Origin of the sequence: Halalkalibacillus halophilus DSM 18494 (assembly GCF_000423105.1) — a bacterium.
GTDB classification, from domain to species: Bacteria; Bacillota; Bacilli; order Bacillales; family Alkalibacillaceae; genus Halalkalibacillus; species Halalkalibacillus halophilus.
This window is the reverse complement of record NZ_AUHI01000010.1, coordinates 1-104,637: the sequence shown is the minus strand read 5'-3', so window position 1 is coordinate 104,637 and position 104,637 is coordinate 1. Positions and strand designations below refer to the sequence as shown.

Sequence of the window (104,637 nt, the reverse complement as noted above, 5' to 3'; positions counted from 1 at the left end):
TATTGGTTTTTCCCACCCAAACTTAGAATTGCTTAAGTTTGCTTCTTTTTAGAGTCCAATGAACTTGACAAGGAGCCTCTGGAGAGGCGATTTGCTCCGAAAGACCGAGTTGAATATTTCGGCAGCTCTCTAGGCTATCACCTCTCCCTCTCCTTATCAAGTTCCTTTCTAGTGTCAAATCGAAAGGGGTTCTTGTGTTATATGCCCCGCTCTCCAACGCTCATAAAAAACATCTGGAGATAAATTCTTTAGACTGCCATGGGGTCGATCGTAATTATAGAAATCGGTGAATTCATTTATATAGTGATAGGCTTCGTCGTATAGATGGAATGGATGTCGATCGAAACACTCAGCCTGTAAACGGCTAAAATAAGATTCAATATAAGCATTCATATCAGGCGTACGTGGTGGAATTCGTTCATGATATAAGTCTCGGTTTACACAATAATCACCAAAATGTTCGCTCACAAACTGAGGCCCATTATCCGTTCGGATAATAAGGTTGTCATTCGGTGGTTTAAAGTGAATCTTTCTGCGAATCAATGCTTTAGTCATCATCAGGGTGACATCCTTTGCCCGGCAACTGGGTCCCATGTATGAACCTACAATAGATCGGTCAAATACATCGATAACACTACAGACAAATACGAAGCGTGGTGAATGTGCAATCTTGCCGTATTTGATATCCATTTGCCATAGCTGATTGGACTGACTAATCTGATGCTTTATCGCTAATTTCCTAGGATGTTTAGATTTGCGCTCATATTTTGGTTTTAAGATATTCAGTTCATCACAGATTCGAAATCCTTTTTTATGATTAATCTGGATATTGTGCCGGTCTCGCAAAAGCGCAACCCATTTGCGGTATCCTAATGCGCCATACCAATCATGCTCAGCGAATTCCATAAGCAAATCTTCAATGAAGGCATCTGGTACAATCGTTCCATCGAATGTTTTTGAGAATCCTGGAACGGGTCGTCCTCTCTTCAGCGTTTCTTTCTCAACAGAAGCAGATTTGCTTCGGTAGTAGGTTGACCGAGGCAGTTCTAGTATTTTTAATAGTCGACTGACCGCAAATCCTTCTGTGCGCCATTCATCAACGATCATGGCTCGATAGTCTTCATTTGGATTTAACTCTTTTTTTTTAATTCGTCACGTAGTATGGCTAGTTCTAGTTCTTTTTTTCCAAGAAGGCTCATCGCCTCTTCAAAACGCTCTTTATAGTCTTGAGTAGTCCATTCGCCGTCTAATAACTTCACACCTTCACGTTCCATTTCATCGCGAACTTCCGTTTCATATTCTTTAATCCAATTTCGAAGTGTGTCCACACAGATTCCTGCAGACTTAGCCGTTGAAGAATACTGCATGGTTTCAAGGGCAATACGAACATACTTCTTTTTCACGTTTTCAATAACATCAATTTTCCTTTTAGCCATCTTCTCACCACCCTTCTTTTAGGACGAGAATACGTCTTATTTTAAGTGTATTCTGAACCCTAAAATTTGTCCAAGGTATTAAGGGGGCTTAAAAGAAACTCAACTTTATATCCACAATTGTTTACATTTATGAAGAAAAGTTCAACTATATCCACAATTCTCTATTTCCCAATCAAAGATAAATTCAAAAAAACACCTTCCCGAATAGAGAAGGTGTTCATTTAGGTTATTATTTAAGTGCTGATTTTGCTTTTCCTGCTAATTCAGCAAATCCTTGCTCATCGTTAACTGCCAGTTCAGCTAGCATTTTACGGTTAACATCAATTCCGGCAAGTTTTAATCCGTGCATTAGACGGCTATATGAAATGTCATTCATACGTGCAGCCGCATTGATACGTGCGATCCATAATTTACGGAAGTCACGTTTCTTTTGACGACGGTCACGGTATGCATACTGACCTGATTTCATTACTTGTTGTTTCGCTGTTTTAAATAAAGTTCTCTTCGAACCATAATACCCTTTTGCTAGTTTCAACGTACGACGACGACGTTGACGTGTAACTGTTCCACCTTTAACACGTGGCATGGGAATCCCTCCTGTTTTTCAATCTTAAAATTTATCTATCTTCTTTATTTGTAAGGTAAAAGTTTCTTTAGACGACCTTCGTCAGCTTTTGAAACCATTCCACTTTTCGCTAAACGACGCTTTTGGCTTTTCGTTTTGTTACGGAATAAGTGGCTTGTGAACGCATGAGAGCGTTTGAATTTTCCAGATCCAGTCTTGCTGAAACGCTTTTGTGAACTTTTGTGCGTTTTCATTTTTGGCATAATGAAGTCCTCCTTGTTTAATGTCGTTTGAAACCTTATTTTTCGACTTTAGGTGCGAGCATTAAGAACATGTTACGCCCTTCCATCTTCGGTTTTGTTTCAATAGTAGCATGCTCTGTACATCCATCTGCAAAGCGCTCAAGTACTTTTTGGCCTAATTCTTTATGCGTGATTGCACGTCCGCGGAAACGAACACTTACTTTCACCTTGTCGCCATTTTTTAAGAACTTGTGTGCATTACGTAACTTCGTATTAAAGTCATGTTCTTCAATTACTGGAGTTAAACGTACTTCTTTTACGTTAACGATTTTTTGCTTTTTACGCGCTTCTTTTTCTTTCTTCTGTTGTTCGAAGCGGTATTTCCCGTAGTCCATAATCTTTCCTACAGGCGGTTTCGCATTTGGTGCCACTAAGACTAAGTCTAAGTTCGCATTCTCTGCGATATCCAAAGCTTCTTGGCGCGTTTTAACTCCTAATTGATCACCATTGACGTCAATGAGTCTCAATTCTTTTGCTCTAATACCCTCATTAACATTCATATCTCTGCTAATAGTGAGCCACCTCCATGGTTTGTTCAAAAATTTCAGGCGTCCTCGACAAGCTTTCATTTATTCGCATAAAAAAAGCGTCGGTACACATTCTGCACCCACACTACATTTCCACACATTATACGATTTAGACGTATAAAAGAAAATATATGAACCTGTCAACTGCTTTTTGCGTCAATCAGGTGAGAAGCGGGTGCTTCTACTTGTCATAATTCTGCCTTATTAAGTTTACTTAAAGAAGTATACCTATAAATCATTGCTTTGTCAACATGTTTAAAAAGCTGGTAACAATGAATCTATTGTTACCCCCGTATAGCTTTCAACATCAGAAAGCGGCTGTGCAAAAGCACAACCGCTACTTATCATAACTTACGTGCACTAATCTCGTCAATGAGCCCACTCACAAAATTGGATAAACTTTCAGTAGTACTATCCTTATCCCCATATTTACGAATGTTCACTGCTAGCTCTTCTTGTTCGTGATCACCTAAAACAATAGAGTATGGTATCTTTTGTGTTTGTGATTCACGAATCTTATAACCCAATTTCTCATCTCGTAAATCTAAATCTACACGAATTCCTGCTTTTCTTAATTCATCTTCTACCTTTTTAGCATAATCCATGTGAGCATCTAGTGATACTGGTATAATCCTGACTTGTTCTGGAGCTAACCACGTAGGGAACGCACCTTTATATTCTTCAATTAAAAATGCAACAAAACGTTCCATCGTTCCAACAACACCACGGTGAATAACTACCGGACGATGTTCTTTGCCATCTTCACCAATATAAGTTAAATCAAAGCGTTCAGGTAAATGAAAGTCTAGTTGCACAGTTGACATGGTTTCGTCTTTTCCTAAAGCTGTTTTAACCTGTACATCTAATTTTGGACCATAAAATGCCGCTTCACCTGTTGCTTCCACATATTCTACATCCAACTCTTCCATTGTATCCTTTAATAATGCTTCTGCTTTATTCCACATTTCATCGTTATCCACATATTTTTCATTATCTTCTGGGTCACGATAAGATAAACGGAAGTAATAATCATGAATACCGAAATCCTTATACACGTTTTGAATAAGCTCAACCACTCGTATAAATTCCTCTTTTAATTGATCTGGACGAGCAAAAATGTGAGCATCATTTAAAGTCATTCCTCGTACACGCTGTAGCCCAGCTAGTGCTCCAGACATTTCATGACGATGCATTGTTCCTAGTTCAGCAATTCGAACGGGTAGATGACGGTAGCTATATAATTGGTTTTTATAAACCATCATATGGTGCGGGCAGTTCATCGGACGAAGTACTAGGTCCTCATTATCCATCTCCATAACCGGAAACATATCGTCTTGATAATGATCCCAGTGACCACTTGTCTTATAAAGGTCCACACTTCCGAGTACTGGAGTGTAAACATGGTCATAGCCTAAACGTTCTTCAATGTCGACGATATAACGTTCAATCGTACGACGAATAGTAGCCCCTTTAGGTAGCCATAACGGTAACCCTTGGCCAACTTTTTGTGAAACGGTAAAGATATCAAGTTCTTTTCCAAGTTTACGATGATCACGTTCTTTTGCTTCTTCTAATAAGCGTAAATGCTCATCTAGCTGATCTTTTTTCTCAAAAGCAGTTCCGTAGACACGTTGTAACATTTTATTGTCACTATCGCCTCTCCAATAAGCCCCTGAGATATTTAACAACTTAAAGACTTTAATCTTACCAGTATGAGGCACATGAACCCCTCGACAAAGGTCAAAAAACTCACCTTGCTCATAAAAGGAAATCGATTCTCCTTCTGGAATATCGTCGATTAACTCTAACTTTAGATCATCACCGATTTCACGGTAGCGATCCTTTGCCTCTTCTCTAGATAATTCCACACGTTTTACTTCTAATGCTTCATCTACAATTCTTTTCATTTCTTTTTCAATTTTCGGTAGGTCTTCCGGTGTAATTGTTTCTTCCATATCTATATCATAGTAAAATCCACCTTCAATGGTTGGCCCTACTCCAAGTTTTACGTTGTTGTATAAACGTTTGATTGCTTGAGCCATTAAGTGAGCAGAAGAGTGTCTTAAAACATCTGTTCCTTCTTCATCGCGATACGTAATGATTTGAATTTCTCCATCTGCTTCAATAGGAGCTCTTAAGTCAATCATTTCCCCGTTTAACTTTCCGGCTAATGCTTGTTTTTTCAGTCCGGAACTAATCGACCCGGCAATCTCTTCTGTCGTTGTTCCTTTTTCAAACTCCTTGTGATTACCATCTGGAAATGTAATTTGAATTACTTCAGACATCATACTCACTCCTTTGATTTATTGTTTTGGTGTTTACAAAATAAAAAACACCCGCCCCTAAATTCTCATTCGAAAATAGGGACGAGTGTAGCTAATATACCCGTGGTTCCACCCTGATTCTGCTAATAGTAGCAGCACTCAGTAAGTCATAGTCATTATCGCTGACAAACGGTTATCGCTAATAGAAAGTCGTTCACAATAACAGCTTAAAGGTGGTAATTATATCATCTCACTAGAAAGCTCACAGCCTTGGCTTTCTTCTCTGAAAAGCTTGAATGAATACAATCATATCCTCATCATTGCTTTAATTATTATTATAATTACGTATTATAACTAGTACATGTGACAAAAGCAAGCATTTTTTAGGATTAACTTGTTTTATAAATAATCTTGGTTCTTTCTTCAAAAATCGACCAAATCGCATGCAATTCATGAGAAAAACTTTCTGAGGTATGTATAACCACAGACTCCGGTTTTAATTTGATAAGATCTTGCAATAAAGTTGACTGTGTAGGATAACTAGTCAAAGGTACTGGAAGCCGGTCGAGTTCTTCTTCTGTGATTTTTTGACCATTTTCATTGTAAATGGAATAATCATTTTCTAAAAATACGTGCACCTCTTTATAATAAAAAGGCTGTGCTTGAATAAATTTTCGAGCGTCATCCATGGTTGCTTGGAAGGTTGCTTCCCCTTGGTATGATTCAATAGCAAACCCTATAATTTCAGGCCACGCATCCCAGTAGTCAAACAGTCTTTCTTCCAATTTTCTTAAAGAAAGCATCCCATCTGAAGAAAGAACTCTAGAATAATACACTACTCGTTCGTACAAAGTTTCGGTAATGCTACTATGAAGTTGTTTTGCAGAACTTATCACTTCTTTCACGTACGGCAAAAGATCTTCCATCTCTGCCTGGTCATAATAATAAGTGTCAGTAAATATTTTTCTAGCTTGATTTGGAACCCATTGCTGTATAACATACTGATAGATCTGATTAATCAATTGAAGTGATTCCCCAGCATTTACATATAAATATAATCCTGACCTTACTACTTCATGTTTATGTATATATGGTATAAGTGCTCGTGCTTGTTGTTGGTCTTTTACTAAAAAAACAATCTTGTCCACCCAACATCCCTCTCTCATTCATCTAAATACTATAAGCCTATGAATAAAAGTGGCAGTTCATGAACAAAGACTGCTTTCTAATTAATTATGATTTATTTCGAAAGTTTTCACCATCTACACCAATTGCTACACTAACTTGTTCAATTCGCTCCATAATACGAGCAGCTTTTAACTGATCTAACTCACCTTTTCCTGATTTCGCTAATAGGGATTCGAGTTCATCTAAGCTGTAATTCGAAGTGAAGAAAACAGGTAAACGTTCCATCATTCGAAATTGTAAGATGGCACCCAACACTTCATCTCGAAACCAAGGAGATAAGAATTCTGCACCAATATCATCTAAGATCAAAACCGTTGCCCTTTTAAAGCGGTCAATCTTTTCATTTATAGTGGAATCAGAGATTGATGCTTTCATTTCCCTAACAAACTCAGGCATATAAATAAAATACGTGTCCACTTTCTTTTTTGCCAGCTCATTCGCTAATGCGGCTAAGAGATATGTTTTTCCAACACCAAAACTTCCGTGCAAGTAAGCACCTTTTTCAGGTACGACTCCATTTTCACTGTCCTCATAAAACTTACTAATATGAGTTAATGCTTTGGATCGGCCATTTGCTTTTAAGTGCAACTGAGAAAAAGTTGCTTCATGAATTTCTCTAGGCATGTGCAAACTTTTCACAAATGCTTGTTGTTCTAGTTCTTTTAGCTGTTTTTCTTTGCGAGGACATTCGTGATACATCAATTTAATTTTTCTGTCTTCTACTCGTGCCTGAGGTGCATAACCAGGGATCACATTAATACAATTCTCTAAGGAACCACACTTTTCACAAGCTAAAGATGCGGATTTATATTCATACAATTTCATTAATTGCTTTGAAATATCTTCATCCGTTAATTCCGGGTGTTTTTCAAGTAATTGTTGGATGCGATCTGATTCTAATACTTTCGCTCGCATTTCTTCCATGGAAGCTTGAAACCCTTCTTTATTTTTTAACCATTGTTTCAGGGCTGACTGTATCGGTTCCATTTAACTCACCCTTCATTTTTTCGATTGAGAAAAACTTTTAAAAAATGCTTCTAACTCCTCTTGGTTCTCTTCCGCTTGATCGGTTGATGGAGGGCCATGTTTTTTTTCATCTTCTGAACGTTTTTCTTCCTGTTGCTCTTTAAACCATTTAGGTAAAACTTCTTTAGAGTCTGTTTTCTTTTTCTGTGTTTGTTTCTTCTTTTCTTGCCACGTTTGATAAATATGATGCTCCCGTTTGGCAATATCCATCGCTTGTTTTGCAGTGGAAATATTTTCTCTACTCCAATGAGAAGCTATTGTATCAATATAGTTCTTCGATAATTTATTTTGATTCTTTTTTAAAACGTAGTCAACTAAGACGTTCATTACCGGCTGCTTTAGTCCATGCGTTTCCATAATCGAAGTAATCATTTCTAATTCTTTAAATGAAGCTATTCCTGAACTTGACTGATCTTCTAAAAGTTCTCTGTGTGTGATTGTATGGAAATGTTTAATTAATTCTGTTTCCTTTTCTGAAGTACCTTCTTCAGAAGCATTGTCTGTACTAACTGGCTCCTCCTGTACTTTTACAGGTGTAGAGTTTTGTTCCTCTTTCCGATAAAGTCTAGGTGGCACAGAACCGTGTTTTTTATGATAAACATCTTTACACATATCAATAAACTCATCTCTGTCAAATGTCCCGTCTTCTGTAACTGCCCAGATCAAAGCTTTTTCTAAACTAACGTAATCAACATCATAGATCTTCATCATTTTTTCAACGAATGCTAAGTTTGAATTCGTCAAAATATGCTTAGGTTCTACATTTTGTTGCGTCAACATTTTATACATCCACTCTAAAGGCAATTCTGTTTCTATTGCTTCTTTCTTTTCCTCTGACTTCTCCACATTCATTGTTTTAGAATGCTCTTCAGGTAAAGTCGTAAACACTTCATCAAAGCGTTTGGTTACTTTTGATACATTAGACGGTAGGACAGCTTGGTTACTAATTCGTTTCTTTAATTGCTGAAAAACCTCTTTACCTACATGGTGTTCTAATAAAACAGCTAGTGTAGGATTATTGAAAAAACCTTCTGCTGATTCAGGTCGTTTCAACACATAATAAAAAGTAGTATAAGCCCCATCCTCTTTATATGTTTCCATTAGATTTAACCCCTCTAGACGTTGCCTTGCATCATAAAAGGTGTCTAAAGATATATTTAAAAGGCTCATAAGTTGATGATGTGATAAAGATGATTGCGGGGAACGAAAATTCGACTCTTTCCATAATGCTTGATACAAGGCCACGCTTTCCATACCTAATAAAGGCTGGTATAAAAGTGTCAATACAGTATCTGCATTTTGATAGAAGGATTCATTTTTGATAATTTTCATTCGATCATTTGGTAGTAATTGTTTCATCCGATCCTTCATCATGTCACCCCTTAACTACTTAAGAATCCTTTTTAGTGCGTTCCATCATATCATTCAATTCACTCATGAAGACATTAATATCTTTAAATTGACGGTAGACAGAAGCAAACCTAACATAAGCTACTTCATCTACTTCCGCTAATCGATCCATAATTAATTCTCCGATGTCATCGCTCTTAATTTCAGAATTCCCTTGATTTCTTAAGTCTCTTTCTACTTCAAAGGCAATCTGTTCTATTTGCTCTAATGAAACTGGCCGTTTCTCACACGATTTAATTAATCCACGCTTGATTTTCTCGCGATTGAATTGCTCTCGAGTTCCTTCTTTTTTCACTACAACTAAAGGAATTTCTTCCACTCGTTCGAAAGTTGTAAATCGATAATTACATTGATCGCATTCTCTTCTTCTTCGGATAGATTTCCCTTCATCAATTGGACGGGAATCTAATACTCTTGTTCCTTTATCATCACAGTTTGGGCACTTCATCGTTAGCACACCTCAATTACTTCTCGAAATTTCATTGTTTTATTGTTTTTAGTATAACAAATAAATGCCTGTTCATGTTACTGTGATCGTGATTTATGATAGTGGATATACAGTATGGTTAGAGTGAACCGAGTTGTTTTTTTAATTACAAATAAAAAAAGCTGGGACAACTTAAAGTGCCAGCATGAAAATTCGAACTATTAAATGCGGTGCGACTAACTCGCTCCTGAAATAGACTGCGCTTTCCGCGCGGAGCTGGTGAGCCTCCTCGAGCAAAGTGAACTGCACCCCAATTATTGGACACCACACTCAATTTTTGGAGGTGCAGTTTATGTATGATAAACGCTTTAAATATTCCGTTGTGGAACGTTATTTAAATGAACGAATCAGTTATCGCGAGTTAGCTGATGACGTTGGTATGGACGCATCGACCTTACGCCACTGGATTAAGTTGGTTCATTATCATGGAGAAAATGCTTTTACACCGCCCTATACAAAATATCCTGGGGACTTTAAAATAGAGGTAATTAAACGTATAGAAGATGATGGGGCATCCATCCGTGATACGGCAGCGTTTTTTAAAATTCCTGATATCTCCATGGTGCGAAAGTGGAAAAAGAAATGGGAGGAAGATGGGGAAGATGCCTTTGATTCGACTAGTCGAAAGGGGCAACCTATCATGACCAAAAATAACTCTTTCCATAACGACTCGAAGCGATCGAAAGAAAGTTTAGAAGCAGAAGTGAAACAATTACGGATGGAAAATGATTATTTAAAAAAGTTGAACGCCTTAGTTCACAAAAAGGAACAATCACAACCAAAGACAAAGCGCAAGTAATCCATGAACTAAGGCATACCTATCCTGTCAGAGCTCTTTTATTGTTAGCTGGTATCCCTAAGAGCACCTATTATTATTGGATGGATCAAATGGGTCAACCAGACCCAGACGCCTCCTTAAAAAAACGCATCTCGGATATCTACCATCAGCACAAAGGCCGTTATGGGTACCGTCGAATTAGAGATGAATTAGCTAATCAAGGCTACCACGTGAACCATAAAAAAGTGTTGCGCTTGATGCGTGAGTTAGGTCTTCAATGTGTTGTTCGCGTCAAGAAGTATCGTTCCTATAAAGGTGGCGTAGGCGAGACGGCACCGAACCTTTTAGACCGTGACTTTACAGCGGAACGTCCTAACCAAAAATGGGCAACGGATATCACAGAGTTCAAGATTGGCAGTGAAAAACTCTACCTATCCGCTATTATGGACTTGTTTAACGGTGAACTTATCGCCTATTCGATTCATAGTAGGCCAACCTATGCTTTAGTATCAACCATGATGGATGAGGCATTAACACGACTAGATGACAACGACCAACTGCTTATCCATTCCGACCAAGGTTGGCATTATCAAATGAAGCAATATCGTCAAACCTTGGCTGATCATAACATTACGCAAAGCATGTCACGCAAAGGCAATTGTTTCGATAACGCCGTGATAGAGAATTTTTTCGGGATCATGAAGTCAGAGTTTCTCTATATCACCCACTTTGATAGTGCGGACCAATTTAAACACGAGCTAATCGATTATATGAAGTACTATAATGAGGACCGGATCAAATCCAAATTAAAAGGCATGAGTCCAATCCATTATCGATTGAATCATGCCCAAGTTAGTTAAATATAAAGTGTCCAATAAACGGGGTTCACTCCAGCTTGCTCGAGGAGGCTCACCTAAACTCTATTTCACGCGAAGAGCTGGACGCTCAAGTGTCGGCGTTGGTCACAGGACGTGACCGAATTTAGCCGACCAGGAGTCTCCGTCTATTTCATCCGCTTTTCATAAGCTTTGTTCGGAATATTCATGACCGCAGACACTTTTGTCCCAGCCTCATAAAATTATTATAATTTTGAGCCTACATATTTCGCTAAATCTACAACGCGACAAGAATAGCCCCATTCATTGTCGTACCATGCTAATATTTTCACCTTGTTTCCGTGCATCACCATTGTAGATAAACCGTCTACGATAGATGAGTAAGGAGAAGTCGTGTAATCAATAGAAACAAGCGGATCGTCATTAATGGATAAATAACCTTTCAAATCCGTTTCCATGGATTTATAAAATGCCTCGTTAACTTCAGACTTCGTTACATCCCTTCTAAGGTCGACAACTAAATCAACTAAAGACACGTTTGGTGTTGGAACACGCAGAGCCATTCCATGTAACTTGCCTTCTAGTGATGGCATGACTTCATTAATTGCTTTCGCAGCTCCTGTAGAGGTCGGAATAATCGATGTTGTACAACCTCTTGCACGACGCAAATCTTTGTGCGGATTATCTAAATTATTTTGATCATTTGTAAAAGCATGTACAGTGGTCATCAAACCACTTTCAATTCCGAATCTGTCATCTAGCACTTTAGCGACTGGTGCTAAACAATTTGTAGTACATGATGCATTTGATATGACATGGTGTTGACCAGACATATATGTATCTTCATTCACTCCCATGACAACCGTATGATCAGCAGGTTTACCCGGAGCAGTTAAAATAACTTTTTTCGCACCAGCAGAGATATGAGCAAAAGCTTTCTTATTATCATTGAACTTACCAGTAGCTTCTAACACAATATCAATTTCTAACTTTTCCCAAGGTAAGTCGCCAGGGTTACGACTCGATACGATATTTATTGGACGATTATCTACAAAGAGCTTCCCTTCTTCTACTTTCACTTCACCATCATATTGACCATGAACAGAATCATATTTAATTAAATGAGCTAACGTTTCAACCGGATAGCTCGCGTTAATTGCGATTACTTTTAATTGAGAATCTTTCATTGCTCGGCGAAAAACCATTCTACCGATTCGACCAAACCCATTTATTGCTACACGTGTACCACTCACAAAAAAACCCCCTACAACATTTAGTGTTATACTTTTTCTAGGAAAATCTCAAAAATAGTATAACACATTAAAATGTTCTAGCGGATATAATTTTCAAATTTCATGTTCTTTTTTGCAGGTATAGTTCCTTGTATTCCGCATTTAGTATGGGTTAAGGAAAAATAAAATAAATATTTAATAAAAAAGATAATATTTGAAATAAAACATTATCTAAATAATTATGTCACATAAATATTCCACTCTGATAACAACTGCTTTAATTGTTGTTTACTATCCTCAACCGTACCCCCATTATCAATGATCGCATCTGCCCGATCTCTTTTTTCCGTTACGGGGATTTGAGCGTTTATTCTTTCTAATGCCTCCGCTTCTGTACTTTCATCCCGAGCTATAAGTCGTTGTTTTTGTAGCTCTGGGGAAATATACACAACCAAAACTCGATCGACGTAATCAAAGAGTTCACTTTCAAATAATAATGGTATATCCATAACGACTAATGCTTCATTTTGCTTTTTATATTGATCTCGTTCCGTAAGCATTTTTCTTCGGATCTCCGGATGTATGATTTCATTTAATGCTTTTCGCTCTTCTTCATTCTCAAACACTTTCTTACCGAGAGCTTTGCGATTAATCGTTAGGTCCGCTTCTAAAACTTCTTCTCCAAAGTGATCTACAATAGCACGATAAGCCTTCTCACCAGGTTTCACTACTTCTCTTGCAATAAGATCAGCATCAACCACTGGGAATCCCCATTCTTTGAACATTGCTGATATAGTCGACTTTCCTGTTGCTATACTTCCTGTTAACCCTACTACTAAAGTCACTTTGATCCCCTACCTTATAAAATTCCAAATTCCTAAACTAATTAAGATGATACCCGGAAGACATGCAAATGGTTGAAGCCAATTGCACTTATTTACTACTCCTCCTGCTAACCACCCTAAATGAAGGCATACAAGGGAGGTCATACCTATTACCATTGCACAAATAATGACTGGAACAGGCAAAAATGCTGCTCCAATCCCGGTCGCAAACGAATCAATGGAAAGGGCAATGGCAACAACAATTGCTTCCATACCTTTAATAGACCCGGAGTAATCATGGTCTGCCACTTGGGGTTTTTTTAAGATTTCCCAGATTTTACGTATACTTAGCAAGTTTTCTTCGACATTCTTATAATGCCGTACTTTTACACGTTGTTCTTGTATCCATTGATATAGAGCCCACATTCCGATCGCAATTAATATTAGCCCACCAAGTATATTAGATAGAAATGGAAGCACATACTTAGCTGCACTACCTAATACACCTCCTAATAGAAAGCTACATGACGTAAACAATCCAATCACTAGGTAGGTTGGTTTACTTAATTTTATCGAACGCAATCGATACGTCAGTCCGAAGAAAAAGCTGTCAAAACTAACAGCTATACTAATAATTAAGATCACAAACAATAAATCGAACAAGAGGTCAGCCCCCTTCATAAGACGTTGCCATTTATCTTATGAAAGGTTTCACTCCTTTGTGTTTATTCAAGCAGTTGACAATTCGGGCAAAAATGAGTACCTCTTCCGCCTACTTTTATTTTCTCAATCAGCGTTGAACATACTTTGCACGGTTTTTCTGTTTGATCATAGACTGCTAACTGTAACTGAAACATTCCTATTTCTCCTAAGGAATTTAAGTATGAACGGATAGATGTACCACCCTTCTCCACTGCATCCGACAAGACACGAACAATGTTTGCCTGTAAGCTTTCTACTTCTTGTTCTCTTAAACTATTAGCTAGCCGTTCTGGATGAATATTACTCCAAAATAATGCTTCATCTACATAAATATTACCCAAACCAGTAACGATCGATTGATCTAATAAGGCAGGCTTGATTTTTCTTTGCGTTTTTTGAAGTGCCTTCCCTAAATAAACAGCGGAGAATTCTTCACTAAATGGCTCCAGACCCAGTTTATTTATCGGCTTTGTGTTTAACTCTTCCCCTTTAGGTTTTAAATGCATCGTACCGAATTTTCGTACATCTCTATATCTTAGTTCTTTTCCATTACTCAAATGAAAAATAATATGTGTATGCAAATCTTTAGGTTCTAAAGCAGTGAATACACCATATTTACCTTCCATGCGTAAATGGGAAACCATAACATGATCATCTAGATGAAATAACAAAAATTTACCTAACCTCTTAATCGATTGAAAGGATTGACCTTCTAATAATTGTTTAAACATAAATTGATCATCAGGTTCTTTAATGATTCCAGGATAAATTATTTCGACTTCTTCAATCTTTGTTTGAGTAATTATTGGTTCTAAAGTTCTTCTAACTGTTTCAACTTCTGGCAATTCTGGCATTGATGAATTCTCCTCTTACTTCGCGTCATACCATGTGTCTCCATACGAAGCATCGACTAATAATGGGACAGCTAATTCTACTGTTTGTTCCATGGCTTTAACGATAAGCTTTTCTAACTTCTCCACGTCATCTCTTTTAACTTCGAATATCAATTCGTCATGTACTTGTAAAAGCAGATTCGCTTCCACATTCGTTTCACTGAGTGCCTGTTTTACATCAATCATTGCCTGCTTAATTACGTCGGCTGCACTACCTTGAATTGGTGAATTCATTGCAGTACGTTCTGCAAAGCTTCTTCTATTAAAATTACGACTGTTAATATCCTCTAGATAACGTCGGCGTTTCATAATCGTTTCAACAAAACCATCTCTTTTAGCTTGTTTCACGATCTCATCCATATATTCTTTTACACCAGGGTAACTTTCTAAATACTTTTCAATAAATATATTCGCTTCTTTTCTTGTAATTCCAAGACTCTGGCTTAAACCATAATCACTTATTCCATAAACGATTCCGAAGTTTACTGCTTTTGCCTGACGACGCATTAAGCTATCAACTTCCTCTGGTTTTACGTTAAACACATCCATGGCTGTTTGTGTGTGAATGTCCTTTTCGTTTCTAAAAGCCTCAATCAGTTTTTCATCCTTTGCAATATGAGCTAGTACTCGTAATTCAATCTGAGAATAGTCAGCGGCAAAAATAACCCAACCTTGTTCAGAAGGAATAAATGCTTGTCTAATTTTACGACCTTCTTCCAATCGAATTGGAATGTTTTGTAGATTTGGATCAATCGAACTTAACCGTCCCGTTTGGGTAAGAACTTGATTAAAACGAGTGTGGATTTTCGATGTATCTTCGTGTACCACTTTAAGTAAACCATCTAAATACGTAGATTGAAGCTTTCCAAGTTGTCTATATAATAAGATTTTTGCGACCACTTCATGTTCGTGCTCCAATTTCTCTAATACGTCTGCAGAAGTGGAATAGCCCGTCTTCGTTTTCTTGATCACGGGTAAATTTAACTCTTCAAAAAGAACTTTCCCTAATTGTTTAGGAGAATTTATATTAAACGTGCTACCAGCTAGATCATGGATTTCTTTCTCTATCGTTTCTAATCGTTGCTTCAAATCAGCTTGCATCGCTTGTAGACGTTCAACATCTACTGCCACACCGATATATTCCATGTCAGCTAATATATCAGAAAGTGGCATCTCCAGTTCATAATATAAATTCTCTTGCTCATTCTTTCCTAGTGCTTCTGCCAAGACCTGATGAAGGTCTTTACCCACAATTGCTTTTCTAACTACGTGCTCATGGTAGACGCCCTCTTCAGGAAGCTTTTGTTTCGCTCCTTTACCATATATTTCTTCATCATACGAAACGTCTAAAAGTCCGTGACTATGTGCAATCGAAGGTAAGTCGTGATAACTTGAAGATGGATTGACAATATAAGAGGCTAATTGTAAATCAAATATCACACCACTAATTTCAAGCCCTCTCCATTTTAAAGCTACTTTTATACTTTTATGATTATCGACAATCTTAGGTTGCGCCGAGTCTTTAAGCCATGAATTGAATTCTTTCGATTGGATAGCAATTTCTGTTGGTAAGAAAAAATTCCCTTTTTCATTTACAAAGGAGAACCCTATTAACTCTGCCTCATGATAGTTATCAGTTAACATTTCTGCAATTAAAACAGTACTTTTTTCGCTACCAAGAGTTGAATCAAACTCATCTAATACTTGATAAGATATTTCTTTTTTCTTAGCAGCTTCTGGGTCCTCTTCTCCCTCGACTTGGTTCATTAAAGATTGAAATCCATAAGCTTTGAAAAAGTTAATTACTTCCTGTGTTTTATATCCGGAGAATATAGTATCTTCAACGGTAATTTCAATAGGTGAGTCTTGGTTAATGGTTACAAGATCTTTACTCATAAAAGCGTCTTCTTTATGGTTGGTTAAATTCTCGTGTAACTTTTTCCCGCTCACTTGATCAAGATTTTCATATAAGTTCTCGATGGTACCAAACTGTTTCAATAGCTTAACCGCCGTTTTTTCTCCAACTCCTGGAACTCCTGGAATGTTATCTGATTTATCCCCCATTAATGCTTTTAAATCAATGACTTGATCTCGTGTGATACCCATTTTTTCTTCTAAAAATGAAGGGGTATAAGCTTCAATTTCAGTAATACCTTTTTTGGTTAAAGCTACAGTTGTATGGTCAGTAGCCAATTGTAGCAAGTCCTTATCACCTGAAATAATCATCGTATTATTTTTGCTTTGATCCGCCTGTTTAGCCAAAGTGCCAATAATATCATCCGCTTCAAAACGATCAAGCTCATAATGTTTTATTCCAAATGCATCTAATAACTCTCTAACAACTGGGAATTGTTCAGAAAGCTCGGGAGGTGTTTTTTGACGACCACCTTTATATTCCTTATACGTATCATGACGGAATGTCGTTTTACCTGCATCAAATGCTACTAATACATGGCTTGGGTCATTTTCTTCTAATACCTTTAATAACATTTTAGTAAATCCAAATGCTGCATTAGTGTGTACACCTTGTTCATTACTCAACAGAGGTAACGCGAAGAACGCACGGTATAATATACTATTTCCATCAATTAATATTAAATCATCGGACAAGTTAAACACCTCTTCTAAAGTCTTTCTATCAATTATAACAAAAGATTACCGGTTTCTTGAGGAATCCGTATCAAAATTGTTGTTCCATGGTCTGCTTTACTATCTATTTCAATATTCCCTTCGTGGGCTTCTACTATATGTTTAACAATCGATAGACCAAGGCCAGTACCACCTGAATCTCTACTTCTTCCTTTGTCCACACGGTAAAATCTTTCAAAGATACGTTCTTGTTCTTCTGAATTCATCCCTATCCCCGTATCGACCACCTTAATTATTACTTCCTGTTCATCCTTATATACTTCCCAATCAATGGAGCCTTGAGGATTGGAATACTTGATCGCATTAGAGAATAAATTCAAAATTAATTGCTGTAGCCTGTAATAGTCTGCTTGTATAAATAAATCTGATTCTACTGTAATCTTTAAATCAATGCTTTTTTCTTGCACTTGCTCATGCATTATTTGTGCGACGTGATTCATCAATTCTTGTGCCGAAAAAGTAGATAAATCTAGAGTAAAATCGTCTTTTTCGATGACAGATAGCTGTAATAAATCTTGAATTAATAAATTGAGTCGCTTGCTTTCTTTTTCAATTATAAGCAGAAATTGCTCTACTAGTTCTGGATCATCCGTGTTCCCATCCAGTAATGTTTCTGCGAATCCTTGAATGGAGGTAATTGGAGTTCTTAGCTCATGAGAAACATTTGCAACAAAGTCTTTACGAATATTTTCAAGTCGCTTAATTTCAGTCACTTCATGAGAGACGACAATGACGCCTTTCCATTCTTTTTCTTCATCTTTTATTGGTGCTACATAAATGTTAACGTATTTTCCGCCTTCTATCTCAAATGTCCCTTGCTTTTTCTTTTCGGTAAAAATTGCTGACTGTATTAACTGATTAAGCGGTTCATGCGGAACGATTTCATAATAAATCTCGCCGAATATCTCCGAAGCATCAATCTTAAATTGTTGAATAAATGCCTCATTCGTTAAACGGACCATCCCATGTTCATTAATTAATAATGCTCCGCTTTCCATGTTGTTTATTACAGTCTTTAATCGATTATTTTGATTCTCATACTTTGAGGTTAAGTTCTCTAAGTGACGTGCTAATTGATTAATAGATTGACTAAGATTAGAAGCAAACCCATATGGTACATCGTGGATCCTTGCTTTAAAATCTCCGTCAGCTAACGATTTCGTTGTCGTCGTTGCTTTCCGAACAGGTTCTACATAACTTTCATATAGACGATTTCCAAACCCTATGATTAAAATTGCCGAGAATAAACTAAAGAATATAACTATCCAAATCATTGTAGTTCTATACGTAGCAATAGAAGTATCAGCAGATAGAAGGGCAAGTGTATTACCATTTAATTCTGTAAAATAGACTATGCGATCTTCAATAACCTTTGAAGATTCCTGACCTTCACCTTGCGATCGAATCTCCCGTAATAGCAAGACGTTACTTGTAGTCAATGTATGATAAAATTCCTCTGCACTCTGGTCACTATAAAAGAAATCCAGGGAGTACCTTTCTTCAAAGTTCTCTAGAACCGGTACTACATCACCTGTCTCTGCATCCTCTATTTCTTCTTCAATCGCTTGAGTATAAGTTTGAAGCTGTGATTCCTCTGATTGAACAATAAAGTGCTTACCTACTTGATAAAACAGTACTCCTAATAAGCTAATGAATAAAACACTAAAGAAAACAATAAATATGATTGCCCGTTTATCCAACATATTTTTCATCATTTATCCCTCAATTTTATAGCCGACACCACGGACGGTTTTAATTAACGCTGGGTTCTTAGGTTCCTCTTCCAGCTTTTCTCTGAGGTGACTGATATGCACATCAACAATTCTAGTATCTCCAATAAAATCAAAGTCCCAAATATCTTGTAAAAGCACTTCTCTTTTTACTGGTTTAGGTGATTCTTTCGCTAAATATAGTAACAATTCAAATTCTTTTTTCGTAAAAGAAATGGGGTGATCACCTTTGAACACTTCATAGGTTTCCTCTGAAATGGTGATATCTTTGAACGAGATTTTTGACAAAGACGACGTTTGACTATTTGGGGTACTTCTTCTTAATAAGGCATTGACACGAGCTATTAATTCTTTGGTACTAAAAGGCTTGGTCATATAATCATCTGCCCCAGTATCTAAACCAGAAATTTTATCTGCCTCTTCCCCTTTTGCTGTGAGCATAATAATAGGTAGATCCATACCAAGTTCCCTGAGCTCTTTACAAATCTCCATGCCGTCTTTACCTGGTAACATAAGATCCAACACAATTAAATCTGGAGAATGTTGTACTACATGGTCTACTACATGTGTTCCTTCATTTAACACGGTTGTTTCATAGTCCTGTTGCTTTAAGTTATAATCAATTAACGTCGTAATCGACTGTTCATCATCTACTACTAAAATATGTTTGCTCATTATTCTAGTCGCCTCCCTAAGAACTGAATATATTAAGAAATTATATTTGAAACTTCATTATAAACATCGGTTGATGGCATATTGCATGTAAAGTTTTCACACACAAAAATGGTAGGTTGGGAATTCTTTTGATTAAATTCTTTAGTAAAAGGTGCAAGTTGTTTTAATTCATCAGCGCTTTCTGCAACCAAAATAGAAACATTAGGCAAAAACGTTTTTTGAAGATCATGAAGTGGCAATTGATTTTGATCACCTAATAGCACTACTTCTTTTGTGGCATGAGTTTCTAATAACACACTTTGCATAAAGAACGTGCTTCCATGCGGGTATTTTGATAACAACTTATAAAAAGTTGAATGTAGTTCCTCCAAACATTTCCCATAACCAGGCTCAGCCGTAAACGCATATAATTTAGTTAAGACATAAGATGCAACACTATTACCAGAAGGAGTAGCTCCATCATGTAACTCTTTATCTCTTTTTATTAAAGCTTCCGCATCATTTCCATAAAAGAAGAATCCTCCATGATCCTCATCCCAAAATAAATCAATCATAGCGTTCACCATTTGCTTTGCTTTATTTAAGTAAGTTAAATCGTAAGAGGCTTCATATAATTCAAGATATGCCCAAGCGAGATAAGCATAATCATCTAGAAACCCTTTATGCTTCACATCACCATCTCGATACCGAGCCATCACTCGACTATTTACTATTAACTTGTTTTCAAGATCTTCTATTGCTTGAATCGCCAAACGAAAATAGGATGGATTGGAAAGTGCCTGTGAAGCTTTAGACAGTCCAACGATCACCATTGCATTCCAGCTTGTTAGTATTTTATCGTCTACATGGGGATATGTTCTTTGTTGGCGAGTTTGATAAAGAATAGCTTTAGCTTCGTTTAACTTTTTATTTAGCTGCGTTTCTTCTAACTGGAACTTCGTTTGAATTGTTGCAAAATCTGCAAGAGATGTCTGCGGAATATTTTCACCTTGAAAATTTCCTTCTGGCGTTATTTGGTAAGCATGTACAAATAAATGTGCTAAATCCTCTTCAAGAACCTCGAATATTTCATGATAACTCCAAGTATAGTACTTTCCTTCGACACCTTCTGAATCTGCATCAATGGCAGCATAAAAAGTACCACTATCTGAACGCATTTCTGAAGTAAGGAATTCAATTACTTCTTCACATATTTTTAGGTAAAATTCATTCCCAGTGATTTGATAAGCTTCACTATATGCTACTAATAACAAACCATTATCGTATAGCATCTTTTCAAAATGTGGGACTTCAAAGGCTTGGTCGGTCGCATAACGTGTGAAACCTCCACCAATATGATCATAAAGGCCACTTTTCCCCATTTTTTGTAAGGTTGTTTCCGCAATGTTAAGTGCAAGTTGGTCTTCTTTCATGTGATGGTATTTTAATAAAAAATAAATATGGTGAGGAGTTGGGAACTTTGGAGCCTCCCCAAAGCCTCCATAAGTCGAATCAAAATCATTAACTAAATTTTGAAAGGCAAGCTCAACATGCTCATTACTTAATTGTTCGTTGCCTTTTTGCATTACTGTTCTGGAAAGGGCATCTTTAATATTGTTAGTCACTTCTTCAACTTGTCCAGGTTTTGTTTGGTAGGTTTCGGCTAATTGGATTAGAACATCTTTGATTCCTGGCATGCCATGTTTGCTAGTAGGTGGAAAATAAGTACCAGCATAAAATGGAATTTGTTCAGGAGTCATGAATATACTTAATGGCCAACCACCATGACCAGCCATTTGTTGTGCTAATTTCATATAAATCGAATCAATGTCCGGCCGTTCTTCTCGGTCGACTTTGATTGCAATATAGTCTGTATTAATTAATTCTGCCACTTCTGGGTCTTCAAATGATTCGTGAGCCATGACGTGGCACCAATGACAAGTAGAATATCCTATACTAAGGAATATCGGTTTATTTTCAGCTTTCGCGCGATCAAAAGCTTCCTGCCCCCATGGAAACCAGTCCACTGGGTTTTCTTTATGTTGTAGTAAATAAGGTGACTTTTCGTTTTGTAGACGGTTCATCGACTCACTTCCTAACATATAAACGTAGTTAAATAATAACATATCCGATTTTATAACAGATATTTATGACAAAGGTTTACATACTCTTAACATAGTTTGTAGAATTTTTGGGTAATAAAAGAAAAAGTTCGAGACAAATGTCTCGAACTTTTTCTCTATTGATAATTAGTCGTTTTCTGCTAATATCTTAATAACGTCTCTTACGGATTCAGCTGACTGATCTAATTTTGCTTTTTCCTCTTCTGTTAAATCTAACTCAAGAATTTCTTCAATTCCATTACCACCCAGAATAGTTGGTACTCCTAGGTACATGTCATTGTAGCCATATTCCCCTTCTAGATAAGCAATGGAAGGCAGAATCCTGCGTTGATCTTTAAGAATTGCTTCCACCATCTCAGTAATGGAAGCAGCTGGAGCGTAATATGCAGACCCATTGCCTAACAATCCTACGATTTCTCCTCCACCTTTTCGAGTGCGATCCACTATTGCATCTAAACGTTCTTTAGAAATCAATTTTTCTAATGGAATTCCACCAGCGAAAGAGTACCGTAACATCGGTACCATGTCGTCTCCATGTCCTCCTAGCACAAATCCGGTAATATCTTTAACAGATACATTTAATTCCTGTGCTACAAATGTACGAAAACGGGCAGTGTCTAACACTCCAGACTGCCCAATCACTCGATTCTTAGGTAGTCCAGCCTCTTGAAAAACAGAATAAGTCATCGCGTCAACAGGGTTTGTTAACACGATAATATAACAATCTGGAGAATGCTTAACGATTTCTTTTGTAACACTTTTCATGATTTTAGAATTAGTTGCTACTAAATCGTCACGGCTCATGCCAGGCTTACGAGCAATTCCTGCAGTAATCACAACCACATCTGAACCACTTGTGTCTTTATAATCAGATGTACCAACAATGGAAGAGTCGAATCCTTGAACCGGACTCGCTTCTAACATATCCAGGGCTTTTCCCTTTGTTGGATCTTCCATATCAGGAACATCGACTAAAACAACATCAGCTAGTTCTTTCTGTGCCGTCATTAACGCAGTAGTTGCACCAGTAAAACCGGCACCAATAACTGAAACTTTTCTACGTTTAATCGTCATTGTTAATCCTCCTAGAGTAAGCGTATTACTTCATGTTCTTAATAAGCTCATCAGCAAATTCAGAACATTTCACTTCTGTAGCGCCGTCCATTAGACGAGCAAAGTCATACGTAACTACTTTGTTACCAATTGTTTTATCCATAGATTGATGGATTAACTCACTAGCTTCTCTCCAACCTAAGTGATCTAACATCAATGTTCCAGATAAAATAACAGAAGATGGGTTCACTTTATCTTGGCCAGCGTACTTCGGTGCAGTACCATGCGTAGCTTCGAAAATAGCATGTCCAGTCTCATGATTGATATTAGCTCCTGGAGCAATTCCGATTCCGCCTACTTGTGCAGCTAAAGCGTCAGAAACATAGTCACCATTCAAGTTCATAGTAGCAACAACATCAAACTCTTTTGGACGAGTAAGGATTTGTTGTAAGAAGATATCTGCGATGGAATCTTTAATGATAATTCTTCCAGCGTCTTCTGCTTCTTTTTGTACACGATCCGCTTCTTCGCGTCCTTTATCTTCTACAATTTGATCATACTCTTTCCAAGTGAACACTTTATCGCCGTATTCACGTTCTGCAAGGTCGTAACCCCATGATTTGAAAGCACCTTCTGTAAACTTCATGATGTTTCCTTTATGAACTAAAGTAACACTCTTCTTGCCTTCATCAATCGCATAGTCAATTGCAGAGCGCACTAAACGTTCTGTACCTTCTTTTGATACAGGTTTTACACCGATACCAGAAGTTTCTGGGAAACGAATATTTTTAACTCCCATTTCATCTTGTAAGAAGTTAATTACTTTTTTCACTTCGTCTGTACCTTCTTGCCATTCAACACCTGCATAGATGTCCTCTGTGTTTTCACGGAAGATTTGCATATCTACATCTTGTGGGCGCTTAACGGGTGATGGTACTCCTGAGAAGTGACGTACAGGACGTAAACAAGTGAATAGGTCTAGTTCTTGACGTAAAGCTACGTTTAAAGAACGAATTCCTCCACCAATTGGAGTTGTTAATGGACCTTTAATCGCAACTTTATAATCACGAATAGTATCTAATGTCTCTGCTGGAAGCCATTCACCAGTTTGATCTTTTGCTTTCTGACCTGCAAGTACTTCTTTCCACTCGATGCCTTTTTCGCCATTATAAGCTTGTTCTACTGCCGCTTCTAATACACGAGATGCTGCTTTCCAAATATCTGGACCAGTTCCGTCCCCTTCAATAAATGGAATAATTGCTTTGTTTGGTACATTCATCTTGCCATTTTCAACAGTAATTTTTTCTGCTTGTGTCAATGTAATAACCTCCTGAATAATCTATTATTTTTTGAGAATGAATGACGTAAATTCATTTTACTTACCTCATATTCTTTTACGTCTCTTTCTTATAAGTAAATGAACAGCACAAAAGCCGGTTTCCCGGCTTTTGCATCTGTATAAAGCCTTATTTTAATGAATTATCGCTTATCAATTGATACATAAGCTTGTTTATCTGGACCAACGTAATCTGCACGTGGACGAATTAAACGGTTATCTGCATATTGTTCAAGAATATGAGCTAACCAACCAGATACACGGCTTACAGCGAAGATTGGTGTGAATAGGTCATGGTCAATACCTAAGCTGTGATAAACAGAAGCAGAATAAAAGTCTACGTTTGCAGGTAAACCTTTTTCTTCTTTAATAAACTCTTCAATTTTAACAGACATGTTGTACCATTTAGCTTCTCCAGTAATATCTGAAAGCTGTTTAGACATATCACGTAGATATTTCGCACGTGGATCTCCATTTTCATATACACGGTGACCCATACCCATTATTTTTTCTTTTTTCGCAAACTTGTCCTTAATATAATCAATTGCACGGTCTTCTTCACCAATTTCATCTAACATAGCCATTACGCGCTCGTTTGCTCCACCATGTAATGGTCCTTTTAATGCGCCGATAGCTGCTGTTACACCAGAATAAACATCTGACAATGTTGCTACACAAACACGTGCAGTAAACGTCGATGCGTTTAATTCGTGATCTGCGTGAAGAACTAATGCTTTATTAAATGCTTCTTCTTCTGTTGCTTCTGGCTCTTTCCCATTAAGCATATACAAGAAGTTAGCTGCATAACTTAAATCGGATTTCGGTGCTACAACATCTTTTCCATTACGGATACGTCCGAATGCTGTAACAATAGCTGAAATTTTTGCTTGTAATCGAAGGGCTTTACGACGGTTTGCTTCTTCATTCATTTCGTCTGCCTCTTCATCATAAAGACCAAGCATCGAAATTGCTGTACGAAGCGCTGCCATTGGATGCACTGTTTTTAAATCGTAGGATTTCAAATGATCGATAATCTCTTGAGGAACAGCCATATTATTAGCAAGTTCTTTCTTTAATGAATCAAGTTCACTTTTTGTTGGAAGTTTTTGATTCCATAATAAATAAATAACTTCTTCAAAACTTGAGTTTTCTGCTAAATCATCAATGTCATAACCAACATACGTTAGCTTGTCATCGATAATTGAACTAATCGCTGATTCTGTTGCTACAATACCTTCTAGGCCTTTAGCGTTAGACATACAATCTCTCCTTTTAGTATCAATGGTTCATAGTTCGATGTGTACACTTTCGACAATAATATAACATCTATCCCACCAACCATTATAAACAAATTTCGATAGAAAGTGAAACTATTTATACATATAAAATTCATAAATACGTATAACTTCACATAACTAATACTATATATTCCCGTATAAATATAGCTTAAACGTAAATGGTTTTAAGATATGAACCTCAGAACAGCGTCGACTGACTGCATAATTAAATATGCAATACCTGCACCAATCAATGGTCCAACAGCTATTCCTTGGAATAGGACAACTCCTAAAATGGTACCCAAAACTAATGCAGCAGTTAAATGGGGGTCATTAGCCAATAAGGTTAATCCGTCCTTTGCAATATAAGCTACAAAAGCTCCTGCACCAATTGCGATCCAAGCATAATAAGATTTCAAACTATTCATCAAGTCGGAAAAACCAATTTCTCCAGTAGCAATTGGTACAAGTACAGCTACGGTGATCACTACTACTCCAATAAAAATTCCCTTTGACTCCACAAATGGTAGCACTCTATCTTCCAATCGGAACAATTTAATTCCTAATAGGATATAGACTGCAATTAGAATAGCTTGATTTTTGGCAATGTATCCAAGACCTAATAATATTAGTAAAAAAATAGTTGATGCTGAAAACATATATTCACCTCTTTTAGGAAACGGTTTGAAGGAGCAATGAAATGGAGCTTATTAAAAAATTATTTATTATCCTTATTGTTGGAATTCTAGTAATCGTTTTTGTTCATCTTACTTTTCCATTATTATTACCAATCTACATAAGTCTTCTCCTGGCGATCTTAATTGCTCCTGGAGTTCGTACTCTCGAAAAAAATCTTCCTATAAGTCGCGGAGTAGCTACTCTTTTAATCTTATTAACCTTTGTAGCGTCCATTATTGGATTGGTTCTCTTGAGCATGCATGAAGCAATTCAGTTCATTCAATATTTCGGCTCCAACTCAAAAGAAGTTTTTCATACGTTTTTTACTAATATCCACGAAAAACTTTTTTCATTCATTGAAGCAGCCCAAGCTTCCTTGGAAAAAATACTAACCCTAATAGGAATAGAGAATAAGACTATATCTAAAGATCTCACTCAAGATTTTTTAGTAGAAATCCAAGAGAATTCTCATACATGGGTTATAGACATCCTACAACGACTTTCCATTATTCTGCTCGACGTTCTTCAAAGTAGTTACATCATACTGTTTATATTAATCGGGACGTATTTCATTAGTAAAGACGGTCCAAGTTGGATTAACACTTTAAAAAAACACGTACCTCCGATCTTCATTGCTCAAATAGAGTCCATTGAAAAAGAGGGAAAACGTTTAACCAAAAGCTATATATTAGCCCAAATAATTTTATTATTCCTAACAGGCATAGTTGTTTATATCGGCTTATCGCTCTTTTCTTTCGAATATGCACTAGCGTTAGCTTTTCTAGCTATGTTACTTGATATGATTCCGTTAATTGGAGTGGCAGCGATTTTTATTCCTTGGTCTTTATATGCACTATTGACGAATGACCTCATCACTGGCATTCAACTACTCACCATTTACACTGTCATTTTGATTATAAGACATTTAGTTGAACCTAAAATTTTAGGTGCTACTTTAGGTACGCATCCATTTCTCATATTATGTATCTTATATATCATGCTTAACCTCTATGGGCTATCTGGGGTTTTATTAAGTCCAATGATTATTCTGCTTCTAATCACCTTACGTAATGCTAGAGTGTTGGAAGCACTTTATAGCTACATCATAAAATAATGATTAGAAGTAGTAATGAAACTACTCCTAATCATTCATTAGGGCTTTCTTCTAATAACAGTAAATGTTCCCTTTTTAACCATAGCAAGAACTATTCCTTGGACGTACTTTTTAACTGGTCGTCTAGTCGGCGGTAGTAATAATAAGAATCCGAATAAGTCTGTTAGAAACCCTGGTGTAAACAATACAATAGCACCTACTAATATGAGGATGCCATCGAAGATTTCCTCTCTCGGTACTCTTCCACCTGCCATTTCAAACCTTGCTCGATTTAAAGTCGAAAGTCCTTGTTGTTTAGCTAACAGAGCTCCAAAGATCCCTGTTAGGATAATTCCGATTAATACAAACCAGATATTCAACACATTACCTAACCAAACAAATAATGCAATTTCTATTGCAGACACTACAACAATTAATACAAATAGTATACGAAACATGCGATTCTCCTTTCAGTCAAACTTTAAAGGCATATACGTTATTTTACCTTTAAAAAATCTGACTGGTAAAGCTAGATGAATTACAATACGATAGTTTTCCCTTGATATACATGACCATTGGATGGATCAACTGTGATTTCTTGCTTGTTAGATATTTGATCCATGGCATGTTTTGCTCCGATAATTACAGGTATATTTAAATTCAATCCAACTACCGCCGCGTGGCTAGTTAACCCACCTTCTTCAGCAACAATTCCACTCGCTTTTTCTACAAATGGCATCATTTCTCTGTCGGTTCCATGAGTGACGATAATGTCACCAGGAGTAAAGTCTTTCTCTAAATCAGTAACCGAATTAGCGACGACGGCTTGTCCAGTGGTGCCTGACTTTCCGATTCCCTGTCCTTTAACTACTACGTTTCCTACCACGTGAACTTTGATTAAGTTTGTTGTACCACTTTCGCCAACAGGAACCCCTGCAGTAATAACAATACGATCACCGTGATTAAATAATTTGGTTTCTAATCCTTTTTCAACCGCTAATGCTAGCATTTCATCTGTAGATTCTACGGCCCTTCCTAATAATGCATGAACGCCCCACACTAAACTTAATTGACGACTAACATGTTGCTTCGACGTGATGGCAACAATACTAGCATTTGGTCGATACTTAGAAACAGTACGTGCTGTATTTCCACTCTCCGTTGGTGTGACAATTGCTTTTACTTGTAAATCGCTTGCTAAACTAGCCGCAGAGTGACTAATGGCGTCTGTAATTGTACGGTCCATAGAAGCAATTAACTGATTTACAGAATCATATTGGTCAATCGAATTCTCCGTATAGACTGCAATATTGTTCATGGTTTCAACGGATTCCAGTGGATAATCTCCCGCTGCTGTTTCCCCAGAAAGCATAATTGCATCCGTTCCGTCATAGATTGCATTCGCAACATCACTTGCTTCTGCTCGAGTAGGACGAGGATTTCGTTGCATGGAATCTAACATTTGTGTAGCAGTGATAACTGGCTTTCCTGCCATATTACATTGTTGGATTAAATTCTTTTGAACCAACGGCACTTCTTCAGCTGGAATTTCCACACCTAAATCTCCACGCGCTACCATAATTCCATCACTTACTCGAATAATTTGTTCAATATTATCCACACCTTCTCGGTTTTCGATCTTTGGGATAATTTGAATATGATCCGCATGCTTTTTTTCTAGTAATTCTCTGATCTCTAAGACATCTGAGGGTCTACGAACGAATGATGCAGCAATAAAGTCAATTCCTTCTTCAATTCCAAATTCAATATCCCGAGCATCTTTGTCAGTGATACCAGGTAAATTGACACTTACATTTGGAACATTTACGCCTTTACGATCTTTAATAAAGCCTGTGTTCATGACTTCTGTTGTTATTTCACCAGCATCCTGATCAACAGAGATTACTTTCAAACCTATGAGTCCATCATCTAATAAAATTGTCGCGCCAGCTTCCACGTCGTGAACAAGCCCATCATAAGTTACTGAAAATTTATCTTTCGTACCTTCTACTTCATCCATGCAAACAGTAACAGTTGAGCCTTTTACAAGTTCAACTTCATCTTCTTTAAAGAAGCCCGTACGAATTTCAGGTCCTTTTGTATCCAGTAAGATTGCTATGGTGTTATTTGTTTCTTCTGCTGCTTGACGAATATTTTTAATACGAGCACGATGCTCATCAAAATCACCATGTGAAAAGTTTAATCTTGCAACATTCATTCCAGCATTCATTAAATTCTTTAATGTATCTAAGTCTTCTGAGGCTGGTCCGATTGTACAAACTATTTTTGTCTTCTTCATTTTTGTTTCCTCCTAGTAAAACATACAATATTAAATGGATAATTGGTTAGATAGTTCTAATAATGAATGGTCTATTTTGTGTTCTTTTTGAAGTATATCAATAATGTCATGATGAACTAAATGATTATTTTCTATTCCAACCATACGTCCTTTGTGTCCATCCATTAATGTATTAACAGCAAAAGCACCTAATCTGCTAGCTAACACACGGTCGTTTGCAGTTGGTGACCCACCGCGCTGCGTGTGTCCTAAAACTGTTACTCGAGTAGATACTTGTAACTCTTCTTGAATTTTATTTGCATAATCAACGGCGCTTCCTACTCCTTCTGCAACCATGATAATACTGTGCCTTTTTCCGCGTTCATGTCCACGACGGATTTTTTCGATAACGCCTTCAAAGCTTGTATCCGTTTCTGGTATTAAAATACTTTCCGCCCCACCAGCAAGTCCTGCCCATAAGGCAAGGTCCCCGGCATCTCTTCCCATTACTTCAATTGCATAAATGCGTTCATGGGATGTTGCTGTATCTCTGATTTTATCCACTGCTTGGATAACTGTATTTAAAGCCGTATCAAATCCGATAGTGAAATCAGTACCAGGGATATCATTATCAATGGTTCCAGGAACACCGATACAAGGGTATCCTTGTTCAGTCAGTTTTTGAGCTCCTCGGAATGTACCATCCCCACCAATTACAACTAATCCATCAATATGATGCTTTTGTAATTGCTTAATTGCTTTCTTTTGACCTTCTAAAGTCTTAAATTCATCTGATCGAGAAGAATATAGTACAGTTCCACCTTTTTGAATGATATCACCAACAGAACCTATATTCATCTCTTCTATATTTCCTTCAATTAACCCTTGATAACCATAATAAATACCGTAGACCTTCACTCCATTATAAATACAGCTTCTTACGACAGAACGAATGGCAGCGTTCATACCGGGAGCATCGCCACCACTAGTTAAAACTCCAATTGATTTCATGATCTTTCACCTCTATTTTAGTTACAACCGTTTGTATAACATATTCTAAAGCAATGAAGCGATAAAATCTAATGTAATTTAGCTTAAGATCAAATCTACTTGTAAATTGGTAAAAACATAGAAAAAAGGAGCAAAATATTTTTCGCTCCAATTTACAAGTTATGATTCAATGGTTGAGGAAACAGCTCCGATACGCTGATATTTCTTCCAGCGTTCATCTAACAATTGCTCGTCCGATAACTGCCTTAAATCCTCAAGAGCAGAGTCGATCACATGCTTAATTTTATTAGCTTGCATAACTATGTCTCTATGTGCTCCACCTTGAACCTCTTCTATAACATCATCGATAACTTCTAACTCTAATAGATCTGGTGCGGTAATCTTCATTGTTTCAGCAGCTTTTTGAGCTAAATTTGAATCTTTCCACAATAATGCAGCTGCCCCTTCAGGAGAGATTACGGAATAAGTAGAATTCTCAAGCATATAAATTCGGTCACCAACACTAATTCCTAATGCTCCACCGCTTCCACCTTCGCCAATCACAATACATATTACTGGAACGGTAAGCCCTGCCATTTCTCGTAAGTTTTTGGCAATTGCTTCACTTTGACCACGTTCTTCAGCTGCTTTACCTGGGTATGCACCTTTCGTATCAATAAAGGTGATCACAGGGCGGTTAAACTTATCAGCTTGATGCATTAATCGAAGGGCTTTTCGATACCCTTCTGGATGGGGCATACCAAAGTTACGTTTAATATTCTCTTTGGTATCCTTTCCTCTTTGGTGACCAATCACAGTAACTGGCCGGCCATTAAATTCAGCTATACCTCCAACAATTGCTTCATCATCCCCATAATAACGATCTCCGTGCATTTCTAAGAAATCCTGAAAGATGTATTCGATATAATCCAATGTAGTGGGACGCTCAGGGTGGCGAGCCATTTGGACACGATCCCATGGCTGCATATTTCCATATACTTCTTTCTCTAAACGAGCAAGTCTTCTTTCTAATGTAGCAATTTCTTCTGATAGGTCGACATCACTATCGCTAGTAAAGTTCTTTAACTCTGCAATTTTATCTCGTAATTCAACGACTGGTTTTTCAAAAGGAAGTACATGCTTCATTATTTATCCCCCCTGTCCCTATGTAATTTTAATAAAGTAGTTAGCGTACTTTTCATTTCTGGTCTAGGTATGACACGGTCTAATTGCCCATGGTCAAATAAAAATTCTGCCGTTTGAAAATCATCTGGAAGCTTTTCACGAATGGTTTGTTCGATAATCCTTCTTCCAGCAAAACCGATAAGCGCTGCTGGTTCGGCAAAGTTATAGTCCCCTAATGAAGCAAAACTTGCAGAGACTCCTCCAGTTGTAGGATTAGTCATGTAGGAAATGAACAGACCACCATTTCGGCTAAATCGTTCTAAAGCTACAGATGTTTTAGTCATTTGCATTAAACTAAGCACACCTTCTTGCATACGTGCTCCACCTGAAGCTGTAAAAATTATAAACGGTAAATTTTCTTTTTCAGCTCTTTCAATCGCAAGTGCAATCTTTTCCCCAACTACTGATCCCATACTCCCCATCCGAAAACGGGCATCCATAATTGCAACTGCAGTAGGTTGTCCATTAATTTCACCTTTACCTGTAACGATTGCTTCATTAATTCCAGTCTTTTCTTGATCTTTTTTCAGTTTTTCAAGGTATTCAGGAAAATCAAGTGGATTCTCAGAAACTAGTTCATGATCCCACTCTATAAAAGTCCCGTGGTCCAAAACAAGCTCTATCCGTTCACTTGCTTTCATTTGATGGTGATAAGAACAACCTGGACACGTAAAAAAATTCTTTTCTATCTCTTTTCTATAATAAATTTTACGGCATGATGGACATTTAACCATGACCCCTTGAGGAATATCATCAAGTTCTGTTTGGTTTGTAATCGTTGCGTATTTTCGTTTTCTATTAAACATATTTTTTATCAATGTTGCTTCCTCCTTTGACCATTACATCACTCAATATATCGGAATTTGAGATAGAAGTCTGTCAAATCTTCTCTTCGTAACTAAATAAATAGAAATAAAGTTAATAGCTTGATGCATGTAATTTAATAGCTTGGTCACGTTCGTCATTATGAATATAAGAATAAAGTTGCTCGTAATACGTTTTCTCTTGAATGGCCACAAGCTGAGTGTTAGAAAACCCTTCGACTAAATGCCATATTTTCAGTAATAATTGATTGTTAATCGCTTCAAACATGGGCAGAAAAAATGCAGTGTGTCTTTCTTCTGGTTTAACAGAACGCCATTGGAATGCATCAGCTACTTCTTCTATATTTACTTGTTCCAAGCACTGTTTCTCAAGCATAAATTTCACATCAAGTAACTCTTCTTTCGTTCTTACTTCTCTTAATACAAAAGTAGAAAGCAACTCTACGGAGTGGTATGGCCGGTAAGTACGTAAAAAAGTGCCTTCTCCATGTTTCGTTTCAATCAATCCCAATAATTCTATCGCTCGCAATGCTTCTCGCACAGAAGAACGTGCCGCATTTAGCTGTTCAGATAGTTCTCTCTCTGAAGGTAAACGATCGCCATCTTGTAGTTCATTTACCTCAATAAATTCCCTAATTTGTGTGAGAACCTCTTGATACACTTTCAATTTTGCTTGATTCGTCATTTTGGCACCTCATTACAAGCGAATGTTTATTTTACTTATTTGCATTGACTAATTCTTCTGTGCGTTTCTTCACTTCTTCTGGATCAACATTAACCCTCGCAACGCCTGATTCCATTGCTGCTTTTGCTACAGCTGCTGCAACAGTTGGAGCAACTCGCTCATCAAATGGATCAGGTATAACATAATCAGGGGATAGTTTATCTCCTACTAATTCTGCAATTGCTTCAGCTGCTGCTACTTTCATTTTTTCATTAATTCTAGTAGCTCTTACATCTAAAGCACCACGGAAAATCCCTGGAAAAGCGAGCACATTATTTACCTGGTTTGGAAAGTCTGATCGACCTGTACCTATTACTTTGGCTCCCGCTTCTTTTGCATCTTCAGGCATAATTTCAGGGTCAGGGTTAGCCATAGCAAAAATTATTGGATCGTCATTCATTTTCTCAACCATTTCTTTTGAAAGTAACCCTCCGACACTTACACCTATAAAGACATCGCTCTCTTCCATTATTTCTTCGAGGCTTCCTGCTTTTCGGTCTTTATTTGTCATGCGGGCAATCTCATCTTTCACCTCGTTCATACCATCAGAACGACCTTCATAAATTGCTCCTCTTGAATCACACATAATAATATCTCTTACACCAAAATTATAAAGCAGCTTAATGATAGCAATGCCAGCTGCCCCAGCTCCGTTTGTAACTACACGAATTTCTGAGAAGCTTTTACCTGATAGTTTCAGCGCATTAATAAGACCTGCAACGGTTACTATGGCAGTACCATGCTGATCGTCGTGGAAAATTGGAATGTTCATTTCTTTTTTTAATCGTTCTTCAATAATAAAACAGTTCGGAGCTGCAATATCTTCAAGATTAATTCCTCCAAAAGTTGGTTCCATTAACTTGACAGCCTGAACGAATTCATCAACATCATGGGTGTTAAGAGCAATCGGAAACGAATCAACACCAGCAAATCCTTTAAACAATGCTGATTTCCCTTCCATTACAGGAAGAGAAGCTTCTGCTCCGATATTTCCTAGACCTAACACTGCTGACCCGTCTGTAATAACCCCTACCATATTACCTTTCATGGTATAGTCAAACACAGCATCTTTATTATCATATATTGCTTTACAAGGCTCTGCTACGCCTGGAGAATATGCTAAACTTAAGTCTCTTGCATTCGTAATAGGAACTTTTGAATATGTTGCCAGTTTCCCTTGATTGATTTTGTGCATATGAAGTGCTTCTGCTTTTAAATTAGCCACATAGATCGCTCCTTTTATTTCTTCGGTCCGAATAATGGTCGGACCACTAACGAAATTAATTATAACAAACTAATATTGCATGTAAAGTAATAATTGTTAACTGCAATATTAGTTCATCATACTAACTTTCTGTTTTTAATACCACGTCAGACTCTCCTAATATTTCTTTTAAGTCGGCCAATAAACTATTATTAGGTTCCACATCATAAGAAGCTGTTAATCGGTAGGTTTTCTTCTTACTTTCTTCATAGACGATTACTGGCACTTCACCTGGAGCTTGCTTTAACACACTTTGAATCGTTTCTAATCTCTTCCCCACCTCCGCGTAAGATAAACGAAGATATAATCGCTGTTTACTATTGGAAGGGATGGCATCAAGATCTAAAGGTTGCAGTTGTTCAATAATTAATTGTTTTTTACTATTTCGTTGATCTAACTTTCCTTTCACGTATACTAATTGTTCATCTTTTAACCATCTATGAACATCACGGTATACTTTCGGAAAGATTACACAATCCATTTCTCCTGTTTCATCCTCAAGTGTTGCGAAAGCCATTTGCTCACCTCGTTTAGTGCGAATAGATTTTATTCGTTCTAAAGAAGTTGCTGTGTGGTACATTTTTTTGATTGGCTGTTGAGCAAGTTCATTCAATGGCATATACAAATTTCGATTCAACCAACGTCTAATATGAGTAAGTGGATGAACGCTTAATCGGAATCCTAAAACTTCTTTTTCCATACTTATTTGTTTAAGTGGGGGAAAAGGTTCAACTGCTGAATAGTTTACATTCATTTTGAACAACTCGTCTTCCCAGTTCAACTGCTCATCCATATCCGAGAATAATTCCCCTTGTTCTAGAGCTTGTACAAGCGATGCTAATAACTGGGCACGATTATGATTCGTTTCATCAAAAGCACCAGCAATAATTAATGTTTCAAGCGTAGATTGATTCACCACTTGTAAGGATACGCGCTGACAAAAATCAAATAATTGTTTAAAAGGTTTGCTACGTCTAGCGCGAATCAATTCATCGTATGCTTGTTTTCCAAACCCTTTAATAGCTAGCAATCCAAATCGTACTTGTTTCGACGTATGCACAGTGAATTTTCCATAACTATTATTAATGGAAGGCGGTAAAACTTCTACCCCCATTTGGTTAGCTTCTTTAATAAACTTCTCTAACTTATCAGCATCATGCATCACAGAGGATAAAAGTTCCGCATAAAAGTAGGCTGGATAATTCGCTTTGAAATAAGCAATTTGATAAGAAATAACCGAATAAGCAACTGCATGACTTTTGTTAAACCCATAATCTCCAAACTTTTCGATCCAGGAGAAAACTTCTACCGCAATTTCATATTCATAATTATTTTCTACTGCCTGATCTACAAAACGCGTCTTTAAATCTTGAATGGCTTGATGATCTTTCTTGCTTATTGCTCTTCTTAATAAATCAGCTTCACCTAAACTAAAGTTTGCTACTCGGTTAGCAATTTGCATGACTTGTTCTTGATAAACTAAAACTCCATACGTATCTCCAAGAATATCCTTTAAACTCGAGTCTATATATTCCACTTCTTCTATTCCATGTTTTCTTTTTGCAAAAGTCTCAATAAATTGCATGGGTCCTGGTCTGTACAAAGCATTAACTGCTACAATATCTTCGAGCCTGGTTGGTTTCACTTGTTTCAAGGCATTTTTCATCCCATCAGATTCCAATTGAAACACACCAGTCGTAAGTCCACTTCTTAATAACCGGTACGTACGTTCATCTTGTTCAGGTATAGTGTTTAGCGACAGTTTTTTTCCTTCTTTTTCATTAATTTGTCTAATCATTCTTTCTAACAATGTTAAATTGCGCAACCCTAGGAAGTCCATCTTCAATAACCCTAAAGCTTCTAAATCTCCCATTGGTAATTGGGTTAGCAATTCATTCGATTGCCCCTGCATCATTGGAATTTTCGACAAAAGAGACTCGTTACTTATAATAACACCTGCAGCATGAATCGAATGATGCCGTGGTAACCCTTCAATAATGATTGCAGCTTGGAACATTTTTATCAGTTTATCTGACTGTTTTATATAAGTTTTTATACCTTCCTCTTGTTGAATGAATTCTTTCAAGGAAGAAATGTTAGCTGGTAATTGTTTAAGTAAATAGGTCACCGTTTCTCGTTCAACCCTAAATACTTTACTCAACTCTCGAATAATGGATTTCGCTTGAAACGTTCCGAACGTAACAATTTGGGAAACTCGATCATTGCCATACTTCTGTTTCACATAGTGCAGTACCTCTTCTCTCCGGTAATCTGAGAAGTCAATATCAATATCTGGCATCGTCGCTCGTTCTGGATTCAAAAAACGCTCAAACAATAGATCATGTTTTATTGGGTCCACTTCTGTAATGTTTAATAAGTACGCAACAATAGAACCGGCAGCAGAACCACGACCAGGTCCGGTTAGAATATTACTTTTCTTAGCAAACCTTACAATATCCCAAACAATTAAAAAGTAATCTGCGAAATTCAAATTAATAATTATATCTAATTCTTTATATAATCGCTCATAGGCATCTTTATGAGAATCTTCCTCATATAAAATGGGAACTTTACTTTCACAAATTTCTTTTAACATCGTTTCGGGGGTTTTATCTTCCGTCGGATAACTTGGCACTGTAAACCAATCACCATCCATCTCTACTTGACATTGTTCTGCAAGTTGATTGGTTTGCAAAAGAGCATCATGCCAAGTAGAACGAATTGTCTCAGGGAGTTCCTCATATCCTTTTAATGGGTTTCCATGTAATTCAAAGGGGGCCTCTTCATTAAACATTTCACTTTTATCCATTGCATGAAGTGCTTCATATCCGATTCTTTCATTAGAGTATAAATAACGGACATTATCTGTGATCACTGCCCGATCCGCATATGTTTTACCATTTCGATTTAGCCAGGCTTGAATTTGGTCTTGTACCTCAGAAGGTCTAACATCTATATACCACTCATCAATATTAGTTGATAACTCTTGAAGTAGCGTGTGAACCCCTTCTTCTTGCTCTAAGTATATTAGTTCTTCAGCAAATGTTTCATATAAAGAAATAATTTTTATAAGATCACCAGAGTCAATTATATCTTGAAACATAAGGTCCTCTTGGTTGATTTGTTTTTTATTTGAAAGGTGGACAAGCGATTGATACCCCTTAAAATTTTTAGCCAGTAAAATAAATCGAACTGGACGATGTTCATTTGGGACATATACATCGCAAGTCATACCAATAATCGGCTTAATATTAGCTTTTTTACATAAACGGATAAACGGAAATACTGCATGCAATACTTCGTGATCCGTTAACGCCAACGCGGAGAAATTTAACTCTGTTGCTCGCTTAACTAGTTGTTCTAGTTTTACTGTACTCTCCATTAACGTAAAGCAACTGTGAATTTGTAATGGTGTATAGTTCATTTTCAACCGCCTTTGTTCTTGAGACCTCTTTACATTATATCGAACTACTCCACAACATAAAATCTTTCTCATATTTTTCTATGAAATTTCATAGTTTTAAATAAGACAAGCTCGAATGAGGTAGATTATATGGAAGAGCGATTTATTTTTGCATTAATTAAATGTTTTTTCATATCATTCGGTGTATTAATGGGTGGGGCTTTCTTTGGAAGCTTAAGTGCCTATATATCTGGCCAACCACCTATAACAGAATTAGAAATCGCAGCTAAAAAACTGAGAATATGGGCAATAGTAGCAGCAATCGGCGGAACCTTTGATGCTATATCCACCTTCGAAAAAGGTATTTTTGAGTCTTCTACCATTGATGTAATGAAACAAATACTATTAATTATTATGGCTATGGGTGGGGTAAAGTCAGCTTTAATGATTATTAGTTGGATTACAGGAGAGCTATCCTAATGCACTTACCTCCCCTTCATAAAAAAAAGAACTGGCAAAGAGTGTTTATTGGTTTTATATTTGGTGTCATGTGTGGGTATATGATCTTTTTATATATGTACGGTGTACACACAGAAAGATGGATTGAATCAAACCTTGAAGTACGAGAGCAACTTCATAAAGTCGAACAAGAAAATGAGTTATTGAAAAGAGATCAAGATGATTTTAATAAAGAAAGCGAAGAAAAATTAACGATCCAATCAATCGAAGTGGAATGGTTGAATGAAGAAGATTTAGGATTAGACCGATTTACTACACGGGCTTTAGAAGAGTCTATTCATCAAGAATTAAATTCAATTATGGGACAAAACATTGCCTCTGTATCAGAGCAACGTCTGATTTTAATTCGCGCAATAGAGAATAAATTATACACCGTACGAGATTTAAACTACACATTAACAATTGATCATATAACCATAGCTCCTACCCTTATACTTTCTATTAATATTGCTGTCGACTCCTCTGCGACCTAGTTTTGTAACATTCTATTCAAAAAATAATGATCATTTTATGAACGTTACAAGTTTCAGCAATATTTTTGTATGAATAGGATATACTAATACTAGATAAAATTATTGTAAGAGGTGAGGAGTATGTTTGTCGTCCATAAGCAACAGTTAGCAAATGAAAAAGTAGATCGATTAAAGAATGGTTATTCTGCTTATGCAGAAACAGAAGAGCTCATCCGTTTAGTGAAAAGAAGAATTCAACATTTAAATCTAGATATTTTTGAAGATCACACGGATCTCGGTTCTTGGTTCATTCCGAACAACAATTAAAAAAAATTGATCTACTTTTAAATTCCACTTGCAGTATATAAAGAGGCTGGAACAATATAAAGTGTTTATATGGAAATCCAAACAAAGCTTATGAAAAGCGGATGAAATAGACGGAGACTCCTGCGGGAAATAGAGCTCAGGTGAGACCCCGGAATGCGTAGCATGAGGAGGCTCAGCAGCTCCCCGCGGAAAGCGCAGTCTATTTCAGGAGCGAGTTAGTCGCACCACATTTCATTGTTCGGATTAATTATGAATATAGACACTTATTTTTGTTCCAGTCTTTTTTCTTGTTTATATTCTTGGCATGTTGCCTCTAAAACTTGAACTAACTCATCCGCTTCTTCCCACGAAGAAACTTTTGCTCCAGAGGCCATTGGGTGTCCACCACCATTGAACTGAGCTGCAACACCGTTAATAACAGGGCCTTTAGAACGTAGCCTTACTCGGATCACTTCCTCATCTTCAACGAAGAATACCCAAGCTAAAACCCCTTGAATATCTCCTCCGATTCCAACAAAGCTATGTGTTTCTTCGGGAGAAACGTGATAACGTTCTAACACTTCCTTCGTTAACTTAAACGAAGCAGCACCACTCTCGCTTGGTTCCATGCTCTGAAGTAGTTCCCCTTTAAATTTTGCGACAGATAAAGGTACTTGATACATGCTTTCATATAGTTGTTTCCGGTCAAAGCCGTATTTTACTAACTCTTGAGCCGCTTCAAACGTACGCTCTGTCGTACTTGGGAATAAAAACCTACCTGTATCTCCAACAATTCCTGCGTATAAGAGGCGAGCCGCTGATTGATTTAATTTAAACCCAGAAATTCTCCCAGCTTGATATAACTCAAAAATCATCTCGGAGGTAGAAGACGCTTCCGTATCTACCCAATTTATATCCCCATATGATTCGTGATTCGGGTGGTGATCAATTTTAATTAGCTTCTTGCCATCTTTATAACGTTGATCACATACACGTTCTTCATTAGCGGTGTCACAAACAATTACTAATGCATTCTCATAAGCCTCATCTGGAACTTCATCCAATCTAGCCAAATAATGCAAAGATTCTTCTTCTAGTCCTGCTAAATACACCTGTTTTTGAGGATATGTCTCTTTAAGTATTTCAGCCAACCCTACTTGCGAACCATAAGCATCAGGGTCTGGTCGAACATGTCGGTGAAGGATAATTGTCTCAAATTCTTGAATAGCTTCGATAATTTCTTTTTTCATAATTACAATCCTTTCTCACAAATTGTACACTAGTATTTTTGACTGTAACGCTTTACAATAGACACGTAAAGAAAAACTTACCATAGTCAAAGGAGTTGCCACTGTGCCAGTATTAATATCAATTATAGTAGTAGCATTCATATTATATATTTATTTCAAAGTAAGGATCTTCAATTATCGTGATCCTCTTTATATGCATTATACTAACGGAAAAGCTCGTATAGCATTAGGAATTTTTATAGGAACTTTTGGAGTTAATCAATATCTCTTCTATCAAACCCAACTCGTGCTATTTATTTGCATCATTTTCTTAGCATTTGGGGTTGCTCAAATGGTTTATGGGTATAAGGTCTTTAAGCATTATAAAGATGAAATATTAAAGGCGGATCAATCCGATTAACGATTTATAAATTGGGTCATGACCATTGCTTTTCCTACAAGTTCTTCATCTGAATACACTTGTACGTCAAGCTTTGCGAATTTCCTTCCCATCTCTAATACTTCAGGGATAATATTTAGTTTACTACCAATCTGTACAGGTCGCATGAAGAAAATCGAAATATTTTCGATTACCATGTCACCTGTATTTTCTTTTTGCAGCGTCTGATTAACAACCTCTGTAACGAAGGAAGCAAATACACCGTATGACAACGCCCCAAGTTGATTGGTCATTTGTGGAGATACTTCTGTAGTAAATGATTGTTTCTTTTCATCAAAGAATAATTGTTTTTGGATTAAATCATCTAACGTTTCCCCAATTTGTGGTTGCCTCTGACTACTTTGTAGACCTTTAATAACATCCTGCCTAGTAATGACCCCTTTAATCGTATAGTGTTCATCTACGACCGGCATAAATTCAATTCCTTGCCAAACCATTGTATGAGCAGCATTAGCAAGAGAAGTAGTTGGTTTTACTACAATAGGGTCGGAAGCCATCACCTTTTCAATTCGTGTAGACATACTCTTACCAATAATATCTTTTGATGTAATAATACCAATGATTTTATTTTGCATGTTTACTACTGGATATCTACTGTGGTTTGTTTCCTGATTTAGTTGATGCCATTTTTCCACTAAATCTTTATCTTTTAACACTGTCGTCTCTTCGATCGGTGTATAGATGTCATCCACATTGACGATCTCTTTCTTTATCAATTGATCATATATAGCACGATTGATCATTGCAGCTACAGTAAATGTATCATAGGAACAAGAAATAACCGGAAGTTCATAGCTATTTGCTAATTCTTTCACGTGGTCTGTTGTGTCAAATCCTCCCGTGATTAATATTGCTGCGCCAGCTTCTAATGCTTGCTCTTGGGCTTTCACACGATTACCTACGATTAGTAAAGAGCTCTTTTCCGTATATCGCATCATTGCTTCTAATTTCATCGCACCTATTACAAACTTGTTTAGGGTTTTATGTAAACCTGCTCTTCCACCCAATACTTGCCCGTCTACAATATTCACAATTTCTGCAAAGGTTAATTTTTCAATATTATCTCTTTTCTTTTGCTCAATACGGATTGTACCAACACGTTCTATGGTGCTAACAAAACCAGCATTCTCTGCTTCTTTAATAGCACGATATGCAGTCCCATCACTTACTATTAGTTCTTTTGCAATCGCACGCACAGAAATCTTCGTCCCAATAGGAAGGTTTTCGATATAATTTAAAATTTGTTCATGCTTTGTAGCCATATCCCGTCTCACATCCATTCGATTTCCATTATACCGTGAAAATTAGAAAACCGCCATAAAGTGGCGGCTTTCTGTGTGACATGATTATTATAAGTTTAATTCGTCACCTGGACTCATCACTTTCCCTACGCTAGAAGATAAGCTGTTAACGAACTTTTCTGGATCCTGTTTAATGACTGGGAAGGTATCATAATGGACTGGAACGACTTGTTTTGCCTGAATCCAATCGACTGCCAACTTAGCATCTTCAGGGCCCATCGTAAAATTATCCCCAATTGGGACGAACGCTAAATCAATATCGTTTAAATCACCAATCAATTTCAAGTCAGAAAATAGACCGGTATCGCCAACGTGATAAATCGTTTTTCCTGCTATAGTTAGTAATATTCCTGCAGGCATACCTGTATAAACAATTGTTCCATCTTCTTCTTCAAAACTGGAACCATGGAATGCTTGTGTGAATTTCACTGTTCCGAAATCAAATTCGTGCTTGCCGCCGATGTGCATCGGATGAGCATTTAACCCTTTTGATCCCATGTAATTTGCTAATTCAAATGGAGCAACTACTAAGGCATCATTTGCTTTAGCGATTTGAACGGTGTCACCCACATGGTCATTGTGTCCATGTGTGAGAAGGATGACATCTGGCTTTTGGTCTTCCACCTTCAAATCACATAATTCATTACCAGAGATAAATGGGTCGATTAAAATCGTTTTCCCTTCATTTTGAACTTTGACTACTGAATGTCCATGATAACTTACTTTCATGAATATACCTCCTTGGAATTGTACGAACTTTTTCTTTTGAATTTCAATTATTCAATATGCTTTCATTTCTTTCTTTCCCTCGTTCCGTTAAAATAACACATAAAGATAAAAATTTTAGGAGGAACATAATGAATAATCGTTTAAATCGCTTAATGGAAGTCTTACACGAAAATGAACTAAATGGGTATTTTATTAATTCCAAGGAGAATGTGTTTTATTTTACTAATCTGTACGCTGAAGCGCATGAACGATTAATCGCTCTCTATGTCGATACAAATGGGAATGCTGCATTAATTGTTCCTGCTCTAGAAAAAGAAGATGCCAAAAATGCTGGGTGGGATCAGGACATCATTGCATACTTCGATGATGAAGATCCTTTTGAAAAACTAAATCAATGGTTAACAGGTAAGAATCTCTTACCAACTTCCATTGCCATAGAGGAAACATCCTTAAATGTAGCTAGATCAGCTAAATTAAAGGAAATTCTTCCGAATGTAAATTTAGTTAATGGAGAAAATCATTTAAACCAACTAAGAGTCATTAAATCTAAAGTAGAGATTGAAATATTAAAAGAAGCGGCTGCTTTTGCTGATTTTGGAATTGAAACTGCTGTAAAACATATTTCCCCTGGAAAAACAGAGTTAGAGATCATTGCGGAAGTTGAATATGCTTTAAAGCAAAAAGGGATCAGAAATATGTCATTCTCTACTTTGGTTTTAACTGGAGAAAAAACAGCCTCTCCTCATGGGAATCCTAGTTTAACTGAAATTAAACACGGCGATTTTGTTTTAATGGATTTAGGAGTAGTTCATAAAGGATACTGTTCGGATATCACACGTACTGTAGCCGTTGGAGAGGTATCCACTCACCAAAAAGAAGTATATGAAACTGTTTTAGAGGCGGAAAATACCGCACTAAAGCAATGTGAAATCGGCATGCCTTTGGGCGACATTGACCGGACAGCTAGAGATATCATTACAGACGCTGGATATGGAGAATATTTTACTCATCGAATCGGTCACGGCTTAGGAATTAATGTGCATGAGTTCCCATCAATGGCTGCTAATAATACAGATCAATTAAAAGCAGGTATGACATTTACGATTGAACCAGGAATTTATATGCCAGGAGTTGGTGGAGTTAGGATTGAAGATGACGTATTAATGACAGAAGACGGGGCAATACCGCTAACAAAATATCCTAAAGAACTACAAATAATATAAAAAACTCCGAGCTTGATCCCCTTACATAAGGTAGATTTGGCTCGGAGATTTTTTGATCTTTCAAATTGCTCTATAGTAAATCATCTATTTCTTTATATTCTAATTTATGTGCATCAGCAACTGCTCTATAGGTCACATAACCATCCAGTGTGTTTAAGCCTTTACGAAGGATAGCGTTGTCATTCATTGCACACTTGTACCCTTTGTTAGCAAGCTGTAATGCATAAGGCACAGTCACGTTTGTCAGACCAATCGTTGACGTTCGAGGAACTGCTCCAGGCATGTTAGCAACCGCATAATGTACAACACCATGTTTTTCATACGTAGGTGCATCATGGGTAGTAATACGATCAACCGTCTCCACAATCCCACCTTGGTCAATTGCCACATCGACAATAACAGAACCTGTTTTCATTTGTTTAATCATTTCTTCTGAAACTAATTTAGGTGCTTTTGCTCCAGGAATAAGCACGGCACCAATTAATAAATCAGATTCACGAACTTTTTCTTCGATGTTTAATGGATTAGACATTACCGTATTAATCTGTTTTCCAAATACATCATCCAATTCTCTTAAACGATCCGGACTTAAATCAATGATAGATACATCAGCACCAAGGCCAATTGCTATTTTAGCAGCATTCGTACCTACTACGCCGCCTCCAATTACAGTAACTTTTCCGCGTGGAACTCCTGGAATACCACCTAGTAAAATCCCACTCCCGCCGCGAGATTTTTCTAAGAATTGTGCCCCGATTTGTGATGCCATTCTTCCAGCCACTTCACTCATTGGAGTTAACAACGGTAAAGACCCGTTATTAGCTTCTACAGTTTCATAAGCGATTGCAACTACTTTGTTGTCAATCAATGCTTTTGTTAACTCCGGCTCTGCAGCTAAATGTAAATAAGTAAACAGAATTAATCCTTCATAAAAGTAACCATATTCCTCTGGTAATGGTTCTTTGACCTTCATTACCATTTCTTTACTCCATATGTCATTTGCAGAATCTAAAATAGTTGCTCCAGCTTCTTTGTACTGCGCATCTGTAAATCCAGAACCATCTCCTGCATTGGTTTCTACAAACACCTCATGACCAGATTCTTTAAAAGCCACTACTCCAGCTGGGGTTAAGGCTACTCGATTTTCATTGTTTTTTATCTCTCTAGGAATCCCAATTTTCATGAGAAACTACCTCCTTCATATTAATAAATACTAGTAAATATGTAACCGCTTTAAATATATCATGCTAGTCCAAATTAAGGAATACTTATTACTTAAAAGTTTGCTTAATTATTAAAGATGTCTATGGATAACATCCAAACCACCAGTCACTTCAATCACACTGCCTGTAATCATGTCTGAATCGTCATGACATAAATAGCCCACTGTTCTTGCGATATCTTCTCCTGAGCCTGGCCTACCAACTGGTGTTTCGCTATCTTGTTGTTTCCGACTTTCTTCAATAGTACTTTCCTTCATATCGCCAGTGATCTTTCCTGGCGAGACCATATTAGCTGTAATTTTATTTTCCGCTTCTTCTATCGCAATGGTTTTCATCAACGAAGCGACGCCAACCTTGGCAGCAGCAAAAGCTGATCGATAAATCCAACCTGAACTATGATTAACTCCTTGAAAGCCAATATAGACCATCCTACCAAATTGTTGTTTTTGCATAATTGGTATAACTTTTCTCGCGAAGTGAAAGGCTGCATCTAAATTTCCACGAACCATTTCATCCCACTGGCTTTCTTCATAATTGACTAATTTTATACGTTCAAATATAAAAGGTCCCGCATTGTTGATCAAACAATCGATCCGGCCAAATCGTTCATACACATGATCTACTAATTGATTTATTTCTTCTACATTCATTGTATTTAATTGGGCAATATACAAGTGATCTTTATAATTAGAAAATTGCTCTTTCACTTCCATTGCACGCTCACGATCATTATTATATGTCGCCGTTACACTATAACCATTTTTCAAAAAATATGCCGTCATCTGTAACCCTAACCCTTTGGTTCCTGCGGTAATTAAAACGTGTCTCATATTTATTTCCTCCAACTCCGCTGATTCATCCATCTTTAAGTATGTAACTTTTTGCATTTGTAAAATTATTACTTTCTATATGAATATTAGTATTAAAATTCAGAATTGCGTGATACAATATAAGTAATTATAAAGGAGGTGTTGTCGCATGGCATTTGAATATCATGATATTGTAATTGCGGTAGATGGATCAAAAGCATCTGATTTCGCGTTTCGAAAAGCCATCGACATTGCAAAGCGTAACCATGCAACACTTATTATTTCACATGTAGTCGACACCCGTGTTTATTCCACTATTGAAGCTTATGACAGAAGTGTATCAGACCGCGTTCAAAATGATGCACTAGAATTACTAAAAACGTACCAAGAACGTGCAGAAAAAGCCGGTGTAGAGAATGTCATCACAGACCTTGAACACGGATCACCTAAAGTCAAAATTGCAAAAGATGTAGCACCAAAACATCATGCAGATTTAATTATTTGTGGGGCAACAGGTATGAACACGGTAGAGAGATTCTTTATTGGTAGTGTTTCTGAACACATTACCCGCTATTCCAAAGTTGATGTGTTAGTTGTTCGACCAGAAAAAGATTAACAAATAAGTAAAATCACTAAGAAAACGTTCTTAGTGATTTTTTTGTTCTAAAAGAAATCGGTACTGATAAAAGCGTTTCGCAAACTCACTAACTTCTTTTGCTAACTTATAATTAACGGTTGCTCCAATCGCTACACTAACCAAAGGAACACCTTGAAATAACTTTTTTCGAAATAGAACGATCACTAATGTTTTAAAAATATTTTGAATCGGCTGTTCAAGCCAACTTTTATCTGTTAACTGTCTATCATTGTTCATAATCTCGTTTACATTATTCGCTTCTTGTTTTAAGTTATTCCATGCTTGATACTGCATGCGCTTAGGTAGTACCCCTGCATGGAATACTTTCAATGCTAAAATCATCTCCAACGGATTATGCATGTTATACCCATAACTTGCTCCGATGAGTTGTACTGTCCTTAAGTTCAATGCAAGAATTAATGGGAAATCAATACTTAATAATAGCCATCCACCAGTACCTGTAACCCCTCCTTGAACAAAGGAATATACTCGATTTTTCGCTATTTGTTGGTCAGCCAAGTAATTTAATTTCTCAATTGATAAAACCCGAAGGTCCTCTACTTTCTCAATCGACTCATCATACGTTCTTCCAACTTGAATAATGCGATTTTGAGCTTCTATTTGAGTATTCATGTTCTGTAAGAAACCATAAGTATATAATAACCACTGATCTGTAGACTCAAAAAATTGCTTTTGTAAATTATTAGGTAGCTTTTCAAATTGGTTATGAACCCATATTTCATACAATCTTTCAAAGTCATTCGCAGTATAACTAGCAGTTTCTTGTTCCCATTTACCGATTTCTTGCTTCACACGTTGCTTACTCAAATGTCCCCTCTCCCTCATAATTATTTTTAGGAAAGTCGTTCGTTTTTAAACCAATCTTCCATTTGTTTCATTATACCATTCATTGCATGTACGTCCTTAAATGAAGGTAGCTGTGCTAACATAACTTGATTGGGATCTTTTGTTTCTTCACCTTTCTTTTGTAACACTAAAATACTTTTGGATAATTTTTCATCTTTAAACATCGTGTCTGGAAGTTCCAAAACAGCATTTATATGAGCGTGTTTTTTAAGGAAGCTCTGAAGCTGATCCTTTTGCTCGCTTTCAAATAAAAAACTTGGAACGATAAAGAATAAATATCCTTCCGGGTTGGTATATTTTAAACTTTGTTCGATAAATAAATGGTGTGCAAAAGAATGACCTTCTTCTGCCTTTAAGTCATATTGACTAGCATTTTCATCGTCAGGATAAAAACCTATCGGTAAATCAGCTACCACCAAATCCACTGGCTCTAACAATATAGGTTTCAAGCTATCTTGGTGAAAGTACTCTATTTGTCTTTCTTGTAAATTTGTATGATTAAAAGCGAGACGAATGAGTGTAGGATCGACTTCACTACCGAAAGCTTTGACATCTACATCCTTTAACTGATTAAGTAATGTTAATAACAAGTTTGCAGAACCACAAGCAGGGTCAAACATTCTAAAAGACTTTTTTCCATCCATAAATTTTTGTACCAAATAACCGATAAACATTCCGATCGTATCAGGAGTTATATAATGTTGTTGCTGAGTGAACCCCTTCATCCCTTTTAAAATAACTAGTTGCATAGCTTTTCTTCTTACTTCTAAAGGGAAATCTTCCAATTTGATTTCCTTTAACTTATCTTGTAATTCCTTTTCATAACTAGGTTCTAAGTTCTCAGGTATTTCATTTTCAAATAACAGCTGACTAGAAGCAATAACCGCTTCAATATATGGTACATCTTCTTTCTTTTCAATGGTTGTTGACGTTTGATCTAACCATTCGAATAATTGATTAATTTGTTGTTCCATTATCGTCCCTCCACTAAAACATCTACCTTATTATTTTAGCAAAGTTTATAATACTATGATAGGCAAGCAACCTACTCTGGTGTTGGTGGGTGATTATTCGTTCTGCTATCTTCGTACTTTTTAATCATAGCCTTGAGTTCATCAGTTAGCTTGGGAGCAAGATCGATTAATTTCTCCAACATATGTGTGCCTTCATGTAAATGGATGAGGTTCACCTGTTCTTTCGCGACTACCAAAAAGGCAATAGGAGTAATAGATACACCTGCCCCTGTGCCACCCCCAAATGGGTGAGCGGAAGATCCTGAATCACTATTTGAGTTTGAATTTGAATTAGAATTAGAAGCAGAGCCGTTAAAGTCGCTCCCTCCTGCAGCAAAACCAAACCCTACTTTCGAAATAGGAATAACCATTGTAGATTGATTTTCTGAATAAATTGGTTCCCCAATAATTGTATTAACATCTACCATATCTTTTAAATGATCCATCGCTGTTTCTAACATATTATGAATTGGGTGTTCCTGCATGTGAATTCCTCCTACTTTCGTTTTGAATAAGTTGTTTGAGCATTAAACCCTTTTGTATAATTTGACCAAGTCGGGCGCTACCTATACAAAGGAATTCGGTTTCTAATAAAAATTGATTATATTCTGGTGTTACCTTTATAGATGGAGTTGTAATAAAAGTTGGACCTCGTCCTAGCGCATTCAATAATACGAGTTTCCATTGATAAAGAATCCCAGTTGAAATTGCCGTGTAATGAGCCTCTGAAAAGCCTATTTTTGAATGCCATTCTAGCTCTCGCAACTTCACAGATGATAACAAGTTAAAAACTCTTTTCCTCCATGCTTTATTCCATTCTGGGTGAGATTTTTCTTCTGAAACTTCGGGGGATTGTTTAGTAGGTGTATGATCAGCTGAATAAAGGAGTAATTCGTAAATTTTTAAAATGAATGCTTCAAATAGTCCTGCTAATGGAATATCTTTTTTATAAATTTTCCATTTAAAAAAATACAAAAAAACGCGACATAGCTTTTTCTCCTTATTAAAGGTTACGTGCACGTGAAAATGAATATTAATTATTAATATTAAACTGAAAAGTATAAGTATCATTACCATAAATATTGCAAGCATTATGAAGGCCATGTCTTCACTCCTCCATAATAGTATGAGTGATAAAAGGACTACCTATTCAGAGCCATTTCAAAAGAACAGAAAACTCCCAAGTACGCAAATCGGAATTTACGTACTTGGGAGCAACTAGATTAAACTTGTTCTGGTTTGTATAATTCAGAGTTAGCTTTATAAACCGACTCTCCATTAACGATAGTTTCTAATACATCTATCTGATTAATCATCTCTACTGGTTGGCTAAATGGATCAGTATCTAATATGACATAATCAGCAAAAGCTCCTTCCATTAAGCTTCCTTGCTGATTTTCCTTCCCAATAACTTTCGCTCCATTTACTGTATACAAACTTATCGCTTCATACACAGAAAGTTTTTCAGCTACACCGTATTCTAAATTATCATAAATAGACTGGCGAGTAACTGCTGCTTGGATCCCATCTAATACATTCACCTCTTCAATCGGAGCATCTGAACTTCCAGCACATAATATACCTGCTTCAAGATAACTTTTCCAGGGGTAGGATGTAGAAGCTAATCGATCATCTAATCTTTCTAACGCCCAAGGAAAATCTGACTTTACGAAAGTTGGCTGAATATCAATACTAACTGCCAACCCTTTTATTCGTTCGATGAGATCTTTACGCATGATCTGGCCATGAATCAAACGATCATTCATTCCCTTAGGAGCTGGGTGTTTTTCAATGATGCTTATAACGTTTTCAAAAGCTTGATCTCCAATTACGTGAGCAGCAATTGGCATGTTGTGCTCTCTTGCCTCTAAAATGAGGGCCTCTAACTGCTCATCTGTATGAATCGATACCCCACTAGTAGAAGGATCATCAGCATAAGGGAAAGATAATAAAGCAGTACGTCCACCTAGTGCGCCATCAACGAATAGCTTCATTGCTCCAAATTCAACCCATTGATCTTTGTTAAAATGATAAGGAGAAGCAATGAATTCAGGTAGCGCTTCATGGTGAACAAGTAAATGCGCCCGGAAGTGATTTTTGTCTCGAATCACATTCTCAAATGCTCGAACAGTTTTTTCAAGCCCACCATAATATGCTAAATCTTCTGTATGTCCACTTACAATTCCGTGAGAAAGCAAATCGTTTATAGAGGTATCTATTGCGTGTGTTAAGTACGCTTCGTTTGCTTCAGGCATGACGGCTTTTATTAATTCCTGTGCTTGGTCATGAAAGTAGCCTACTATTTCTCCTTGTGAGTCACGCTCCATCACACCACCACTCGGTTCCTCTGTATCGTCAGTAATGCCCGCTATTTGTAAAGCTTTTGAGTTTGCTACCAAGGCATGACGACAAACCCTTGTAAGTACAACTGGATGGTTTGGGGAAACCTCATCAAGCTCATTTAGGTGAATAACAGTCGGATCTTCCCATAAATTTTCGTTGAATCCTTCTGCTATTAACCAGTCCCCATCATTTAAAGTTGCAACTTTATCTTTTACTTTCGCTAAAACATTTTCTCGCACTGCTTCATATGTTAAATCAATTCTTAATAACCGCTCGCCATGACCAACAATATGTAAATGGCTATCTATAAACCCTGGAAACATCACACCACTAAACTCTACTTCGCGCGTAATTTGATCTTTGTATGTCGCACGAAGAAAGTCCAAAGATCCGGTTTCTAATATCACACCATCACTCTCGACAATTGCTTCTACTTTATGGCCTTCTTCTTGCATTGTATAAATCGTTCCACCGTGTCTAAGCGTCCCCACAATAAGTACCTTCTTTCATTATCCTATAATTTTTTATCCTTTTATAAACTCGCAAATCATTTTGTAGACTAAAAACAAAAAGGGTTACTGGTTAATACCAGCACCCTAGTTGTATCAAGTTTCAGCTTGATTTTTTCTAGTTAAACTCATTTTACCGAATTCTTAGAAAAACTCAAACAAATAAAACTTGATTATGATGAAATTATTATTTCATTATTGTTGGTGCATTTGTTGCTGTGCTTGTTGAACAAGACGCTTAGTGATCTCGCCTCCAACAGAACCGTTAGAACGTGAAGTTGAGTCAGCACCAAGTTGTACACCAAATTCTTGAGCAATCTCATACTTCATTTGGTCTAAAGCAGCTTGTACGCCAGGTACTACTAAGTTGTTAGATGAATTTTGTTTAGCCATTTTCTTTCACCTCCTCGTTACCTAGTGTTAGATAACAAGAAAGGTTCATACTAGCCAAATCATGGTATTTTTAAAATAAGTCCTCATACATGCTTTCTTGAGAGACTTTTGTGACATCAAATGTTAGCGTTTCTACCCCTTCAATCGCACGTTTAATTTCTTGAGAAAAGTCTATAGGATCCTCAAATTGATGCACTTTTTCCTTGCGAGGTTTTGTTTTTGGAGATTTAGGCACAAATATAGTACAGCAATCTTCATAAGGTCTGATGGAGATCTCATACGCATCGATCTGTCTAGAAATTTCCATTATATCCAGTTTATCCATTGCTACTAATGGGCGTAAGATAGGATAATTAGTAACTTCGTTGATGACATGCATACTTTCCATCGTTTGACTCGCTACTTGACCTAGGCTTTCACCAGTCGTTAGGGATAAGATCTCATGTTGTTCCGCGATTTGCTCACTTATTCGGAGCATCATTCTCCTCATAATTGTCATTCCATATGCATCTGGTGTTTCTTTAAAAATCTTCTGTTGAACCTCTGTAAAAGGAACCACGTGAAGCTTTATTTCTCCACCAAACTTAGTTAATGTTTGAGCCAAATCCTCTACCTTTTGCTTCGCGCGCTCAGAAGTAAAAGGAGGAGAGTGAAAATGGATTGCTTCAAGTTGGACACCGCGCTTCATTGTCAAATAACCTGCTACTGGACTATCAATTCCACCAGATAAAAGCAGCAACGTTTTCCCTGCAGATCCTACAGGAAGTCCACCTTTTCCATAGATTTTGTTCGCAGTGATATAAGTTGCATCATGTCTAATTTCCACACGAATTTCACTATCAGGCTGGTGTACATTTACCTTCCAATCCTCGGTGTTCCTTAATAAATGTCCTCCAATTATTTGGTTCATTTCTTGAGAAGACTTAGGGAAATCTTTATTGGGACGTTTTGTTGTAACTTTGAATGTCGTTCCATCCTCACGTCTCAAAGCTTCTAAAGCCGATTCTTTAATCGTTTCTTCCTCATTTTCAACCTTCATTGCTAAACTGCAGGATTGTATGCCGAAGATATCTTTGCACACATTAATAACTGCTGAAGCGTCTTCTCCGTTTAATAAAATATACATATGATCATGCTTTCCTTTTATAGAAACATCAGGAAATGCATATAAAGCCTTTTTAACGTTTTGTTTTAGTTTAGTAACAAAGTGCTTTTGATTCTTCCCTTTTAAAGCTAACTCTCCGTATCTAACTAATATGTGACTGTATTCCATATTCTAATTACCCCATTACATCTTTATATTGTTCCATGACATCTTTTAAAACCTTATTGAATTCGACGATATCTTGTCGATCTTGGTTTACGTCCATACTTAGACGAATTGCACTTGAGGCTACATCATCATCTCGCCCACAAGCTAATAGCACATAACTCGCATCCTCATTTTTAGATGAACATGCTGATTTTGTTGAAAGTATAACATCTTTTTCCTCAAATGCATGTATCATAACTTCTGGTTTTACCCCGGTGATCGAAAAATTAATGATGTGGTCTGCACAGTCTTCATCACTATTTATGTGAATTCGACCATAAGTTAATAATTCTTCTATGAGTAGGTCTTTTAACTTCGCTAAATGTTGGTAATTTTTTTGTTCCTCTACTGCATACCTTATAGCCTTTGCAAGGGATACCGCACCGGCAACATTTTCAGTCCCAGCTCTATAACCGAATTCTTGAGATCCACCATGAGAGAGGGTTTGTAGCACCAAGTTTTTCTTCTTTAATAAGCAGCCAGTTCCTTTTAGTCCATGAATCTTATGTCCAGAAATAGTTATAGCGTCAATCCCACCATGATTATAAGGTAAGTTAATTTTACCCAATCCTTGGACATGATCCGTATGAAATCTAATTCTTGGATGACTGATTAGCAAATCAGCAATTTCTTCAATAGGTTGAATAGCACCTATTTCATTATTCACATGCATCACTGAAACTAGAATAGTATCCTTCTGAATGGCAGCATTCACTTGATCTACTGTAATTTTCCCATTCTCATTCACTGGTAAATAAGTAACGGAAAAACCGTTTTGTTCAAGGTGTCTACATACTTCTAATACGGAGGGATGTTCGACTGTGGTAGTGATTATATGATTTCCACGATCTCGAAGTTCATGTGCAATACCTTTAATAGCTAGGTTATTGCTCTCTGTTCCACCTGAAGTAAATATAATGTCATGCTCTGTATTTAACATCGTTTTAATTTGTGATTTAGCTTTTTTTAATATTAATTCAGCCTCTCCACCTAGCCCATGAACGGAAGAAGGGTTACCAAAAAAATCCATGGCAACCGTTTGATAAGAATCTAACACTTCTTTATATGGCTTAGTAGTCGCACTATTATCTAAATAAATCATTTCATTTTCTCCTTTTAGCAACTTTTCAATATGTAAATGTAACAAATGAAAATGCACATTGCAACTTGATTGACGGCTCCAAACATAAGTGATGGAACAAAAAGGAAGAAGCTATTCATTTATTCCTGAACAGCTTCTTCATAATCAATTTCTAACCAATCTAACACTTCATCTATAGAGACACCAGAAGCCTCATCATATCGATCTTCTATACTTGAAACCGACACTTCTCCATCTTCATCTAAGAAATCTTCTTCGTTCATCTCTTCAAAAGTATTCTGCTCTACTGAATTTGCTTCAGCTTCGCCTGTGTTTTCATCATTAAAAACAGTTAATTGGGGTATGGATTTTGCTTGAAGCGCACTTTGCTCCGATAGAGAAAAGTTATTTGCGGAATGTGTTGGCTTGTCTAAACCAACAAATAACCAAATGACCACCACCCAAGTTAATACAAAGAACACTCCACTAATTCCAAAGACTAGCTTTTGCATTTAATTCCTCTCCTGCTCTCATGATGCGCGGGATTCCGACTGAAGTTCTTTCTCAATCTTCTGAAGGGCACCAGGTTCAATTTCCTCTAAACTCTCTCCTGCCAAATTCAATGCAGACTCATACTCATTATCTCTAAATAATCTTTCTGCCTCAATAATGTTTGCAGCGAGTACTGGATATTTACTACGATATCGATTTGCATATTGAATCACTCGTTCTGTTAATTCAGCTTGTTGAATTAATAATTCCGTTTGTTCTGTAGCATTTTCCACATACTTTTCAGCCTTTTTTAAGGAAGTAGAAATCTCATCCATGTCTAGAGGGTGTACCTTCAAATGTTCCATAGATTCATCAATTAAACTTCTCGACTGTTCGACTAGTTCAACCACGTAATTAGGCACTCCGGGAAGATTGCTTTTTTGCAGACGCTGTCGAACTTGGCTTATGTTTTTTCTTAATTCATCAATATGATCCCTTGCATTGAGTTCATCTTTACGTAAGTTATATAAAAATTCATCAAATCCAGTGTGTTCTTCCTGCCAATAATTATGTGCTTCCATCCATGATTCGATGTCTACGCGAATCGTTGAGTATGGTTTATCTTCTTCATGGATAAAGGAATGAATTTGATTTGCTTGACCTTCTAACTTTTCTAGTTTTTTCTCCAGTTGATACTGTTGCTCTTGTTGTTCTTCTTTAAGCTGATAATTTTGCTTCACTTCCCTGACGCTTTCTTTCGTTCCAGAGAATATTTGTCTAGCTTTTTCTAGGTCGTTCTGTATCTTCTCTTCCTGTTGCAACACATAGTTTTTATCCATTGCTTCTTTTTCAAGTTCATCATAAATTTCGACCATACGTGAGCGAATCTGATCCAGCTTATCTTCAACTCCATCATCATTCCCACGATCAAGTTGCTCTACTAAAGTAAGTAATGTCTCATGGTGTGTTTGAATTTCCTTTTCTAACCCTAAATGCTGCACGCGGAAATCATCATCTCTCATTTCCTTTAGACCATTATAAAGTTGGTCTAATTCATCAGGGATCACTTGCTTACAAGATCTGTATAATTCTGGGAAAGCTTCAACCTTACGATTCAGCTCATCTAAACGTCCTTTTACTTCTTGAATAACTTGATAAGCTTCAGAATAGTTACCAGCTTCTGTTAATTCTTCGTATCGTAGCATTAAACTTTGAATCTCATCTAATTCTACTTCAAAGACTACTTCTGCTTTACCTAGTTGATAACCATTTTGTAAAACCTTTTTACGTACTTCACGTATGTGAGGCATAATTTTCTCTGCTTCTTCACGACTATCTTGTTCAGAGTGTAGGAGGCGGTCCACTTCTTCAAAGATATCATCAATAGTCTTCTCGACTTTTACCAGACGTTGTTCCACATGATTTAAGACTCTAGAAGTTTTCCCGAACTTGTATTTTTCGGCAGATTCCTCTGCATCTAATAAGTCTTCTTCAATATTTGTGAATACATGATCGTTAATTTCATCCCATTCACTGCGCCACGATTCAAATAATTGTTCCGTTTCGCCAGTTAAATTTAAGTGCTTCACCTTTGCTAACTCATCAGCTACCTGCCGACTCATTAACTGCACCTTCCATTGCTCTAATTCATCTACACGATTATATACACGTTTCCTCGCGAATACACCTAATAATATAAAGGCTACAACTACTATAAATAACCCGACTATGTATTCCATTTCAAGCCTCCTCGTTCTTTTTCACCTGTCCAATTTATACTTATTATTATCATATCATGTTTGAACCCTTTATTGCTAAAGTTTTAAACAAATTTTCGCAAAAAAATGCATCTTTTGACACATTTAAATTTATCCCCTGTTTTCAACCTCATCAAACCACATTTCCAACACCTTTATATAAGCCTTTATAAATGCTTCTTCACTATTATTCCATTTATAATGTCGTTGCCAATCATTAGCATAAGTAAATGGTGCGTGAATCAAACTTTTCAGCTGAAGATATAAGGCTTCTTTTTCAATTTCGTTTAAGTTCTTACCTTTCGTCATATGTTCTGTGAGCATCTTTAATTGGTAAGTTTCTTTCGCTACATATGTTGCAAAAAGCTCGCGAATAAAAATATTATCTAAAGATAGTTCGCGTTGAATAAAACAAGTGAATTGAAAATAATCATATTTATACTGTATAATTTCTTCTATTATAGCCATTAGCTTCGATTTCTCATGAACAGTTGTGGACTCATCAATTAATTGATCTAACAGTTGTAAGTAACCTTCAAAATAAGAAGTTGTTAAATATTCAAGCAGCCCTTGTTTGTTTTTAAAATAATAGCTGATTAAGGATACATTTACCCCTGCCCGCTCTGTAATCGAACGGATAGACGTGCCCTTAAATCCGTTAAAATAGAAAAGTTCACTAGCTGCTTTCATAATTTTCTCTTTTGAATTATTGTCTGTCATGTGGATCACCTCTATTTGCTATTATTCGATTTTATCACATGAATTACCTTTAAATTCTACATATATTTCTTAAGGAGTGAGATTATGTTCGATGTAAAACATTATTCTGGTACAAAAGAAGAACAATATCAACAAATGATTAAACAACTTGATCATTTATTGGAAGGTGAAAATAACAATGTTGCTAATCTTGCCAACGCTAGTGCTCTATTAAACCAATTTTTAGAAGAGGTAAATTGGGTAGGATTTTATCAAATGATTCATGGAGAACTAGTCCTCGGACCCTTTCAAGGTTTACCTGCCTGCGTAAGAATACCTAATGGCAGAGGGGTTTGTGGTACAGCTACAAGTGAAGGTAAAACGATGAGAATTGAAGATGTCCATGCGTTCCCAGGACATATCGCTTGTGATGCTAATAGTAATTCAGAGATTGTCGTTCCTATTTATCAGAATGGGGAAATTTTTGGAGTACTTGATATTGATAGTCCTATAAAAAATCGATTTGATGAAATAGACCAAGTTCAGCTCGAAGCTTTCGTTAAAATACTAGAAAAGCATTTAATTTAAAGGAGATCCCCTTGACGGGAGATGAAATTCATCATATAATATCCTTTGTGTAAAATAAATGGCAGCCTCGGTGCGCCTACTGTGTTTTTCATTTTGTACCTCCTCGGAGGTGTATCGCGTAACCCTCTGCTGCTGGGGCGAAGGTACATGAATGCAAAATGTGCATAGCAAGGACCACACTGTTTTTATTTTATGCAAAATAAAATAAAAGGAGGAGATGCTCAGTGGCACGTTTCACAGGCTCTCTTTGGAAAAAATCACGTCGTTATGGTATTTCTCTAAGCGGAACAGGAAAAGAATTAGAGAAACGCCCTTATGCTCCGGGTCAACATGGTCCGACACAGCGTAAAAAACTATCTGAATTTGGTATTCAGTTACAGGAAAAGCAAAAGCTTCGTTTCATGTTCGGTTTGACAGAACGTCAATTCCGCCGCATGTTCGACGATGCTGGTAATATGAAAGGTGTTCATGGTGAAAACTTCATGATTTTACTTGAATCTCGCCTAGACAACCTTGTTTACCGCGCTGGACTAGCACGTACTCGCCGTCAAGCACGTCAGCTTGTTGGTCATGGTCATATCACAGTTGATGGTGGTCGCGTAGACATTCCATCTTACCGTGTAGCACCTGGTCAAGTGATCGGTGTTCGTGAAAAATCTCAAAACCTTGATATTATTGTTGAGGCAATGGATGTTAGTAATTTTGTTCCAGAATACTTAACATTCGATGAGAATAAAAAAGAAGCAACGTACAATCGTTTCCCTGAACGTTCTGAATTATCTTCAGAAATCAATGAAGCGCTTATCGTTGAGTTCTACTCTCGTTAATTTATTAACTAAGAATTCCCACAGCAAACTCGCTGTGGGAATTTTTTATTTCTTACAAATATGGCACTGTTAAATCATTCTTGATAAATTTTAAAATAGAGTTCTAATTTTTTGTAATATTAAATAAATATGTTATGATCTAATCATATACTCAAAGCTGAGTATACTGATAGGAATTATATGCTAAGGAGGATTATTATGTCTGAAGAAAATCAACATTTTAGTATGCCTAGAATTGGAGATCCTGCACCAAGCTTTGAAGTTCCAACAACACATGGACCAATTAAATTAGAAGATTATAAAGGTAAATGGTTAGTGTTATTTTCCCACCCAGCTGACTTTACGCCCGTTTGTACAACAGAGTTTGTTGCATTTCAATCGATCTATCCTGAATTAAAGGAGCTTAATACAGAGCTTTTAGGATTGAGTATTGATAGTGTGCAATCTCATATTGCTTGGGTACGTAATATAGAAGAAAAGTTAAATGTGCAAATTGAGTTCCCTGTTATTGCTGACTTAAATAAAGAGGTCGCTTCTAAATATGGAATGGTCCACCCAGAACAAAACACGACAGAAACGAACCGTGCTGTATTTGTAATTGATGACCAAGGTGTTATTAAATCGATCATCTATTATCCACTAACAACTGGTAGAAATATGGATGAAATTGTTCGACTTGTTAAAGCACTGCAAACGACAGTTAAACACCAAGTATCAACTCCAGCTAATTGGCAACCTGGTGATAAAGTTATTGTTCCACCACCTGCTTCTAAACAGCAAGCAGAAGAAAGAGCAAATGATCCTAACTTAGAAGTTATTGACTGGTATCTAGCAAAGAAATCATTAGATGAATAGAAAAATATCCATTAGTCGTCTCTGACTAATGGATGTTTTTTTAAAATGATATCTTTTCTTGAAAGCTTCCGTCTTCTTTATACAAATGAACCTCTGTATTTCTATTATCAGCAATTTCTTTCGCTCGATCTAATGCTTCCTTTTTATAGCCTTTCACTTCACTCGGCTGTTGAGCGCCTTTTGTCCAAACTGCCCAACCATCTTCATGTTTCTTTACTTGAACAGCATTGTCCATTAAATCTGGATTGCTTTCCCCTCGGTCTTCTTCATCTCTTTCTATTAAATCTTCATCTGAAGCGTACTTCATTGCGTTCACTTCTTCTTTTGAGGCATTCGTATACCATTCCTTCGCTTGTTCTGTTGCAATAGGAATAGCATCCTCTTCTTTATGACCATCATCTAACATAGCATTTCCGATCTCGATAGCTTTTTTACGAATTGGTGTTTCTAAATTTTTAAGTGACGATGGATAATCGTTTGTATCCCAAGGCATATCTTCAACCCTCCAATTTATAAACTATACTTTTTTATACCCATATTTTCACATAATTATGTGAGGGGAAGGGGGGTAAAGATTATTTAATATTTCTGTAATAGTTCGTAACTTATACATATAATACGACCTTTACTTCTGCTATAATTAATCTTGGAGTTTTATACATATGTTAACTAGAGGGGGATTTTATGAGCAATGGAGATGAATTCTATCAGAAGCTCAACGAGAAACAAAAAGCTAATATGAAGCGATTCTTAAAGCCTTTAAAATGGATTGGTATGATTCTAATACCCCTAATTGTTATAGGAATGCTTACTTTCAATTGGCTCACTGACTACATTTGGATGCAGTCTACCGGTTATGAGAATGTTTACACGACCGTACTAATGAGTAAATTGATTCTAGGTGCAATCGGGTTTGTGCTTTATTTTCTCATTACCTATTTCACACTTTTCTGGATCCACCGATCTTACGTCTATTTTTTAGATCGCTCTACTTTACCTACGCTTATTTTAAATAAGAAATACGCTAGGATAATTATTTTTGTTGTAGCTATTTTCTTTGGCCTAATTGGAACAAGCATGGTACAAGGAATTGGTTGGGAACCAGCTCTTAAGTTATTAAATTACGAGAGCTTTGGGCAAACAGACCCTCATTTTAATTTAGATATTTCCTTTTACTTATATGTCTTACCTTTCTTACAGTTTATTGTAAGTTTGTTATTAGGTTTAAGTATTTTTATGACGATTATAGTAGCTACTGCTTACTCTGTCTTTAATATGTACCGTGAAAGTAGATTAGCACAACTTCATTTAGGAATTAGCATTGCATTCATCGGACTATTCTTGGCTGCTAGTCACCTTTTAGATCCATATGAAACGCTACTTACGGATCAAGTAAACGTCTTCCAAAGCAGTGTTGTATATGGATTAAGCTACACGGATGAAGTAGTTAATATCCCTAAAGCGTATGTGTTAGCAGCAATTGCGATCATCGGAATTGTGATGTTAATTACAGCTCTAATAAAAGGTAACTTAATTTGGATGGCTATACCTATTGCTTTATATATAACTGTTGCTTTAGCAGGACAGTTGGTATCTGCCGGAGTACAGAATTACATTGTTTCACCAAACGAGTTTCATCAAGAATCACCTTATTTACAAAATAACTTAGATTTAACACTGCACGCATATGATTTAAATGATATAACAGTAGAACAAAGTCCAGGTAATCAATCATTAGATGAAGACATGATCGAACGTAATCAGTTAACAATTGATAACGTCCGCATTAATGACTCAAGACCAATTCTGGATGTATATAATCAACTTCAAACTTTCAGAACGTATTACCAATTTAACGACATTGATATTGACCGTTATGAAATTGATGGTGAGTACCAACAAGTATTCTTGGGTGCTCGAGAGTTAAATACTTCTGACTTGCCTGAGCAAGCTAGGACGTGGGTTAACGAAAGACTCAGGTATACACATGGCTATGGGGTAACAATGAGTCATGTGAACGAACTTACACCCCAAGGACAGCCTGAGTACATTCTAGAGGACTTACCACCTGAAGGAGATCTTGAAATCTCTCGTCCGCAAATTTACTTCGGTGAGGAGCAGTCACTAAACGTAATCGTTAACACAGAAGTTGATGAATTTGATTATCCAACCGGAGACGAAAACATGAGCACGCGATTTAGTGCTGACACAGGTGTACCTTTAGCAGGCATAAACCGGTTATTATTTGCTATTGAAGAACAATCGTTACGCATGTTCTTTTCCGATCAAATAACTGACGAAAGCCAGTTACTTGCAACTCGTAATATTAAAGAAAGAGTCCACCGTATTGCTCCATTCTTTGAATACGATGAAGATCCATACATCGTTGTACGCGATGATGGAACAATGACATGGATTCTTGATGCCTATCTAACTGCTGAAAACTATCCATACTCTGAACCTTATGGAGAAGGTAATAATTATATTAGAAACTCTGTTAAAGTTGCAGTCGATGCTTATACTGGTGAAGTGGACTTTTACATGGTTGAAGAGGAAGATCCATTGCTTCAAACGTATGCGAATATTTTCCCAGAATTATTCACTTCAGATATACCAGAAGATATTGAGTCGCATTTCCGTTATCCAGAAGAACTCTTTACGATTCAAGCAGAAAAGTATGGTACGTACCACATGTCAAATCTAGAGGTATTCTATAACCGAGAAGACCGCTGGGAATTTGCAACGGAACGCTATTTTGAAAACGATATAGTTATGGAACCTTATTATATTACGATGCAGCTTCCTGATGAAGAAGCGGAAGAATTCGTCCTAATGACTCCATATACACCTCGTAACAGGCAAAATATGATTGCCTGGATTGGTGCAAGAAATGATGGGGAAAATTATGGGGAGCTCATGGTTTATGAGTTTCCGAAACAACGTAATATATATGGGCCCCAACAAATTGAAAACAGAATTAACCAGGATAGTAGAATCTCCCAAGAATTAAACTTATGGTCACAAGGTGGTTCCAGAGTAATTCGTGGTAACCTACTGACTATTCCAATTGAAGATACCGTTATGTATGTAGAACCAATCTACATTGAATCGTCTAATCAAACATCACTACCAGAAGCAAAACAAGTAATCGTTGCTTACGGTGATTACATTGTGATGGAAGCTACTTTTGATGAGGCTTTGGATGAAATACTTTCACTCATTGAAATGGGAGCACCTGCTAATATGCCTGATGTAGAAGAAGATATTGAAGTAGGCGATGAACCAGGTATGGATGAAGATGTAGAGGAAGACTTAGGTGAAGGAACAGAAGAAGATGGAGAAGCTGATCCAAGTGATGAGCCTGCTGATGATCCATCTGGCGACGAACCTGGCATGCCAAGTGAAGATGCTGAAAATCGCTTACAAGAAATTGCTGAACTCTTTGATACCTATCAAGAAGCGATGACTCAAGGAGAATATGAGCGAGCAGGTAGAATTATGGAAGAGATTGAAGATAGATTAGACTCACAATAAAAGTAAAATCCCGTTGCCTAGTAATAGGACAACGGGATTTTTTTATTCTGTAAATCTAACATCTTTCAGGTATGGAAAGCTGCTTGGGTATTGGAAGAATCCTTCGATTTCTTCACTTATACCAGCCAAAAGAACAGAATGATATAAGGATACAATTGGTGCTTCATCAATAATAATCTGTTGTGCTTCTTCGTATAAATCTAAACGTTCTTGCTCATCTGTTGATTGACGCGCTTGTTCTAACAATTCATCAACTTCATCATTTTGGAAAAATGCTCTATTTCCAGGAGCTCCTACATTTTCGGAGTGGAACATTGGATATAAACCATAGTCAGCATCTAAAGTAACAGTTCCCCAGCTTCCTACAAACATGTCATGCTCTCCTTGAGCAGTTAAATCCAGGTAAGCTCCGATTTCAAGTTGTTCAATTTCTACTGAAATGCCAATCTCAGAAAGCTCTGACTGTATAAACTCTGCTGTATCAGTGGTCGTACGATCATATGTTAAGATGTCTAAGGTTAAATCTTCATAACCCGCTTCTTCCATTAAAGCTTGCGCCTCTTCTTGATCGTGCTCTATTGGTTCCACTTGATCGGAATAACCAAAGACAGTAGGTGCAAGCGGACCAATTGCTGGTATCGGTATACCACCTTGTAACCCGTCAATCAGTGCGTTCTTATCTATTGCCATATTAATTGCTTGACGCACCCGTTCATCATCAAATGGCTCTTTTTCCATATTAAAACCTAAGTATGACATACTTGCACTTTCCGATTGCTGTACACGAAGGTTTTCCTCTGATTCAATGGTTTCTACATCATTTGCATTTACTGGATAGATTATATCTGCTTCTCCAGTCTGTAGTTCTGCAATACGAGTACTATCTTCTGGAACAGCTTTGAATGTGATTGCATCCACACTCGCCTCATCATCCCAGTAGTCTTCATTTTTCACTAAGCGAATATACTCTCCTTGAACAATCTCTTCAAATTGGAAGTACCCAGTACCTATAGGGTTCTGATTTACTTCCGTTAATGGATCTTGCCCTTCTTCCATCGCCTGATAATCTTCTTCGATAACTTCCCCACTTATTATGTGACCACCAGGGTGTGCTAAGTGAGAAGGTAATGCAGAAAATGGATAGGCAGTATGAATATGTACCGTATACTCATCCACTACTTCTACCTCTTCAATCATATCGAATAAGAAGGCTAATGAAGAACCAACTTCAGGATCCCGAACACGATCTAGATTCATTTTCACAACTTCTGCATTCAATTCACTATGGTCATGAAACGTAACACCTTCACGGATTTTAGCCTCCCAAACGGTGTCTTCCACAGGTTCAAGACTTTCCGCCAATCCAGGTTCAATTTCTAAATCTGTGTTCATTTGAACTAACGTATCATAAATATTAGTCATAACATATAAAGAATTTCCATCATTCGCCGCGTGGGGATCCAACGAAGCGGGTAAGGAACCTAAGTCAACGGTTAACTCCTCTTCTTGATTTTGATCCGATGTTTCATCAGAATCATCTGCACAAGCTACAATGAAAGCTAGGAATAAGATTAGTACTGCTACTTTTATAATTTTTTTCATCTCTCTATCTCCTTTTAAATTAAAATTGACGCTTTTAAATAATATGAAGTATTTAACGAAAAGTCAATAATTCCGACATGAATAGTCGTATTTTTATAAAATCCTGCACAGAAAGCATTATATTTTGCTATAAAATAAAACACGAACAAAAGCGGGCTGCCTCCTCCCTTCTTCTGATCGTGTCTTTTTAGGTCATTCGTTTTAGTGACGTATTAAAAAATACTTTTTCTTTCCTCTTCTTATTATCGTAAATGCTCCGTCAATCTTATCTTTGTCATCTAGATTATATTGAAGATCCGTCTGACGTTCATCATTAATGTAAATTGCACCATTTCCGATGTCTTCTCTCGCTTGTCTTTTGGAAGAGGAAATTTTTGCCTCCACTAATAGGTCAATTAGAGGTTTTTCACTTTCTTCCAAATCAAATGATGGTACATCCTTAAATCCTAACGCGACTTCATCTTTACTTAATGATTTTACGTCTCCATTAAATAGAGCTTGTGAAATTCTAACTGCTTGATCTAGCGACGCTTTACCGTGAACCATCTGTGTCATTTCTTCTGCTAATTTCCGGTGTGCTTCTCGCTTTTCAGGGTGTTCCGTATTTGATTTTTCCAACTCAGAAATTTCTTCTAATGGTAGAAAAGTAAATGATTTAAGAAACTTAATCACATCTCGATCATCTGTGTTAATCCAAAACTGGTAAAACTCATAAGGACTTGTCTTTTTCTCATCTAACCAAATAGCACCGCTAGCTGTTTTACCAAACTTTTGTCCGTCTGCTTTTGTTACTAATGGAACAGTTAAACCAAATGCCTTTGCTGACTCCCCTTCTTGACTGCTACGACGTATTAACTCTAATCCAGCTGTAATATTCCCCCACTGATCACTTCCGCCTATTTGAAGGGTACAATTCTCTTTTTGGTATAATCGAAGAAAATCTAATGACTGTAAAAGCATGTAAGTGAATTCTGTAAATGAGATTCCATGTTCAATTCTCGCTTCAACTGATTCTTTTGCTAACATATAATTCACACTAAAGTGCTTTCCAACATCTCTTAACAAGTCAATCACTGACATTTGTGATAACCAGTCGTAGTTATTAACAACTACTGCTCCATTCTTTGCATCATCAAAATCAATTAGTTTTGATAATTGGTCTTTTATATTATTACTCCACTCTTTTACAACATTTTCTTCGTTTAAAGAACGTTCTTCATTCCTACCACTCGGGTCCCCTATCATTCCAGTGCCCCCACCAACTAATGCTATAGGTCGATGCCCAGCTTCTTGAAATCGTTTAAGCATCAAAGCAGGAAAAAGATGACCGATATGCAGACTATCTGCAGTTGGGTCAAAACCACAGTATAAAGCCACTCGATCCTCGTTTAAATGCTTCTCTAACCCTTCTTCATCTGTCACTTGTTGTATTAATCCTCTGTCTCTTAAATCATCTAAAATACTCATGTTTTACTTCCTCCCTTTGTCATTTTGCATACAAAAAAGCCCTCCATCCACTATAGGGACGAAGGACTCGCGTTACCACCCTAGTTGCAACTACAATAGCTACCACTTCATTATTGTTAACGATTTTCCAACCGTTCTCTTAAAGAGAATGCTCCTAGACGTAATTCATTTCTATATTTACACCGGTTCACACCACCCACCGGCTCTCTTAAGTAAGCTTATAGAAACTACTTCAACTATTCTTTGCATATATTATTTATTCTTATGAAATATTTTTAGCATAAGTCTTTTAAAAATGCAACATCTTCCCTACTTTTATTGGTATAAGTTTCTTGTCGGATGTGCTATAATAGATACGATATTTAGGGGGTTCAGAATATGAGCGATCAAGAATCTAACAATAAATTTTTAGCGTTTTTTCAAAGTGGTAAGTTTCCTAAAATAACAAGAGTCACATTAGATGTAGCATGGAATGTTATCTTAGTATTCCTAGTGATAGGTTTAGTCGGTGCATTCTTCTTTGGTGGACTTGGTTTAGGTTACTTTGCTTCCTTAGTACAAGGGGAAACGGTTAGTGAAGTAAGTGAGAAGGAAGAAATGGAACAACTCATTTATAATTACGAAGAAACATCAGACATATATTTTGCCGACAACGTATACTTAGGTGAAATGAGAAGTGATCTACGACGTGATGAAATAACGTTAGATGAAGTTTCAGACAACTTCATTAATGCAATCATCGCAACAGAAGATGAATACTTCCAAGATCATGACGGTATTGTTCCAAAGGCAATCATGCGTGCTATGTATCAAGAATTTACTGGTTCTGCAACGCAAACCGGTGGAAGTACATTGACTCAACAGCTTGTAAAAAATCAAATATTATCGGACGAAGTTTCTTTCGAACGTAAAGCAGAAGAAATTATGATTGCAATGCGCTTAGAGCAATTCTTTGAAAAGGAAGAAATTCTAGAAGCATATATCAACATTGTACCTTTTGGAAGAAATTCATCAGGTAGAAATGTTGCAGGTATTCAAGCTACAGCTCAAGGATTATTTGACGTTGACGCGAGTGAATTGAACATAGCACAGTCTGCTTATATCGCAGGCTTACCTCAGAGTCCTTCTGTCTATACTCCATTTGATGGAGCTGGCGAATTAAAGTCTGAAGAAGGACTTCAGCCTAGTTTAAGTCGCATGGACACTGTTCTAAATCGAATGCTAAGAGCAGATTATATAACACAAGAAGAATACGATGAAGCTCAAGAATACGATATTATTGGAAACTTAACAGATAAAAGAGAAACTGCCTATTCAGAATATCCATACTTGGTTTATGATGTAGAACGCCGAGCAATTGATATTATGGCAGAAGAAATTGCTGAAGAAGATGGTTACTCACAAGAAGACCTGCAAGAAGATAGTGAACTACAAACAGAGTATAGGGTCCTTGGAGAGAGACATCTTAGACAAAATGGTGTAGAAATTCATACAACCATTAATAAAGAAATCTACGACAGATTTAAAGAAGTAACGGAGAATTATGACCAATTCGGACCAACGAGAACATTCACCGTTGCTCACCATGAAACTGGAGAAGACTTTGAACTTGAAATTCCAGTTGAAGGTGGAGCATTAATGATGGAGAACCAAACTGGTAAAATTATAGCATTTGTTGGCGGGCAAGACTATGACGAAAGCCAGATTAACTACTCCACATACAATACACGACCAATTGGTAGTACGATGAAGCCATTGCTTGGCTTTGCACCTGCAATGGAGGAAGGAATTATTCAACCAGGCTCACCAATTCCGGATGTTGCCTTTGAATATGAAACAGATTTAGGTGAAACTTGGGATTTATCAAACTATATAGAAGCACAAGAAAAAGGGATAATTAGTGCAAGAGAAGCATTAGCAGCTTCAGATAATATTCCAGCTGCTAAGGTGATGATGGATTTAACTGCGGAAAATCCAGATCCAGTATCCTACTTAGAAGGAATGGGGATGGAACGAACTAGACCTTCTTGGGATGAAAACCATTATAATTCACCTCCTTCTGTACTCGGTACGATGTATACAACAGTTGAGGAGAACACAAATGCTTATTCAACTTTTGCCAATCAAGGTGAATTTGTTGATGCGTACATGATCGAGGAAATAGTTGACCGAGAAGGTTCTACTATTTATGAACATGAAGCAGAATTTACAGAAGTATTTTCACCGCAAACTGCTTATTTAACTTTAGATATATTAAGAGATGTAATTTCTGAAGGAACGGCAACTTACCTTAACAACGTATTAACGAATCCTGGTGTTGACTGGGCAGGAAAAACTGGTACGTCTGGTAACTGGAACGATGCCTGGTTTGTTGGTACAAATCCAAATGTAACCGTTGGAACATGGTATGGTTATAGGCAATATAGCTATGGGGAAGATTATGACTTTACTAGTCAATTGAATTTAGATCAGTGTGCTGGTTGTTCCCTTGGCTATAGTAACCGAAACCTTGGTTATTGGGCACAGTTAGTTAACGCTGCAACGGAGATTGACCCTGACTTAATGGCTCCTGAAGAAGAACATGAAAGCCCAGGAGGTATTGTTTCACAAAGTTATTGTTTACTATCTGGTATGCTTCCAAGTGATACATGTGAAGACTTAGGCTTAACCCGTACTGATTTATTCCATGCGGATCATGTCCCTACAGAAGAAGATGATAGCATCACTTCTGGCAGGTATGTAGAAATTAGAGATTCCATTTATGAAGCAATTGATGAAACACCTAGTGAATTTACCGAGGAAGGTAATTTCTTAAAACCTGGATTTTTGGAAGATCAAGGCTGGGATGATATCGATGATCTAGATAAACTTCTACCAAATCGAGATGTGTTCTCTGACTTATTAGTACCTGAATCTGATCCACCAGAGGATACAGGAACACCAAGTTCTCCATCAGGTGTATCCATTAGTGGTGGAAATGTTACTTGGAACTCTGTAGGTGGAAGCGTTATTGGATATAGAGTTTATGCTTCAAGCTCTGAGGACGGAAACTTCAGACAAGTAGGAAGTACTACTTCCACTTCATTTGATGCTAGTTCAGGTCAAGTTTACGCTGTTCGTGCAGTAAGCTTTTATGGAGACGAATCCAGTATGTCTAATTCAACAACATACGGATCGCTACCTAGTGATGAAGACGAGTCAGATGATGAAGATTCCGACAGTGGCAATGACTCTGATAATGGAGATTCCGGCAATGACGGTGGCTCTGATGACGGAGATTCCGGCAATGGCGGCGGCTCTGGTGATGGAGATTCCGGCAATGAAAGTGACGAAAATGGCTCTGAAGAAGAGGAAGAAAGTGACGAAAATGGTTCAGGCAATGGCAATGGTTCTGGAAATGGTAACGGTAACGGTAACGGTAACGGTAACGGTAACGGTAACGGTAACGGTAACGGCAATGGTAACGAAGAGGAACCTGACGAACCAGAAGAGGAACCTGATGAAGAACCAGAAGAGGAACCTGATGAAGAGCCTGAAGAAGAACCTGAGGAAGACGAAGATAATTCTGATGAAGAAGATCAAAGTTAAATCTTATTTAAGGAAAGCGACTAGTGCTTATGGCTTTTTGCTTTTTTTTTTTTTTGTTATCAGATTATTTTATAGTTCAAGCATGTTATAATATCTCTATAAAACCATTAATAGGTGGTGTACAGTTGAAGCATCCTAAGAAATATTTTCAAAGAACGTTAACAAAAGACGAAAAAGAAGTGATAGTAGAAGGTCCTGTCTCATCAAAACAACTCAGTGAATATAGCTTTGATGATGGGCTGACTGCATTTCGTCCTCCAAAGAAGCAGTTAGAAGCTGTCCGTTCCATCGCGGATTTTGAGGAAGGCCGTGTCATTATTGCACGGGATGGGGACATCATAATTGGTTATGCAACATTCCTTCACCCTGACCCACTTGAACGTTGGTCAGAAATAAAAATGGATGATTTAATTGAATTAGGTGCGATAGAAGTTGCTGATGGCTATCGTGGAATGAAAGTTGGTTCTTCTATTTTAGAAGTAGCCATGGAAGATAAACAAATGGAAAATTACATTGTCATCACAACGGAATATTACTGGCATTGGGATATGAAGTCAACCGGATTATCCGTATGGCAATACCGCGAAGTAATGGAGAAAATGATGGGTAAAGGTGGTTTAAAGCCTATGTCTACCGACGATCCTGAAATCATTTCACATCCAGCTAATTGTTTATTAGTAAGAATCGGAAAAAATGTACCACAATCTTCCATTCAAACATTTGATTCGTTACGATTTATGGGACGGGACAAATTTTGGATGTAACAACGAGGTGAACCACTATGCTAGTAGAAGAAATCATGTCAGACAAAATAATCACATTGCATGCAGAAGATAAGATTGAAGAAGCTTTGGTTTTACTAAATGAAAATCACATACGTCATATTCCAGTGGTAAATAGTGATCAACATGTTATTGGAATTTTATCTGATCGCGATATTCGTGATGCAGCACCATCTGTTTTAGAACAGAATCAAAATCAAGATATTTTAAAAAATAAAGTATCCTCCATCATGACTTCTCCTGTTATTACTGTTCACCCTTTAGACTTTATAGAGGATGTTGCATCCATCTTTTATGAACATGAAATCGCATGCGTACCAGTTACCAAAAATAATCAATTGATCGGAATTGTAACAGAGAAAGACTTATTATATCGCTTGATTCAATTGACCGGTATTCACGAACAAAGCTCACAAATTGAAGTGCGTGTTCCAAACAAAGTGGGGGTCCTCCCTAAAATCACTCAAGTAATTAGCGAAAGAAATACAAATATTTCCTCTGTTTTCATATATCCTTATAATGATAGTCTGACTGAAAAAGTAATCGTTTTACGAGTGCAAACGATGAACCCTATGCCACTGATTGATGAATTAAAACGGCAAGGTTATGATGTTATTTGGCCAAATATACCGGGGTTACAACGATGAGTCATCATGCAGGTTTTGTTTATTCGGATAACTTTGTGAACTATAAATTCCGCGAAAATCATCCGTTTAACCAAAAACGTGTAGAACTTACTTATGATTTATTGATTAAAAGTCAGGCACTCTCTGAAGAGGATATTATTGAACCAAGGATTGCTACAGATGAAGAAATTATGCTTGTACATGATTATAATTATGTAGAGGCTGTTAAAAAGGCAGGAAAAGGCTTACTAAAACCAGAAGAAGGTATCGAATTTGGAATTGGAACCGAGGATACACCAATGTTTGATCATATGCACGAAGCAGCGTCACAACTTGTAGGTGGCACATTAACAGCAGTCGATCACGTATTACAAGGCAACTATAAACACATGGTCAACTTAGGTGGTGGACTGCATCATGGATTTAAGAGAAAGGCATCTGGATTTTGTATTTATAATGATGCAGCAATTGCGATTAAGTACATTCGGGAAAAATTTAATTATAAAGTGTTGTATGTAGATACAGATGCTCATCATGGAGATGGAGTTCAATGGATTTTTTATGACGACCCCAATGTTTGTACTTTATCAATTCATGAAACAGGAAGATATTTATTCCCAGGTACGGGTAGCGTAAATGAACGTGGCCAAAATGAGGGGTATGGTACATCTTTTAACATTCCAGTAGATGCGTTTACAGAGAATGAGTCCTTCCTAGAAGTCTATGAAGAGGCAATGTATACCATTGCAAACCATTTTAAACCAGATATCATTGTCACCCAAAACGGTGCAGACGCACACGTTTATGACCCACTTTCCCATCTATGTTGCACAATGGAAATCTATGAAAAAATACCTGCAATAGCTCACGAAATTGCTCATTCATTTTGTGAAGGAAGATGGATTGCGCTTGGTGGTGGGGGTTACGATATATGGCGTGTGGTTCCAAGAGCTTGGGCTCAAATTTGGAAAATAGCTAAAGGTGAAAATATGTTTACTGGTCAATTGCCAGACTCCTGGATCAATGATTGGAAAGATGAATCCCCCGTTTCTCTACCACTTTTTTGGCATGATGAAGACAAACTGTATCAAGAAATTCCTAGAAAAGAAGAAATCACAGAGAAAAACCGGATTCAACTAAATAAATCTTTACAAATTATTCGTGATGAACAAAAGTTTTCTATGTAACATGAAAAAAGCAAAGCCGCTCTATTGTGAGCAGCTTTGCTTTTAATTTTCTGATGTTTCTGTAATGACTAATTCTACACGTCTATTTTGCTCCCAGCTTTCCGGGCCATCGTTTTCTACAATGGGGCGAGTGTCAGAAAAACCAACTGCTTGAAAACGTGTTTCATCCATTTCTAATTCTTCAATGAAATAGCGAACGACACTACTAGCTCTTGCTCCACTTAATTCCCAGTTTGAAGGATAGATGGCACTATTAATTGGTCGAGCATCTGTATGACCTTCTACTTTCACATTGTTTGGTATATTTTCTAATAATGCACCGACTTTATTTAAGAAAGGTAAGCCTTCATCAACTAAATTAGCTTCAGCTGTCTCAAATAAAACTTGTTCTTGTAAAACGAGAACGACGCCACGTTCTGTGCGATTTGCATAGATCAATTGTGATAACTCGTTATCTTCTGAGTATTGCTCCACTTCTTCTCTTAACTCCGTTAGTTCCTGTTCTCCACTTTCGCTTTCACCTTCATCTTCAAATTCCTCTTCAAATTCCTGTTCAAAATCCTCTTCATTTTCTTCTTCTAATTCATCGCCTTCTAATTCTTCGTCCGTCAGATCTCCATCATCCTCACTTTCTTCGTAATCAGTAGGATTTTCTAGTGGAATCGCTGACGGCATAAAATCAAAGATTACATTTTGACGATAAGACTCTGCAACTGCATTAAATTTAATTGCGTCGATTTGAGACATGGAGAATAGTAGAATAAAAAACACTAAAATTAATGTCACCATGTCAGAATATGTAACCATCCATAACGGGGCAGTTCGCTGTGGCCGCTTGCGTTTATTAGGCTTCATTACGAGACTCACCTACATCTTCTTCCGTTTCTTCTTCAGGTTCCTCTGCTTTCTCAACTTGACTTGGTAGGAAAGCACTTAGTTTTTCCTCCAAAATCTTAGGGTTTTGACCAGATTGAACTCCAATAACACCTTCCACAATAACTTGCTTCATGAAAATTTCTTGGTCTGTTCTTGAAAATAACTTACCAGCAATCGGAAGAAATACAAGATTAGCTAAAACCATACCGTAAAATGTAGTTAATAATGCTACCGCCATCGCTGGACCAATAGTTTCAGGAGATTCTAAGTTATTTAGCATGAGCACAAGTCCAATTAAGGTACCAATCATCCCCCACGCAGGTGCATATTCTCCAGCCTTCTCTACAATCGATCGACCTTTCGTATGTCTATCTTCCGTCGCTGCAATCTCGGCGTTCATAATATCATTAATTACTTCAGGTTCGATTCCATCTATAGCTAAGTAAATACCCTTCTTTATAAACGGATCCTCTAGCTCTTCTACCTCATTTTCTAAAGCTAACAACCCTTCGCGTCTTGCTTTCTCTGATAAGGAGATAAATAATTGAATTAATTCTCGCAAATTATAATCATCATCATTAAAAGCTTCTTTAAATACACGAACACATAGTTTCATTTCCGTCATATTAAAGTTAACAAATAAAGCTCCTGTTAATCCCCCAATAACAACAAAGAATGAACTTACCTGAACAAAAGTTGTAACTCCTCCAAAACCACTGTTAAAGTAAATTCCCATTAGTATCATTGTTGCGCCTAATCCAATGCCAATTGGGGTTAGTAAATCTCTTTTTTTCATTACCTCTCACCCTATTTCTCTATAGCTCTCTATTTTACATATCGGATTTAATTCGAGTTTGTTGAGTCTCTAAAGATAATTCGGTGAGGTAACGTTACTTGTTGTTCATCAATTTCCTCACGACGCAAATGCTTCGTCAATAAACGCATAGACACCGCACCAATATCATACATTGGCTGCACAACTGTTGTTAATGTAGGTCGGACCATGGTTGCTAAACGCGTATTATCAAAACCAATTACAATTAAATCTTCTGGAATTTTCTTACCTTGATCCTGAGCTCCGTGAATAACCCCTAATGCCATCTCATCAGAAGAAGCCAATATTGCTTTGGGAGCTTGATCTAAGCGAAGGAAATAATCAGCCGCTTCTAACCCTGATTTATACGTGTCATCTCCATCGTAGACCATTGTTTCATCTAGATTTAGCTCATTAGCTTTTAATGCTGCTTCGAAACCTTCTTTTTTCTTCTGATTTAGTTTAGCAGTAAGCGGAGAACTCACAAAACCAATTTCTGTCGTCTCGTTCGTAATGACATAGTTGACAACATCTTTCATCGCTTCATAATAATCAATATTTACAGATGGAAGTTCATTTGCTTCATCGACAGTGGCTGCAAGGATGACAGGAACATTTGCTTGGTTGAATGCTTGTACATGCTCTTCTGTCACGGATGACCCCATAAAAATAACACCATCGACTTGCTTTTCTAACATATTATCTAGTAAATCAAGCTCTTTCGTTTTCTGTTGGTCAGAACTACTAAGAATAATATGATACTTGTACATTGTTGCAATATCTTCAATTCCTCGAGCTAATTCCGCAAAGAATAAGTTAGAAATATCCGGAATAATCACCCCAACCGAGGTTGTTTTCCTGCTAGCCAAGCCCCTTGCTACTGCGTTTGGACGAAAACCAAGTAATTCAATTGCGTCTAATACCTTTTTCCTTGTTGCAGGCTTAACATTCGTGTTCCCATTAATCACTCGGGAAACAGTCGCCATTGAAACATTTGCCTCTTTTGCCACATCGTAAATTGTTACGCCCATTTTCATCACCCTCGCTAATCTGATAGCTTTCTCTTATTACTGTAAGCATACTTGATTACATAATCCCAAGCAATACTTATTGCCCACTGATTGTCTAATTCATCTTATAATTTTACAGCTGTTTTAAGGCTTCATAAAATGAATTAAAAGTAGGGATATCCATCTGTTGTTGAGAATCAGACAACGCTACTGCAGGATCTGGATGAACTTCTGCCATTATACCATCTGCTCCAATAGCAATAGCAGCTTTTGCAGCTGGCAATAACAAGTCTCTTCTTCCAGTGGAATGAGTCACGTCGACCATAACTGGTAAGTGTGTTTCTTTTTTCAAAACTGGTACTGCTGTTATATCAAGAGTATTTCTAGTAGCTGTTTCATACGTCCGGATCCCACGCTCACATAGGATAATATTCTCGTTTCCTTGAGAAATAATATATTCTGCTGCATTCATAAATTCATTAATTGTAGCTGCTAATCCTCTCTTCAGCAAAATAGGTTTAGAGGATTTTCCGGCCTCTTTTAACAACTCAAAGTTTTGCATGTTTCGTGCGCCAATTTGAATAATATCTAAGTACTCTTCTGCTACTTGGATGTCTTTAGGGTTTACTATTTCACTTACTACTTTTAGATTGTGTTTTATCCCTACATCTTTTAGAATTTTTAGCCCTTCTATTCCTAAGCCTTGAAAATCATAAGGAGATGTACGTGGTTTGAACGCTCCACCTCTTAAGAGCTTGACACCTTTAGCTTTAATTGCCTTTGCAACTTCCTCCACTTGTTCATAGGATTCAACGGAACAAGGACCAATCACCATTTGTTTTTCTCCGTTACCAACTTCTACGTCCCCGATAGAAACAATAGTGTCCGTTTGTTTTTGTTTACGAGACACTAATAAGGTCTTTCTATAGTCATCTTCTTGGAGTTCTTTTGCCGCTTTGAAAATTTCTTTGAATAAATGCTCAATCGTTTTATATTCAAAAGGTCCTTCGTGTTTCTCTATAATATGATCTAGCATTTCTCGCTCCCTAACTGGATCAAATGCTTTGATACCTTGGGATTTCTTAATATCTCCTATTTTTTTAACCAAGTCCCCACGCTTGTTAATTAACTTTAATATTTCTATATTCACTTCATCTAATTCATTTCTCAATTGATCTAAGTTATTATTCTCCACTTTGTGTGCCCCCATGCTTTGTTTATTACAAACCATATTTATGGTACATTATTCTTAACTAAGTATACAATTATAACGAACCATATACATTTTGTCATGATGTAAATGCTCTACTACATTTGCAGGGAAACGATGGGGTGAATCAATGAGTGAAAAGTTATTTGCGTTAGATATTGGTACAAGAAGTGTCGTCGGAATTATGCTAGAGAAGGTCGAAGGGAAATATCGTGTGCTTGACTTAGTTCAAGAAGAACACCAAGAACGTTCCATGTTGGATGGACAAATACATAATGTCGTTGCCGTTTCCGAGAAAATACATATTATAAAAGAAAAACTAGAAATCAACCACGGGCCACTTAAACAGGTTTGTGTAGCCGCGGCTGGACGTGCTTTAAAAACAATCAAAAGCACTGTTCACTCAGATATTTCTAAACAACCACTTATGGAAGATGAAGATATTTTCCACTTAGAGTTGTCAGCTGTGCAAAATGCCCAATATGAGCTAGCAGAAGCAGAAAGTAACATTGATTCCAATTCCACTACGTATTATTGTGTCGGGTATTCTGTACTACATTATTATTTGGATAATCAGGAAATTGGCTCCTTAGTAGATCAGCAAGGCGAAACAGCAAGCATAGACATCATAGCAACATTCTTACCAAAAGTGGTTGTTGAATCACTTTTATCCGCCTTACAGCGTGCTGGACTTGAAATGGAAGCATTAACTTTAGAGCCAATTGCTGCCATTCAAGTACTGATACCTACTTCGATGCGAAAGTTAAATATTGCTCTAGTCGACATTGGGGCTGGTACAAGTGATATTGCAATAACTAGTGAAGGAACGATAACTGCATACGGAATGGTACCAAAAGCCGGAGATGCGATTACAGAGTCAATAAGTGAAACGTACTTATTAGATTTCCATCAAGCTGAGCAAGCGAAACGAGATCTATCAAATGACGGACAAATGAGTGTAGAAGACATCCTTGGATTTGAAAATAGCTATTCTAGCGAAGAAGTAATGCAGGAAATTGCACCTAGTGTAGATTCATTAACAAATGCAATATGCGATCAAATTATCTTATTGAATAAGCAGGCTCCTCGCGCTGTCATGTTAGTTGGAGGTGGTAGTTTAACACCAACATTACCTGCCAAAATTGCAAGTAAACTTCAAATACCTGAAAACCGAGTGGCGATTAGAAACATTGATGCCATCAAGTTATTGGATGATCATAGCACATTACCTAAAAGCCCAGAGTTCGTTACACCAATTGGAATTGCAATTGCTGCCAAACAGAGCCCAGTTCAATACATAAGCGTGGACGTAAACGGAAAAATGGTACGATTATTTGATGTTAAACAGCTCACGATAGGAGATTGTTTGTTGGCTGCTGGTATTGAATTAAATAAATTATATGGCAAACCTGGGATGGCAATGATGGTCTATATGAACAACCGGAAAGTAACTTTACCCGGAACTTTCGGTAAACCACCTCAGCTTTTTATTAATGGTGTCAGTGCTTCCATTAAAGATACAATCTCTGAAGGTGACCATATTATTGTAAATCCCGGAGAAAATGGAACAAGCCCAAAATACACCGTTGAAGACTTAGTTGGAGATCCATCTGGTTTTACAATAACTTTGAACAACGAAACCATTCATCTACCCACAAGACTGTACGTGAACCAAACTAGCGCGCTTGCAAACGATCAAGTGAAAGACGGAGATCATGTTCAGTGGAAATCAGATTGGAAGCTCGGTGAAGTATTTGATTTAATCGGAGAAAAACGAGTAACGGAAAAAAGTGGCTCCTTTTCTATTACGTTAAATAAACAACCATACATGATAAAAAAACAACAAGTCACCATACTTTTAAATAAACAACCTGCTTCCCTAGATCAAACCGTAGCAGAGAATGACTCTATCTTTTTACAAATTAATGATTTTATCCCTGTTGAAGAGTTAGCCACTCGACTAAACTTGAACTTGAAACACACAATTGAAGTGACTTACAATAATGAAAAAATAAAATTAACAAAACCAAATTCACAGATTCAAAGGAATGGCGAACTATTAGATTCAACGGACGAAATATTCTCAGGGGATCATATCCAAACGAAAGAAAAAACAGAAAGTACTTTTATCTTCCAAGACTTATTTCGGTACATTGATTTAGAACTCCAGGTGCAAACCGGACAACAATTTAAGTTATATAAAAATCAGCAAGAAGTAGGGTTTGCTGAGCCAATTAATTCAGGCGACCATTTAGAAATTAGATGGAGTAAACTCTAGTTCAAAAAAGCAAATTTAAAACCAGCCAGATGTTAATTTGGCTGGTTTTTATTTAAAGCAAATTTCTTATAAGCATATCTGGTATATTTTTGAGTGAGCAATTTTGTAGCAAATACAATGATAAAGATAAGTCCTAACGCAGAGGACATCGATCCTGCAATCGATACATCAAATAAATATGCAATGTAGTAACCTAATATTGCAGAGATACCACCGATTAACGCACTCATCAACATCATAGAACTTAAGCGCCTTGTAATTAAATATGCAGTCGCACCAGGAACAATTAACATAGTAACTACTAAAATGGACCCTACGCTTTCAAAGGATGCAACGATCGACAAAGAAAGCATTCCCATTAATAGATAGTGAATGAAAATAACATTAATGCCTAGTGCAGTGGCTAGTGTTGGATCGAAAGAACTTATCTTAATAGGTTGGTAATAATATATAATCGTCAACGTGTTTACAATTAATACAAACCCTAACATCCAAACTGCCTGTGGTCCTAAATCCATCCCCAACAATGTAAACGTATTCCAGGGCACAAATGTAATCTCACCCATTAATACATGATCAATATCTAAGTGGACTTGATTTGCAAAAACGGAAACGAGAAATACTCCAAGCGCGAATAATGAGGTAAATACGATCCCAATAGAGGCGTCTGTATGAATTCCGCGGTTAGAGAAATACTGTACAAACACAGACGTAAGCATTCCTACAATGAGTGCACCTATAAGCATATAAACGCTTGATAAACTATCACTTATTAAATAAGCTAGCACAATTCCTAAAAGAACCGTATGACTTATTCCATCTGATAGCATTGCCATTTTACGAATGATTAGAAGACATCCAATCGTCCCACAAGTAACCCCTACTAATACCCCTGTTAGAATAATCCAAAATTCATAACTCATGATCCAATCACCTTGTGCTTTCTATTGTTACGTTCTTGATGATGTGTTTTCTTTACTTTGTGGAAGGTCCATTTTTTTGAAACGATTCCTCTTTTAGGGGCTAGGAAAAAGGATAGAAGAAAGATGACAGCTTCACAAAGAACAATAACTGGTCCTGTAGGGATACGCAAAGCAAGCGTACTTATATACGTCCCAAACATGCTTGCTACACCACCAAAAGTTCCTGCTAACATCAACATCACACTTAATCGTTCTGTCCAAAATCGAGCGGCTGCCGGCGGAATGATCACCATTGCTGTCATCAGGACGACACCTACTGTTTGGATACCAATCACAATAGCCGTCACAATCAACACCATTAATAAACTATTAATTTTTTGATAAGGAATTCCTATTGCTTTCGCAAAGTTCGCATCAAAGGTTATAAGTTTAAATTCTTTATAAAATAATAGCGTGATGGTGATTAATACAATGGAGACGATAGCAATCAATTGCACATCTTGCCTGGACAACGCTGCTGCCTGACCAAAGATAAATTCATCAAGTCCGCTTTGATTGCCGCCTAAGTGATTTGAAATATAAGTTAAAAGAACAATTCCAAAACCAAAGAAGACAGATAGAACAATACCTATCGAAGTGTCTTCTTTAATTTTTGAATGATCCACAATGTATTGAATGCAGTAGGTTGCAATATACCCAGATACTAACGCTCCTAATAAGAGCACCAAAAGCATTTTGTTCCCCACGATAATAAAGGCCAAACAAACACCTGGTAAAGCAGCATGGGCAACTGCGTCACTAATTAAGCTTTGTCGTTTCAACACAGCAAAACAACCAATCATTCCACTAGTGATTCCTAATATAATAGTGCCAAATAGTACCCATTGAAAATTAGCATCTTGTAAGATTTCTAACATGATTTAGCACCTCACGATTGAATAACAGAAGGTTGGTTATCTTCGTTTTGAAAAACCTGTAACGCCCCACCATATGTTTGTTGTATATTATCTAACGTAAACACTTCAGAAGTAGGCCCGCTAAACTGTACGGTTTGATTTAATAAAATCACTGAATCAAAGTACTCTTGAACCGTTTGCAGATCATGATGGACTACAATTACGGTTTTACCTTCTGCTTTCATAGAACTAAGAAGTTTAATAATCGCTTTTTCTGTAGCAGCATCTACACCAGTAAAAGGTTCATCCATCAAATAAATGGGAGAATCCTGCGCTAGAGCTCTGGCAAGAAATACACGTTGTTGTTGACCACCGGAAAGTTGATTGATTTGCCTTTTTGCAAAGGTGTCCATACTTACTTTCTTCAAGCAATCCATTGCGATATCACGATCTTCACTGCTAGCTTTGCGCCACTTCTTTTGATGCCTATAACGTCCCATCATAACAACGTCCAAAACATCCGTTGGGAAATCCCAATCCACTTCCTCTTTTTGAGGAACATAACCAATTTTATTTCGATTCACTTCATACGATTCACCTAATATATCAATGGACCCTGCAACGCGTGGAACAATATTTAAAATAGACTTTATCATCGTTGACTTACCTGCGCCATTAGGACCAATGATACCAACTAATTTACCCTTAGGAATATCTACTGTTACATCTTTTAAAACCATTTCTTTTTGATAAGCAACAGATACTCCCTTCATTTCTAAAGCATTCATATGATCCCTCTTTCCTTGCGTTATTCTGTTAAAGCTTCTGTAATTGTATCAATATTATAGCGATACATGCCAATGTAAGTACCTGTTTCTGAACCTTCTTCTCCCATTGCATCTGAATAAAGCTCTCCACCAAGCTCCACTTCATGGTCGCGACTTTCTGCCCCATCAATTACCGATTGCATAGCGCGTTCTGGAACACTGCTTTCAGTAAATACGGCGGGAATTTCATTATCGACTAATACAGATACTACATCTTGAATATCTCTCACACCATAATCAGAATCTGTACTTAACCCTTGAATTCCTACTACTTCAAAATCAAACTCTGTACCGAAATAGCCAAAAGCATCATGAGCAGTTACTAATATTTTTTGATTTTCTGGTATATGAGAAAATTGTTCTTCTCCATACGCCTGTAGCTCTTCTAATTCACTTATATATTCATCCATATTATTAGTAAACGTTTCTTCATGATCTGGTGCATGTTCCGTTAGCTTTTCTTTCACAAATTCTGAGACCTGAATCCAATGTTCAATACTAAACCAAATGTGCGGATCAACTTCGTTCGGGTTCTCCATGTCTTGTTGTAATTTATCATCATTCAATGAACTTGCTACAGCAAATGTTGGTTGAGAATCACCCATCTGCTCAAAAACATCAATCATATTCCCTTCTAAGTTCAAACCATTATAAAAAATCATATCTGCATTGCCTAATTTTCTTATGTCACTTTGTGTTGGTTGATATAAGTGAGGATCAACGCCTGGTCCCATCAGTGCTTCTACTTCTACTACATCTCCACCAATGTTTTGCACAACATCCCCCACTTGAGCAGTGGTTGTGGTGATTTGCAAGGTGTCACTAGAAGAACCAGATTCATTTCCGTCACCGCACCCTATTAATAGAATACTTAAGATTATTACTGTGAACCATTTCATAAAGCTATCCCTCTCTATTTGTAAATTTAAAATTAGTTTTTAAAAAAGTTGCGCTAGGGCAAGTTTTAAATTAAAAAAATATAATATAGTCTATGTAATGACTAAGTTAAGGTGAATTTTTGCCCTAAGGCAATTTTGTTTGCATAGGTAAAAATTAAACTATTATTGCCTTATTGTCAAGTAGTTAACAATAAAGGTTTTCTTTTTAAATAATTGTTTTTTTGCTACAATGGAAGAGATTAAAAATGTTTCGAAACATTTTATGTACTAATAATCAAAAATATCACAGTAAATGGAGGCCCACCATGCCAACTCCCAGTATGGAAGATTATATCGAACAAATTTATATATTAATGGACCAAAAAGGGTATGCCAGATCCTCCGATATAGCTGAAAGATTAAAGGTACATCCTTCCTCCGTTACAAAAATGGTAAAGAAGTTGGATGAAGAAAACTTTTTACATTATGAAAAATATCGTGGCATTATTTTAACCGAAAAAGGTGAGAAAATTGGTAAACGACTTGTTTATCGACATGAACTTCTTGAACAATTCTTAGCAATTATAGGAACAGAAGAAGAAAGTATTTACGAAGAAGTGGAAGGAATAGAACATCATTTAAGTTGGGATAGCATTTTTCGGATTGGGGATTTAGTTGAATACTTTCAACAGGATAAAACCAGATTAGAAGCATTAAAACATATTCAAAATAAAAACAAAAAAACATAGCCCTGCGACTTGAAATGTTAATCAAGTCACAGGGCTTCTTTTTAATATTTTATTTTGCCATTTCTTCTAACTTATCAACTGTTATATGCCAATGAGAACTGTGATCTTTTACAATTCCGTTGGTTAACCAAAATACTTGTGGTGATTCGTGCTTAATTTGGAAATGGTCAGCTACTTCATTAGATAATTCGCGATTATCTTGGATATGAATGATAAAAGCATTCATATTGTGCTTATTTAAGAAACTTTCTAATTCATCTTTTGCCTCACTACTAATTGGACAAGTTAAACTATGTTTAAAAAGAATCGCTTGATCCTCCACTAATACTTCTTTAAAATCTTCATCAGTCTTTAACTGCTTTATACTCATATTTTTCCTCCTATATACCGATAAAAGAAGCTGCTGGAAGGACTCCAACAGCTTCTCCATAATTTAATGATTATTGTTTATCTTGAGAACGCTCGTAAAGGTCATTTGCTTCCTGACGTTCTAACTCATCAGCAACCTCTTCAATTGCTTCTGCAACGTCTTGGGCTACATCTTCTCCACCTTGCATACGTTGTTCCTTAAACTCGTTTACACGATCTTGAAGCTGATCTTTTGTTTGTTTGAAACGGTCTGAGAATTCATCACGCTTCGTTTGGAATTGCTGAGATAAGTCGTTGCTTTTCTCATAAGCCACGTCTTTCCATTCATCTGCTCGTTCTTTTACTTTCTGTGACCCACTATTAATATCCGTGCGTAGATCCTTACCAGACTTAGGTGCAAATAATAGTGCAACGGAAGCACCTACGATTCCACCGATTAGAGTTCCGATCATGAAGTCTTTACTATTAATTTGATCTTGGTTTTCGTTCTGGTTCTGGTTTTGATTGTCTTTGTTATTCCCCATTATAAATCCTCCTTAAATCTTATTAAATTAGTGCTTGTATTTCTTCCATAAATGAATTGCAGCTTCTCCCCACTTAATTGTTTGCGTTGTGGGTGCATGATATTCATTCGCTTGATGCTGAACTTCTTCCGATAGCTTCTGCAATGATTCATTGAATTGATTAACAGTATATCCTATACCCTTAATTCCATCAAATAAAACATTAACCTTCTCTGTCTTAACTGAAATATCCTCTGCCAACCTATTTGTCTTATTAAGTAGTAATTCCGTTTCTTTTGTCACACCTTGGATTTGCCCTTCAAAGCTTTCCACCGTGTTTGACACATGATCTAACGTTTTCGTTACAGACATTAGCGTTCTTGCGATAAAAATCACTAATATTAAAAATGCTACAGCAGCAACTAACGCTGAAATATGTAACAAATTCACGATAACCACTTCCTTTCTTTACTAGTATGTTAAATCTATACCCATATAGGACAAAAGTCAAACTCTAGGTAGTGATTTTATTTTGATATTTCAGTATAATGGTTCCATAAGATTGTAAAATAATGAGGAGGACTATTATGCGTGACGAAAGATTAAATACTTTAGCAGATTTATTAGTAAATTATTCTGTAAAACTTCAACCTGGAGAAAAATTGTTAATCGAAAACACTGGGATACAACAAGAATTTGTGTCAGCGATTATCGATAAAGCTTATGAAGCTGGTGGGCATCCATTTGTTAATTTAAAAGATCAAAAGATTATGCGGAGTCTTTTAAAGGGAGCAAATGAGACACAATTAAAGGCATGGGAAGAACATGAATCTACTGTCATGCGAGATATGGATGCTTACATTGCTATACGTTCAGGTGATAATATCAATGAACTTTCAGATGTACCAAGTGAGAAAAATAAGTTATTTGGACAAACTTTGATGAATGTTCACCGAAATATTCGTGTTCCACATACAAAATGGTGCGTGTTACGTTACCCGAATGAATCAATGGCTCAATTAGCAGAAATGAGTACGGAGGCGTTTGAAGACTTTTATTTTAACGTCTGTACACTAGATTACGAGAAAATGAGTAACGCAATGGATGCGCTTGTTAAGAAAATGGAAGAGACAGATTTAGTAGAAATTAAAGGACCAGGTACGGACCTTTCCTTTTCAATTAAAGACATACCTGTCATCAAATGTGCCGGCAAACTAAACATTCCTGACGGTGAAGTATATACTGCACCAGTTAAGGATTCCGTACAAGGTACATTAACGTATAATACACCTTCTCCTTATCAAGGTTTTACCTTTGAAAATGTTGAGCTTACATTTGAAAATGGAAAAATTATAGAAGCAAAAGCAAATGACTCAAAACGAATTAACGAGGTGTTTGATACAGACGAGGGTGCTAGATTCATCGGAGAGTTTGCAATTGGGATTAACCCACACATCCTCCATCCTATGAAGGATATCTTGTTTGATGAAAAAATTGACGGAAGCTTCCACTTCACTCCTGGACAGGCATATGACAATGCTTATAATGGCAATGATTCTTCTATTCATTGGGATATGGTGAACATTCAACGTTCCGATTACGGTGGAGGAGAAATGTATTTCGACGGAGAACTAGTAAGAAAAGATGGAAAGTTTGTAATTCCAGAGTTAGAAGCACTAAACGCAGAGAATTTAAAATAATAGTCGTGAAAAATTACATTAGATTCTAACAAATAAGAGGCTGGGACAGAAGTGTATGAAGCCATGAATATTCCGAACAAAGCTTATAAAAAGCGGATGAAATAGACGGAGACTCCTGTGGGAAATAGAGCTTAGGTGAGACCCCGGAATGCGTAGCATGAGGAGGCTTTCCAGCTCCCCACGGAAAGCGCAGTCTATTTCAGGAGCGAGTTAGTCGCACCGCATTTCATTGTTCGGATTTTCATATTAACACTTTGATTTGTCCCAGCCTCTTTTAAATATTGACCTTGAAATGAAATAGTCTAAGAACTAAATGCTAAGCAAGTTTCTTAAAAGCTTCTTGGTACTTTTGAATATCTCCAGCACCCATAAATAAGATGACACTTTCCTCATGTTTCTGTAAAACGGCAGTTTCTTCTTCTGGTAACAACATTGCGCCGTCAATTTTGTCTTGCAGATCTTGTATAGTTAATGATCCATCTTGTTCTCGCGCAGATCCAAAAATATCACATAAATATACATAGTCAGCTTTGGCAAGACTATCGGCAAATTCTTGTAAAAACTGCTTCGTTCTAGTATACGTATGCGGTTGGAAAACAGCTATAACGTCTTTAGACGGATACTTCTTTCTTGCGGAATCAATTGTAGCTTCAATTTCTATAGGGTGATGCGCATAGTCGTCGATAATAACTTGCCCATTCTTCCACTCCGTCTCCGTAAAGCGACGCTTCACACCTTCAAATTGATAAATCTTTTTAATTTCATCTTTTGAAAATGATTCATAATCACACAGGGCTATGACACTTAGTGCATTTAATACACTATGGTCGCCATACGTTGGAATTTGAAATGTATCATAAAATGTACCACGAACAAACACTTCAAAAGTAGTGCCTTCTTCAGACTGCGTCACGTTTTGTGCTTGAAAGTCATTACCGTCAGAAAAACCGTAATAAACAACAGGTACATTCGCTTGAATTTCTTGAAGCTTTTCATCATCTCCACAAGCAATGATCCCTCTTTTTACTTTCATAGCCATCTCTTGAAATGCTTGAACCACATCATCTAAACTTTTGAAATAATCCGGGTGATCGAAATCAATATTCGTCATTATTGCATAATCGGGTTCATACGAAAGGAAGTGCCTACGATATTCACATGCTTCAAACGCAAAATATTCACTTTCAGGATGTCCTAGACCAGTACCATCCCCAATAAGATAGGATGTTGGCACATTTTCACTTAGTGTATGGGCTAATAATCCTGTAGTGGATGTTTTCCCATGTGCACCAGTTACTGCAATACTAGTGTAATTACTTAAGTATTCACCTAAAAATTCGTGATACCAATAAAATGGTAGACCTAACTCTTTTGCACGAATCACTTCTTCATGTTGATCATTAAAAGCATTCCCAGCAATGATGGTTAATCCATTAGTGATATTTTCTTTATCAAATGTCATAATAGGAATACCTTTTTTGTTTAAGCTTTCTTCAGTAAAAAAAGATTTCTCTATATCAGACCCTTGAACTTTTTCTCCGGAATCATGCAAAATTTGAGCTAATGCACTCATACCAGTTCCTTTTATCCCAATAAAATGGTAAGTCGACATGAATCGAACCCCCGTTTTCTTTCATATCTAATCATTTATATGATTGTATTTTCTAATTTGCTTTTACTATTATAGCAGAAATAACTAGAATAGCCAGCATGATGTCTACTTTCTAACACATTCTATTAATCATGCCAAAAGAAAAGATTGATTGCAATCATGCAATCAACCTAAATCAAAGTCAACTTTTTCCAAACGGTCGTTGTAATGATAGCTTCTTCCTTCTTTTGCTTCTCTTTCGCCGTTTAATTTGACATTATCTCCTGTAAAACCGATTTTCATTTTGAGTAAATTGCTACCGATCCCATACATATCTACAGGAACATGCAAGGATTCAAACAATCGAATCTTCTCTTCTGTGAAACCACCACTTGCAACAATCTTCACATGTTGATACCCCTCATCATCAAGTGCTTTTCGAAGGGCAAAGATTAGTTGTGGATTGACCCCTCTTGGATCAAACGAACCCATTAATTCCTGGTTTCGAAAGAAGTATTTATCGACCATATTTTTAGAAGTATCCACTCTAACCCCTTTAAGTTGATCTCCAAATTCCCGTGCCACTTTTAGCGAATCAACGATTACATCATTATTATAATCCACTAATGCGATCAATTCATCATTTGGATAAGTATCCTTGTATGCTTTTGTTGCTTGTACAATATCGCCTTTAAACATTTGCACTAAAGCATGTGGCATGGTCCCTATTCCTTTTTTCCCCCACCATTCATTCATCGCGTGAGTAGCTTGAGCCGTGGAGCCGCCTATATAAGCAGCATACCCATCTCCAGATTGCTGTGTATAGTGATCGTCACGATCCCCCATAAAAATGACCGGCTTTTCCTTACCTGAAGATTTTGCAGCTTTAACAACTTCATACACATTGGTAGCAACAGAAGTTCTTCTACCTAATATGCCATCCATTATCCCTTCAAGAAATCCGAAATCTTGATAACGGCCAGTAACCGTTAAAACAGGTTCATAAGGAGAGACTTTGTCCCCATCCTGCAATGCATAGATATCAAGGTTCTCCGGTGAATCAGCGAAAGTATGAAGCAATGCAATAACTTCATCTGTACCACAGAGAACAGCGTCTTTTTTTTGAAAAAATTGCATCGTCACATTATTATCTTCTAAGTGTTCCTCCACAATTTTCTTTGTCTTCAAAAAGTAGACCGCAGAAAACCAACCTTCACCAATTCGTTCATCGAACTTAAATGTCTCATTTGTAAGTCTTTTCCTGTGACCTTTTTGTTTTAATTCGAATTCCTTCATTTTTACCCCTCATTTTAACGGAAAATAATTTCTCTATTTTATCGTAACTACTAAATAAAAATTTGACAATATACTTAGGAAGAAACCTCGAATGCAAATGGTTGTCCTACCTCTGCATCATCACTTAAGACAAAGATTCCTTCTTGTTGAGTCGGATCATCTAAGTTCAATTCTTTTGCTGAGCAAATCATTCCTGAAGAAGCAACGCCTCTTAATTCTGAAGCCTCAATAGCCATTCCATCAGGCATGAACGCTCCTACTTTAGCCACAACAACCTTTTGGCTTTCCGAGACATTCTTTGCCCCACATACAATTTGTAATTCCTCTTCCCCAACATCAACTTGGCAAATATTTAGTTTGTCAGCTTCAGGATGCTTTTCTACTTGGCTTACCTTTCCAATTACAAACTTTGGCGATACGTCCACTTGTTCAAGTGTATCTTCAAGGCCATTTTGTTGAAAGATTTTCTCAAAACGTTTCACTAATTCGCTATCTATCTGAATGGGTAAGCCCTCTTGTAAGTTTAAATACTTTGAGGCATTAAAGATATTATATGCTACAACATCTTTTGTTTCCTTATCTTGAACTTTCGTCACATCACCATAAGACTTGGTTTCTACATTTTCTTCTGTCTTTTTTAATGTAATGATAAATACATCGCCAATACCTTTTGTATTATATACTACTTGCATATGTCCACTACTCCTTGTCTTGTTCTGGTTTCTTTTGAGCCATAATAAAGATTGGTTCAAGTTTTTGGTCTTCATATAAAAATGGTAAAGCAGTAATTGGGTTACGACCATCAGCGAAAAATTGCATCATCATCTGAGCGAGAATATCATACCCCATTTTATTCTTTATATCAGCGAAAATGAGCACATCCTGATGTGGAACTCCTACTGCAAGTTCCCCCTCTGCTTGTGCTTTCATTCCTTCTAAAAAGGCCTCATTCAAAATTCTACTGGCATCATATCCGTCTTTAGAAGATAAGAAATAAAAAGTATTACCTGCTACTTCTTCTGATTTCAAATCTGTAGATAATCTACGAACATTAAACATAGCTACTTGATGAACTCTTTCTTGTTCCCATTGTTCTTTGTTTAATAAATCTTCGTCTATCAACCGATAGGACTTACCCAGATCAATGGCATAGTAGACTCTTGTCTCCCCAGTATGCTCTGTGTAAATTAATGGTACTCCCTTATTTGATTCTGTTGGGAAAGATCCAGAACGAATGACTGGAAAAATATTTTCTTCTTTACCAACCAGCGTCTGTTCCTCAGCCATAATAGTTAAAGCTTCTTTAATATGCCCTTCTAATTCATCTAAGGCTTTTTCTTTACGGTTTTCCCACTTTGCAATTATTCCTGGTAAGGAAATTGTTACTCCTTGTTTGGAATCCATCCATTCTATTCTAAATGTGTCTTGTTCACGATCAAAGTGTGTATTCCATGCTTCATTCACAAAACGATCTTCTAATTTTCTTTTCATTTTCATACTAGTCATTTCCATTGTTTTTGCCTCCTTTACCGAAGCACATTGAATTATATTTTATCATGTATAGAATAAAGAAAAAAGCATGAGTGTTTGTCCTCATGCTTCCATGGCTTATTTAGTATCTAATTTCATATCGCCAAATTTTATCCAGCCTTTTCTTCTGAAAACCTCAGATAAAATTAGGCTAATGACAGCTGGAGCTACAATCATTAACAGCACGACTGAAACAAATATTTCTGGAGTGAACCCCATCGTTTCTATCGCCATAATGGGTCCTACCATCCCACTTGTACCCATTCCAGCCCCTATTGCATTATTCTCTAGCTGGAGCCAAACAGTGGCAATGGGAGCTAATATGATTCCAGTAATTGTAGGTGGTAATAGAATAATCGGTTTTTTTACTACATTTGCAATTTGTAACATAGAAGTTCCAATCCCCTGAGAAACTAGACCGCTTACACCGTTTTCTCTATAACTACTTACTGCAAATCCGATCATTTGTGCCGCACATCCAATCGTTGCAGCTCCGGCGGCTGTACCTTCTAAATTTAACATAATAGCTATGGCAACACTGGAAATCGGGGCTGTAAGAGCTAACCCCATCAATCCGGCCACGATCATCCCCATTAATAATGGTCTTAAATCAGTTGCCCAGTTTATAATACTTCCAAAACCATCTAAAAATTGAGAAATATACGGACCTACAAACTCCCCAACTAAAAATCCAGTAATAATCGTTACGAAAGGGGTAACTACAATATCAATTTTTGTTTCACCACTTACCAGTTTACCTACTTCAATCGCAAGTAGGGCTGCAATGAAACTTCCAGCTGGCCCACCTAGCTCTGCCCCATATGCACCTGCGAATAAAGCACTGTATAAAACGAGCGGTGGTGCCTTTAAACCATGTGCAATAGCAACACCGATTGCGCCACCATAGATTACTGGTTGTGTTGCAAAACCTCCAATTTCAACAAAGGTTTGAGGCATGCCTGGGATTTGTAAACCAATTGTTTCAATAATCACACCTATAATTAATGACGCAAATAACCCAAGCGCCATGTAACTTAAAGCTGTTATTGCATAATTTTGAAAAGAAGGTTTAACTCCCTTTCGTTTAAAAAAGGCTTTCAACTCAGTTACCCCCGTCTATTATTCGATACTTAATTTTCATCAATGGAACGGATCATATTAATCATCATCTCAACATCTTCTTCTACTTGATTTACATTAGAAATGGTTGACATTTTTATTCCACCTATACCTAAATGTATTTCCATTTGGTCTTCATCACTTTGAATCGCATGCAAATAAGTAAAAGCATCTTCATTTTCAAACGTACTTAAAAATAACTCTTCTTCATTTTCCTCTAGATTATTATAAAACCATTTACTATTAGGTGCCTCAAATTCATTTATAAATAGTACAAAAGGTCGCTCTCCATCAGTAAAAATCACATTATAATTACGATCTTCACTTACTTCAAGCTCCTCAGGCTTATAAATATCTAGCATATTTAAAGAATAGTTTTCTTCATTTATCTCTGTTGATAAAAATGCATCTTTCAAGCGATTCTCTGCGTCATTTAACGCCTCTTCCTCTGATTGCGAACACGCGGCAAAAATCACTAGAGTAACAACTACCAAAGCACTTAACTTAAATTTTCTTAACACTTTTCCTTCCCCCATCATAAAAGGTAATATTAGTTGACAAACGCTATGTGTCCATTCATATTTACTACTAAGATTTATTATTCTAGTTATTAGGAGGTATATATATGAATTTATCTATTTATCTAGCTGGACAAATCCATGATGATTGGCGCCAACAATTAAAAGAGCAAGCGAGCAAAGAAGGACTATCTATTTCCTTCTTTGGTCCTCAAGAAAATCACTCTTTATCAGATGATATTGGCGAAAACATCATGGGCAAACAACCGAATCAATTTACAAAAGATGATGCCGCTTCTGCAGTTAATAATTTCAGAACGGAACTCATGATGCAAAAGTCAGATGCTGTTATTGCATTGTTCGGTGAATCTTATAAACAATGGAATACGGCTATGGACTGTGGCATCGCTATTGCAATGAATAAACCGCTAATCATTATTCGCCCTGAATCCCTGATTCATCCCTTAAAGGAACTATCTAATCGAGCAAATGTAACTGTAGAAACTATTGAACAGGCTGTTGAGGTTCTATCATATACGTACAAATAAGCTATCTCTTTGGTCTATTTATCTATCGGGTCCTAAAAGAAGCTATATATAATATGAAACGAGAGAGGACTATTCCTCTCTCTTTTTATTTAGTTTCATAGCGTTTTACGTTTATATATTTTATAAACGAACCACCGTTATATTAACTGTTTTGTTTAATTGTGTCCACAGTAGTTTGGTCTATAGATTTTATCAATTTTGTTAACAATTCTTTCGCTGCTGCATAATCATCTACATGAATCATAGAAGAGCTAGTATGAATGTAGCGCGAACATATACCTACAACCGCTGATGGAACTCCTTCATTAGAAGTGTGAACTCTTCCTGCATCTGTTCCACCTTGTGAAATAAAATACTGATAAGGGATAGAGTTGCTTTCTGCAGTATCTAAGATGAAATCTCGCATTCCTCGATGGGTAACCATCGTTCGATCAAAGATTCTTAGTAAAGCACCTTGACCTAATTGCCCAAATTCATCTCCTTTACCTTCCATATCATTGGCTGGGGATGCATCTAAAGCAAAGAACAAGTCAGGATTAATCATATTAGCTGCTGCTTGTGCACCACGAAGACCCACTTCTTCTTGCACCGTGGCACCAGAATATAAAGTATGGTTTAGCGTTTCATTTTGAAGTTCTTTTAATAGTTCAATAGAAAGCCCGCAACCATAACGATTATCCCAAGCTTTAGCCATGATTTTTTTGTCGTTTGCCATTTCAGTAAAAGGGCATACTGGAACTACTGCTTGACCTGGTTTAACACCTATTCGCTTCACATCTTCTTCATCATCTGCACCAATATCAATTAACATATTTTTAACTTCCATCGGTTTCTTTCTCTGCTCAGGCGTAAGATTATGAGGAGGAATGGAGCCAATCACACCATCTACCAAGCCATGATCAGTTAAGACTTGCACACGTTGAGCAAGCATAACCTGGTTCCACCAGCCACCAAGGGTTTGGAACCGAAGCATTCCATTTTTCGTTACTTGAGTTACCATGAAACCCACTTCATCCATATGTCCTGCTACCATTACCCGCGGGCCTTCACCTTTTTTCACACCGAACACTCCACCAAGTCCATCCTGTGCAATTTCATCTGAATATTTTTCTAATTCTTGCTTCATGAAATTTCTCACCTGATGTTCATTTGCAGGAGCTCCTGGTAGTTCTGTTAACGTGCGAAACAATTGTTTCGTTTCTTGATTCATTATGTATCCATCCCTTCTGATATCATTATCCAACCTTATTTTATATGAAAATTTAGATTTCGGCAATATTACTTAGGAAATCGAAATAATTAGAGCGGTTCACGGTTTATTATTTTGCTTAAAAGCATTATAATAAGAATCGACAAACTACAAAAATTGGAGTGGATCACATGAAGTGGTATAAACTAGCAGTACCAGCTGCAATTGGAATTTCTGTTGGTGCGGTAATCGGAAAGAAAGTCAGAGATGAGTGGATTATACCTGAGGTTGCGTTAAAACGTGTGAAGGAACAATTTAAGGAACACGGACCAATTAGTGGTTCTTGGATATTAATGAAAAAAGAAGATTTCGAACAAGACGGAAAAATCTATCAAACGTATAGAGGCGGTGTATCAAGAAATATTGATGGCGAGACACTTCAATATAATTTTGTTGCAGACGCTACCAATGGCAATATTTTAGATACAGCTGAATATAAATAAGTCATAAAGTAAAACCCTGATCGAAGTGAATTTTCTGAGATCAGGGTTTATTTCTATTTACTTATATTCATACCTTTCACGCTCAAGAGAATCTAGCTTTTCTCCATTTTCATTAAACTTAATCGCTCGAAGATAAGCATCATGATAAAACACAAACCACCTGTTCTCTTCATATGCTTCTTCCAACAATTTCTTTTTTGAATACACACTTGTCACAGGATAATCATCATAAGCGAGTACCCATAATGGATTTTGATGTCCATGTGTAGGCATCAAATCTGCCATATGAATAAAAGAATCATGTTCATCTTTATATTTTATTACACTATGACCATTACTATGGCCACTAGTATGATGCATAGTTAAACCAGGTAAGATTTCTATTTTATTATCAAAAGTAGATACCTGTTCCTGTATTGGTTTCCAGTTTTCTTCCCAGTACGTATTTTGTGAACGAATATTTGGTTCGCGCATTTCATCCCATTCCACTTTTGATGTATAGATTGTAGCATGCTTAAAGGTGGATTCTAGCTCCCCATTTACCATCTCAGAAAGTCCACTTGCATGATCAAAATGTAGGTGCGTCATTAAAATTATATCTATATCCGAAGCCGATAAGCCTAGTTTCTCCAAAGAAGAATGTACCAAGGTTTCTTCGAAAACACCATAATTGCGTTTTTGCTTTTCATTCATTTTGTCCATACCAATTCCTGAATCTATTAATATATTTTTACCCGATACTTGAAGTAGAATTGGATCGCAACGAAGTTCTATTTGATTCTTTTCATTATGTGGATATTTCTTACTCCATAATGGTTTAGGTACTACTCCAAACATCGCACCACCATCCATATGAGTTACTCCGCCATTTAACCAAGTTAATTTTGCATTTCCAATCGTTATTGTTTCCACGATCAACCACCTCTTATTTCTGGAATTTTGCGACGCATCTATAAATAGGTTGTCCTTTACTTGCAAATTTCTCTTCATATTCTGTCATTACATTTTTTTCATCTTCATCATTGTGTAAATCAACGGAGACTTCTTTAAGTAACATTCCGAAAGCTGAAAAACTTTCAATAGAATATTCAAAGAACTTCCTGTTGTCGGATTTTAGTATAACTTCTCCCTCTTCTTTTAACACAGCCTGGTATTGCTCAAGAAAACTTGGGAACGTTAATCTTCTTTTCGCATGTCTTGTTTTAGGCCATGGATCTGAGAAGTTCAAGTACAACGTATCTACTTCGTTTTCCGCAAATAGATCCCTAAGGTCTTCCGCCTTTTGATGAATCAGGCGAGCATTTCTTATGTTATTATCTTTTAAATGTTCAATAGCACTAACAATGACATTTTTATCTCTTTCCATCCCTATAAAATTCACTTCAGGATGTTGGAGAGCCATTCCTTTAATAAATTGCCCCTTACCAGTTCCAATTTCTAGAGCTAATGGTTGATTGTTATTAAATACAGTTTTCCATTTCCCTATCTGTTCAAATGGTCTTTGTTCTACTACGTGATCGTTTTCTTTAATATAATCGTCTGCCCATGGCTTGTTTCTTAAACGCATGATTTCACCCTTCACTTCAAAATTCATAGTTTTATCATATAACAATTCACGCTTTCAATAAAGTATAAGGATGGGTGAAAGTCGACAATTATATTTTCTATTCGACGAATACTACATAAATTGAAATATATAAAAACACCACATTGCGACAAAGGCAATGTGGTGTTCATTTTATTAAGTAAATAAATATGGTTGATGATTTATTCTCATTTTCCAGTTTGCAGCTTCTTTATCATTTCCTTTTGCTAAGTGCCATAAGTAATAGGAAATGGATTGGGCGGCCATATACCACTGAATACGAACGAGTAAATCATTATTTAATTGCACGCCGTACGACGCTAACCACTCTTCCCAGCCTTTACGCGGGATATATTGATAAAGCATCATGCTTAAATCCATAGCAGGATCCGCAATTACTGCATTATCCCAATCTATTAAATATAGATGATCTGTTTGGCTTAATAGAAAGTTCTCGTGGTTAATGTCTGCATGACAAACGACTTTAGGTCTATTTTCAACATTACGTATAGTTGAGAATAAGAATTGTAATGTATCGTAAATCACGTCTGTATATTCTACATCTTGATTATTAGCCTCTTTTTTCAGCTCCATTAACATACGCACTGGCTCTAATGGTTGCTTTTCCATGCGCATGAACAAATGAAGTATTTCAGATGAGTGATGGATTTTACTTATTAAATCAACAACTGATCTTCCTTGCATTTCTGGTTTATTAAGAACTCTTCCCTCTAACCATTGTTGAGCAGTAATGACATCGCCATTAGTCAAACGTTTAGTCCATACTAATTTAGGGACAATACCTTCTGCTGATAATATCGCTAGAAAGGGAGAAGTATTACGTTTCAAAAAAAGCTTCTGGTAATAACTTTCTGCTACATATGCCTCTCCTGAAGCACCACCAGCTGAAGATATAGACCAGTTTGAATCTAATATTTGTTCCATCCATCTCACCTTCTTTCAATCAAATTTGATTAGTCAGACTAAATTAGAATAACGTATTTATGATGTTCGTTTCAAGGGAACATCGCATATTTTATTTTTTTACTATATACGTAGCTTTAATTCCTTTCTTTATATGAGAATAATAAGTGGAACTTGTAAAGCCATCCACTTGAAAGGGAATAGCTTCATCAGATTCAACGCTAATCACACGTGCTTGATAGGTTTCTACCTCTTTTAATCGCGTATGTAACCCAAAGAATACAGTAATAAAAAGAATGAATACTTTTAAACGAGCTATTTTATTTACGATCGTTACTGTAAAATACTCGCCATTCACTTTGGCCTCTGGCGCAATTTTCATTCCACCACCAAAATAGGGATGATTACTAACGGTGATCATCCAAACATCCTCTTTAGAAAGAATTTGACCATCAAGGTTTAGTTTTAGGTCCTTTGGGCTATATATAAATAAGTTAGTGATTAATCCTAAAACATAAATTAAAGGTGTTAACTTCCAAGCATTTAAGCGCGATTTCCATTTTGATTGATTTACAAAAGAAGCCACTTCCGCATCAAAACCAAAGCCCATACTTGTTGCAAACCGTTTAGGAGTCTGGTTTTCTTCTTTATCAACACGGTATTCTCCAAACCAATATGGGTGAAGCTGATGTTCCTGGACTATTGTTTCTATTTGTTTAAATCCATTTAAAGACATCTGATTACCTCGAGCAAAGTCATTACCAGAACCCGCAGGAACAAAAGCTAATAGAATTTCATCTTCAGAAGTAAGACCATTTATTACTTCATAAAAAGTACCATCACCACCAATAATAATCAGAACTTTTATTTTCCCTCTGTGTTCTGAGACTATTTGCTTAGTTAATAGTATCGCCTCGTCAGATTTAGTAGTATAATAGACAGAACTATTAGATTGAAGTTCAGGATGCGCATTCATGAAACGTTTATAAATCATTTCACCTAATTTATTACCTGCAACAGGGTTAATTATAAATATATACATGGAAGCGTTCTCCTTTAATATTTTACAAAACAGAATGGAGTGCATAGTATGCAAGCATTATGTAATTACTGTGGAACAGTGTCCCCTTTACTTGAAGAAGGATATTTAAATATCCACAACGGCAACGAATCTTTTAAACTAATTGAAAAGAAAGACAATGAGAACTTCTATAAAAATGGAAATTTTTTATCGATTCATTATAATGACGTAGATCAAATAACTCCATTACTGAAACTTTTTATAGATAAAGGGTACGGAAACGAGTGGGTTCGTTTAACGAATCGTTTAGAAATGGAAAGACCAACACACCTTACCATTTACCACTTATATCATAGAGCATTGAATCCAGAATTAGTCGAAATTATTAAAAACGAACAATTCGAAACACATATTCAACCAATTTTTGACCTACAAAAAAATAATTTATACGGGTACGAGTCTCTACTTAGAACAACTACGAGTGATGTTTCTCCAGGAAAACTATTTCGGTTTGCTGACGAATCAGGATTACATTCTTATTTAGATCAGCGTGCACGAAAGCTTGCTATTGAAACAAAAGTTGAAAGAATTGGACCGGGGTTACATTGCTTTATTAACTTCTTACCTTCTTCCATTTACAACGCAGATTTTTGTTTACAACACACCTTTTCCATTGTGGAGGAACATAACGTTTCACAGGATGAACTTATTTTTGAAGTTGTGGAAACAGAACAAATAAATGATACAGATCACTTAAAAACAATTCTAGAAAAATACCAGAGTTCAGGCATGAGAGTCGCATTGGATGACGTCGGGTCTGGTTTTAATAATTTAGAAATGTTAACGAAACTGAAGCCAGATATCATTAAGATTGATCGTAGTTATGTAGATCGTTGTTATGAGCGTCCTGAAAGTGAAGCGTTTATTTACCAAGCAATCCAATTAGGTGAAAAATTAAATATAATTACCTTAGCTGAAGGCATTGAAACGGAACAAGAACTGCTTTGGCTTAAAAATAAAGGAATTGATTTGGCACAAGGGTACTATTTAGGTAAACCTTCGAAAGATGCCATTCACGATTCGTCTGTTAAAAATCGTCACTAACACTTTCCCACTCGGGACGCTTAATAGAGGTCACCTGAGTATATTCTAACAAAGCACCAGCAGCCTTTAGTTGTTGGTGCTTTAATGGTGTTTGTTCTTTACGCTGTTTTTCAAACCAATATTCATAGTTGCTACGATCCACATATGTCGTGTGCTTCGAACTTGTTTGAGCTTTTATAAAGGCATCTCTAGCCAACAAAATCCGGTGAACGGGAAAATCGACTTCCTGCTGATTGAGAATACTTTCCACCGTATTTGCCATTCGATTCAAACTAATATTAGGGTTAACTATGTTGGTTTTTTGTTGGTTTTTATTTTTCACCCATTTTCGTTGATCCAACGAGTCATAGGTTACCTCTTCCTCAGGTAAAATTGAAATACACAAAACCGAAGTCGGAGTTACAATTACTACCTCCACTTCAATTAATGCTTTTTGAATTTTAAATAATGGTTCATACATAACTAAAAATGTGTCTGGAAATCGTGTTAAAAAGTATTTTAACGTAGCATTTGTCGAATAATATTGATCTAAAAAAGAAACTTCTTGTAACGTACTCGAAGCCCATTTTAATTGAAAATCAAAGATTTGATTCAAGAAAGCTTGCTTTAATTCAAGTTCTGAATTCGGAATCGGCTCTGTTACCACCTCTTCTTCTTCTGGTGGTTTCTTCCGCTGAAAAAATCGCTTGAGTTTACTTTCTTTATCTTCTTCAAACCAATCGTCCCGCTCAGCTTCCAAAGTTAGCTGATCCTTGTCTTGCTCCCACTGATTCAATACCCCTTTATAATTTTCCTTTTTTAATCGAATAAACTGGCTAGGGTAACGAAAAATATCATTTTGATATCTAGATATATAATCTTGCAATTTAATTAATTGTGCCACTTCTATCACCTCACGATGGCAATGTAATCGTATGAACAACTTCATATTTTGGTATTTTCTCAGGATGCACTTGATATATGTTTATGGAATCAGCTTCAAAAGTAAAATTAGTATCCACCTTAATTTTTGAAGCTAATTGGCCATTGGATATATATAATTGCTTCTTTTCCCATTTTTTCGCAAGAGTTATGTGCGGTTTATACGGTCTTAGTTCGCGACCAAACCCAATCTTTTCACATTCTCGCTCAATGAATTCCTTAAGATTAGACAATGTGTGATGTTCCTTGACAACTCCATACATGACACGAGGTTGCTTTTCTTTACCGAAAAAATCGATTCCATCAACCTCTAACAACATCGAGTGAAAGTTAGATATATTTCCTAGGAAATATTTAATTTCTTCAAGTTTTTCTTCTGAAACAGATCCTAAGAATTTAAGTGTAATATGGAAATCTTCCCCATGAATCCATGTCTTATAGTGTACAAATGGTTTTACAGCTTGTTGCCAATGTCTCAATTTCTTAGCTCTATCAGATGGTATGGGAACCCCAATGAAATAATGGGCATCGTCAGCCATGCAATCATCACTTCTCTTTCTTTATTTTGTACTTATATTGTACTACAAGATCGACAAGATTTTATGTTATTTCTGATTATTTAAAAAATATTTCATGACAGCTTCGTCAATCTTCATCCATACTTAAAGCTTCATACTCTTCCGAAGTTAGTTCTCTAAATCCTTCAAGTGGTAACTCCTCATCAATCACTAAGCTACCAATGCGTAACCTGTTCAAATACAATACTTCTTTTCCTAGTGCTTGAAACATTCGCTTAATTTGATGGAACTTCCCTTCCGAAATAATAACTTCTACTTCGGAATAGTCCTTGTGAGAATTTAAAATTATTAATTCTGCAGGCTTGGTCACATATCCATCATCTAAGGTAATCCCTTTTTTGAATTGTTCAACATCTTGCTCGGTTACTTCTCCATTTATTTCAGCATAGTATTGTTTCGTTACATTTTTCTTTGGTGATGTCAGACGATGGTTAAGTACTCCATCGTTCGTTAATAAAATTAGTCCTTCTGTGTCCTTATCAAGCCTTCCTACAGGGAATAAATCAAATTTATCGTACGAAGGATCAATTAGATCTGTTACACATGGATCTTTTGCATCCTTTGTAGCTGATAATACTCCTTGTGGTTTATTTAGCATAATATAAACATATTCACGGTATTCTATTGGTATGCCTTGTACAACAACCTCTGAATTTATGGGATCAACATGAGCAGAAGAATCTTTTACAACCTTCCCATCAATATGAACGCCACCTTTTTTTATTAACTTCTTCACATCTTTCCTTGAACCAAAGCCTTCGTTAGCAAGTAATTTATCCAGTCTCATCTAATCACCTAATTTAAATAAATATTTTCGAGATTTTCTTCACTCGCTCTCCAAGTAAACGTTCTAGTAATGTTGTCTTGTAAGCAAGCCATAGATAAACATATCCGCCAATCACAACAGAAGTAACTAATTGTGTAAAGACCATCATCTTCGACAACTCATCAAATAATAAGCCCACAGAAGACCTTACAAGTACTACTATTGCACCCATTACTATTGCTAAAATGATAATTAAAAGCAACTTCTTCGTTAATGCTTTTAAATCAAAACGTGTCACTCTGTAAATTACAATCAAATTTAAAATGCTAGCTGAGCCTACAGCAAGTCCAGTTGCTAAAACAGCACCTGTAGCTCCAAACTGTGTAATGAGTGGCATATTAAATGTAATTTTGACAAATAAACCGATTGCTAAACTAATCACTGCAAAATTCTGCTTATTTAACCCTTGTAAAATTGCCGCAGTTACTGTAAATAACGCAAAGAACAGGGCAATAGGAGCATAGTATCCTAACAATGGACCTGCATAGCTAATGGAATCAATACTATAAAAAGTACCATACGCTTGATCTGACAATAGTGATAAACCAACTACAGCAGGTAAGATTAATAAGAATATAATAAGCAGAGCTTGATTGATATAGCTATTATATTGTTTTGGGTTATCTTCTGTAAAAGCACGTGTGATTGCTGGTAGCACTGCTAAAGCGAGCCCAGTAGCAATTGTTACCGGAATAATTGCTAACTTATGCCCATAAAGGACAATAACTGATAATAATTCTTCTGACATTTCTCCTTGACCAATTGAGGTCATCGCACGGTTAAATGTTAATGTATCAACAAACTGATATAGTGGCGTTGCAATACCTACTAATATGAATGGACCTGCGTACGTTAACATTTCAATATACATTTGCTTTTTAGATAACTTTGGATCTTCCCCAGCTACAGTAGCAAGTTCCTCATCGATATAAGGTTTTCTTCTTTTATAGTATCCTGCTAAAATCACTGCTGAAGCTAAAGCTCCGACAAATGCTGCAAATGTAGCTAGTCCAACCGCTAATGAGACCGTCCCTTGAAATACATGAAGGACCATATAAGCTGCTGCTAGTAAGAATACAATTCGTACAACCTGTTCCACAACTACTGATACAGCTGTTGGCCCCATTGACTCATGACCTTGAAAATAACCTCTTACCAAGCTCATTGGTGGAATGACGATCAACGCAAAACTTACCATCTGAATAACGAATTTTACATCTTCTACACTATTAGACAGCTGTTCACTAGGAACAACAAAATTAGCAAGAAGTCCGGCAGTAAAAAACATAATTAAAAAGCATACGACACCCATGACTAACATTAATAACATACCGGACTTAAACATAGCTTCTTTCGTCTGGTAGTCACCTAACGCATGATATTTAGACACGAATTTAGACATGGCAAGTGGGATGCCTAAAGTTGCTATACTAATAAATATCATATAAGGTGTATAAGCATATTGAAATAAAGCTCCACCCGTTTCTCCTACAAGTGCATAAAAAGGAATCACATATAAGATTCCAAGTACTTTTGATAAAAAATTGGCACCTGTTAACATCATGGTGCCTCTCATAATATTTGAATTCGACATTTTTTCACCTTCTATAGTTGTTCATTTCTCCTCATTTATTTTATCATACAATAGAAGACAATTAACCAATAGAAAGGAAATGAATCCTTTGAAATATGATGTAGTCGTAATTGGAGGAGGACCCTCTGGTTTAATGGCAGCAATTACAGCTGGCCAGAATGGTGCAAAAACTTTATTAATTGAAAAAGGTAAGAAATTAGGGAGGAAGCTAGCAATTAGTGGTGGTGGCCGTTGCAATGTCACCAATGTGCTTCCCGATGAAGAACTCATAGATCATATTCCGGGAAACGGGCGTTTTTTATATAGTCCTTTTTCAACTTTCAACAACCAATCAATTATCGATTACTTTGAATCACTTGGAGTGAATTTGAAAGAAGAGGATAAAGGTAGAATGTTTCCGGTTAGTGATAGCGCAAAAACGGTTGTTCAAACATTATTAAAAGAACTTGACCGTTATAACATCGATACGTTGATGGAAGCAAAAGTAGACGCAGTTCATTATGGGGATGAACTACATCAAATAACAGTCGATGGTCATGAAAAAATAAATACCTCCTGTGTGGTTATTGCCGCTGGTGGAAAATCGGTTCCCCATACTGGTAGTGAAGGACAAGGATATGCATGGGCGAAAAAGGCAGGACACACCATCACCAAACTATACCCAACAGAAGTACCCATGACATCAAATGAACCTTTCATTGTGAATAGAGACCTACAAGGAATATCACTGAGGGACGTTTCCATAACCGCTTTTAAACCCAATGGTAAACCAATAAAGACCCACAGGTGGGATCTAATATTCACCCATCAAGGTGTATCAGGTCCGGCCGCCTTACGATTAAGCCAATATGTAGTGAAAGCACTTGACCAATTTAATGTAGACACTATTACATGTGAAATAGATACATTTCCTGACCGTTCAGAAGATGAATTAACCCAATGGCTACTAGAACAATCTAAAAATAACCCCAATAAATCCATTAAACAAGCTTGGAAAGAATTAGTGCCTGAGCGTTATTTGTTGCACTTATTTGACCTTGCTGATTTAAGTCCCATGCAAACATACCATCACTTAGAAAAAAGAAAAGTGATTGATTTTGTAAACAAACTAAAACATTTTTCTTTCAAACTAAACGGTACTTTATCCATCGAAAAAGCATTTATTACTGGTGGAGGAATTTCATTAAAAGAAATTGTCCCAAATGAAATGGCATCCAAATTAATGGACAGGCTCTATTTTTGTGGAGAAATCTTAGATATACACGGATACACTGGTGGATTTAATATTACCGCAGCATTTTCCACGGGGCATGTTGCTGGGATGAATGCAGCATGGAAAGCATTATCAAATAAATAAATTTTAATGGAGCTGTATGTTTAAATGAAACTTATATCTTGGAACGTAAATGGACTACGTGCCTGTGTTAGAAAAGGATTTTTAGACTATTTTCATAATGAAAATGCGGATATCTTTGCTGTACAGGAAATAAAGCTTCAGGAAGGTCAAATAAATCTAGAACTAGACGGATATTATCAATATTTTAATTATGCTGAACGTAAAGGATATTCAGGTACAGCCGTTTTCTCTAAACAAAAACCGGTCTCCACATTTATACCTGACTTTCATGAACTTGCAAGTATAGAGGGTAGAGTACTAGGATTAGAATTCGAATCATTTTATCTATTAAATGTATATACACCAAATTCCCAAAGATCACTAGATCGATTACCTTTAAGGATCGAGTGGGAAGAAGCGATCTATCAGTATATAAAACAATTAGAAGAGAAAAAACCCGTCATAATCTGTGGAGATTTAAATGTAGCACACCAATCCTTGGATGTTAAAAATGATAAAAGTAATAAAGGCAATTCTGGGTTCACGTATGAAGAACGGAGCAAAATGGATAATATACTTGCAACAGGATATATTGATGTTCTTCGATATTTCTATCCAGAACGTGATGATTTATTTACATGGTGGTCTTACATGAAAACAGTGCGCGAACGTAATATCGGATGGAGAATTGATTACTTTTTAGTATCCACTAGACTTGAAGATAAGCTGGTAGATTTCAATGTCGACCATCAAGTGTTTGGTAGTGATCATTGTCCAATAAAAATGAAGTTAAATCTATGAATCCCATTACGTTTCACATAAATTCCTCATTATATTTTCCAAGCTTTTGCTTCCTAACTAAATAGGATTTATCTGCACAACTTCGTTGTTTCACACATAATAATCAACTATTGTGCAGGTCTACTCTACCTTCTTAATAACCTTGTCATAATAAGGTTCTAAGTCAAATGTTGGGGTGCTCTCTTAGGAGCACTCCTAATTTATGCCATTTGTCCTTGTATATGTTTATATTGATGATGCAATAAAATCTTTTTGCGAAAGCGATCAAAGCGTCGGAATCCAAAGGCATTTCGTTTGATTACTTTGGTTTGGTTATTAATCCCTTCAATGTATCCATTGTGAAGCTCATAACCAAAACTATTCATAATCTGTTTTTGCCAGTTTTGAATGGTTTCTATCGCTTTTTCGAATTCAGGTATACCTACTTTCTTCACGCTGTCATAGAAGTCGTATAAACGCTCCTTTATTTGCCTTAGATG

100 protein-coding genes and 3 other annotated features are annotated in these 104,637 nt (G+C 36.7%); of the genes, 24 read left to right on the top strand and 76 right to left on the bottom strand.

Annotated features, from left to right (window positions below; translation table 11 throughout):
• Positions 1-174: 174 nt before the first annotated feature.
• The 10 genes from G532_RS0107770 to nrdR all read right to left on the bottom strand — a co-directional run bounded on the left by G532_RS0107770 (position 175) and on the right by nrdR (position 9,166).
• Entirely contained in the window at positions 175-1,107 is a 933-nt protein-coding gene (locus G532_RS0107770; protein ID WP_035512764.1) for an IS3 family transposase, read from the bottom strand.
• A 23-nt stretch (positions 1,108-1,130) separates the two neighbouring features.
• Complete coding sequence (locus G532_RS0107765) at positions 1,131-1,436, bottom strand: hypothetical protein (protein WP_027963579.1); 306 nt, start codon at positions 1,434-1,436, stop codon at positions 1,131-1,133.
• A 229-nt stretch (positions 1,437-1,665) separates the two neighbouring features.
• A complete protein-coding gene (gene rplT, locus G532_RS0107760; RefSeq protein ID WP_027964293.1) occupies positions 1,666-2,022 on the bottom strand; it encodes a 50S ribosomal protein L20 in 357 nt (118 codons plus the stop codon).
• Between the two features lie 44 nt (positions 2,023-2,066).
• Positions 2,067-2,264, bottom strand: a complete 198-nt coding sequence (rpmI, locus tag G532_RS0107755) for a 50S ribosomal protein L35 (protein ID WP_027964292.1) — start codon at positions 2,262-2,264, stop codon at positions 2,067-2,069.
• Between the two features lie 35 nt (positions 2,265-2,299).
• Entirely contained in the window at positions 2,300-2,803 is a 504-nt protein-coding gene (gene infC / locus G532_RS0107750; protein WP_027964291.1) for a translation initiation factor IF-3, read from the bottom strand.
• Positions 2,804-2,877: 74 nt separating this feature from the next.
• Positions 2,878-3,023: a sequence feature (ribosomal protein L20 leader region), on the bottom strand.
• 151 nt (positions 3,024-3,174) lie between these two features.
• The gene (gene thrS / locus G532_RS0107745; RefSeq protein ID WP_027964290.1) at positions 3,175-5,115 is read right to left on the bottom strand and encodes a threonine--tRNA ligase; all 1,941 of its coding nucleotides are present in this window, start codon (positions 5,113-5,115) and stop codon (positions 3,175-3,177) included.
• Between the two features lie 74 nt (positions 5,116-5,189).
• Positions 5,190-5,424 (bottom strand) — a binding site (T-box leader).
• A 59-nt stretch (positions 5,425-5,483) separates the two neighbouring features.
• Positions 5,484-6,242 (bottom strand): sporulation protein YtxC, encoded by a 759-nt coding sequence (gene ytxC, locus G532_RS0107740; protein WP_027964289.1) that lies wholly within the window; start codon positions 6,240-6,242, stop codon positions 5,484-5,486.
• An 85-nt stretch (positions 6,243-6,327) separates the two neighbouring features.
• Positions 6,328-7,269, bottom strand: coding sequence for a primosomal protein DnaI (gene dnaI / locus G532_RS0107735; RefSeq protein ID WP_027964288.1), 942 nt, complete (start codon positions 7,267-7,269; stop codon positions 6,328-6,330).
• Positions 7,270-7,281: 12 nt separating this feature from the next.
• Positions 7,282-8,679 carry a replication initiation and membrane attachment family protein gene (locus tag G532_RS0107730; RefSeq protein WP_027964287.1) on the bottom strand — a complete coding sequence of 466 codons (1,398 nt, stop codon included), beginning with the start codon at positions 8,677-8,679 and terminating at the stop codon, positions 7,282-7,284.
• Between the two features lie 19 nt (positions 8,680-8,698).
• Positions 8,699-9,166, bottom strand: coding sequence for a transcriptional regulator NrdR (gene nrdR / locus G532_RS0107725; protein WP_027964286.1), 468 nt, complete (start codon positions 9,164-9,166; stop codon positions 8,699-8,701).
• 331 nt (positions 9,167-9,497) lie between these two features.
• Between nrdR and G532_RS15840 the strand changes: the two genes are divergently transcribed.
• Positions 9,498-10,843 (top strand): IS3 family transposase gene (locus G532_RS15840; protein ID WP_245570124.1). Its coding sequence is split into 2 segments (ribosomal slippage): positions 9,498-9,939 and positions 9,939-10,843, totalling 1,347 coding nucleotides; the frame shifts between segments, so codons are not numbered across the junction.
• 221 nt (positions 10,844-11,064) lie between these two features.
• Here G532_RS15840 and G532_RS0107710 read toward each other — a convergent pair.
• The 12 genes from G532_RS0107710 to G532_RS0107655 form a co-directional block, all read right to left on the bottom strand.
• The gene (locus tag G532_RS0107710; RefSeq protein ID WP_027964283.1) at positions 11,065-12,072 is read right to left on the bottom strand and encodes a glyceraldehyde-3-phosphate dehydrogenase; all 1,008 of its coding nucleotides are present in this window, start codon (positions 12,070-12,072) and stop codon (positions 11,065-11,067) included.
• Positions 12,073-12,290: 218 nt separating this feature from the next.
• Entirely contained in the window at positions 12,291-12,896 is a 606-nt protein-coding gene (gene coaE / locus G532_RS0107705; protein ID WP_027964282.1) for a dephospho-CoA kinase, read from the bottom strand.
• 9 nt (positions 12,897-12,905) lie between these two features.
• Complete coding sequence (gene ytaF, locus G532_RS0107700) at positions 12,906-13,538, bottom strand: sporulation membrane protein YtaF (RefSeq protein ID WP_027964281.1); 633 nt, start codon at positions 13,536-13,538, stop codon at positions 12,906-12,908.
• A 62-nt stretch (positions 13,539-13,600) separates the two neighbouring features.
• Complete coding sequence (gene mutM, locus G532_RS0107695) at positions 13,601-14,431, bottom strand: DNA-formamidopyrimidine glycosylase (protein WP_027964280.1); 831 nt, start codon at positions 14,429-14,431, stop codon at positions 13,601-13,603.
• Positions 14,432-14,446: 15 nt separating this feature from the next.
• Positions 14,447-17,080 carry a DNA polymerase I gene (polA, locus tag G532_RS0107690; RefSeq protein ID WP_027964279.1) on the bottom strand — a complete coding sequence of 878 codons (2,634 nt, stop codon included), beginning with the start codon at positions 17,078-17,080 and terminating at the stop codon, positions 14,447-14,449.
• Positions 17,081-17,112: 32 nt separating this feature from the next.
• Positions 17,113-18,831 carry a two-component system histidine kinase PnpS gene (gene pnpS, locus G532_RS14995; protein ID WP_169513902.1) on the bottom strand — a complete coding sequence of 573 codons (1,719 nt, stop codon included), beginning with the start codon at positions 18,829-18,831 and terminating at the stop codon, positions 17,113-17,115.
• A gap of 3 nt (positions 18,832-18,834) precedes the next feature.
• Positions 18,835-19,524 carry a response regulator transcription factor gene (locus G532_RS0107680; RefSeq protein WP_027964278.1) on the bottom strand — a complete coding sequence of 230 codons (690 nt, stop codon included), beginning with the start codon at positions 19,522-19,524 and terminating at the stop codon, positions 18,835-18,837.
• A gap of 32 nt (positions 19,525-19,556) precedes the next feature.
• Positions 19,557-21,587: a thioredoxin domain-containing protein gene (locus G532_RS0107675; protein WP_245570123.1), complete on the bottom strand. Its 2,031-nt coding sequence runs from the start codon at positions 21,585-21,587 to the stop codon at positions 19,557-19,559.
• Between the two features lie 165 nt (positions 21,588-21,752).
• Positions 21,753-22,700, bottom strand: a complete 948-nt coding sequence (gene mdh / locus G532_RS0107670; RefSeq protein WP_027964276.1) for a malate dehydrogenase — start codon at positions 22,698-22,700, stop codon at positions 21,753-21,755.
• A gap of 25 nt (positions 22,701-22,725) precedes the next feature.
• Positions 22,726-24,003 (bottom strand): NADP-dependent isocitrate dehydrogenase, encoded by a 1,278-nt coding sequence (gene icd, locus G532_RS0107665; RefSeq protein WP_281170532.1) that lies wholly within the window; start codon positions 24,001-24,003, stop codon positions 22,726-22,728.
• 155 nt (positions 24,004-24,158) lie between these two features.
• Positions 24,159-25,274, bottom strand: coding sequence for a citrate synthase (gene citZ / locus G532_RS0107660; protein WP_027964274.1), 1,116 nt, complete (start codon positions 25,272-25,274; stop codon positions 24,159-24,161).
• A gap of 203 nt (positions 25,275-25,477) precedes the next feature.
• Entirely contained in the window at positions 25,478-25,951 is a 474-nt protein-coding gene (locus tag G532_RS0107655; RefSeq protein ID WP_027964273.1) for a DUF441 domain-containing protein, read from the bottom strand.
• A 41-nt stretch (positions 25,952-25,992) separates the two neighbouring features.
• Here G532_RS0107655 and G532_RS0107650 point away from each other — a divergent pair, with 41 nt between their 5' ends.
• Positions 25,993-27,084, top strand: a complete 1,092-nt coding sequence (locus tag G532_RS0107650; RefSeq protein ID WP_027964272.1) for an AI-2E family transporter — start codon at positions 25,993-25,995, stop codon at positions 27,082-27,084.
• 38 nt (positions 27,085-27,122) lie between these two features.
• Here the strand turns inward: G532_RS0107650 and G532_RS0107645 are convergent, their stop codons facing one another.
• The 8 genes from G532_RS0107645 to dnaE all read right to left on the bottom strand — a co-directional run bounded on the left by G532_RS0107645 (position 27,123) and on the right by dnaE (position 37,752).
• Positions 27,123-27,521, bottom strand: a complete 399-nt coding sequence (locus G532_RS0107645; protein WP_027964271.1) for an FxsA family protein — start codon at positions 27,519-27,521, stop codon at positions 27,123-27,125.
• A gap of 80 nt (positions 27,522-27,601) precedes the next feature.
• Positions 27,602-29,362 carry a pyruvate kinase gene (gene pyk, locus G532_RS0107640; protein WP_027964270.1) on the bottom strand — a complete coding sequence of 587 codons (1,761 nt, stop codon included), beginning with the start codon at positions 29,360-29,362 and terminating at the stop codon, positions 27,602-27,604.
• Positions 29,363-29,392: 30 nt separating this feature from the next.
• Positions 29,393-30,352 carry a 6-phosphofructokinase gene (pfkA, locus tag G532_RS0107635; protein ID WP_027964269.1) on the bottom strand — a complete coding sequence of 320 codons (960 nt, stop codon included), beginning with the start codon at positions 30,350-30,352 and terminating at the stop codon, positions 29,393-29,395.
• Positions 30,353-30,511: 159 nt separating this feature from the next.
• Positions 30,512-31,477 (bottom strand): acetyl-CoA carboxylase carboxyl transferase subunit alpha, encoded by a 966-nt coding sequence (gene accA / locus G532_RS0107630; RefSeq protein ID WP_027964268.1) that lies wholly within the window; start codon positions 31,475-31,477, stop codon positions 30,512-30,514.
• On the bottom strand, positions 31,477-32,334 hold the full coding sequence (accD, locus tag G532_RS0107625; protein ID WP_027964267.1) for an acetyl-CoA carboxylase, carboxyltransferase subunit beta: 858 nt from the start codon (positions 32,332-32,334) through the stop codon (positions 31,477-31,479). The genes accA and accD overlap by 1 nt, the downstream gene beginning before the upstream one ends.
• Positions 32,335-32,434: 100 nt before the next feature.
• Entirely contained in the window at positions 32,435-33,025 is a 591-nt protein-coding gene (locus G532_RS0107620) for a FadR/GntR family transcriptional regulator (RefSeq protein WP_027964266.1), read from the bottom strand.
• A 31-nt stretch (positions 33,026-33,056) separates the two neighbouring features.
• On the bottom strand, positions 33,057-34,259 hold the full coding sequence (gene ystJ, locus G532_RS0107615) for an NADP-dependent malic enzyme (protein WP_156882565.1): 1,203 nt from the start codon (positions 34,257-34,259) through the stop codon (positions 33,057-33,059).
• A 151-nt stretch (positions 34,260-34,410) separates the two neighbouring features.
• Complete coding sequence (dnaE, locus tag G532_RS0107610; protein ID WP_027964264.1) at positions 34,411-37,752, bottom strand: DNA polymerase III subunit alpha; 3,342 nt, start codon at positions 37,750-37,752, stop codon at positions 34,411-34,413.
• Positions 37,753-37,881: 129 nt separating this feature from the next.
• Here dnaE and G532_RS0107605 point away from each other — a divergent pair, with 129 nt between their 5' ends.
• From G532_RS0107605 to G532_RS0107595, 3 genes are all read left to right on the top strand, one after another.
• Positions 37,882-38,211: a YtrH family sporulation protein gene (locus G532_RS0107605; protein WP_027964263.1), complete on the top strand. Its 330-nt coding sequence runs from the start codon at positions 37,882-37,884 to the stop codon at positions 38,209-38,211.
• Positions 38,211-38,723, top strand: coding sequence for a sporulation membrane protein YtrI (gene ytrI / locus G532_RS0107600; protein WP_027964262.1), 513 nt, complete (start codon positions 38,211-38,213; stop codon positions 38,721-38,723). Before G532_RS0107605 ends, ytrI begins: the two co-directional genes overlap by 1 nt.
• Before the next feature lie 120 nt (positions 38,724-38,843).
• Positions 38,844-39,029: a YtzJ family protein gene (locus tag G532_RS0107595; RefSeq protein WP_027964261.1), complete on the top strand. Its 186-nt coding sequence runs from the start codon at positions 38,844-38,846 to the stop codon at positions 39,027-39,029.
• 263 nt (positions 39,030-39,292) lie between these two features.
• On the opposite strand, the gene G532_RS0107590 is transcribed toward G532_RS0107595, so the two are convergent.
• Positions 39,293-40,258 (bottom strand): DHH family phosphoesterase, encoded by a 966-nt coding sequence (locus tag G532_RS0107590; RefSeq protein ID WP_027964260.1) that lies wholly within the window; start codon positions 40,256-40,258, stop codon positions 39,293-39,295.
• Between the two features lie 103 nt (positions 40,259-40,361).
• Here G532_RS0107590 and G532_RS0107585 point away from each other — a divergent pair, with 103 nt between their 5' ends.
• Entirely contained in the window at positions 40,362-40,658 is a 297-nt protein-coding gene (locus G532_RS0107585; protein ID WP_027964259.1) for a YtpI family protein, read from the top strand.
• On the opposite strand, the gene G532_RS0107580 is transcribed toward G532_RS0107585, so the two are convergent.
• A complete protein-coding gene (locus G532_RS0107580) occupies positions 40,655-41,959 on the bottom strand; it encodes a DRTGG domain-containing protein (protein ID WP_027964258.1) in 1,305 nt (434 codons plus the stop codon). The genes G532_RS0107585 and G532_RS0107580 overlap by 4 nt on opposite strands.
• Before the next feature lie 87 nt (positions 41,960-42,046).
• Positions 42,047-42,727: a metal-dependent hydrolase gene (locus G532_RS0107575; protein WP_027964257.1), complete on the bottom strand. Its 681-nt coding sequence runs from the start codon at positions 42,725-42,727 to the stop codon at positions 42,047-42,049.
• Between the two features lie 128 nt (positions 42,728-42,855).
• Between G532_RS0107575 and G532_RS0107570 the strand changes: the two genes are divergently transcribed.
• On the top strand, positions 42,856-43,950 hold the full coding sequence (locus tag G532_RS0107570; protein WP_027964256.1) for a M24 family metallopeptidase: 1,095 nt from the start codon (positions 42,856-42,858) through the stop codon (positions 43,948-43,950).
• Between the two features lie 70 nt (positions 43,951-44,020).
• Here the strand turns inward: G532_RS0107570 and ald are convergent, their stop codons facing one another.
• Positions 44,021-45,133 (bottom strand): alanine dehydrogenase, encoded by a 1,113-nt coding sequence (gene ald / locus G532_RS0107565; RefSeq protein ID WP_027964255.1) that lies wholly within the window; start codon positions 45,131-45,133, stop codon positions 44,021-44,023.
• Positions 45,134-45,244: 111 nt separating this feature from the next.
• Positions 45,245-45,955 carry an SDR family oxidoreductase gene (locus tag G532_RS0107560; RefSeq protein ID WP_425402127.1) on the bottom strand — a complete coding sequence of 237 codons (711 nt, stop codon included), beginning with the start codon at positions 45,953-45,955 and terminating at the stop codon, positions 45,245-45,247.
• A 196-nt stretch (positions 45,956-46,151) separates the two neighbouring features.
• Here G532_RS0107560 and G532_RS0107555 point away from each other — a divergent pair, with 196 nt between their 5' ends.
• Positions 46,152-46,598 (top strand): universal stress protein, encoded by a 447-nt coding sequence (locus G532_RS0107555; protein ID WP_027964253.1) that lies wholly within the window; start codon positions 46,152-46,154, stop codon positions 46,596-46,598.
• Positions 46,599-46,628: 30 nt separating this feature from the next.
• On the opposite strand, the gene G532_RS0107550 is transcribed toward G532_RS0107555, so the two are convergent.
• The 11 genes from G532_RS0107550 to refZ all read right to left on the bottom strand — a co-directional run bounded on the left by G532_RS0107550 (position 46,629) and on the right by refZ (position 57,106).
• Positions 46,629-47,447 (bottom strand): EcsC family protein, encoded by an 819-nt coding sequence (locus tag G532_RS0107550; RefSeq protein WP_245570122.1) that lies wholly within the window; start codon positions 47,445-47,447, stop codon positions 46,629-46,631.
• Positions 47,448-47,473: 26 nt separating this feature from the next.
• The gene (locus G532_RS0107545; RefSeq protein WP_027964251.1) at positions 47,474-48,460 is read right to left on the bottom strand and encodes a class I SAM-dependent methyltransferase; all 987 of its coding nucleotides are present in this window, start codon (positions 48,458-48,460) and stop codon (positions 47,474-47,476) included.
• A gap of 71 nt (positions 48,461-48,531) precedes the next feature.
• Positions 48,532-48,984, bottom strand: a complete 453-nt coding sequence (gene ytfJ / locus G532_RS14990; protein ID WP_035512755.1) for a GerW family sporulation protein — start codon at positions 48,982-48,984, stop codon at positions 48,532-48,534.
• Positions 48,962-49,603 carry a DUF2953 domain-containing protein gene (locus G532_RS0107535; protein WP_027964250.1) on the bottom strand — a complete coding sequence of 214 codons (642 nt, stop codon included), beginning with the start codon at positions 49,601-49,603 and terminating at the stop codon, positions 48,962-48,964. The genes ytfJ and G532_RS0107535 overlap by 23 nt, the downstream gene beginning before the upstream one ends.
• 119 nt (positions 49,604-49,722) lie before the next feature.
• Positions 49,723-51,333 (bottom strand): amidohydrolase, encoded by a 1,611-nt coding sequence (locus G532_RS0107530; protein WP_027964249.1) that lies wholly within the window; start codon positions 51,331-51,333, stop codon positions 49,723-49,725.
• Between the two features lie 213 nt (positions 51,334-51,546).
• Positions 51,547-51,744 carry an alpha/beta-type small acid-soluble spore protein gene (locus G532_RS0107525; protein ID WP_027964248.1) on the bottom strand — a complete coding sequence of 66 codons (198 nt, stop codon included), beginning with the start codon at positions 51,742-51,744 and terminating at the stop codon, positions 51,547-51,549.
• Positions 51,745-51,814: 70 nt separating this feature from the next.
• Complete coding sequence (thiI, locus tag G532_RS0107520) at positions 51,815-53,017, bottom strand: tRNA uracil 4-sulfurtransferase ThiI (protein WP_027964247.1); 1,203 nt, start codon at positions 53,015-53,017, stop codon at positions 51,815-51,817.
• Between the two features lie 7 nt (positions 53,018-53,024).
• On the bottom strand, positions 53,025-54,158 hold the full coding sequence (locus G532_RS0107515) for a cysteine desulfurase family protein (RefSeq protein WP_027964246.1): 1,134 nt from the start codon (positions 54,156-54,158) through the stop codon (positions 53,025-53,027).
• Between the two features lie 119 nt (positions 54,159-54,277).
• Positions 54,278-54,649: a hypothetical protein gene (locus G532_RS0107510; protein WP_027964245.1), complete on the bottom strand. Its 372-nt coding sequence runs from the start codon at positions 54,647-54,649 to the stop codon at positions 54,278-54,280.
• An 18-nt stretch (positions 54,650-54,667) separates the two neighbouring features.
• Positions 54,668-56,368 carry a septation ring formation regulator EzrA gene (gene ezrA / locus G532_RS0107505; RefSeq protein WP_027964244.1) on the bottom strand — a complete coding sequence of 567 codons (1,701 nt, stop codon included), beginning with the start codon at positions 56,366-56,368 and terminating at the stop codon, positions 54,668-54,670.
• A 129-nt stretch (positions 56,369-56,497) separates the two neighbouring features.
• Entirely contained in the window at positions 56,498-57,106 is a 609-nt protein-coding gene (gene refZ / locus G532_RS0107500; protein WP_027964243.1) for a forespore capture DNA-binding protein RefZ, read from the bottom strand.
• Between the two features lie 84 nt (positions 57,107-57,190).
• Between refZ and G532_RS0107495 the strand changes: the two genes are divergently transcribed.
• From G532_RS0107495 to G532_RS0107480, 3 genes are all read left to right on the top strand, one after another.
• Positions 57,191-57,673 carry a GAF domain-containing protein gene (locus G532_RS0107495; RefSeq protein WP_027964242.1) on the top strand — a complete coding sequence of 161 codons (483 nt, stop codon included), beginning with the start codon at positions 57,191-57,193 and terminating at the stop codon, positions 57,671-57,673.
• A gap of 224 nt (positions 57,674-57,897) precedes the next feature.
• Positions 57,898-58,500 (top strand): 30S ribosomal protein S4, encoded by a 603-nt coding sequence (gene rpsD, locus G532_RS0107485; RefSeq protein ID WP_027964241.1) that lies wholly within the window; start codon positions 57,898-57,900, stop codon positions 58,498-58,500.
• A gap of 198 nt (positions 58,501-58,698) precedes the next feature.
• Positions 58,699-59,355, top strand: coding sequence for a peroxiredoxin (locus G532_RS0107480; protein WP_035512753.1), 657 nt, complete (start codon positions 58,699-58,701; stop codon positions 59,353-59,355).
• Positions 59,356-59,395: 40 nt separating this feature from the next.
• Here G532_RS0107480 and G532_RS0107475 read toward each other — a convergent pair whose 3' ends face one another.
• Positions 59,396-59,848 (bottom strand): DUF2188 domain-containing protein, encoded by a 453-nt coding sequence (locus tag G532_RS0107475; RefSeq protein WP_027964239.1) that lies wholly within the window; start codon positions 59,846-59,848, stop codon positions 59,396-59,398.
• Positions 59,849-60,039: 191 nt separating this feature from the next.
• Here G532_RS0107475 and G532_RS0107470 point away from each other — a divergent pair, with 191 nt between their 5' ends.
• On the top strand, positions 60,040-62,889 hold the full coding sequence (locus G532_RS0107470) for a UPF0182 family membrane protein (protein ID WP_027964238.1): 2,850 nt from the start codon (positions 60,040-60,042) through the stop codon (positions 62,887-62,889).
• Between the two features lie 42 nt (positions 62,890-62,931).
• Here G532_RS0107470 and G532_RS0107465 read toward each other — a convergent pair whose 3' ends face one another.
• Together G532_RS0107465 and tyrS are read right to left on the bottom strand one after the other, a co-directional pair.
• A complete protein-coding gene (locus G532_RS0107465) occupies positions 62,932-64,491 on the bottom strand; it encodes a glutathione ABC transporter substrate-binding protein (RefSeq protein WP_027964237.1) in 1,560 nt (519 codons plus the stop codon).
• Between the two features lie 201 nt (positions 64,492-64,692).
• A complete protein-coding gene (gene tyrS, locus G532_RS0107455) occupies positions 64,693-65,958 on the bottom strand; it encodes a tyrosine--tRNA ligase (protein ID WP_027964236.1) in 1,266 nt (421 codons plus the stop codon).
• A gap of 51 nt (positions 65,959-66,009) precedes the next feature.
• Positions 66,010-66,211 (bottom strand) — a binding site (T-box leader).
• Between the two features lie 125 nt (positions 66,212-66,336).
• Here tyrS and G532_RS14985 point away from each other — a divergent pair.
• The 4 genes from G532_RS14985 to G532_RS0107435 all read left to right on the top strand — a co-directional run bounded on the left by G532_RS14985 (position 66,337) and on the right by G532_RS0107435 (position 72,141).
• Positions 66,337-69,546 (top strand): transglycosylase domain-containing protein, encoded by a 3,210-nt coding sequence (locus G532_RS14985; RefSeq protein ID WP_051189105.1) that lies wholly within the window; start codon positions 66,337-66,339, stop codon positions 69,544-69,546.
• Between the two features lie 125 nt (positions 69,547-69,671).
• Complete coding sequence (locus G532_RS0107445) at positions 69,672-70,310, top strand: GNAT family N-acetyltransferase (protein ID WP_027964235.1); 639 nt, start codon at positions 69,672-69,674, stop codon at positions 70,308-70,310.
• Between the two features lie 17 nt (positions 70,311-70,327).
• Complete coding sequence (locus G532_RS0107440; protein ID WP_027964234.1) at positions 70,328-70,975, top strand: acetoin utilization AcuB family protein; 648 nt, start codon at positions 70,328-70,330, stop codon at positions 70,973-70,975.
• Positions 70,972-72,141 (top strand): acetoin utilization protein AcuC, encoded by a 1,170-nt coding sequence (locus G532_RS0107435; protein WP_027964233.1) that lies wholly within the window; start codon positions 70,972-70,974, stop codon positions 72,139-72,141. Before G532_RS0107440 ends, G532_RS0107435 begins: the two co-directional genes overlap by 4 nt.
• A gap of 42 nt (positions 72,142-72,183) precedes the next feature.
• Here G532_RS0107435 and motS read toward each other — a convergent pair whose 3' ends face one another.
• The 4 genes from motS to G532_RS0107415 all read right to left on the bottom strand — a co-directional run bounded on the left by motS (position 72,184) and on the right by G532_RS0107415 (position 76,036).
• Positions 72,184-72,996, bottom strand: coding sequence for a flagellar motor protein MotS (gene motS, locus G532_RS0107430; RefSeq protein WP_027964232.1), 813 nt, complete (start codon positions 72,994-72,996; stop codon positions 72,184-72,186).
• Positions 72,986-73,813: a flagellar motor protein MotP gene (gene motP, locus G532_RS0107425; RefSeq protein WP_027964231.1), complete on the bottom strand. Its 828-nt coding sequence runs from the start codon at positions 73,811-73,813 to the stop codon at positions 72,986-72,988. The genes motS and motP overlap by 11 nt, the downstream gene beginning before the upstream one ends.
• Positions 73,814-73,860: 47 nt before the next feature.
• On the bottom strand, positions 73,861-74,886 hold the full coding sequence (ccpA, locus tag G532_RS0107420) for a catabolite control protein A (RefSeq protein ID WP_281170531.1): 1,026 nt from the start codon (positions 74,884-74,886) through the stop codon (positions 73,861-73,863).
• An 88-nt stretch (positions 74,887-74,974) separates the two neighbouring features.
• On the bottom strand, positions 74,975-76,036 hold the full coding sequence (locus tag G532_RS0107415; protein WP_027964229.1) for a bifunctional 3-deoxy-7-phosphoheptulonate synthase/chorismate mutase: 1,062 nt from the start codon (positions 76,034-76,036) through the stop codon (positions 74,975-74,977).
• Positions 76,037-76,181: 145 nt separating this feature from the next.
• Between G532_RS0107415 and pilM the strand changes: the two genes are divergently transcribed.
• Positions 76,182-78,329: a pilus assembly protein PilM gene (gene pilM, locus G532_RS0107410; RefSeq protein ID WP_027964228.1), complete on the top strand. Its 2,148-nt coding sequence runs from the start codon at positions 76,182-76,184 to the stop codon at positions 78,327-78,329.
• A 32-nt stretch (positions 78,330-78,361) separates the two neighbouring features.
• Here the strand turns inward: pilM and G532_RS14980 are convergent, their stop codons facing one another.
• Genes G532_RS14980 through G532_RS0107390 form a run of 4 tightly spaced genes read right to left on the bottom strand, consistent with a single transcriptional unit; the run spans position 78,362 to position 81,874 of the window.
• Positions 78,362-79,252 (bottom strand): metal ABC transporter permease, encoded by an 891-nt coding sequence (locus G532_RS14980; protein WP_035512749.1) that lies wholly within the window; start codon positions 79,250-79,252, stop codon positions 78,362-78,364.
• A complete protein-coding gene (locus G532_RS0107400; RefSeq protein WP_027964227.1) occupies positions 79,249-80,169 on the bottom strand; it encodes a metal ABC transporter permease in 921 nt (306 codons plus the stop codon). The genes G532_RS14980 and G532_RS0107400 overlap by 4 nt, the downstream gene beginning before the upstream one ends.
• Positions 80,170-80,180: 11 nt before the next feature.
• The gene (locus G532_RS0107395; protein ID WP_027964226.1) at positions 80,181-80,936 is read right to left on the bottom strand and encodes a metal ABC transporter ATP-binding protein; all 756 of its coding nucleotides are present in this window, start codon (positions 80,934-80,936) and stop codon (positions 80,181-80,183) included.
• Positions 80,937-80,956: 20 nt separating this feature from the next.
• A complete protein-coding gene (locus G532_RS0107390) occupies positions 80,957-81,874 on the bottom strand; it encodes a metal ABC transporter solute-binding protein, Zn/Mn family (protein WP_027964225.1) in 918 nt (305 codons plus the stop codon).
• 305 nt (positions 81,875-82,179) lie between these two features.
• On the opposite strand from G532_RS0107390, the gene mntR reads away from it, so the two are divergent.
• A complete protein-coding gene (gene mntR / locus G532_RS0107385; protein WP_027964224.1) occupies positions 82,180-82,602 on the top strand; it encodes a transcriptional regulator MntR in 423 nt (140 codons plus the stop codon).
• A gap of 49 nt (positions 82,603-82,651) precedes the next feature.
• Here the strand turns inward: mntR and ytxJ are convergent, their stop codons facing one another.
• The 3 genes from ytxJ to G532_RS0107370 form a co-directional block, all read right to left on the bottom strand.
• On the bottom strand, positions 82,652-82,972 hold the full coding sequence (gene ytxJ / locus G532_RS0107380; RefSeq protein WP_027964223.1) for a bacillithiol system redox-active protein YtxJ: 321 nt from the start codon (positions 82,970-82,972) through the stop codon (positions 82,652-82,654).
• 70 nt (positions 82,973-83,042) lie between these two features.
• Positions 83,043-83,495, bottom strand: coding sequence for a YtxH domain-containing protein (locus tag G532_RS0107375; RefSeq protein WP_035512747.1), 453 nt, complete (start codon positions 83,493-83,495; stop codon positions 83,043-83,045).
• 27 nt (positions 83,496-83,522) lie between these two features.
• Positions 83,523-83,924 (bottom strand): DUF948 domain-containing protein, encoded by a 402-nt coding sequence (locus G532_RS0107370; protein WP_084500617.1) that lies wholly within the window; start codon positions 83,922-83,924, stop codon positions 83,523-83,525.
• A 137-nt stretch (positions 83,925-84,061) separates the two neighbouring features.
• On the opposite strand from G532_RS0107370, the gene G532_RS0107365 reads away from it, so the two are divergent.
• Positions 84,062-85,174 (top strand): aminopeptidase, encoded by a 1,113-nt coding sequence (locus G532_RS0107365; protein ID WP_027964220.1) that lies wholly within the window; start codon positions 84,062-84,064, stop codon positions 85,172-85,174.
• 316 nt (positions 85,175-85,490) lie between these two features.
• Here G532_RS0107365 and murC read toward each other — a convergent pair whose 3' ends face one another.
• The 6 genes from murC to G532_RS0107335 form a co-directional block, all read right to left on the bottom strand.
• Positions 85,491-86,786, bottom strand: a complete 1,296-nt coding sequence (murC, locus tag G532_RS0107360; RefSeq protein ID WP_027964219.1) for a UDP-N-acetylmuramate--L-alanine ligase — start codon at positions 86,784-86,786, stop codon at positions 85,491-85,493.
• 165 nt (positions 86,787-86,951) lie between these two features.
• Positions 86,952-88,061 carry a nicotinate phosphoribosyltransferase gene (locus G532_RS0107355; protein WP_027964218.1) on the bottom strand — a complete coding sequence of 370 codons (1,110 nt, stop codon included), beginning with the start codon at positions 88,059-88,061 and terminating at the stop codon, positions 86,952-86,954.
• 74 nt (positions 88,062-88,135) lie between these two features.
• On the bottom strand, positions 88,136-88,753 hold the full coding sequence (gene ytpR, locus G532_RS0107350; RefSeq protein WP_027964217.1) for a YtpR family tRNA-binding protein: 618 nt from the start codon (positions 88,751-88,753) through the stop codon (positions 88,136-88,138).
• Positions 88,754-88,760: 7 nt separating this feature from the next.
• Positions 88,761-89,573, bottom strand: coding sequence for a DUF1444 domain-containing protein (locus tag G532_RS0107345; protein WP_027964216.1), 813 nt, complete (start codon positions 89,571-89,573; stop codon positions 88,761-88,763).
• A 96-nt stretch (positions 89,574-89,669) separates the two neighbouring features.
• Positions 89,670-90,692 (bottom strand): PTS sugar transporter subunit IIC, encoded by a 1,023-nt coding sequence (locus tag G532_RS0107340; RefSeq protein WP_027964215.1) that lies wholly within the window; start codon positions 90,690-90,692, stop codon positions 89,670-89,672.
• Between the two features lie 29 nt (positions 90,693-90,721).
• Complete coding sequence (locus G532_RS0107335) at positions 90,722-91,231, bottom strand: hypothetical protein (RefSeq protein ID WP_027964214.1); 510 nt, start codon at positions 91,229-91,231, stop codon at positions 90,722-90,724.
• 104 nt (positions 91,232-91,335) lie between these two features.
• Between G532_RS0107335 and G532_RS0107330 the strand changes: the two genes are divergently transcribed.
• Positions 91,336-91,776, top strand: a complete 441-nt coding sequence (locus G532_RS0107330) for a YtoQ family protein (RefSeq protein WP_027964213.1) — start codon at positions 91,336-91,338, stop codon at positions 91,774-91,776.
• A gap of 142 nt (positions 91,777-91,918) precedes the next feature.
• Here G532_RS0107330 and G532_RS0107325 read toward each other — a convergent pair whose 3' ends face one another.
• Positions 91,919-92,986, bottom strand: coding sequence for a M42 family metallopeptidase (locus tag G532_RS0107325; RefSeq protein WP_027964212.1), 1,068 nt, complete (start codon positions 92,984-92,986; stop codon positions 91,919-91,921).
• 170 nt (positions 92,987-93,156) lie between these two features.
• On the opposite strand from G532_RS0107325, the gene G532_RS0107320 reads away from it, so the two are divergent.
• On the top strand, positions 93,157-93,468 hold the full coding sequence (locus G532_RS0107320) for a peptidase M4 (protein WP_027964211.1): 312 nt from the start codon (positions 93,157-93,159) through the stop codon (positions 93,466-93,468).
• Between the two features lie 57 nt (positions 93,469-93,525).
• Here the strand turns inward: G532_RS0107320 and G532_RS0107315 are convergent, their stop codons facing one another.
• The 4 genes from G532_RS0107315 to G532_RS0107300 all read right to left on the bottom strand — a co-directional run bounded on the left by G532_RS0107315 (position 93,526) and on the right by G532_RS0107300 (position 97,019).
• The gene (locus G532_RS0107315) at positions 93,526-94,380 is read right to left on the bottom strand and encodes a YtnP family quorum-quenching lactonase (RefSeq protein ID WP_027964210.1); all 855 of its coding nucleotides are present in this window, start codon (positions 94,378-94,380) and stop codon (positions 93,526-93,528) included.
• A gap of 13 nt (positions 94,381-94,393) precedes the next feature.
• Positions 94,394-95,035: a tRNA (guanosine(46)-N7)-methyltransferase TrmB gene (gene trmB / locus G532_RS0107310; protein ID WP_027964209.1), complete on the bottom strand. Its 642-nt coding sequence runs from the start codon at positions 95,033-95,035 to the stop codon at positions 94,394-94,396.
• 174 nt (positions 95,036-95,209) lie between these two features.
• Positions 95,210-95,998 carry a phosphotransferase family protein gene (locus G532_RS0107305; protein ID WP_027964208.1) on the bottom strand — a complete coding sequence of 263 codons (789 nt, stop codon included), beginning with the start codon at positions 95,996-95,998 and terminating at the stop codon, positions 95,210-95,212.
• A gap of 91 nt (positions 95,999-96,089) precedes the next feature.
• Positions 96,090-97,019, bottom strand: a complete 930-nt coding sequence (locus tag G532_RS0107300; RefSeq protein ID WP_027964207.1) for a diacylglycerol/lipid kinase family protein — start codon at positions 97,017-97,019, stop codon at positions 96,090-96,092.
• 48 nt (positions 97,020-97,067) lie between these two features.
• Between G532_RS0107300 and G532_RS14975 the strand changes: the two genes are divergently transcribed.
• Positions 97,068-98,102 carry an EAL domain-containing protein gene (locus G532_RS14975; RefSeq protein WP_051189104.1) on the top strand — a complete coding sequence of 345 codons (1,035 nt, stop codon included), beginning with the start codon at positions 97,068-97,070 and terminating at the stop codon, positions 98,100-98,102.
• On the opposite strand, the gene G532_RS0107290 is transcribed toward G532_RS14975, so the two are convergent.
• The 4 genes from G532_RS0107290 to G532_RS0107275 form a co-directional block, all read right to left on the bottom strand.
• Positions 98,086-98,985 (bottom strand): hypothetical protein, encoded by a 900-nt coding sequence (locus tag G532_RS0107290; RefSeq protein ID WP_027964206.1) that lies wholly within the window; start codon positions 98,983-98,985, stop codon positions 98,086-98,088. The two genes, G532_RS14975 and G532_RS0107290, sit on opposite strands and share 17 nt — an antisense overlap.
• A 10-nt stretch (positions 98,986-98,995) precedes the next feature.
• Positions 98,996-99,562: an RNA 2',3'-cyclic phosphodiesterase gene (gene thpR, locus G532_RS0107285; RefSeq protein WP_027964205.1), complete on the bottom strand. Its 567-nt coding sequence runs from the start codon at positions 99,560-99,562 to the stop codon at positions 98,996-98,998.
• 106 nt (positions 99,563-99,668) lie between these two features.
• Positions 99,669-100,388 carry a pseudouridine synthase gene (locus G532_RS0107280; protein ID WP_027964204.1) on the bottom strand — a complete coding sequence of 240 codons (720 nt, stop codon included), beginning with the start codon at positions 100,386-100,388 and terminating at the stop codon, positions 99,669-99,671.
• Between the two features lie 13 nt (positions 100,389-100,401).
• Positions 100,402-102,021: a putative polysaccharide biosynthesis protein gene (locus tag G532_RS0107275; RefSeq protein WP_027964203.1), complete on the bottom strand. Its 1,620-nt coding sequence runs from the start codon at positions 102,019-102,021 to the stop codon at positions 100,402-100,404.
• An 88-nt stretch (positions 102,022-102,109) separates the two neighbouring features.
• On the opposite strand from G532_RS0107275, the gene G532_RS0107270 reads away from it, so the two are divergent.
• Positions 102,110-103,378, top strand: a complete 1,269-nt coding sequence (locus tag G532_RS0107270; RefSeq protein ID WP_027964202.1) for a BaiN/RdsA family NAD(P)/FAD-dependent oxidoreductase — start codon at positions 102,110-102,112, stop codon at positions 103,376-103,378.
• A 24-nt stretch (positions 103,379-103,402) separates the two neighbouring features.
• Positions 103,403-104,158, top strand: a complete 756-nt coding sequence (locus G532_RS0107265; protein ID WP_027964201.1) for an exodeoxyribonuclease III — start codon at positions 103,403-103,405, stop codon at positions 104,156-104,158.
• Between the two features lie 200 nt (positions 104,159-104,358).
• On the opposite strand, the gene G532_RS0107260 is transcribed toward G532_RS0107265, so the two are convergent.
• Positions 104,359-104,637: transposase (locus G532_RS0107260; protein ID WP_027963380.1), on the bottom strand; the 279-nt coding region annotated here is incomplete at its 5' end.

Excerpts from the sequence above, each read along its gene's own strand:
- G532_RS0107650 (WP_027964272.1), top strand. The coding sequence starts at position 25,993 with ATGGAGCTTATTAAAAAATTATTTATTATCCTTATTGTTGGAATTCTA.
- G532_RS0107570 (WP_027964256.1), top strand. The coding sequence starts at position 42,856 with ATGAATAATCGTTTAAATCGCTTAATGGAAGTCTTACACGAAAATGAA.
- dnaI (WP_027964288.1), bottom strand. The coding sequence starts at position 7,269 with ATGGAACCGATACAGTCAGCCCTGAAACAATGGTTAAAAAATAAAGAA.
- ytxJ (WP_027964223.1), bottom strand. The coding sequence starts at position 82,972 with ATGAGTATAAAGCAGTTAAAGACTGATGAAGATTTTAAAGAAGTATTA.
- rplT (WP_027964293.1), bottom strand. The coding sequence starts at position 2,022 with ATGCCACGTGTTAAAGGTGGAACAGTTACACGTCAACGTCGTCGTCGT.
- G532_RS0107535 (WP_027964250.1), bottom strand. The coding sequence starts at position 49,603 with ATGGCCTTCATAATGCTTGCAATATTTATGGTAATGATACTTATACTT.
- ytfJ (WP_035512755.1), bottom strand. The coding sequence starts at position 48,984 with ATGCAGGAACACCCAATTCATAATATGTTAGAAACAGCGATGGATCAT.
- G532_RS0107645 (WP_027964271.1), bottom strand. The coding sequence starts at position 27,521 with ATGTTTCGTATACTATTTGTATTAATTGTTGTAGTGTCTGCAATAGAA.
- G532_RS0107620 (WP_027964266.1), bottom strand. The coding sequence starts at position 33,025 with ATGACGAATCAAGCAAAATTGAAAGTGTATCAAGAGGTTCTCACACAA.
- G532_RS0107395 (WP_027964226.1), bottom strand. The coding sequence starts at position 80,936 with ATGAATGCTTTAGAAATGAAGGGAGTATCTGTTGCTTATCAAAAAGAA.
- thiI (WP_027964247.1), bottom strand. The coding sequence starts at position 53,017 with ATGGAATACAGTCACATATTAGTTAGATACGGAGAGTTAGCTTTAAAA.
- G532_RS0107300 (WP_027964207.1), bottom strand. The coding sequence starts at position 97,019 with ATGTATATATTTATAATTAACCCTGTTGCAGGTAATAAATTAGGTGAA.
- rpmI (WP_027964292.1), bottom strand. The coding sequence starts at position 2,264 with ATGCCAAAAATGAAAACGCACAAAAGTTCACAAAAGCGTTTCAGCAAG.
- G532_RS14985 (WP_051189105.1), top strand. The coding sequence starts at position 66,337 with ATGAGCGATCAAGAATCTAACAATAAATTTTTAGCGTTTTTTCAAAGT.
- ystJ (WP_156882565.1), bottom strand. The coding sequence starts at position 34,259 with ATGCACAAAATCAATCAAGGGAAACTGGCAACATATTCAAAAGTTCCT.
- G532_RS0107365 (WP_027964220.1), top strand. The coding sequence starts at position 84,062 with ATGCGTGACGAAAGATTAAATACTTTAGCAGATTTATTAGTAAATTAT.
- G532_RS0107470 (WP_027964238.1), top strand. The coding sequence starts at position 60,040 with ATGAGCAATGGAGATGAATTCTATCAGAAGCTCAACGAGAAACAAAAA.
- G532_RS0107515 (WP_027964246.1), bottom strand. The coding sequence starts at position 54,158 with ATGATTTATTTAGATAATAGTGCGACTACTAAGCCATATAAAGAAGTG.
- G532_RS0107355 (WP_027964218.1), bottom strand. The coding sequence starts at position 88,061 with ATGAAGGAATTCGAATTAAAACAAAAAGGTCACAGGAAAAGACTTACA.
- nrdR (WP_027964286.1), bottom strand. The coding sequence starts at position 9,166 with ATGAAGTGCCCAAACTGTGATGATAAAGGAACAAGAGTATTAGATTCC.
- G532_RS0107480 (WP_035512753.1), top strand. The coding sequence starts at position 58,699 with ATGTCTGAAGAAAATCAACATTTTAGTATGCCTAGAATTGGAGATCCT.
- ytrI (WP_027964262.1), top strand. The coding sequence starts at position 38,211 with ATGCACTTACCTCCCCTTCATAAAAAAAAGAACTGGCAAAGAGTGTTT.
- G532_RS0107590 (WP_027964260.1), bottom strand. The coding sequence starts at position 40,258 with ATGAAAAAAGAAATTATCGAAGCTATTCAAGAATTTGAGACAATTATC.
- G532_RS0107595 (WP_027964261.1), top strand. The coding sequence starts at position 38,844 with ATGTTTGTCGTCCATAAGCAACAGTTAGCAAATGAAAAAGTAGATCGA.
- G532_RS0107580 (WP_027964258.1), bottom strand. The coding sequence starts at position 41,959 with ATGGCTACAAAGCATGAACAAATTTTAAATTATATCGAAAACCTTCCT.
- G532_RS0107680 (WP_027964278.1), bottom strand. The coding sequence starts at position 19,524 with ATGAGCAAACATATTTTAGTAGTAGATGATGAACAGTCGATTACGACG.
- G532_RS0107400 (WP_027964227.1), bottom strand. The coding sequence starts at position 80,169 with ATGTTAGAAATCTTACAAGATGCTAATTTTCAATGGGTACTATTTGGC.
- refZ (WP_027964243.1), bottom strand. The coding sequence starts at position 57,106 with ATGACAGACAATAATTCAAAAGAGAAAATTATGAAAGCAGCTAGTGAA.
- G532_RS0107390 (WP_027964225.1), bottom strand. The coding sequence starts at position 81,874 with ATGAAATGGTTCACAGTAATAATCTTAAGTATTCTATTAATAGGGTGC.
- G532_RS0107495 (WP_027964242.1), top strand. The coding sequence starts at position 57,191 with ATGTTCGATGTAAAACATTATTCTGGTACAAAAGAAGAACAATATCAA.
- G532_RS0107275 (WP_027964203.1), bottom strand. The coding sequence starts at position 102,021 with ATGTCGAATTCAAATATTATGAGAGGCACCATGATGTTAACAGGTGCC.
- pyk (WP_027964270.1), bottom strand. The coding sequence starts at position 29,362 with ATGAAGAAGACAAAAATAGTTTGTACAATCGGACCAGCCTCAGAAGAC.
- citZ (WP_027964274.1), bottom strand. The coding sequence starts at position 25,274 with ATGTCTAACGCTAAAGGCCTAGAAGGTATTGTAGCAACAGAATCAGCG.
- ezrA (WP_027964244.1), bottom strand. The coding sequence starts at position 56,368 with ATGGAATACATAGTCGGGTTATTTATAGTAGTTGTAGCCTTTATATTA.
- G532_RS0107510 (WP_027964245.1), bottom strand. The coding sequence starts at position 54,649 with ATGCAAAAGCTAGTCTTTGGAATTAGTGGAGTGTTCTTTGTATTAACT.
- pnpS (WP_169513902.1), bottom strand. The coding sequence starts at position 18,831 with ATGAAAAATATGTTGGATAAACGGGCAATCATATTTATTGTTTTCTTT.
- G532_RS0107765 (WP_027963579.1), bottom strand. The coding sequence starts at position 1,436 with ATGGCTAAAAGGAAAATTGATGTTATTGAAAACGTGAAAAAGAAGTAT.
- thrS (WP_027964290.1), bottom strand. The coding sequence starts at position 5,115 with ATGTCTGAAGTAATTCAAATTACATTTCCAGATGGTAATCACAAGGAG.
- G532_RS0107325 (WP_027964212.1), bottom strand. The coding sequence starts at position 92,986 with ATGAATCAAGAAACGAAACAATTGTTTCGCACGTTAACAGAACTACCA.
- G532_RS14975 (WP_051189104.1), top strand. The coding sequence starts at position 97,068 with ATGCAAGCATTATGTAATTACTGTGGAACAGTGTCCCCTTTACTTGAA.
- pfkA (WP_027964269.1), bottom strand. The coding sequence starts at position 30,352 with ATGAAATCAATTGGAGTTTTAACTAGTGGTGGCGATGCTCCCGGTATG.
- motS (WP_027964232.1), bottom strand. The coding sequence starts at position 72,996 with ATGAAGCCTAATAAACGCAAGCGGCCACAGCGAACTGCCCCGTTATGG.
- G532_RS0107265 (WP_027964201.1), top strand. The coding sequence starts at position 103,403 with ATGAAACTTATATCTTGGAACGTAAATGGACTACGTGCCTGTGTTAGA.
- G532_RS0107575 (WP_027964257.1), bottom strand. The coding sequence starts at position 42,727 with ATGAAAGTAAGTTATCATGGACATTCAGTAGTCAAAGTTCAAAATGAA.
- G532_RS0107435 (WP_027964233.1), top strand. The coding sequence starts at position 70,972 with ATGAGTCATCATGCAGGTTTTGTTTATTCGGATAACTTTGTGAACTAT.
- G532_RS0107280 (WP_027964204.1), bottom strand. The coding sequence starts at position 100,388 with ATGAGACTGGATAAATTACTTGCTAACGAAGGCTTTGGTTCAAGGAAA.
- G532_RS0107605 (WP_027964263.1), top strand. The coding sequence starts at position 37,882 with ATGGAAGAGCGATTTATTTTTGCATTAATTAAATGTTTTTTCATATCA.
- murC (WP_027964219.1), bottom strand. The coding sequence starts at position 86,786 with ATGTCGACTTACCATTTTATTGGGATAAAAGGAACTGGTATGAGTGCA.
- G532_RS0107375 (WP_035512747.1), bottom strand. The coding sequence starts at position 83,495 with ATGGGGAATAACAAAGACAATCAAAACCAGAACCAGAACGAAAACCAA.
- G532_RS0107560 (WP_425402127.1), bottom strand. The coding sequence starts at position 45,955 with ATGACGGCATATTTTTTGAAAAATGGTTATAGTGTAACGGCGACATAT.
- G532_RS0107675 (WP_245570123.1), bottom strand. The coding sequence starts at position 21,587 with ATGAACCGTCTACAAAACGAAAAGTCACCTTATTTACTACAACATAAA.
- mdh (WP_027964276.1), bottom strand. The coding sequence starts at position 22,700 with ATGACGATTAAACGTAGAAAAGTTTCAGTTATTGGTGCCGGTTTTACT.
- infC (WP_027964291.1), bottom strand. The coding sequence starts at position 2,803 with ATGAATGTTAATGAGGGTATTAGAGCAAAAGAATTGAGACTCATTGAC.
- G532_RS0107555 (WP_027964253.1), top strand. The coding sequence starts at position 46,152 with ATGGCATTTGAATATCATGATATTGTAATTGCGGTAGATGGATCAAAA.
- G532_RS0107320 (WP_027964211.1), top strand. The coding sequence starts at position 93,157 with ATGAAGTGGTATAAACTAGCAGTACCAGCTGCAATTGGAATTTCTGTT.
- motP (WP_027964231.1), bottom strand. The coding sequence starts at position 73,813 with ATGAAAAAAAGAGATTTACTAACCCCAATTGGCATTGGATTAGGCGCA.
- G532_RS0107545 (WP_027964251.1), bottom strand. The coding sequence starts at position 48,460 with ATGGAACAACAAATTAATCAATTATTCGAATGGTTAGATCAAACGTCA.
- G532_RS0107475 (WP_027964239.1), bottom strand. The coding sequence starts at position 59,848 with ATGCCTTGGGATACAAACGATTATCCATCGTCACTTAAAAATTTAGAA.
- G532_RS0107305 (WP_027964208.1), bottom strand. The coding sequence starts at position 95,998 with ATGGAACAAATATTAGATTCAAACTGGTCTATATCTTCAGCTGGTGGT.
- G532_RS0107525 (WP_027964248.1), bottom strand. The coding sequence starts at position 51,744 with ATGGCTAAACAAAATTCATCTAACAACTTAGTAGTACCTGGCGTACAA.
- trmB (WP_027964209.1), bottom strand. The coding sequence starts at position 95,035 with ATGCGTTTAAGAAACAAGCCATGGGCAGACGATTATATTAAAGAAAAC.
- G532_RS14980 (WP_035512749.1), bottom strand. The coding sequence starts at position 79,252 with ATGAGTTATGAATTTTGGATTATTCTAACAGGGGTATTAGTAGGGGTT.
- mutM (WP_027964280.1), bottom strand. The coding sequence starts at position 14,431 with ATGCCAGAATTGCCAGAAGTTGAAACAGTTAGAAGAACTTTAGAACCA.
- mntR (WP_027964224.1), top strand. The coding sequence starts at position 82,180 with ATGCCAACTCCCAGTATGGAAGATTATATCGAACAAATTTATATATTA.
- G532_RS0107770 (WP_035512764.1), bottom strand. The coding sequence starts at position 1,107 with ATGATCGTTGATGAATGGCGCACAGAAGGATTTGCGGTCAGTCGACTA.
- tyrS (WP_027964236.1), bottom strand. The coding sequence starts at position 65,958 with ATGAGTATTTTAGATGATTTAAGAGACAGAGGATTAATACAACAAGTG.
- G532_RS0107655 (WP_027964273.1), bottom strand. The coding sequence starts at position 25,951 with ATGTTTTCAGCATCAACTATTTTTTTACTAATATTATTAGGTCTTGGA.
- ald (WP_027964255.1), bottom strand. The coding sequence starts at position 45,133 with ATGAAAATTGGGATTCCTAGAGAGATAAAAAACAATGAAAATCGAGTA.
- G532_RS0107330 (WP_027964213.1), top strand. The coding sequence starts at position 91,336 with ATGAATTTATCTATTTATCTAGCTGGACAAATCCATGATGATTGGCGC.
- accA (WP_027964268.1), bottom strand. The coding sequence starts at position 31,477 with ATGAAGCATGTACTTCCTTTTGAAAAACCAGTCGTTGAATTACGAGAT.
- G532_RS0107440 (WP_027964234.1), top strand. The coding sequence starts at position 70,328 with ATGCTAGTAGAAGAAATCATGTCAGACAAAATAATCACATTGCATGCA.
- dnaE (WP_027964264.1), bottom strand. The coding sequence starts at position 37,752 with ATGAACTATACACCATTACAAATTCACAGTTGCTTTACGTTAATGGAG.
- thpR (WP_027964205.1), bottom strand. The coding sequence starts at position 99,562 with ATGGCTGACGATGCCCATTATTTCATTGGGGTTCCCATACCATCTGAT.
- G532_RS0107730 (WP_027964287.1), bottom strand. The coding sequence starts at position 8,679 with ATGAAGGATCGGATGAAACAATTACTACCAAATGATCGAATGAAAATT.
- pilM (WP_027964228.1), top strand. The coding sequence starts at position 76,182 with ATGAGTGAAAAGTTATTTGCGTTAGATATTGGTACAAGAAGTGTCGTC.
- G532_RS0107345 (WP_027964216.1), bottom strand. The coding sequence starts at position 89,573 with ATGGAAATGACTAGTATGAAAATGAAAAGAAAATTAGAAGATCGTTTT.
- G532_RS0107465 (WP_027964237.1), bottom strand. The coding sequence starts at position 64,491 with ATGAAAAAAATTATAAAAGTAGCAGTACTAATCTTATTCCTAGCTTTC.
- ytpR (WP_027964217.1), bottom strand. The coding sequence starts at position 88,753 with ATGCAAGTAGTATATAATACAAAAGGTATTGGCGATGTATTTATCATT.